Genomic DNA, 115,343 nt, shown 5'->3' on the forward strand with positions numbered 1-115,343 from the left:
TCCCCCTCTCCCCCTCTCCCCTATCTTCAATTAAAATCCTCACTCCTACTCCCGATGCTGTCCTTGATGTCCCGGCGACAACGGTTGTTTTGCAGTTTTCTGTAGATACGACGGTGGAATTGCGGGTGAATGGTGAGTTAGTAGACGCTTCTTTGGTAGGTCGTACAGAAACCGATCCAACGACCAATTTGGTGACACAAACATGGTATGGTGTTTCTTTAAAAGAAGGGCAAAATACGATCGCAGCAACGGCTATTGGTGCTCAAGACTCTACAGCAACTATAGAAGTACAAGTTAAGGGAGCGCCAACTCAGATAAAATTAGAGACAGTAGAATCTCGGATTCCTGCGGATGGACGTTCTACGGCTACAATCCGGGGTCAATTGCTCGACGCTAATGGGAACCTCTCGAACCGCGATGCTGTTGTCACTTTAGCATCAACAGTTGGTGAGTTCATTGGTGCTGACAGCAAACCAGACCAACCGGGATTTCAGGTACAAGCACGAGGTGGGGAATTTACAGCAACTCTGAAATCTGGGTTGAAGGCGCAGACGGTACGAATTTTAGCAAAAGCTGGGGAGTTAGAAGCGTATACCCAGTTGCAATTTGAGACCGCATTGCGTCCAAGTATTGCGACTGGTGTTGTGGATGTCCGTCTGGGTGCGAGAGGTACGGATTATTATGGACGGTTCCGTGATTTTCTCCCTATTGATAAAGATAACAGGACGCAATTGAGTGTCCGTTCTGCTGTGTTTGCTACAGGAGCAATAGGAGAATGGTTGTTCACTGGTGCTTATAATAGCGATCGCGCCCTCAATGAAGATTGTAACTGCGACAACCGTCTTTTTCGAACCTATCAATTTAGCGAACAAGCCTATCCAGTTTATGGTGATAGTTCTCAAGTTGATGTCTTGACACCTTCGGTTGATAGCGTTTACGTGCGGTTTGAGCGATCGCCACGCATCCCCAATGCTAACCCTGATTATGCCATGTGGGGGGACTACAACACCGAGGAATTTGCGCGTTCTTCCCAGCAATTTACGGCTACAACACGTCAGCTTCATGGGTTTAAAGCTAATTATAACATAGGCAATTTACAAGTTACGGGTTTTTACGGAAATAATGTGGAAGGATTCCAACGGGATACCTTACCTCCTGACGGGACTAGCGGTTATTACTTCCTTTCCAGAAGATTACTGATTCCTGGTAGCGAAAACGTCTTTATAGAATTGGAAGAACTCAACCGTCCCGGTACTGTGTTGGAACGCAAACAGCTTTCTAGAGGTCCTGACTACGAAATCGACTACGACCGTGGAACATTATTATTCCGCCAACCCGTTTTGCGTACTGATGTGGACAACACCGGACAAGTTCTCGTCCGCCGGATTGTGACTACCTATCAATATGATAGTCAAGATAGTAAAAGCAGTATTTACGCAGGTCGCCTGCAATATAACTTGTCTCGCAAAATCAATCAAGAAAGTTGGGTGGGAACAAGCTATGTCAGAGAAAACCAAGGAGTGCGGGATTTTGAACTGTATGGTGCGGATGCACAGGTTTCTCTGGGTAGTAAAGGTAAGTTGATTGCAGAATATGCTCATTCCACCAACGATACAGATGTTACGGGAAAAGTCAGTGGTTCTGCGGCGCGTGTGGAAGCTCAAGGACAAATTGCCAGGGGTTTGTTTGGACGAGCTTATTATCGTTTTGCGGATGCGGGATTTGCTAACAACGCGACGACCAGCTTTGTTCCCGGTCAAACTCGATATGGAGCACAACTGACAAGCCAGGTTTCCCGAAGTACCAATTTGCGGGTACAATACGACCATGAGGATAACTTTGGAGTTGCACCTCGACCTTTAGATACTTTTGAGGAATTGTTTGCTCCAAGAAGTCAAGCAATTCCTGGAACTCAGGTGGATAACTCCCTCACAACCATTTCTGCGGGAATTCAACAAAGGATCGGTAAAGCAACTGTTGATGTGGATTGGTTGCATCGCGATCGCAAAGACCGCATTGCTGTTGACAACCAGAATACCAAATCAGACCAATTGCGATCGCGTCTAACTCTACCCCTAGCAAAGAACCTCACCTTCTTAGCACAGAACGAACTGACTTTCTCCTCAGACACCGATACTGTTTATCCAGATAGGACTATCTTAGGGTTAAATTGGGCTGTGACTCCCGGAGTGAATGTAAGTTTAACTCAACAGTTTTACACTCGCGGTCAGTTTGAAGATAACTCCATCACCAACTTGAGTATTAACGGCGAACACAAACTTGGGAAAGATACGACTCTGACGGGACGTTACTCCATTTTAGGTGGTGCTAATGAAGTGACCATGCAAGGTGCGGTTGGATTAAACCATCGCTGGACGATTTCTCCTGGATTGCGGTTAAATCTTGCTTACGAACACGTCTTTGGTGACTTCTTTGGTCGTAACGGAGCGGGAGTGCAGTATGCTCAACCCTTTGCAGTCGGTCAAAGTGCATCTGCATTGGGGCTGTTAAGCGGTGATAGTTACAGTGTGGGTTTGGAATATACCGACAATCCCAAATTTCAAGCAAGCGCCCGGTACGAACACCGCACCTCCTCTAGTGGTTCCAACACCGTGATTTCCGCAGCCGCAGCTGGTAAACTTTCCCCCGCCCTGACAGCACTCCTGCGCTATCAACAAGCAAATTCTGCCAATCAAAAATTGATAGGGTTGGGAGATACAGCCAATTTGAGACTTGGTTTAGCTTATCGCGACCCCAACAACGACAAGTTTAATGCTTTGTTGCGTTACGAATATCGCAAAAATCCATCCACAATTCCCGACTCAATTCTTTTAGGTAGCGGTACGGGGTCTGAAGACCACACCTTTGCAGCAGAAGCAATATACGCACCCAACTGGAGATGGGAATTCTATGGAAAGTACGCCCTTCGCAACAGTACTTCTTACTTAGCGCAGGATCTGATTGGAACGACTATGACAAATTTAGCACAGCTGCGGGCTACCTACCGCTTGGGCTATAGTATGGACTTGGTAGGAGAGACTCGCTGGATTCATCAAAATGATTACACGGAAACGGGCTTTGTCATAGAAACAGGCTATTATTTAACTCCCAACTTACGGTTATCTGCGGGTTACGTATTTGGCAATATTGACGATCGCGATTTTTCGGGAACTCGAAGTGCGGGAGGTCCTTATTTGGGTTTAACTCTGAAGTTGAACGAACTCTTTGATGGCTTTGGCTTACAAAAAGTACCTCCTCGCCAAGATCGAGAATCTACAGTACAAACCGTAGTAAACAAGCTGAAGAAAGCAAAAGCGGGAACAGTGCAAACCGTGACAAACAAGCTGAAGAAAGCAAAGGCGGAACTGGGGGAGAGAAAAATATGAAGAAAGTATCGCTTTTATTCTCGTGTTCGTTATTATATGCCTTATCCACTGGGCTACAACCAGCCCAAGCCGAAGGTTCCAAAGAGTTAGTTTCTCAAGGCGGACACAGACCTTATTTGGAGTGGTCGCCAAATTTAAAAACTGCAAATATCACGCGTATCACCTTGCTGAAAGTCTATGTTCAAGCTGGGGAGACTGTTAACCTTGGTTCTAGCGTGCATACAAGTGCCAATGGTGTTCAAGATATTGTCTATCGTAGCCCTTTTGGAGGACAAAACGGATCTTGTAATGTACTCAGTACGGGTTTTGGCTTTATAGATACGTTAGCAAAAGAGCAAGCAGGACCATTACCAAACGCTGGAGGTTACGATCCATGTAGCTTTGTCGCTACAGAAACAGGAGTATATGAAGTTGAGTTTCATGCACCTGAATTAGGAAGCGACCAAAAAAATCCTCCAACTAGAGCAACAAACGCGGCTTTTCCTACAGATGCTACTCAAACATCAACTGTCGCCGCTTGGGATATCACAGTGAGAGATTCTCAAGGAAATGTAAAACCAGGGCGAGTGTTTACCAATTACTTGGCTTTTAACCTGGGGACAAATGGTTTGTCTCTGAACTCTGACTTCTTCATTCAAACAAAAGACGGTTACCTCTACCGAACTGCAATGAATGGGGTAGATCCGTTTGGCTTTATTTTCTTTGCCAATAGCCGTGGATACAAAGATGGCGACAGTACACTTTATCGTTCTACACGCGCTGCTGGTAATACTCTTGCTCCTTTTTTAGGAGGGGTACAAGTACAGCGCCCAGATGTTCCCGATACAGCAACTGATATGACTCATGTAGTCTTTATCAATAAACCCGACCCTGCTACTCTTGCATCTCTTGGTATTCCTACTGGACCATTAATCCCACCAAAACCGACTAACTTTAAATTTACTGGTAAGAATGGCGCGAGTGGAAATCAAACTTTTGTTGGAGCGGGAGGTCACTTTAGCTTTGATTCAAGTAGTTCGGGTAGTTACGATATTATTATTGATACTAACAATGACAACATTTATGACCCCAGTGTAGATAGGGTCTTACAGAACGTATCTCTTTCTGGTAAGAATATTGTTTCATGGAACGGTAAGGATGCACAAGGTAACAACTTGCTTCCCCTTCCTCAAAATGCTCCTTATCACGCCAGAATTAGGCTGCGTGCGGGAGAATACCATTTCCCAATGTTAGATGCTGAAAATAATCCTAGCGGATTTGTCATTGAAATGACGAATGCTCCGGGTCCCTTTCCAGCAGGTATTAATAAATTTACGGTTTACTATAATGATGATAACTACAAAACTAAAGATGGAACTACTGTTGACTTGAGTGGTCCTGGAAACCCAACAAATCCTCGAAATGCTAGCGTTGGGATTGACAGTACCTCAGGACAGCACGAGTTTAGTGGTACTTACGGCGATTTTAAAGGCATAGATACTTGGACTTACTATCCTGGTGAAGCCGTCTTTGCGGATTTAATTATTACAACTCAAAACCAGGCAAACGTGCAGGGTACAAAATCTGTGCGGTTTTTAACTGACACGGATGGCAGTGGGAATGTTACGGTAGGCGATCGCATTCAATATACTATTACTTATTCTAACCTAGATCCAGGCAAGAGTGACGCGACTAATTTTGTGATAAGCGATTCACTACCAGCGCAGTTGACTTTTGTGAGTGCGGAAATAACATCCAAAACATCTGGTAATAATATTACTTTGAACCCTAGTTACAATGGCTCTGGTGCTTTAACGAATTCTGGGACTCTGCGCGTTGGGGATACTATTACTGTCACGGTGACGGCTACAATTAATAACCATAATAATGGAACTGCTATTAGCAACCAAGCAAGTGCTGGTTTTAACACACCTGATAGTCCCGCAACGATTGGAACTGTTGTCACCGATGCAAATTCAGCCGGTGCAACAACTAATCCGCCGAGTGTTGGCAATCCATTTCCACAAAACTCAGATGATAGTGTTGAAACAGGTAACGATCCTACTAAAACAGGTGATGACGATCCCACCTTATTGACTGTTGTTCCTACTGTTAACAAACCAAATATATTACTAGTTAAAAGAATTACAGCTATTAATGGTTCCACAACTTCTAAGGGAGGAGATAATTTAGGAGGTTATATTAATGAAGCAGCGAATCCCTACGATGACAATGACATAGAACCAAATCTTGCTCCCAATCCCCCTCAGTATCCTACCGCAGATACGAATGCATGGCCAAACCCTAGTAGTTTCTTAATTGGTGGTGTTAATGGTGGAAATGTAAGTCCCAATAATGAATTGGAGTATACTATATATTTCCTGTCTGCTGGCAATGCACCCGCTCCAAAAGTCTTGTTGTGCGATCGCGTTCCCGATAATACTACTTTCATCCCCACTGCTTTTAACAGTGTGTCTTCAGCACCTGGTGGTCTTTCTGGTGCTGACCGTGGTATTTTGCTTTACTATAACGGTACAGCAGTTTCCCTGACAGATGTTCAAGATGGTGATGCTGGACAATACTTTCCACCAGGGGTAGATCCTAAAACCGTTTATCCTAAGATTGAGTGTGGTGGTGCTAATAGTAATGGTGCGATCGTCGTTAACTTGGGCGATGTACCCAATGCGACTGGTTCCGGTACACCTCTTAGTTCTTTTGGTTACATCCGCTTCCGAGGTAAAGTTAAATAATCTTGTGTGGGTTCATGCGCTTATACGTACTTAGTAATTAAAAGTCCAACTACGAATTACGAATTTAGTATTTTTACCGTTAGGTATCCGGGGCCTTCACAAGAGGTCAAATTTTCTTGACAAAACTTTATATACTGTATATAATCACTATACAGTCAAGATTATGATTGTTTCATTTTTACATAAGGGATTAGAACAGTTTTTCAAAGAGGGTAAAACCGAAGGAGTCAAACAAGACCATATTAAAAGGCTCAGAATTAGACTCTTATTTCTAGACGCTCTGGAAAAACTGGAAGACTTTAAGGAATTTCCCAATTTCAAGTTTCATAAATTGGAAGGTGATTTAAAAGATCGCTACTCAATTTCGGTTACTGGAAATTGGCGATTGACCTTTAAGTGGGACGAGGAAAACAAGAATGTTGAAGTCCTAGACTACGTTGACTACCATTAGATAGTGGTGGTCAACGGGAAAAATGAATAATCTCTTTGGCTTAAAAATTAATTGTAAAAACCTATGGCAAAAGAAAGAATACAAATGTACGACCCTCCACACATCGGCGAAGTCTTAAAGGAGGAGTTTTTAGAGCCTTACGGTCTTAGTATCTCAAAGTTTGCCGAACTGATTGGAGTAAATAGGGCTTATATGTCCAAGATTATTAATGGTAAGGCTGGGGTAAGTCCTGCTATGGCTCTAAGACTCTCTAAGGCACTAAATACTAGTGTTGGTCTATGGTTGAATATGCAACAGCAATACGATCTATGGCAAGCTAGACAATCTACTGATTTGTCTAAAGTGAAGGTTATTAATTTGGAAATGAAAAGTTATTTAACGGATGACATCACGATAGAGATGCTTGATGTGGTGGACAAGAAACCATGAAGGAAAGCGACTATCAACCTTTGACTCCGGAGCAGCAACAATCAATTAAAGGTAAATCTGCCATTTTAGAAGTACCATCATTACTAGTAGTGGAAGTGGTTAGCGCTGACTCGGTGAGTCCAGCCCTGAAGACGGGTTTCCCGTCGCAGGGGACTGGCGAACCCGAAAGGGTAAAACGAGATTATAAAAAGAAACCACTTGAGTATGCTGCATTCAAAATTCCTGAATATTGGATAGTTGACCCAATCAAAAATAAGGTAACTGTTCATGTATTAATAGACAACCAGTATGAGACAAGCGTCTTTACCGGAAATCAGCAAATCGTCTCGGACACTTTCTGTGAATTGACATTAACTGTTGAGCGATTGTTAGCAGCATGAGGCATTTTACGAGAGTGGGAACCATGATTAAAAATGAGCCTGAATATCAGGTAACTAAGTCTTGGGTAGGCAAATTTCAACAAGCAATTATCCACTTATCCCAAAATGACGAGAAAAAGCAAAAAGATCCCGACGGTTGGCAGCTAACCATTGATTCCTACTTTGCTCAAATTAAAAACCTGCTAGATGAAATAGCAGAATATGAATTTTTATTAGATCATAATCCTAAAGAAACTTTGATTTTACCAACTTCAAATCTTAGCTTTTCCGAAATTGGAAAGATGTTAGTTAAAGCTAGAATTGCTCAAAAAATTAGTCTTAAGGAACTAGCTAAACTGACTAGATTAACAGAAGAAAAACTCCAAGAATATGAAAAGAAAGATTACCAAAATGCTAGCTTTGATAATGTAATTGAGGTAGCCGAAGCTCTCGGTCTCAAGTTACAGCATTGTACCGCTGTGTCAAAAATTGATAATTTTCTTAGCAGTGAACTAACAAAAATTCGGCAATTCGAGCACATATAACAATTCTAAATCATTAAAATCATTTGTAGTTAACTCGATGAATAGTTGAGAGGCTTCCAAGGGCGCGTGCGTTAACCATTCTTGAACTGACTCATATAAAGGTTATAGTAAAAGCCGCGTTTTGCCATCAATTCTTGATGAGTCCTGCGCTCAATAATTTCTCCAGCATCGATCGCCAGAATTTGCTCGGCGTTGCGAATAGTGCTGAGACGATGAGCAATGACAAAGCTGGTACGCCCTTCCATCAGGCAATTCAAGGCTTGTTGGATTTGTACCTCTGTGCGAGTGTCTATACCTAGAGTGATATCAAAGCAAACTTTTCTTCGATAGCTACTTGTTCGCTTTTTGGGAATAGTCCTGTCTTGTAGGTAATGTTAATCCAAACACAGGGGAAAGCACCAAAGTTAATTTTCTTGACAGCATTAATGTCTAAGTCTTCGTCATAGACATCTGATTCATTCTTAAGGACTCGGTATTCAAACCCTGCAATTAATTGTTTTTTATAGAGATTTTTGAGATATTCATCAATTGCTAGCATTTGTACATAAGACTCTGATAAATCACCAATACTTTTCTTGGCAATATACTCTTGACTATCAAGCTCTGCAAAAGTCATATTTGTTTCTCCAAATGATATTGCTCTATTGTCTATTATAGAAAGTTACTGATTTTTTCCAAAAATTTGTCCAATTTGCTTGCTGCTTACCAAAATAAGGAAGAGGGAAGAGGGAAGAGGAAAGAAGGTTGCTCCTTCTTTCTTCTTTCTTCTTCCTTCGTTAATCAAGTGATACTTCCAACGCAACATTATGACTGTGTCAATGTCTGAAAAAACTGGTTGTGGTCGATAGTGACGGTAATAAATGTATTAGTGTTCTTAGCCCGATGCGCTCCCCATTCTCCACCCTTGCGGTATATCTCTACTTCTTGAAATTGTGCTAAACTGCGATTTACAGTAATACAGGCTGCTAAAGGGTCGTGAAACATCTTTCCCTCTGGTCGGCACTTTAGGTATAATTCCATACCATTATAGATGAGATTGAGACCGACAGAGTGATTCCGAAATGGTTTCATACACTCGTGAAACCCTTGATGATAAATGACTCCGTGACAGACATTTTTTGAGACAATCTCTCTAGTCATAACCCGCGACGAAGAGAGCAAAGCTAACGCTGCTTTTGGATCGCCATTGAAGTTAAATGTTAGACAAGTTTCGAGTCCATCAAATTTAGGTAGACGCCATTCAGGTGGTACAACACTATCTCCTGCAAATCCACCTTGTCCTACCCAGCGTTTTATTGTTACAAAAGGATAATTTTTCAGCAATAGCCTTAAATTGTGTAATGGTGCGCCAGTGAGTAGCACTACATCTGGATATAAATTAATAATAGTCGCTATAAGATTGTGGGCAAAATCGTCTGGTTCCTTGGGTGAAATAATTCCCAGAAACTCGTAATGAAATTCTGAAACTACATCTTTAATAGAATCTGGATTACGCGCACCGACTGGAACATCATCCTTGTTGAGAAGATGCAGGATATGACGAATAACTCCTACTTGCGCTCTTGTTCCTGGATTTACAGAAAGATTTGGATACAACCTACGCCGACGAAATTTAATTAAGGGAATTGAAGAAGTATTAACTCTACTGAAAGCAGCTAAATGTAGAACTACGTATTTAAATGGAAGTTTTGTAACCTCTGAATCCAATCCTCAAGATTTTGATATGTGTTGGGATCGTGATGATGTGGAAATTGAGTATTTGAGGAAAAATGCGCGATTATTATTAAATTTTTATAACAGTGCTGCCCAAAAAGCTAGGTATGGAGGTGAAATCTATCCATCCGATCAACCAGTGGATGAGTCTACAATGTCAATAGAGTTTTTCCAAAGAGAGAAGTAGACAAAACGAAGTAAAACGCACGTGAAACCGAGTAATTCGGTTAACTGACTTCACCAGACTCAACGTAGAACTGTTTATTCTACGTTATCCGCAAGGATTTAAGTCCGCTTTTAAATCATGACTTAATGGGATATGCCAGTCCCAAGCGTCGAGGAAGGAACATGGCTACATTGTCATAGCGCAACACCGAACCTTACCCGTGAAGTTTAAAAGCAGTGTCGAGGCAAACCGTACCCCATTTGGGAGTTAATCAAATGATTACCAACTCTATATTTGTTTTAAGTAAAAATGGCAAAATTCTCAAACCAACAACTCCAGCTAGAGCTAGAATTCTTCAAGCACAGGGCAAAGCTAAGAAACTAAAATTATTCCCATTTACTCTAATTCTGGACAAAGAAGTAGATGAAAATGTAGAACCATATTTAGAACTTAGAATTGACCCAGGTAGTAAAGTGAGTGCGATTTCCTTAGTAGACTTAAAGAAAAATGAAGTCGTGTGGGCAATGGAATTAGAGCATCGAGGTCTAGCGATTAAAATGGAATTAATCAAGCATAGCTAATGTTCGTCATTCTAGAAGATCCAGAAGACTGCGCTATCGTCAGAAACGGTTTGCTCGCCAAAAGCCAGATGGTTGGATAGCACCATCTTTAAGGCATAGGTTATTAACCACAGAAACATGGATAAAACGATTGCTTAAGGTTGCTCCCATTAAATCCATTGCAATTGAATCTGTCAAATTCGATCTTGAAAAAATAGAGGCACCAAACATAGAAGGAATGGAATATCAGCAGGGTACGTTATGGGGCTACACCCTACGGGAAGCACTTCTAGAACATTGGGGAAGAGAGTGTGTTTATTGCAGGAAAACAGATGTTCCCTTAGAAATAGAACATATTCATTCTCGCTCGCTTGGTGGTAGCGATCGATTTTCAAACCTCACATTATCTTGCGACAAATGTAATCAAAAAAAGGGAAATCAACCAGTAGAACAATTTCTCAAAGAGCAACCGGAAATCCTCAAAAAAATTAAATCCCATCAAAAAAAGTCATTGTCAGACGCTGCTGCCGTCAATTCAACTCGTAAAGCCATATTTGAGATGGCACACCAATTTGAGTTGCCAGTAATCAGTGGAGATGGTGCATCTACTAAAATGATTCGGATTCAAAGTGGATTGCCAAAAGCCCATTGGATCGATTCGGTATGTGTGGGAACATCGTCCATAGTTAAGTTGCGTATTTGTCAACCATTACGTGTTAGTTGTAAAGGACAACGGAAGTTTGTTAGTCTGTAAGTCTGTAACTTACCAGAAGAAAGGCAGAGGCTAGGCTGTTGATTCTGTGGCTTTTTTGGGGTATGGTTCATGCACATGTCTGCCTATGTCCTTACGGACACGCTACGCGATGCCGCAGGCTATGCCCGCAAGGGCTATACGTACTTCTGCCTTCTTTTACAAAGCGTGACGGTTCACCTATTGTTGTAAGGGATTACTAATATAGCCACATTTGTTGTCATTGCATACCGCTCCAAGCCTTTCAGAAAACTTGCTAACTCGCGTAAATTTTGGCTGGATTACGATCTCACCCTCCTTGTTGATATAACCCCACTTGTCTTTGATCGTTACTGATGCCAACCCTTCTGAAAAACCATATCGGTTTTCTAAATTTTGACAGATCATTTCCCCTAAATTTCCGGAATTTAGATTTTTGGGCGTTTCTGCAAGGTCACATCTAAATTTTGAATATCTATCGACTTTAGCATCATCAAACTGTGGCTGAATAACAATCGTACCATTTGTGTCGATGTAACCCCACTTGCCGTTAGTTTTTATTGGTGCCAAACCTTCTGAAAAGCTGCCAGCATTATCAAACTGTGGCTGAATAACAATCGTGCCATTTGTGTCGATGTAACCCCACTTGCCGTTAGTTTTTACTGGTGCCAGTTTTTGGGTAAATTTATGAGCTTCATCAAACTGTGGCTGAATAACAATCGTGCCATTTGTGTTGATGTAACCCCACTTATCATCAGTTTTTACTGGTGCTAGGTTTTCAGAAAAGTTACCAGCACCACTAAACTTCCGTTCAATGGCAAATGTACCATTCTTGTTGATATAACCACAAGTGCTGACAAGACATACACGTGCTAGTCCTTCAGAAAACTGGTTAGCAGCATGTTTTCCATATTGTGGTTGAATTGAGAATGTTCCATTCTTCTTAATATAGCCCCTGTTCTTACCATAAGTCCATGCTAGCGCCAGTCCTTCAGAAAAGTCTTGAGCACCATCAAAAGTTGCCGGAATTACAATGTCACCAGTGGGGTTGATATAGCCTGTCCTGCCATTAATTCTTACACGTGCTAGCCCTTCAGAAAAAGCACCTGCTATTTCAAATTTGGGTTCAATCTTATAGTTAATTTGTTGAGATAGAGGGGGAGTTGATGGGGCTGGTGGAATAGCTTTAGTTATCAGTACAGTGGAGGGGACGACAACTACTACTAATGTCCCCGTAAGGGAGGCTACATTCCCATTTGATTTTATGGCTCTTATTATAGCAGCACATCCTTTAAGGATGTTGGGCAAATTCTTCCATAAGTTTGTTGACTGCTGTTGGTGTTTCTTAGGTGGTTGATTGTGTAGCATAAGTTTTATTTCCCTGATTATTAATATTGTTAGTAGTAAGTGCGATCGCGTTAATTCTTAAGATAAGAAAAAACACCAAGTAACGCAGCTACACTTTATGTTGGATTGAATGTCAAATCTGGCTTTGAAAAATACACTTTTCTGTATGCGCTTCTAAACTAACCTCTAATACAATAGGTTGATGTGGATAACATTTGTTAATTTTCTTTGACTGCGTCCTGTTGAGTGTTGTTGCGATATGGCTTAAGCCATTAAGCGAGCGATTACGCTTCGGCGCAAGCCGCACAAGTGTGCTTATCGCTCTATTGAACAAGCTACGGTTTTGAATCCATAATAGTAGAGAGAGGCGAATCTTTGTGTTTTTTACATTCCTCATCGCGCTGGTCTCGACTGAGACTGTCATATTTTTCCGCATCGGGAAATTTATTGATTTGAATAATGTTTTTGAACTCACTTTTTACACGATTTCGCTCTCCATAAACTTCTAAACAAACAGGAGTTTGAGTTTCCTTAGCTCTCCTAAGATGAACTTTGAAATCCTGAGAGTTATTTTTCTGACCTCTATCTATTTTTGAGAGATTCTGATCGACGTTTTTGAGACTAAGATTGTCGCCTCCAGATTTATCAATTTCAACTATAGTTGTTGGAGTCTTATTAGGAGGTAATGCTCTGCTCTCTATGTGTTCTATTTTCGTTCCTATCCATTCTGGAGGATTGTAATTTGGTGGTAAGGCGATATTTTTACCAGGACAAGAAAAACCAACAAAATCACAGAGTTGTGCCAAAATGCCCAGATGACTGAGCACAACCAGCAGAAAGCTAACAGCACTCCCACCTAAAATTGTCATTCTTACTAATGAATTGTTTGTTGACTGATTTGTATTGTTGTGGCTATCTCGTGTATTCATCATACTTTTACTACAATCAAAGTTTTCTACAATAACTATTCATGAGACACAAAAACACTATCTGAACTAGGTTTTAGTACTCTTACCATGCAACGCTCGATAATCCAATCAATCACCGTTTTTCCTATAAGATTACGACTCAATACAGTCATAATTTATTAGTGATGAGCGATCGCTTTCCATACAAGGTTAAATTCTTTCACAACAGATATTTGTGTACCGAGCAACACCCAAATTTATGGTCTACAATCGCTCTTGCTGGGGTTAGTTTTCATTTTCACAATACAATTGTGCTATTTTTTCATCTAGCATTTTTGCACTGCACAGATTTTTAACATTTCCTAAATTGGCATTCTCCAGGTTGGTATTATCCAGATTGGCATCTTTTAATTGAGCATTTGTTAGGTTAGCATTAGTCAGTGTAGCCCCTGCTAAATTAGCACCTGTTAGATTAACACCAACTAGGTTGGCATTATTTAAGTTGACTCCGCGTAGATCTTTACCACTCAAGTTAACACCAGGTTTAATGAGATACGCGCCTTTGGGAGCATTACCATCTGGAAACTTAGTTGTTTCCGTATAAATGCTACGAATTAATTGCTCTTCCTTGTATGTTGTACCCCTCAAGTCAGCACCACTTAAATTAGCACCATCCAGTCGAACTTCTGTCAGAGCGGTACCCCTTAAATTAACATCTGTTAAATCTTGACCACGAAGGTCAGCACCAGGTTTGATTAGATATGCACCTTTTGGAAATTTGTGCTGTGTTAAGTACCAAATCTAGGTGCAAAAAATACACTTTTCTGTATGCACTCCCTTCAGGAGCATCGCCTTACCATCGTGACTGAAGCAGACATTATAAACCACATAACTTCAGTGCGAGTCACAACGCCCTCTTTCAGCCAAGGCGATAAGCCGGGTACGGCTTGCGCTAAGAGCGATCGCTTAATTTGTTGAACGCGAGCTTCAGACAATGCAACCAATGCACTTATCTCAGCTTGTCTTGCTTTCTCAAGCTGCTGCTTGGCTCTCTCAAGTTCGTCATTCCTTTGTTGGATGCTTTGTTTAACAAATTCTGTTTCTACCTGGTTAAGCCAATTATCCTCAGACTGAAGTAGTTTTTCTAAATACTTAAGGCGATGACTATCAGTCCAAAGAAAACCCTTTGTTTGTTCCTTATCGTCATGATTTAACCAATCATTGACAGTCGGAGTCAAGCGTTGTTGCCAAATTAAGGTATTCTGTTCTTGTGCAATCCATGTCTGTAACTTGTCCCACACCCGCACTAAAGCATCGTGGGCTGGTTCAAAATAAGGTTTGCCTTCAAAGTTTTTATCTCCGATAATGAGACGAGCTTGAGAAAAGCGGTTGAGAAATTCTTCCACGCGCTTGTTTTCATCAGCATCTGGATATTTTAGTTCCGATAATGGTACCCTTCTCCTTGCTGACTCTCCTCCTTCACGTGCAACCATTCGCAGCATAACTTGACGCACTGTTTTTTTATAAGCAGAATCTTTCACGATGAGCTGTTCGCATTCTTGTGTAGCTCTTTTTGTTAAAGAACCGATCGCTCCACCCAAATCCTCATAATCTTTTTGTCTCAACGCTCTGTCACAACCCCGACGGTGCAAATACTTGAGGTAAAGCTCGCTGAGAGTAAAGGATAACAGTGGTAGCGCTCCTGGCATTTGAGCAACATCATCAAGCAACTGATTGACTAATTGCGGCGGATCGAAATACAGCACTTTTTCTGCAGCTGGTTTTTCAATCACCTCTCGCAATTCCTCTCGCTTCATTGGCTGTACAATAAACCTTGCTGCCATCCAGCGATTTGATGACAAAAGTTCGTTAGAAAAATGATGCTCAAAGTCAGAGCGCAAAGCGATTAGAATCTTCAGGTGTTCCGAACATTCAGTAAGTAATGCTTTTAGTAAATCCAAAAATTGCTTTTTCTCCTCTGGTTGACACATAGTCACTAGTTCTTCAAATTGGTCAATAACCAAAAGTAGCTTGACTGAATTGTTGCGACTCCAATTCTTAAAAGATTCTATGACTTTTTGCGGTTGTCGCAACTGCTTGCTTAACGAGCGAATAGAATAGGAATGGAATAGCGTTGATTGATTAATAAGAGTACTTGCTAGGGCAGCAAAAGGGCTTGAATCAGGACGCATTGGGCTAAGGATGTGCCATTGCTCTTTTGATAGTGCAGGTAATAACCCAGCTTTGACTAAACTCGATTTACCTGTCCCGGAAGCGCCTAAAACAACCGTCAGTGGTAGATCTTCTGACTCCAAAATCTGAGCTTTTAGGTTTTTTATAGCTTGGTCTCTACCAAAAAAGAGCTTGCTATCTTCTTCATTAAATTCGTAAGAATTCAGTCCTCGATAGGGATTTGTGTTCTCATCAAGTGGAAGTGCTTTTTCTAGATTCTTTGGATCGAAACCAGGAACTAAAAAGATGAATTCGCCTTTATCGTGTTTTTTTAAGTGACACAAGCTTGGTGTTTGTTGATGTATTTTCTTTCCTAGTTCGTTGTGTAAGTACACGTAAAGTTCCGAAGCTGTCATCACTCCATCTTTAATCACATCTCCCTTACCATTTTCGAGAGCTTCAAACAAAATCTCTGCAAAAGGAGAGTGTTTTCCCGTGCTACCCACGCCGCGATTGCTCTTAGCGCAAGCCTTACCCGGCTTATCACCAAGACAGGAAAGGACATCTACTGCTTTTTCATCGTGAGCGGCGGAAGTGATAACTTGTTGAGCATAGCCCCTGATGTAGCGATCGTAACGTTCGCGATACATTTTTGGATGATGCATTGCTTCTCGCGTTGAACTTGACCAGCGAAAAGCACCAGCAAAGCAGCAGTCTAAGATAACTAACAGGTGATGGCAATCCAGCCCGACCAGTGTATCATGTAAGAGTTGCATTGGTAGAAAGCTGTTTTCATGCTTGTGAGCATCCTGGGGGAGAAGGTATCCGGCTGCTTGTCCATCCTCAAATTCAAGCCCATCCCGGACTATACCATGTCCGGCGAAATAGAAAAGCAGTCGGTCATTTTCTTCAATTGTTATAGTTTTAGTACCGAGGGGAAGTTTTCCCTGTTTGAGATTTTCTATGAGGTTCTTTAGCTTACCCTGAGTCGCATCCGTATCTAGTAATTCTAAAACCTGGTATTGGTGTGACTGTTTTAGAATTTCTGCAAATCTTTTGGCATCATTGACCGCTGTTTCTAAGGGCGGTATATCATTTGTATAACTATTGATACCAACAACAATGGCATAACTACGTTTAATCTGGTTCATAAGCATATTATTTATTTCAGTACTTTCCTTGGGCTGAATTTAGATAGCATCTTGCGGATACACAATTGTCACCGCAATGCTCTTTGTCATCCAATCATCTAGTTTTTTGCTTGAGGTACCTGCTTCACGAGTGTTAACCCGCTCTAATAAAAGATTGAAGGTACTGTCTTGTAATATCAGCGAACGAGATCGTTGTGATGAATTTAACCCATCGTGTTCTAGCAACCCTGCGTTAAACTCTGTGGTGCTGACAATCAGCTTAAATATCTCTTTATACTCAATGACTCCTTGTTCTAAGAAAGCATCTGGAATGTAAAATTCGTTCTCAGCTTCGATACTTTCGTTAGGTAAAATACGTATGCTACTTCTTTCTTCAAAGAAAGGTAAATAGATACCGTAACTTTCCGAAAGTTCTAGTACGTTGCAATAGAGTGTTCTCGAACTGTGATTTGTCAGTTTGACTTGTATGACTGGCGGTTTCCATTCACCGTCTTCATAAGTGTATTGCGCCCGTTTTTCCAAATCTCCCTCAGGAGAAGCAGAGATATCTTGTCCAAACAGGATTTGAATGGACATCTCCACTCGATTTGACTTAATGAAACTGGTGGCTGGGCTTTCGAGTGTCAGAAGATTATTCCATCGAGCAATATTTTCTAACCGTCGAATCGCTTTTAATGCGCGATCGCTTGTATAACCTATCTCATCTGGTTTTTCTAGAATGGGAGCAAGTAGTGCTTGGTTACCTTTTCTAATCCAGTATTGACCGTTATTAGCTAATAGAGTGCAGTATGCATCCTGAGGAGAGTCTACCAACTCTACGTACAACGAAGGGTTTTGATCGGGACTTGCTTTTTGAAATGCTGCGGGAGCCAGTTCTACCCCTGTTTTTTCTTCCTTATCATCCTGAATATAAACTTTTAATGGAGCGAGTGGTAAGCTTGTAACAACTGCCCAATAAGCTTGATTTTGAGACAAGCCACTATCGCGGGTAATCTCCACTTGACTCATCTGTGGTAGCACTTGAGTCACTTTAGCTTCTGCGATCGCATTCTGGAGTTGGTGTAGTTTCTCAGCTTTGCTTCCTACGGGAAAAATAGCTAGCAAGGTATCTTCACCTTTAGATGATTTTGGAATACCATGCACAGCACCACTGTCAATGACCCAACTTTTATGCTTGGTGTTATAGCTTAAAGTAAGGTATTGAGGACGTTCGCCAATAGCACCACCCAAGAAAGGTTTGTTGAGTTCTTCTGCGTTGGTTGCTTCAATTTGCGGTGACTGGTTCTGGAGTTGAGCAATGACTAAAGCACTTACATTCCTAACTAAATCTCGATAGGACATATCTCTATTGGTTTTTTTCAAGGCTTCTGTGAGAAAATAGGAAAAAGCACCTCGTGGTTGACCGTCTTCTGGAGTGTACTCCTCTGCCTTTTGATGAGAACGACAGGCGGAGATCGCAAGATGTTTACCCTTAAATCCCTGGAATTTTATTTTATCTTGGCTTTTTAAAGAAGTCAGTTCATCTGATGCAACTGAGTCATTGGCAAAAATAAAGCTATCCCAAGGGCGTTGGCGTTCGTCACCAGGAGCCTGACGCACGATTTCTGAGTCTCTTGTCCCAGTCCCGGAGTGACAGCAATCCAAAATCACAACAGTATGTGGATTGTTCTTTGACACTTGAGAAATCAAATATGCCAATTCTTTATCTGTTATGTCCCAACCATCCTTTGTACGACTGTCGTAGCAAATTATAGTTTCATTAAGATTGTCTATTTCTAAATGAGAAAAGGCTTCTTGTACTTTTTGTTGAGAACCGTGACCTGCGTAGTAAAATAAGACAACATCATCGCTATCTGCCTTGCACAGGTGTTGTTGAAAACCGTTAATAACGGCTTGACGAGTCGCTTGTTCGTTTGTAAGAATCCACGGAACATCTGTAGATTCAACAAGAGTCCATTCACTTTCAACATCAATTCTGTTTTTCAAGTATGATTCTATTGCTTTAACATCGTTGAGACAACCTGTAAGCGATCCCACGCTTGGACTGGAGTCAGGATGATACTCATTAATGCCAACTAATAGTGCATAAATCTTCTTAGCCATAGATATTTTTCCTCAAGAAATTTCTTACATAATTGATTAAGCTATTAAGCTTAGTTATTAATATAAAATCCGGGCTTGAATTATGCACTTACTATTAGTGCTGTGTTGAGCACCAAATCCAGCTGTAAAAAATACACTTTTCTGTATGCGCTTCTAAATTTGCCTTTAATACAATAGGTGAGTACACCAACAGGTATGCTAACGATCAATATTATGTATCAAAAGTTACTTTAGATAAGTACCCTCATCCCCTAACCCCTTCTCCCATGGGGAGAAGGGGAATAAGAGTAGGGCTTACCCCCTAAAGGACAAACTCGGGGCGGGGACAAGAACTCACTGCTCCCTTCTCCCTTAGGGAGAAGGGTTGGGGATGAGGGTAATTCATTTGTTATTCAGCAACGCTATTTTTGTAGAGCAGGACTGTGGTAAAAGTAAGTTTTAAGGAATTCATAATGAGCCAAAATTTACCAAACCAAGGAAAACAAAGGATTCTCGTGGTAGACGACCACCAACTCATCCTGGGTGGAAGCCTTAATATACTAAAACAGGAGTATCCAGACGCGGAAATTCTCAAAGCTGAAACCGCACAAGAAGCTCTTGATTTACTAGCAAGCTGTCAGCTTGACCTTGTTGTCATAGACCTGTCCATTCCAGAGAAGCCGGGAATGATGGCTCAAATTGATACAGGTATTCAACTGTTAAAGACCTTAATGAAGAAGTGTCCTACACTCAATCTTGTAGTGCAAAGCAGTTATATTAAGGCATTAGTACGTATTAAACGTGAAATTGATGACCATGAAGGGGGCTTTGTCATTGCCAATAAAGGGCTTTCCGAAAAGGAAATTTTAAATAGGGTTAACTTGGCGCTACAAGGTATAACCCATACAAAAGATATCAAAACAGCATTGGAATTTAAGCCAGAATGGCTAGAAGTTTTGAAGCTAGCATTTGAAGAAGGATTGCAAGATAAAGCTATTGCCGATCGCATGTACATACACGAACGAACTGTCCGTTCCTATTGGACTAAAATCCAAGACGTTTTGGGTGTTTATCCTGAAGATTGCAAACAAGAAGGTAAGAATATGCGAATTCAAACGACAATCCGCGCTAGAGAAGAAGGGCTAATTGATTAATGAGGAGTTAATGATTCATGACTGGGGATTCTGGGACGGAGATTTGGAGAAAAATTAAAAAAGAACTTGCCATTTGGCGTACAGGAGCGTTACCAGGATTTGCAGTCTTGACGATTATCATCATCGCTCGGTTATATGGGTTACTTCAGCCTCTAGAGTGGATGGCTTTTGATAACTTTCTGCGCCTGCGTCCTGCTGAGCCTATGGATGATAGAATCACCATTATCGGCATAACTGAAAATGATATCGAGAGTGCAAAAACTTATCCCATTCCAGATAAAGAGATTGCAGCACTCATTAGGAAAGTACAGAATTATAAGCCTAGAGTTATTGGTCTAGATATTGTTAGAAATGTACCTGTTGAACCCGGTCATAAAGAACTGGTTGATGTATTTAAACAGAGTAAAAATTTAATTGCTATTGAAAAAGTTTTACCACCTCAATATGCACCACCGCCAAATATACCTGACGACCAAGTTGGTTTCGCCGATGCTCTATCAGATAAAGATGGCAATTCCCGGCGCATTCTTCTTAGTACACCATCCTTACAGAAGGGTCAAAACTACAAGTTTTCCCTCCCTTTGCGTTTAGCAGAAGCTTATTTATTGAGGGAAGGCATTCCTTTAAAAAATGGGGTTCGTGACTCCGAAACTATGCGATTTGCCTCAGTTGAAATCCCTCGCGTTTCGCTAAATACTGGCGCTTATGTAGGAATAGATCCCGGTGGAGTTCAAACATTACTTAAGTGGCGGAGTGGAAGAGAACCATTTCGAGTTTTATCCCTTGATGATATTAAAACCGATAAATTTAAGCCAGAATGGTTTCGCGATCGCATTGTTTTGATAGGCATAACTGCTCCCAGTGTTCCAGACTACATTAATACTGAAGCCGTTGCTGGATTAAAACCGGATGGTCATATTTTTGGAGTCAAATTTCACGCTCATGCTTGTTCCCAAATTATTAGTGCTGTTCTTAACGAACGACCATTGTTAAAAGTTTGGTCGGATGAGTGGGAATATCTGTGGATTGCGGTTTGGGGTTTTATCCCTATTATTATTGGACGACTGACTCAATCCGTACTTATGAATTTGTTTGCTGTTGGCGTGACGAGTCTTTCCCTAGTTGGAGGTAGTTACCTGCTTCTTACATGGGGTTGGTGGGTTCCTGTCGCACCAAATTTGTTAATTTTAAGCATCAACGGTGTCGGTTTGAGTGCTTTTGCTTTTTATCAACGCGATCGCGCTATGCAGTCTCAACTCAACGAACGCCAACGCACTATCGACCACGCATTTACTCTCATTCACAATGGACCCCTGCAAACACTCGCTAATGCTTTAAGATGCGTTCAAGAGAAAGATTTTCCCCAGGATAAATTACACGGTCAATTAGAAAATCTCGACCAAGAAATTCGAGCCATAGGCGAACACTTAAAATTAGAAGCTTTAAATCAAGAAGAAAGCCTTCTTTTAGGGAGTGGCTTAAAACTTGATTTAAAACTTCCCATTCACGAACTTTTCTACGAAGTTTACACCAGTACACTAAAAAGAGATCTCACCCATTTTCAAAATCTTAAGTTGAAAACCCGCGCCTTTGACCCTATTGAAGAAAAATATTTAAATATCGAACAGAAACGAGAACTCTGCCAATTTTTAGAAGAAGCCTTATGCAATGTTGGTAAACACGCAGTAGGAGCCAAACGCATTCAAGCTACTGGTAAAGAAAACCAAGGCTGGTATACTCTCAGCATTAAAGATAATGGGTGCGGTATTGGTTCAGATTCAGAAAATAAAGGAACAAAGCAAGCTATAAATTTAGCTAGAAACTTAAGAGGTTATTTTAAGCGAGAGTCTGTTTCTCCTCGTGGAACTTTATGCGAATTAACCTGGTCTTTGAGAGGTGGTAAAGGTCAGCTCGGGAATTGGTTTAAATCTTTTTTAAAAGTCTTTAATCAGAACACTCCCGGCTCAAAACAAGCTGACCCCAAGATAAGCGATATACACCCTGCGGTTCCACAATCGCATCGCCTTTCTGCCAAGGACGACAAGTAGGATTCATGGATGAAGAGGCAATGAATACAGTACGCACATTATCAACTTCAAAAAATACACTTTTCTGTATGTGTTGCTCAATTTGCTTCCAATACAATAGGAAATAATCAATCAAGATTTAGTGCAACTCATTTGAAGATTGTTCTGGAGGTTCTTTAATGTTTAATGAAAATGCTTACTTGCAAGTATATCCTGATGTAGCGGCGGCTGTTAAGGCTGGCTCTTTTAGCTCAGGTCTACAGCACTACACGCAGTTTGGACAACAGGAGAACCGGATTGGCTTTTTCTTTGGAAGCAGTGGGAATGACACTATCACTGGTTTTGGTCAGGGGACTAAAGTCCTGGCTGGAGTAGCTTTCGACGCTTTATTAAATGGATCTACAGTTGCTGGAGTCGGTGAAGTTGATACCCTAATTGGCAGAGAAGGGAGGGATGTATTCGTCCTTGGACATCCCACTTTGTCTTCTTTAACCTCCACGCCTCAGCAATTTTACGTTGGTCGTGGTAATGCAGACTATGCTTTAATCCGGAACTTTCAGCGGTTTGAGGATCTAATCGTGTTAGAAGGATCGCCACAGAACTACAATTTTCAGGTAGTAAACGGAAGTTTAAATATTTTCAGAACTTCCGGAGACCTTGTTGGGATTGTGGAAGGGGTTACTTCTTTAATGCCAGTTTCAAATGACTTGTTTGACCTTAAAACCTTCAACGTTCCACTTAATACTAGTGGACCCTTTTCTATTCTTTTATAAAGAACACTCCCGACTCAAAATAAGCTGTCCTGAAGGTAAGCGATACACACCCTGTGGTTCCACAATCGGATCGCCTTTCTGCCAAGGGCGATGAGTCGAGTTGGTGGATGGGGAGACATTCGACACGGAACGTACAGTGCCAAAAGTATATAGTGACATCAAAGCATCTCCCGGACCAGAGGGCAAGCTACCAGAACCCGTAATTATGAAAGTTCCCTCTTGCTGACTTGGATTGCGTGCAATACAACTATTAGCAATCAAGCTACCAGTATCTATTGGGTTCTCTGGTAACTCACTCAGGCTACCTTGAATAAAACTGGTGTCGGGAATTGAGATATTACCAGACACCGCACCACTAGCATTAATATCTACACGTTGGTTCCCATCTAGAGTGCTAAGATCTCTATCAGTAAGAACAGGATTGTAGCCGTTGCCAAAGAAAGCGGGAGTTTTAAGGGCGATATCACCCCCTTTACCATCTCGAGCAAATGCAAGGAGATCGCTGTCATCAAAGGCAATGATGGAATTTGCCGTCAGGGTAATGTTACCACCACCACCTGCGCCACTCCCAACATTGGTTGTAATGTCGCTGTCACCAAACAAGCGAATGTCCTTAGCTGCAATCGCGATCGCACCTCCGGAAGATTGAATGGCAGCAGTGACAATATCGCTATCAGTAACCCTCAAAAGTTCATCCACATCAATATTAATCTGACCTCCGTTACCCTGCCCTTGAGTACGAGCGCTAATTTCACCCTTATTCAGAGTTACTGAGTTGCTTTGGATATTGATGTTACCTCCCTGACCCGTGCTAGTAGTAGAAGCTGATACTTTGGCATTCTCTTGAATTGTTAAGTTTTGTGTGTTTATTTTGACATCTCCAGCAGCACCTGCACCACTCGTTTCCACAGTCAGTTGACCATTACCCGATAGAGTCACTGCTTCTGGTGCCTTCACAATTAAACTTCCCCCCTGACCGCTACCACGGGTAGAAGCGGAAATGCGAGCGTCTTGAGCAAAATTCACATTTAAACTTTGACCATTGTTATATGGTTGTATGGTTAAAGTGCCTGCAGGTACCTCACCTTGGGTTTCAGCAAGTATACCAGGAGTACCAAATAGATTGATGTTGGAAGCGTTGAGCGCAATGCTACCACCTTGTTGTGAGGTAGTAGCACTAGCAGTAGAAGTCGCGTTGATTGCAGCTTGTTTTTCGACAGTCAAAAGGTTTGTGTTAATGGTCACGTCTCCGGCTTTACCAGCGCCACTTGCTTCAACAGATAGTTGAGTGTTACCGCTAAGGGTTACAGACTCAGGTGCTGTTACAGTTATGCTACCTCCCTGACCTTGATTAGAGGTGGCGGCGGAAATCCGTGCTCCATTATTAATACTGAGATTTCGAGCATTAATTATCAAATTACCAGCTGTTCCTTCACCTGTTGTCTCAGTTGTCAAGCTACTTGAGATAAGTTTTTTAGAGACACCAGCCAATTCTACATTATCAGCCGTTATTGTTATCGTTTTTCCCTGACCAGAACCAGTTGTCCCAGCTCGGATTTGTCCTGCACTCAAGACTCTTAAACGTTCAGCGTCAATAGTTAACGTTCCAGCTTCTCCAGCAGCACGGGTTTCAGAGGAAATCGCCGCACCATTTTGGGTCAGTAATTCCTTTGTTGTCAAACTTAAGTTTCCTGCATTTCCCGTCCCCAAAGTCGCACTTGCCAAACCTCCAACGCCAGACAAGGTGATGGAGTCATCGGCTTTGACTGTTAAATTTCCGCCTTTTCCAGCTTTCTCAATGTTACTGCCAACAGTCGCTGTAGCAATACCTGCACCATCCTGGATAAGTAACTGCTTGGTGTCAACTATCAAATCACCAGCATTTCCAGGACCAGAAGTCACTGTTATCAATCCAGAAATTAATGGCACTCCATCTCCTGGTAAATTGACTGTTGATTCTATTAATAAATTGGCAATTTCAGTAGTTGAAGTCAAATCATCTACAACTCCCGGTCGATTACCAATCAATTGCACGGACTCAGAAGCTTTGACGATGAGGTTTCCTCCAACACCAGCGTTATTGAGTGTCGATAAACTTGAAGCTGATACTCCCGATCCTTCTTTTGAATTCCCTTGTTGAGCAATTAATCTCTGAGTGTTAATTGTTATATTTCCAGCCCGACCACTTCCATTAGTATTACTGTTTACACCTCCGCCTTCAAGCAACTGTATGGATTCTGTGGCATTTAATGTGACGTTACCTACATCACCTGTACTGCTCACACCACTTGCACTTCCTATATATGCACGCTCGCGAAGAATCAGTTCTTTTGTATTAATTTCTACATCTCCACCCCTACCACCATTAGGAGCATCACTTTGAGTTGAAGTTCCTAGCAGAGTATTTGGACCAACTAATTCCAACTTCTCGGAAGCAGTGACAGTAACTTTTCCTCCCCGCTCCGAACCTCTTGTTTCTGAAACCACCCCTGAACCAGTAGCTAAGAAAATATTCTCCTTAGCAAGGAGAGTAATATTTCCCGCTTCGCCAGTTGCTGACGAGGTATAGATAAAGCTACCAGCATTTATATCAAAGTTCGCAATCCGAGTCCCGTTCAGCCCAATACTACTTCTGGAGTCAATAATCACATCACCGCCATTACCATTAAAGCCATTAGTAAGGAAATTACGAAGGATAGCAGGCAAGCGCTCTTCCAATTGAGCTAAACTCTGAGTATCTGCTGTCACAATCGTTCCTACTTCAATGTTGCCCCTTGGCAAGGATAAATTGGGTTTGTACTGATTGCTTAAAAAAACAAGCCCGTTTGCTGCATTGCTACCAAGCATCGCAATTCCTCCGATGTTGATATCTGCACTTGTTGCCGTATTTGAGATGGTTGGAGTTCTCGAAATACTAGAGAATAACGAGAAAATATTTGAGGAAATATTAAAGAAGAAATCAGCATTGACACCTGTATTTCCAAAATTACCAATTGCAGAAGGATCGACTCCAGCACGCACATCAAAAGTTGGTCTAGCTCTTCCATCAATTGGCAACTCCGTTCCATTGGATAAGGTAAAGTTTTCAGCAATAAAATCAACTCCAGATGTTCCTGTTTCCGCTCCTGTAATCGCAACTACCCCTGGAATTGTCACGCTACCTGCTGCCAAAATATGCAAGGAGGTACCATAATAACTGTTGAAGCTAACATCTCCTCTAGACCGAATAATGGGATCGTTTGGACTAAATAAATTTCCCAAACTTCCATCGAGTTGCTCTATCCGAAAACTATCCCCACTCCAATAGCGAGCATCCCCTCCTACCGTGTTAGCGCTTCGCAAAATCATATTCCCGCCAGAAAACAAGCCACTCTCTGGATGATTTAAGGCAAAAATATCCACACCTTGATTCCCCTGTACCAAGACTTGTCCTCTAGCAGCTGCAACAAAAGGATTCGTTACACTATCTCGAATTCTTAATGTATCAGTTGCTTGCAAAGTCAAATTCTCCCCAGCGTACAACTGACCCTGTAGCTCTAAATTCCTAGCTGCTAGTGTCAAATCTTTTCCTGCTGATAAATTTCCTGCATGAATAATGTTCCCTGGTTGTGCAGCAGCTTGATTAAAAAACAGCGCTCCTGGACTCACGGACAGTAAACTGCTTTGTTGCGGTTGAGTCGCACTAAAATCACCTTGCTCACCCAATGCGATCGCCTCAGCTGTCGTCGCCACAAATGACCCTTCAACATCCAAACTCGCATTTTGCCCAAAAACAATTCCGTTAGGATTTATCAGAAACAAGTTAGCATTACCTAATACACCCAGCCTCCCCAAAATCTCGGAACGGTTAGTCCCTGTCACCCGGCTGAGAATGTTCTCAATTCCCTGGGGATTAGCGAAATAAACTCCTCTTCCTTCTTCCACATTAAATTCTTGAAAACTGTGGAACAGGTTAGCGCCGCGAATTGCTCCCCCATCAATCCGTATAACTTTCAGTTCTTGTCCAATGCGATCGCTCATCCATCCACGAATGACTTCATTGGGTGTCACGACAGAACTTTCCGCTCCCAAGGTGGTATCGGGTGTAATTTGTGCATTAGCTTGCTGAGATATTGTTAATGCCAATATCTGCAACACGGCTAAGCTAAACGCACCTATCCAACTTAGCTTCCACAACCAATTCCATAAGCTGCTCATTACGCCATTAACTTTATTGCCTTAAAATCATTATCAGGTTTCTTGGCTTTTTCAACAAGAAATCAGAAAATTAGAATGAGACCTGAACTAAAGTTTAGGCGATCCCCTCATCTTCATTCCACATCCCGTGAAAAGTCAGGGATAAACTTCTTTAAGTCCAGCTTCATCAGTTGGACTTAGATTCGGGCTTCCGAAACGCTCACCAGTTACATCTGCACAACCCTCATCATACGTCATGATAGAATCTATATCGTATGAATTCAGATTAACTATAGTATAAGATTTCGTACTTGAGTAAGTTTGGCTAGCATCGCTAAATGAAATGAGTGACTCATTTTTTGGGCAAGCGGCTGGCTTCAATGGATGCTTCCACTCGTGTTCAAAACCAAGGGCATGTCCAAACTCGTGGATGGCAAATTGCTCTGCACAAGTAAAATGGTATTCCATGCTGTTTCTATCGCTGTTATACCGGATACACTGCGTTTGAGACCCTCCAGTACCCCAAGGCTTAATTTGTGTACCTTTTTCTTTTCCTCTCACACTTGTACCGATAAATGATTTGTTGTCAGCATTAGGATGAATCCAGAAACGAATCGAATTATTTTGCTGTTCTGGCGTTAGGGAGTCACAGAATTGCCACCCTACAAAAGAAATAGAACCTGTTCGTTCCCAACTTTTTTTTAAAGCACTTCTTATTCTAGCTATGACCTCATCTAAACTCGGATTGCTGGAATCCCTCCAACCATCTTGAGCTAGCCAACCGTGAATCAACCAACTTTGATACCAATTGCTGCTTCTTTCTGTAACCGAACTATCTTTTTCAATGCAAACAGAAATAACAGTACGTCCTGAGGAATTCTGTGGCCACCGCCTTTCATTAAGAAAAATGCTTGCATCAACGGTTGTTGACCACGAACAAAATGATAACAAGGTAAATAAAGGGAAAAGAATTTTTTTCATTGGTATTGCTCGCTCGCTAAAAGTAATCATTTATACATTTCTGAATTGCACTTAATTTAATACTTACTCTTTCCTTCCACCACACTTGACATACTCAGTGTCTAGGCGTTCGGGTAATAAATATTAACTGCATCTTTATAGAAAATTGGTATGAGCTTAATCAATAAGATAAAAATAAACACAAGATAACGCTCTTACCTTTTGTGCTTTATTAAATATTAAATTCGGCTGTCAATAATACACTTTTCTGTATACACTGCTCAATCTACCTCTAATACAATAAAAAAATGCGTCTCTAATGAGAACACTCCCGACTTAAAACAAGCTGACCTGAAGATAAGCGATAGACACCCTGTGGTTCCACAATCGGGTCGCCTTTCTGCCAAGGACGACGAGTCGAGTTGACAGATGGAGCAGTATTGGCTACAGTACGCACAGTGCCAAAAGTATACAGTGACATTAAAACCTCAGAACGGTTAGCCCCTGTCACCCGGCTGAGAATGTTCTCAATTCCTTGAGGGTTGGTGAAATAAACCCCTCTTCCTTCCCTCACGTTAAATCCTTGAAAACTGTGAAACAAGTTAGCCCCGCGTCTTGCTCCTCCGTCTATGCGATCGCTCACCAAACCCCGAATCTCCACATCCGTTGTCACCACAGAACTTTCAGCCCCTAACGTAGTATCAGGCGTGGCTTGCGCGAGTGTAAGATTTGACCAAAGAACTAATACACTACTAATAGCAATCTTTAGTCCAGTCAACCACTTTAGACGTGCAGATACTATAGACATCGCACTTCCCTCGCTATTTAGGGGCAAGAACTCCATTTAGTATATATGGGTGCGAGCTACCGCAACTTATGCATTTTCTAACGGACTCTGGAGACTATACTTTAGTTCAGGTAATCCCCAATCAAATAGTCAGTTAATAACTAGATTTTGAGCTAGTGACAAAGTCCGAGCGATTGTAGTATTGAGTTAGTAACCGTCATTTAAGCCGATCACCAATCGGACAACTCATGTATTCCATCGATAATCTTTATCAAAATTTCATGACTTTTTTAGTAAGTTTTTCCCTAAATCTTTATTTCTCAGTTTGTAGTTTATTCACAGTAAATTAAATAATGAACAATACACCTAGGGGAGATTATGAAGGCTCAAATCTTGTGGTTGCTCATCAAAGGTATTAATCGCAAACTCAATTTAGGTTTGCTCCTAAGCTTATTCTTGTTTGTTTCTCCAGCTATAGCTGGTTATGTACCCCCCCGAAATCAAAAACCTCCCAGTGATTACACCACGTCGGGAGGACCTAGAGGGTGTCCGGGAGAACAAATACCCCTGACAGTCCTTGCTCCTCAAGCTTATGTTGGACATACAGTTTCCAAGCATCCAACCTTTGCCTGGTTCTCCTACAGCCCTCACAATACAGAATTTTGGCTTTTTGAGTTTGAGGCGAATGGTAAACCCAAACAAATAGGCGATCCGATTAAATTGCAAGCTTCAAAGGGGATTAACAAGTATTCTCTTCCAGAAAACCATCCTGGATTAAGCGTAGGGAAACGATACCTATGGCAAGTCGCCATCTCTTGTCCAAATGGTAATTTAATGCAAAAGGCAGAATTTACGGTTGTTGAGATGTCATCAGATATCAAAAGTAATCAACCGAAAATAGCAAATGATTCTCAAAAAGCCAAGCTTTACGCCCAACAAGGTTTGTGGTATGACGCACTAGGAGAAGCGCTGAATTTAGCGCCACCAGGGAAACTCGGAGCAGTCGGTGCAACGCTGGTAGAATCTCTAGCACAATCCGAAGGACAAATAGGAAAGTCTGAGGAAAGCCAAGAACTTCAGCAAAGAATTGAGAGTTTAAAGGCGATCGCAAACTGGGCAAAATGAAACACAATCTTCAGTCAATACTGCTCGGTTAGGTGTAGAAAGAGAATAAAGTTTTAGACTGTTGCGGGAGTAAGCCTTAACCCGGTTTTTAGAAGCGGTAGAGCTATAAGGGTGTTATTGTCTTCAGTATTTTATTCATGAGCGTATTTTATATCTATCTGATATACCCCTCAAGCAGTCACTTTGATTTCAGTTATCAAGGTTCGGATTGCAAACATCTGATAGCCGTGCAAGAATGACACGAGCACGCAGTGTATGCCGTGGGTTGAAATCTTTGTGTGGAGAGCGTTTCAGTTGTCTTTTCCTTCCACACTTGTTATCCTAATCTACAGGTACATCACTTGTCAAATAGAACATCAAGTAATGTTTTTTTAGAATTCAAAGTAAGATAGCAGATAATGTCTATTGAATAGACAAGTGATGCTATTGATGGCGACTAAAAGACCGAGAACTACAATTTCGTTCGCTCCTGAAGAATATGAGGAACTGCAAGAATGGGCAGAATCAGAATTTAGAACTGTGCCTCAGCTGATTCTTGCAATAGTCAAAAAATCGTTAATAGAACGCAAAGAGTACAAAACAAACAAATGACTAACGCAGGACAACCACCAACCACTGACGAACGACTCAGCCGCTTAGAAACTCTGTTTGCCAACGTTGGCGAAACAGTTCTACAACATGACGCTACCATTGATGTGCTGGTAGCGAATATCCAGGAATTAAGCGAAAATCTTAGAAATCTAAGCGAACAGACCAACCGCAATATCAACAATTTGGCAGAGCAAGCAGCACAGGATCGGCAGCAAGCAGCAATTGACCGCCAAGCTTTCCGGGAACAGGCAGAGCGCGATCGGCAAGAGTTCCGAACCGAGATTCGACAGATTTGGGAGTACTTGCGCGATCGCAATGGTGGTAGCAGTCCGCCTACAACCGCACCATAATAAACAGCAAAAATTCCCTCCTAAAAAAAATAGGAGGGAGCGAACGTACAGTGTTAAAGCCAGTTACCGCTTAGAATAAACGGTGCCCAGTAAGCAGGGTTATCATATTGGTCATTCAGGCTATCTATTTTCTTAGCGTTAATTAGTTTCAGTTGAGCTTGACGCAAAGCCTCTGCCTTACTCACTCCTGATTTGCGGAAGTTATCGTAAAACGCAGATATTAAGTGAAATGTGGACTCGTCGTTAACAGACCATAGAGTTGCTAGCGCACTTTTGACGCCAACCTGCAAGGCGACACCAGCCAAACCAAGAGTTGCACGGTCATCTCCTACAGCCGTTTGACAAGCAGTCAGTGTCAGTAATTCCACTGAGTTAAGACCACCATTAACTTGACGCAGAGTATTTTCTAACTCCTTAATTGTGAGTTTGTCGTTATCTCCTGCAACGAGAAAAGTATCCTCTGCAATGATGCCAAACTGAGCGTGAGTCGCAATGTGAATAATCGGATAAGCAGTTTTATTGAGTTCTTTTCCTAAATTATCGCGGTTAAAACTACTATCTACTAAAACTTTACTATTTGGGAAGAGTTGTTGAACGTTATTAATTTCTGACTTCACTTTTGGTAAAACAGGATAATCTTCTTCATCAACTTTTACTTTTGTCGTTACGCCTAAGATTAAAGCTCGACTTTGTTGACGGTTTAGTTTTTGAGATGTTGTCAAACGCAAACTGGGAGTTGTAGCAATAGCATACTTCTCAATTAAGTATTGCTTTCCATCATAAAGCGCTGCCATTGGAATACTGCGAAAGAAGCCATCTTGAATAAAAACAAGAGTTTTGATATTTTCAGCAGCTAAATTAGCTTTCTTTTCAAGTTTTTGAAAAATTTTACTGTATAATTCTTGAGATGCTTGTTTAATCTTATCATCACTTATTGTTTTATCTCCATCTCTAAGTAATTGGCTGAAGTTTTGAATTTCTTTCTCCAAATCCTCGCGTTTTTCATTTATCCATTCAACTTGCTGACTTCCATTAGGTAAATTCAGCAAAATAGCAGTCCGATTATCAAAAATGATAGAACTCAAAACAACAGTATCTTTTTGTAAGAGTTCTTCAACATTTTTAGAGTTATTAATAGCTGCTATGACACAATCATTACCAAAGTAATTTTGTAATTCTGCTAGTTTTAAAGAATCTATAGTTTGCAGGGCAGTTCTTAGCTGCTTTTTCCGATTTTCTGGTTCAATAGATGATAGCTCGGCTAACTCCAATCTTAACTGAGCCAACTCACGGTAAAGAGGCTCAACAACATCTCGGAAATCAAATTGTAAATCGCGATCGGCTTCTAAAAGATCGCTGCGAATTTCTTCTAAAGTAGAGTAGGCTTCTTGATAAGCTGTAACAGCTTCTGATTTCTTGTTTTGTTTGTTAAAAATTCGTCCGGCTTGCCATTGCCATAAATAAAGACTGTCTTTTGCCTTTAATTTTTGGTCAGCTTGCCAAAGTGCTTTCCGAGTAAATTCTAAAGCTGGCTCATATTGCTGACGACATTCATAAAAATGACCCCTAGCTCCATTTGCAAAAGATAGCGATCGCGGATCTTGAATATTGTCAGCAACCTTTACTGCATCCTCAAGGAGTGCGATCGCTTGCTCATCTGATAGTTGTCGCTGAAGAGGACACTGAGTTAAAGACGAACTCACAGGTTTAGTAACAACTGGAAGATTGGCTAAATCGACTGTTATATAAACTTTACTTGTAGAATCTGGTAATTTCTCCCGCAAGGCTAAAGCTTTTTGCACTGCTTTATCAAACTGAATTTGTTCGGCTTGAGTGCGGTAGTAAAACTGAATTAAATTCATCAACACTCGTATTTGAGCAACTTGGTTACCTTGCTCGCCAGCTTTTTCAAAACTAGACTGAAACTTGTTCAACGCTTTCTGGTAATCACTTTTAGATTGCTGTTTAAATTCATCAACCTTTTGCACGCGGCTTTTTTCTGCAGACTCAGCACGCAGATTCCAAAGTTCCGCCCGACTCACATAAGCATTACCCAAACTATTGAGTACTAAAAAATCAAAACCCTTGGGAGCAATCTTTTCAGCACTCTCAAGATACTGAATAGATCGGTCATAATAACCCACCAGACGGTAAGCTTCTCCAAGACTTCCCAATGTACCTGCTTCACCCGTTCGATCTTTCGAGAATCGGGTAAGGAGCAATGCGCTTTCTTGGCGACAATCTGAATTTTTTTCTACCTCCTTTGATGGCTCCTCTTCCGGTTCGCCCTGAAGGACACCACACAACAGAGCGATCGCTTTTTTGGGTTGCCCCAAGCTATTGTATACTTGAGACTGCTCTATCAGCATGCGTCCTACCTGCTGTACATCTCCAACTTTGCGGTAGTAAGCGATCGCTTTATCCCAATGGGCAATAGACTTATCCATTTGACCCACTTGTTGATATGCTCTTGCCAAATTTTCTAAAACCACCGCCTCACCTGTGCGATCGTTAGTATCCTTATAAATCGTTAAAGCTTGTTCCCAGTCTTTAATCGCACTCTGCAAGCGTCCCACTTGGTAACTTTCAACACCCTGCTGCACCAATAGTTGACCAGTATCAGGAGTTTGTGCGCGTACCACTTCTCCTATGAGTACTGCATGATTCAGCCACAAGCAAAAAGTCAGGCTGCAAAGAAAGAGAAATCCAAGCGATCGACGCTGAATATATCTGCGGTATTGGTTAATCACAAATCAACTCCTATGTAAAGACAAAAACTTATCAACTCATTTCACTCCAATTCATAATTCATAATTCATAATTCCTCAAAAACATTCGCGACTCAAAACAAGCTGACCTGAAGACAATTGATACACACCTTGCGGTTCTACAATCGGATCGCCTTTCTGCCAACGACGACGAGGCGAGTTGGCAGATGGGAGAGTGTTAGATACAGTACGCGCAGTGCCAAAAGTATATTGTGACATCAAAACGTTTCCCGGACTTGTAGGTAAACCACCAGAACCCGTAATAACGAAAGTTCCCTCTTGCTGGCGAGAACCGCGTGCAATGCAACTATTAGCAATCAAGCTACCCGTGTCAATAGCATTTTCAGGTAACTCACTCAAGCTATCTTGAATGAAACTGGTGTCGGGTACGGTTACCACACCAGAGGAAATCGCTCCACTGGCATTGATATCAACACGGTTGTTCCCATCAAAGTTGTCGGAAACAAGAGCAGAAGAAGCTTTTTGGTAATTTTGACCAAAGAACGCACGGGTATTGAGGTTAATGTTACCGCCTTTGCCATCTCGCGCAAACGCCAGGATATCGCTGTCATCAAAAGCAATGATAGAATTAGCTGTTAGCGTGATGTCACCACCGCCACCTGTCTCTGTTTCGACATTGGTTGTGATATCACTGTCACCGTAAAGGCGAATGTTACCTGCTGTGATTGCGATCGCGCCTCCGGAAGATTGTGTTGCAGATGTAACGATCTCACTATCAGTAGCGCTAAAAAGTCCGGTAACGTTAAGATTGATACTACCCGCATCTCCTTTTCCATTAGTACTGGCACTAATTGCAGCACCATTGGTCAATTCTAAGGAGCTTGTGCTTATCGTTACACCCCCGGCTGTGCCTACCGCTCCACTGCTGACCTGGCTGAATGCCCCACTGGAATTTCCATCCTTATCTTCACCATCAAACTTGATGACATCAGTGACGGTAATGTTCACACTACCTGCATTGCCTTTTCCATTGGTACTGGCACTAATTACAGCACCATTGGTCAGTTCTAACGAGCCGGTGCGTATTGTTACACCCCCAGCTGTGCCTACCGCTTCACTGCTGACCTGGCTGAATGCCCCACTGTTAAATCCATTTTTATCTTCGCCATCAAATTTGATGAAATCAGTAGCAGTAATGTTCACACTGCCCGCATCTCCTTTTCCAAATGTACTGGCACTAATTACAGCACCATCGTTCAGATCCAATGAGCCTGTGCTTATCGTTACATCCCCGGCTTTGCCCACCGCTCCACTGTTGACTTGGCTAAATGCAACACTATCATTAAACTTGATGAAATCAGTAGCGGTAATGTTTACACTACCTGCATCGCCTTTTCCATTAGTACTGGCACTAATTACAGCACCATTGGTCAGTTCTAACGAGCCTACGCCTATGTTCACACTGCCCGCATCTCCTTTTCCACTGGTACTGGCACTCAGTTGAGCACCATTGGTCAGTTCTAAGGAGCCTGTGCGTATTGTTACACCCCCAGCTGTGCCTTCCGCTCCACTGTTGACTTGGCTGAATGCCCCACTGTTAAATCCATCCTTATCTTCGCCATCAAATTTGGTAAAATCAGTAGCAGTAATGTTCACACTGCCCGCATCTCCTTTTCCACTGGTACTGGCACTCAGTTGAGCACCATTGGTCAGTTCTAAGGAGCCTGTGCGTATTGTTACACCCCCAGCTGTGCCTTCCGCTCCACTGTTGACTTGGCTGAATGCCCCACTGTTAAATCCATCCTTATCTTCGCCATCAAATTTGGTAAAATCAGTAGCAGTAATGTTCACACTGCCCGCATCTCCTTTTCCACTGGTACTGGCACTCAGTTGAGCACCATTGGTCAGTTCTAAGGAGCCTGTGCGTATTGTTACACCTCCAGCTTTGCCTTCCGCTCCACTGTTGACTTGGCTGAATGCCCCACTGTTAAATCCATCCTTATCTTCGCCATCAAATTTGATGAAATCAGTAGCAGTAATGTTCACACTGCCCGCATCTCTTCCACTGGTACTGGCACTCAGTTGAGCACCATTGGTCAGTTCTAAGGAGCCTGTGCGTATTGTTACACCCCCAGCTTTGCCTTCCGCTCCACTGTTGACTTGGCTAAATGCATTACTGTCATTAAACTTGATGGCATTAGTAGCAGTAATATTCACGCTGCCCGCATCTCCTTTTCCATAGGTACTGGTACTAATGTCAGCACCATTGGTCAGTTCTAAGGAGCCTGTGCTTATCGTTACATCCCCAGCTTTGCCTTCTGCTCCCGATTCCACTATGCTAAATACTCCGCTGTTAACGCGAGTTCCACAGACCTCACACTCACTGCCTCCTTCTCCATTAAGGCGGGGGAAGAACGTTTTAAAAAAGTCTAAGTCTAGAAGCCTCCCTAATATAAGAGAGATCTGTTTTGAATTCGTTGAACTCACGTCACTATCAAATCCATTGTTGTCTTTGCCATCCAACTTAATGGCATCAGTAGCGGTAATGTTCACAGTGCCCGCATCTCCTTTTCCATAGGTACTGGCACTTAGTTCGGCACCATTTGTTAGTTTTAACGAGCCTGTGATGATGTTGATGCTACCACTATTGCCCACAGCGTTTCGTGCCACTTCGTTGAAAATTCTACTATCGTCTGCGATCGCAACTGTTCCAGTGGCATTAATTTTAATATCTCCCGCTTGAGTGTTGGGTGAGCCAATCCCTGAAATTCCTGCCAAAAGTTGGCTTCTCCCCGACATATTTACGTTCGCTGCGTTGACTGCTATGCTACCTCCATTGCTTGAACGTACATTCACTTCAGCTTGATTGGTCAGAGATACATTAGCTTGCGGCACTCCTTGGGGAAAATTCAAACCAAAGAAATCCCCGTTAGGAAAAAGTTTGACAGTGTTTTCTCCTGCTACCCCTCCCAACTCCACACGTCCTGAAGGAGCGATAAGTTTCCCACCATTTATGCTCACATTGCCGCCAACAAGTGCTAGGCTCTTACCGGGGTTTACCTGTAACCTAGACCCACTTATCGAAACACTTGCTGCATTACTCCCAAATTGCAAACCTATGGGCACATTAATAGTTAACAAAGGTGTAGATTGAGGATTTGTGGCATTAAACTCTGTGCTATCTGCAAATTTTAAGCTGCTGGCTGTACTGGCAACAAACGATCCCTCTACATCCAAACTCGCATTTTGTCCAAACACGATCCCCGACGGATTTAACAGAAACAAGTTGGCATTCCCCAATACACCCAGCCTTCCCAATATCTCGGAACGATTAGCCCCCGTTACCCGGCTGAGAATATTCTCAATTCCTTGAGGGTTGGTGAAATAAACCCCTCTTCCTTCCCCAACATTAAATTCCTGAAAACTGTGAAACAGGTTACCCCCGCGTATTGCTCCTCCATCAATGCGTAGAACTTCCAGTTCTTGCCCTTGGGCATCGCTCACCACACCCTTAATCTCTACATTCGGTGTCACCACAGAACCTTCAGCCCCCAACGTAGTATCAGGCGTGACTTGTGCGAGTGTACTATTTGACCAAAAAATGAGCGTACCACCAATAGCTATTTTTAATCCAGTCAACCAGCCCAAACGCACAAATACTCCAGACATCGCACTCTCCTCAGTATTTAGGGACGGGAACTCCATTAAGTATATATAGGTGTGAGCTACCGCAACTTATGCATTTTCAGAAATCTTAGGATTCAAAAGGGAGGGGTGAAACTCCCGTTGCTGGACATTTCACCCCTCAAAATATTAGAAGCCGAAGAAGGCTAAAATGGAATTCATTAGACTTTGAACGATTTGCCCAAATACTGCTTCGGCTACCTGTTCAATCAGTGTCCTCAGCCAAATATTATCCTTTCGCTCAATTGCAGCATTTACATTCTGCTGATATTGCCGATCCATTCTCATCTGTCTGCGTACAGCTTCCAACAATTCATCTTCAGAGTAGCTAACCATGTCTTATATCTCCTTATATCTTTTCACTAAACAAATCAAAAATCTCTTTTTTCTGTTGGCATCGAAAACCACAATGTTAGAATACTTCTTCGCTTCAATCGAAGAACTTTATTCATTTTCTTGCTCCTAAGACAATACCATTGGTATTGAAAAGGGAGGGTAGAAACTCCCGTTGCTAGACATTTCACCCCTCAAAATATTAGAAACCAAAGAAGGCTAAAATGGAATTCATTAGACTTTGAACGACTTGCCCAAATACTGCTTCGGCTACCTGTTCAATCAGTGTCCTCAGCCAAATATTATCCTTCCGCTCAATCGCAGCATTTACATTGCGCTGATATTGTCGATCCATTCTCATCTGTCTGCGTACAGCTTCCATCAATTCATCTTCAGAGTAGCTAACCATGTTTTATATCTCCTTATATCTTTTCACGAGACAAATCGAAAATCACTTTGTTTCTGTTGGCATCGAAAACCATGATGTTAGAATACTTCTTCGCTTCCGACAAAAGAACTTTATTCATTTGTTTGCTGTCAAAGAAGTTTTTGAAACGTTTAATAGCGTTGACTCCCAACTTATTTACAATCACTAACATTAATTGATTCAAATTGTATCTAAACAGGGATGAGCAAGGAATAACTTGATAGTTGTCATACAATCTCTCAAAGATTTTTGAATGTTGGGGAAAGCGTTTTTTCAAACCTTCTAGACTCTGTAGAGTCAAAAACCCATGATAACGAACCGTATCCCGATCGTAAGAAAAAGGAGGCTCATTAACGTCGAAATAACTGTCGTTATAAGTTTGGGAAACAACTAGCTCACCGTAGGGTTTGAGAAATACCTCTTGATAGTATGAAGCCTTTTCTTGCAGAATTTGTCGTGTTAATGGATGAGGTACAAACACTCCATAACGATCCATTTTTGGTAACACCCAGGGAGGTGATGTCGGTAAATCAACAGACAAAATCCAGGGAGGTGATGTCAGTAAATCAACCTTAGTCAAAACAAAAGTAATTTTGCTTATCAACTCCACCTGTTCGCTTTTACTGAAAGAGCTTAAAATTTGATTTAAGGCACGAGTGTCAAAAGTAATAGAGCGATTGTCAGCATGAATTGCCCAGAGAACTACATCAGAATTTAAAAGCTTTTGCCTATATTGTTGAAGATACTGAGCATCAGCTTCATCAGATTCTCCTATACCAGGTAAATCGTAAAACCAAAGTTCATGCCCTAACTGGTTTTTAGTAGTAACGCGCTCAATTTCTTTGGTACATGGACGTACAGAACTTGTCGCTAAACGAGTACCAAACAGAGCATTCAGCAGTGAGGATTTCCCCACACCTGTTTGTCCCATAATAGATACTACAAAAGGTTTGTTTTCTTCTTGAGCGATCGCTCTTTCAACTTCTGCCTTAATCTGTTCTATTTTTTTATCTGTGTATAAGCTTCCTGTCTGCATAAAATCATTTCTCCTCATTCAATTTATGAGAGAGCAAGGTTGTATGAACATTGCTCTAAGCTTTGCTTAGCTGCGTCTCACTTCCTTAGTAAGCGTTCAGCTTTAATCATTAATTTAAGAGAAAGTACTAGATAAAGCAGCTACAATTTATGCTGGCTTGAATGTCGAATCTGGTTCTAAAAAATACACTTTTCTGTATAAACATTGAAGAGGTTAAATTTCATCACTCAGCACATTCCCAACTCAAAACCAAGCCGAGAAGGTAAGCGATACATACCTTGCGGTTCTACAATCGGATCGCCCTTCTGCCAAAGCCCGGTTGAATTCTGGAAAACTGTGGAACAGGTTAGCCCCGCGAATTGCTCCCCCATCAATACGTAGAACCGTTCGCGAAGTGTCCCGCAAGGAAAGTTCTTGCCCTTGGGTATCGCTCACCAAACCCCGAATCCCTACATTCGGTGTCGCCACAGAACCTTCAGCCCCCAACGTAGTATCAGACGTGGCTTGTGCAGGTATACTCTTTGACCAAAGAATGAATGCACCACCAATAGCAATCTTTAGTCCAGTTAACCAGCCAAACGCACAAATACCTCAGACATTGCGCTCTCCTTAGTATTTAGGGACAGGAACTCCATTAAGTATATATAGGTGCAATCTGAGACAATTTATACAGACAAAGTACCTTTTATAAAAAACTTTTCCTAGCTAACACCTGAACTAAAGTTTAGGCGATCGCCTCATCTAACAGTCAGTTAATAACTAAACTTTCAGCTAGTAACAAGGCACAACAGATTATAGTAATCTGTTAGCAACTGTCTATAACAGCTTGTCACTCATGGATTGGATTTTGGACAAAACAGAAAAGTGCATTTTAAAAAACTGGATATAAATTGTAAGTGCATTATTTAGCGCTTGCTCTCATCTTAATAATAAATACTGAATGCTGACCTTCTAGTAGAGTTGACTTGCCAGTAGAAATATTCCGTGATAAGTTGCGTTTCTAGTGACCAGTAAAAATACTATATTTCTTGCTAATGTTTGGTTTCAGGGGCACTTTGAAAGGTACTGTAAATAAAAGCAGAAGTACGAGGGCAGTGAGCAGAAGGTTTCCCACGTTTAGAAGTGGGGACTTTGATAAGGTTGCTATGCGTTTGTTTGCCTCCATTCACACAGCAGGCATATGTAAGTTAAGTGTAGCAGCGTTGCTAGCGTGCATGGGACATCTCGCCATCGCCCACCCGTTAAAAGCAATGCTCCCAGAGAGAGCCGCCACTGAAGCATCTTCTAACTTTTCAATAGCCCAATCGTCCCCCCCTTCTGGAGTCACCATTCCCCCAACTGCACCAGGGCGTGTTGAGGAAACTATTCCCAACCCCACTCAACCTCCTCTACCCATCCCCTCTACTCCAAAAGAACCACCACCCAATCTCCAAACACCGATCGCTCCTCAACCCACCTTACCCCCTTCTCCCACAAACACAAGCTTTTACATCAAAAAAATCGAAGTCCTGGGCAATACCGTTCTTAAAAACGAGATTAATCAGCTAGTCAAAGAATATGAAAACCGGAAAGTTACCTTTGAAGAGTTAATTACTTTGCGCTCTGCTATCACCGAACTTTACTTCAAAAACGGTTACATCACTTCCGGTGCATTTCTGCCCAACAACCAAGATCTAAAAAACGGTCTCGTGGAAATTCAAGTCGTAGAGGGCGACTTGGAGCGAATCGAAATAAATGGCTTAAACCGCCTGCGAAAAGGATACGTACTTCGTCGCCTGGGGAATGCTACAAAAGCTCCCCTAAACCGCAAACGCTTAGAATCCGGTTTGCAACTGTTGCAGCTTGACCCACTTATAGAACGGGTTAATGCAGAATTAACTGCAGGTAGTACTTCCGGTCGCAATATCTTACGAGTAGATTTGAAAGAAGCCCCTGCATTTCACGCAGGTATTATCATCGATAACTACCAATCTCCCAGCATCGGTTCAATTCAAGGTCGAGTCAACGCCCGTCACGACAACTTGCTGGGTTTTGGCGATCGCCTTACCGCCGAATACGGGCGCACCGATGGGCTTAACCTCTACAGCTTCAGCTACGGCTTACCGCTTCTTCCACATAATGGCACTCTCAACTTCAGCTACAGCAACAACGACAGCAACATTATCGAAGACCCTTTCCAAGACTTGGATATTCGCAGCGAATCCGAAACCTTTTCCGTAGGTCTGCGCCAACCCTTAGTACAATCCCCTCAAACTGAGTTTGCAGTTGGTATATCATTAGATGTGCGCCGCTCTCAAACCTTCCTCCTCGATGATATCCCCTTCTCCTTCTCAGAAGGACCGGAAGACGGAAGATCCAGAGTCACCGTCATTCGGTTTTACCAAGACTGGGTCAATCGGAGTGGAACGCAAGTCCTAGCAGCGCGATCGCAATTCAACTTCGGTATTGATGCTTTTGATGCAACTGTCAATAACACGGGAACCGATGGGCGCTTCTTTTCCTGGCTCGGACAGTTTCAGTGGGTACAGCAGTTATCTCCAAGAGCCATACTGCTAAGTCGCATCAACGCCCAGTTAACTCCAGACTCTCTTTTATCATTAGAAAGATTTAGTATTGGTGGTATAGACACAGTTAGGGGCTATCGCCAAAACCAACTCGTATCTGACAATGGCGTTGTCGCTTCTTTTGAACTCCGCGTTCCCGTCACCGCTAACCCCAGAACCCTACAAATCACCCCATTTTTTGAAATTGGCGGTGGGTGGAACAATCGCGATTCCAACCCAGACCCCAGTTTGATAGCAGGTTTGGGTTTGGGTGTGGAATGGCAAATTACCCGTGGTTTGGATGTACGCCTAGATTACGGTGTTCCATTGATTGGAGTGAGCGATCGCGGAGACTCCCTGCAAGATAATGGTTTTTATTTCTCACTGCAATATCAACCTTTTTAACAAATCCCACAGTTAACGAAGCGATCGCGTTTTATGCTTTGCTCTAGGCATAGAGGCTGATCCCAATTGTTGCATATTCGGAAATTAATGCTGAAAACTCAAGTCAAGTTTGGGGTTGATAAAAAGTGTGGAACGATCCCAAAAAACGGAAATCTTTAGAGAAATTATTGGCTCAAATCAAAGCAATTTTGTCAACTGAAGTATGAAGTATGAAGTAACCCCATCAATCCCCAAAAAATTCTCCAACGTCTGCAACGTCTTAAACGGGCAATTCCAGGCAAAGGGCAATTGCTAGAGTTATGATACCAATAGATTGTTTTAACTCTTATAAAAATATGAACATCACATTTTAACTACCTGTTGACAAGTATTAACTGAAAGTTGATACTTTGGTCAGAAAAAACTTTATTAGCAGAAAGGATACCGTTGAACAAGCACTGGACTGTAATTGACCTTTTTTCGGGCGTAGGAGGAATGAGCTATGGCTTCCATGCTCATCCAAAATTCAGGATACTAGGGGCTGTTGATGCCCAGATAGGTAAGCCTAGCAGCAGCAGGGGATCTTTGCAATGTAATCTCGCCTATCAAGCAAATATGGGTTTAAAGCCGATGGACGAGGATATATCAACTCTGGAACCGAAGGATCTACGCAGAGTTCTGGCAAACACTCTTGGTACTGATGCCCCTGATGTCCTAATTTCATGTGCGCCCTGCACTGGGTTCTCCAGAACACTGCCTGAAAATCACCTATTAGATGACCCCCGAAACTCATTGATAACGCGCAGTGCTCTCTTTGTGAAGGAATTTAAACCAGCAATTTTCCTAATGGAGAATGCAAGAGAGTTGGTTGTCGGTAACTTCACTCATCACTACCAAAGGCTACAGGAAGAACTTATGCACCTTGGCTACCAGGTTTATGGGAAAAATTATATGCTGAATCGGTTCGGTCTTCCGCAACGTAGAGAACGGGCATTCGTTATTGCAGTGCGAGAAAATTTCTCCCTCAAAACCCTTGAAGATTTGTGGAGCGGGTTTCGTGTTAGGTTAGAAGCAACCCATGTTCGCAGAGCCATTTCATCACTACCGCCAATAGCTGGGGGGCAGCCAAACCCGAACGATCCCCTGCATATTGCACCCGGATTTTCAGAGCTAAAAAGTTTGAAACGGCTTCAGATGATACCAAAGGACGGTGGTTCTTGGGCTGATTTAAGACATTGCCCAGAGGCACGCGATCTTCTGACTCCGGCGATGTTGCGCTACATTTCTCAGGGAAAATTAGGGTCGCATCCGGATGTGTACGGTCGGTTAAGCTGGGATAAGCCAGCCGTGACTATTAAGAGAGAATGTGCTCATATCGGTAATGGGCGTTACAGCCATCCCGAACAAGACCGTCTGTGTACCGTTAGGGAGATGTCTATCCTTCAGGGTTTTCCAAGGAACTACAAATTTGTGGCATCCGGGCTAGCAAATATGTATAGGCAAATAGGCGACGCTGTGCCTCCGCTCATCTCCTATCAATTAGCTCACCTGTGTGAATGGATTCTAAGTGGCAGAAAACCCTTAATTAGTTCAATTATACTTCCTTATACTCATCTTAAGCTAGAGGATATTGAATCAGAATTTGATGAACAACAGACAAATCTTGAGTTGTCCTCACGTATTTCAATCCCCGTCTGATTCATTCTCATCTCTGTTTACTCCAATTGTAGGTATAACCCATGAGCCGTGAAGGAAACACAGATCGGTTCTCAGACTACCGATTGTGATTTTCTCGACACTCCCGTCTAAGATTAAGGTGAAAGCTGCTTTATTATCTGCCGTATAAACCTTAGCACTGCTGCCTCCGTTCTTTGTTCTTGGCTTAAAGTTGCTCTCCTGCAGCCCTTCGATAAGCATTAATACATGAAGTGGAATTTCATATAGGTCATATCGGACTTTGGGTAAGGTTTTAATCGTATCGTTATCCTGAATCAGGGGTAAAGTTTCCGTTTGATTTTCTGTAGGCAGAGATGGTGGTATATCGTATGCACGTAGCATCACAATCCGTTCGTATTTCCTTAGATGAGAAACAACACGGTATGTTGTTTCTCTGGCGAAGTCTTCAGGAGCTTTGCATTCTCTGATCCACCGGGCTTCCATTAACTTTGAAATAGTAATACTTTTCTTTCGAGTAAGCCCTGCCGAAGCTTCTGTTTTTAACGAAAATTTTACTCCGTCAACTATGACATCTTCTCCCGGATTTGTAGAGTTGAGAGTAATAGAGGCTTTTCTGCCCGCAGAGGTAGAAGCCGCAGCAAAAGCATATTCAAAAGCTTTTTTACTAAATTTTTCTACATGAGTTGCATGATGAATTATCAAACGATTTGAGAAATTCGTAACAAATTCTGGAGCAAGAAGATCGCTACCCTCATTAACAAATTCCTCTATCTCTACAGTCATGGCTTGAGCCATTTCAAGAAGAAGTCCTACTTGAACTATATTAAGCTTACGGACAACCAGGGCTAACTTTTCAGTGATGTTCATTCATCATTACCAACCACTAGAAGGTGATTGCGGAAAAATAAGGAGAAAGCGTACTATGAGCTACGTTATACAGGCGATCGCTTCGCTACAGCATAGCGGCAGATCGCATCAGCTACGAGCGAGCATAACTTGAACCTATCCTACAGCAACAGCAAAGACGAGTAGGAGAGTTACCAGAATTCGTGCTTAACGCTCTTTCATCACTAAGCGGTAATAACCAGTTTTCGATATCTTACCTTCGCGCTCTTTGCGTCTTTGTGGTTAAAAAATATTTTTGAATCGCGTTCGCGTAGCGTGTCCGTAAGGACATAAACACGAGAGCACGAAGAAGATACTCGTTTGAACTTCCGTTAATGTTTCAATATGTGGCAAATCCCGGTCAAGCAGAGAGATGGGTTGATGAATGGGTAGAAGGTCAACTAGTAATTTACAACATTAAAAGCAGAAAGCCCACAAATTAGAGACACGAAGCGTGGTGTAGTGTCTCTAATGTCCTTCAGGTGTGGGACGCGAATAATGCGGGAGGCACAGCCACACCGCATTTTCGCTCATGAATGCGTAGCACCTTTAGGTGCAGTGAATCTTGGTTCGGGCATGATATCAATCATATCTTCTATTAGTCGGGTCATAGATACTTCCCGCTCTTCTGCTAATAACTTTAGCTTATTAAATCTTTTTGGGGTTGTGCGAATTCTAATATATTCTGTCTTCATTTTGTATCCTAATTGTTTCCTACTGTGTTAGTATAACAATAACACAGAAAACAAGGAGGTGATACCGCAATGTTGGTTTTAGAATACAAAGCAGTTGTTGATAACAAAGAACAACGTGACGCTATTGAAGATGCGATTAGGACAACTCAATTTATCCGAAATAAAGCGCTTCGATTTTGGCTGGATAGCCCTCGTGAAGCAAATATCAACAAAAGGTCTTTAAGCACTATTTCAACCACATTGCGGAAAGAATATAGTTTTGTTGAAGAGTTGAACTCAATGGCTTGTCAGGCTGCTACAGAAAGGGCTTGGGCTGCTATTTCTCGGTTCTACGAGAATTGCAAGATTGGAAAACCAGGCAAGAAAGGATTCCCAAAGTTCCAACACGATAACCGTTCAGTGGAGTACAAAACCTCTGGATGGTCATTGCACCCAACAAAAAGACGCATCACATTTACAGACAAAAAAGGTATTGGTGAAGTTAAATTGTTGGGTAAATGGGACATTCACAAGCATCCTGCTGAGTCCATCAAACGAGTTAGAATTGTTCGGCGTGCTGATGGGTACTATGTTCAATTTTGTTTAAAGCTTGATGTTGAGCAAGAAAAAAGAATGGGTGATGGCGAGATTGGAATTGACGTAGGGATTGAGTATTTCTACTCTGATTCCAACGGACATCACGAAGAAAACCCCAAGTTTGCTAAAAAGGCTGAAAAGTCAATCAAGCACGCTCAACGAAGGATATACCGTAAAAAGAAAGGTAGTTCCAACAGACGGAAAGCAAGACAAAGATATGCTCGGAAGCATTTAAAAGTAAGGTGCGATTCGTTGTGGATGAATCACGGTAATCAGTCCGTAAATAACTCCACCAACCCGGCAGCAGATTACTGCCAATAAAGGTTGAACTCTCGGTCTGATGTGGGTGAAAGTCCCACCTACCAGACTCAGGTATGACTCCCTATCTGTCCACGCCGACCGGACTCGGTTTTCGGAGAGCGAAGCTGGAAACAGGGCACAATCAGACGTTCGTTGTGGAATGACACTGGCGCTAATGGGGGGTTTCTATGGTGAAACAGAGCCTGGAAAAGCAACCCATTAAAAAGCAGGGCACAACACCAAAACCCTGACTTCACTGGAGCTAATTCCTGCCGCATCTCTTACTAATAGCGGCGAGAGTCTAAGGAATCCAGTGGTTGAAATGGCTACACCTAAAGAAACTAACAATCTTACCGAGGGAACGAATAAAAACGAAACGAAGGTCAAGGGCGAGGTCGAACCCCTTGTAGGCTGGACGAGCAGATGAATTCTTTCGATTCGGGTAGGACGCGGCGTAATTGCTGCGAGGTGTTCAGAAAACACGATTTGGAGTTAGCGCATGATTAGACACAGTAGCAATACTAGTGAATCCTGGAAAACGTTACCGTGGAAGAAATTCCGCCAAAACTTATTCCGCCTACAAAGAAGAGTGTTTAAAGCTGTTCAAGTTGGAGACTACCGGAAAGCGAAGTCCCTTCAAAAGCTGATTCTGAAATCCACCGGAGCGCGATTACTGGCTGTACGTCAAGTATCACAGCTAAATGCTGGGAAAAAGACCCCAGGAATCGATGGTATAGCCAAGCTCACGTTCGAGCAACGCTTTGAACTGAGTGACGAGCTATTACGCCATGGCAGAAAATGGCAACACCTTGGACTGCGCGAAATTCCTCTCCCTAAAAAGGACGGGAAAATCAGGATTCTTAAAGTTCCCACAATGAGCGACCGCGCTTGGCAATGTCTGGTGAAATATGCCTTAGAACCAGCACACGAAGCCACCTTCCACGCCAGGAGTTACGGATTCAGGACAGGGCGGTCGGCACACGACGCACAAAAACACCTGTTCGATAACCTAAACTCTAGGGTAAATGGAAAGGAAAAACGAGTCATCGAACTTGACATCGAAAAGTGCTTCGACAGGATAAGCCACTCAACAATAATGGACAGACTCATCGCTCCCGCGAGCATAAAGCAAGGAATCTTCCGATGTTTAAAAGCAGGAGTCAACCCAGAATTCCCGGAACAAGGAACGCCGCAAGGCGGGGTGGTAAGTCCCTTATTAGCTAACATTGCACTCAACGGGATAGAGGAAATACATCAATCGGTACGATATGCCGATGACATGATTATAATCCTCAAACCTGAAGACAACGCACAAGAAATACTTGACCTCATCAGCCGATTTCTCGCAGAAAGGGGAATGAATATCAGTGAAAAGAAAACCAAGCTAACCGCTACGACAGATGGCTTTGATTTTCTCGGTTGGCACATAAACGTGCAAGCCAACGGAAAGTTTAGGTGTGTCCCTTCAGTGGATAACTTCAAAACATTCCGTAAGAAAGTCAAATACATTGCCAACAACGCGAACTATGGTGCCACGATAAAGGCTATGAAACTAGCCCCCGTGGTTAGAGGCTGGAGGAACTACCACCGTTTCTGTAAGATGGATGGGTCACGATTCTCGTTATACCACATCGAAAGCAGAGCAATTAAGGTGTTCAACAAGGAAACCAAGCTCAACCGCGAAACTAGCAAGAAATTGCTAGATAAAGCGTTCCCAAAGGTTCCTTACTCCGAAAATAAACACGTCAAAGTCAGAGGTGAGAAATCACCATTCGATGGCGACATCGCCTACTGGAGCGAACGAAACAGCAAACTCTACTTCGGCAAAACCTCTAAAGCATTAAAACGTCAAAACCATACTTGTGGATACTGCGGCTTAAAGATGCTCAGTGATGAGAAGGTACACCTGCATCATGTAGATGGTGACCATAACAATTGGAAAGTAAATAACCTTCTAGCGGTTCACGAAAGCTGTCACGATTATATCCACATGAGCACAGCACAAAGCTAAGAACATCGGGAGCCGGATGCACCCAAAGGCGCACGTCCGGTTCTAATAGAGAGGTGCGCGGGATAATACCCGCCATCGACTCTACCTAGGCAACGCCAAGAACACGCTAAGAGAATAGCGCGTGGTATATGCAACGCTAACGCTTTTGTCGCCTACGAAGACTTAAATATTAAAGGCATGGTAAAGAATCATTGTCTTGCCAAATCTATCAACGATGTAAGTTGGTATTTGTTTCGTTGTTGGATTGAATATTTTGCTCTCAAGTTTAATGTAGAGGTGTCCGGTGTTCATCCACAATATACATCTCAAAAATGCAGTAACTGTGGTGAAACTGTGAAGAAATCTTTGTCAGTTCGTACCCATGTCTGCCAGTGTGGATGCGTATTGCAAAGGGATGTCAATGCGGCAATTAATATATTAAACCGAGCTAAATCTAGGGATGGGCAGTCCCGAAGTAACGCTTCAGGACTAGCAACCTCTACTCTGCTTGGCGAAAGCCTGGTTGAGCAAGTGGCTAGGACGAATGAAGAATCACACGCGCTTTTAGCCGTGTGAGTGTCAAAACCTTTGCCTTGCCATAAGTTGAGCAAACAGACCCTGCTGATTGGCCAATTGCTGAAAACTACCGTGCTGCAAAACACGACCACCGTGAAGTACATAAATACAGTCAGCGTTGCGTATTGTACTCAGTCGGTGAGCAATAACAATTCTCGTCACATTAAGTCTATCCAAACTTTCACTAACAATTGCCTGTGTTTTGTTATCCAAAGCACTCGTAGCTTCATCAAACAGTAAAACTCTAGGTTTTAACACCAACGCTTTCGCAATTAACAAGCGCTGTCGCTGTCCACCAGAAAGATTACCACCTCCCTCACTAATAACAGTATGCATCCCCATTGGCATAGCTTCAATATCTTCAGCAAATCCCGCCATATAAGCAGCTTCCCATGCTTCATCCATTGATACCTGAGTACTACCAGCAATATTCTCAAAAATAGAAGCTGACATTAATCGACTATTTTGCAGTACAACACCCAACTGTCGGCGCACCGCACTGACATCAAGCCCTGCTAAATCCTGACCATCATAATAAATACCGCCAGATTCCGGAGCGTCAAACCCCAATAACAACCGCAATAAAGTTGATTTGCCACTTCCAGAAGTCCCCACCAACGCAATAAACTCCCCCGGTTCCGCCCGCAGACTGACATCATTCAACGTTGGAGGTCCATCATTTCTATAACGGAAAATGACATGATCTACAACTATCCTACCTGATAATCTACCCGGATCTGCCTTAGTAGAATTCACTTCCGGTTCGGCTGTTAAAATTGGCTGCACCCGCTTCCATAAAGGTACAACTTCTAAAACATCCACAACCGTTGTACTCAAACTTGTTGCACCTGCAATGAATATGCCAAAAGCAGCGTTAAATGCCAAGAATGTCCCTGTAGAAAGCCCCCCTTGCAACTGAGATTGCTGTAATGAAGTTGCAGCAAACCAAAAAAGTACACATGATGTCAGCGTAGGCATAAACTTATTAATTGCAAGGAGATTATCTTCAAGAGCTTGGGAACTCAGCACTAGTTTAAGTTGACGGGTATACTCCCTACCCCAATAGCCAAAAGCACGTGTCTCAGCCCCAGCAACTCGAAGTTTGGCTACTCCATTGATTAACTGTACCATGATGCCAAAGAGATTTCCTTCCATCTCAAGTAGGGGACGAATTTTCCGCAGGGTAAGAACGCCAAAGACAATGGTGATGCCAACATTGACAAAAGCAACAACAGTCGCGACCAGGGCGAGTGTTGCACTATAGTAGAAAAGCAGTCCCAGATTCAATAAGGAGAACAAACTGCTGAACAGAGTTTTGAGTACCGTACTACTTAATTTTTGGTGAACTTCACTAATAGCTTGCACCCTGCTTTCTAAGTCACCGACTGAGTACTGACGAAAAAAGGACGCTTTGAGTTTTAACAGCCTGTCCCACACTGCAGCTTGGGTGGAAGTATCCGCATAGGTTTCCAACCTCATAATTGTCAGCCCTTGGGTGAGTTGGAAGAGGGCTTCCCCAATAGTCGCTGCGGAAAGTCCCAAAGCTATTTGCAACAGTAACCCTCGGTTAGCATCTGGAATGGCGTTGTCGATGAGGATAGCAGTCGCTTGGGGTACGAGCATCCCTAACAGGGCTACCACAACTCCTATGACCAGAATAAATGCTAGTTCCTTGAGGTGACCCCGCATGGCAAAGAACAGCAGATCCAATGTTGTGAGTATTTTATCGGGTAAGGGTCGATAAAATACGTAACCGATGGTTGTGAGAGTTGCTGCACTTTTTGCATCAACTGGAGTACGTGTCCTATTGAGTGGATGGAAAATTTCGTAGCGATCGCCAGAAATAGGTAACAGTGCAACCGGGCATTGCTCTTCTACAGTGTAGCCCAGCATGGGACCGCCATTTTGTTTCCACCATTTGTCTGTGAGTTGGATGCGACGTATCCGAATCTGGGAAGCTCGCGCGATACTCCGAAGGAGTCGCTCCGCGAACGCTTCCAGGGGATCTTGAACCCGTTCCAAGTCTTCCGACTGAGATGGAGGACGAATTGTAATTTCCATAGCACGCCCTACAGCACCAGCAGCAATCAGAAGCGCCTCTTCTAGATCGGCTTCTGGTGTCGCGGTTGGGAAGAGGGCTGTTTTTCCTTGTTTTAGAACTCCAGCCAGTTCTTTTAACGTTTCATTCATCACCTGACGATTCAGGCGCTTTTTTTCCTCAGACTTGAGTAATTCTTGCTGTATCTCTCGTTGCTGCAGCAGTTGAATACCGTGGAGGAAATAACTTATGAAGTCAGCTAAACACTCTAGCAAAACATCTGTATCTTGAATATCTCTGGTACGATAATACTCAAGTTCAACCATTTGTTCTGCTGCTTGCAACCACATACCACTCACAAATGGGAGCATACCAGACGAAGGCTCCTGCTTCAGTTCCGCAAATCCCATCCATTTGGCACATCCTCTGCGAATTCGTACCCAGTATACACTACCAGGTTGGGGGGAGAATAATTCGCCATTACCAAAGGAAAAGAATTGAATTCCCGGCTCTAATACGTTATACGTTGGAATAGAAACATCAGCAAGTGCCGAACTCAGTTGATGAATCCAGCGTTCTAGCATCAAAACAGCAGAGCTTTCTTTTACAGTCAGCAAATAATTAAACTCCGCCCTAGTCACCCTAACGATCTCTGCTGGCTCAAGTGACACGGCTATGATTTGCTGCTGCTCCTGGTCTGGCTTTGGTGGAACTGAAAACATCGCTTCTCCAGGTCCAATACTCAAGAGATAGCGACGCTGACCCTGTGGGAGACCGCGAGAGACAGTAATGGCAAACAGTGCAAAAGAACCAGATTGCACAACCCAAACAGTTTGGGTATCGCTCAGAAGTAGGGGTTCATTGCCATTAAACCGATACAGGTCTTGCTGCAAGCCTTGGACTTTAGTGTAAGAATTCATACATTACCCCTCCTCTAGGGCGTCTCCCTCGCTGCGGATCAATTCTAAGTAGAGACCCTCAGCTTTTTGTAATTCTTGATGAGTCCCCCGTTGTACCACCTTTCCCCTTTCTAAGACAATAATCTCATCACAATCTCGGATGGTGCTTAACCTATGTGCCACAATAACGCAAGTACATCCTCTCTGGCGTATCTTTTGGTCGATAATTTTTTCTGTCTCAGTGTCAAGAGCACTAGTCGCTTCATCCATAACACAAATGGAGGGGTTGTTGACCAAAGCACGAGCAATTTCCAAGCGCTGTCTTTGACCGCCACTCAAATTAGCACCACCTTCTAATAGTTGACTGTTATACCCGCCAGGTAAGGAAAGAATTACGTCGTGTATGGCTGCATGTTCGCACGCCCGTACCAACTGAATCTCGCGTATTGTGCTATCCCAAAGAGTTAAGTTGTCCTTAACAGTGCCAGCAAATAGTAGAATATCCTGATCTATAAAGGAGAGAGAATTGATCAGAACGTGACGCGGAATTCGAGACCTAGGTTGAGCGTCGAAGAGAATTTCTCCTTCCCAAGGTTCATACAGCCCGCATATCAGTTTGGCGATCGTAGACTTACCGGAACCACTACCTCCTACTAGGGCGACTCGCTTTCCTGGTTTCACCGAAAGACTGAAGTTTTCAATCAACGGAGGTGCAACTCGGCTGTAACCAAATGTAACGTTTTGCAATTGGATGTAACCTTGTAGTCTAGGGAGTGGGGGATTTTGGATTTTGGATTTTGGATTTTGGATTGGAGATTGAATATTGGGGATTGAGTATTTGTTATCACCTCTGCTCCCCTGCTCCCCTGCTCCCCTGCTTCCCACTCCCCCTTGTCCCCCCTCTGCTTCGTCTACTTTCAAATCCACAGGATTGCACAAAACATCATCTAGACGATTGATACTCCCCTCCATTTCTTGAAGTTCGCTTCCGAGGTTAACGAGATTATTGATAGGTTCCATAAAACCAGACATCAGGCTTTGAAACGCTACCAACATCCCAATGGTAATATCACCGTTCATCACTCGGATACCACCTATGACCAAAACCAGCATTGTTGTGATGTCAGATAGGAAGTTGGGTACAGTTCCTAGAAACTGGTTGCTCTCTTCCATTGTTTGCTGGGCATTAACTGCTTTGGCATAGTAACCCGACCATCGGGAGAAAAAATCTGATTCTAACCCGGATGCCTTTAATGTTTCCATGCTTTGGAGACCGGAAATAGATACTCCGGTAACTTTTCCCTGCTCCTGCATCAATCTCATGTTAGCATCTGTACGTCGCCGAGAGACTAACTGCAAAGTCAGGAGGTTGACGATCGCAAAGAAAATCCCAATCGCTGTCAGTACCGCGTCATACTGCAACATGATTAAAGCATAAAAAATCACCATGACTGCGGCAATTGCTGAAGTCGTCAATCTTCCTGAAAGGATATCTGCCAAGTCATCATTGAGGCGGATACGGCTGCTGATTTCACCTGCAAAACGTTGAGCATAAAAGCTCACAGGCAAACGTAAGATATGCCATACAAATTGGCTGGACATTCCCACAGAGAGCTTCACCTTCATTCGGCGCAGGAACTGCAACTGTAGCATTGTTAACAATGCATTTAAACCACCAGTGAGTAGCATCCCTAACAGCAGAGGGCGCAGCCAGTCTTGTCGATTTTGAATTAAGATATTATCTACAAATACCTGAGTAAATACTGGTATTGCCAAACCGGGTAGTACCAGTAAAAATCCTGCTACAATACAATAAATAAGCACCCCTGTAGAACCTTGTAACCGCTTCCACAAAGCTTGGATAACACTAGGTTTGCTACCACCTTTGGTAAAATCTGGTCCGGGCTGAAAAACTAACACGACGCCCGTGTATGCTTCATCAAATTCTCTCACGGAAACGGTTCGCGGTCCGGAGGCTGGGTCGTTTAAATAAATCTGCTCCTTGCTGAATCCCTCGACAACCAGAAAATGGTTAAAATTCCAAAACACGATGTAGGGACATTCTAACTGGCGCAGGGCATTTAATTCCTTAACTTTTAGACCTTTTCCCACAAGCCCGTAATTTTTAGCAGCTTTGAGGATGTTGGTAGCTTTACTTCCATCTCGAGATATGCCACATACTTGGCGAAGTTCTGCTAGTGGTACAATCCGACCGTAGTAACCCAAAATGATACCTAGAGCAGCAGCACCGCATTCTACTGCTTCCATTTGTATTAGAGTGGGAGTATGGCGTCGGTTATTGTGACCTCCGAATAGAACTTGCAGGTTTTGCAACATATCAATCTACGCCGCTCCAGGATTTGAGGATGGGGAAGACAAAGGTAATTGGGGCGCGTTCCTCAACGGTGACTCGTACAGCGGTTGTGGTTCCTGGTGAAATTTTCATTTGCGGACCTTTGGAAGAGGACCAGCGATAGCCGCTAGAAGTGGAAGAATCTGTTTGTAGTTCGGCAAAAACTTGAATGTGAGGACCTTGTGCTATCAGACTTTGCACAATTTCTGCGTTACCCACTATGCTAGCGGCTCCTTCTTTTGTGATCGGAAAGGTTGAGACATTGGTGACTTTACCCAAAATACCACCAAAGCGTTCTCTTTGGACGGTTTGAGGTGTAATTTGGATCTTCATTCCCGATTGAATTTTCTTGCCTTCTGCAACCGGAAAATAGGTTACGCCTACCATTTTACTGGAGTCCTTCGCTGCGTCTATGCTTCCCAAGCGGGTTCCTGCATTGACAACCTGTCCCGGTTTCACAGCAATCTCTAAAATGCGTCCCTCGTGCTGGCTAATAATTTGGCTGTTATTGCGGAGTTGTAGTTCCAGTTTGGCAATTTCTCTATTGACTTCTTGAATCTCGTTTTTACGAATTGTTGCATCTTGTAGGTTTTGTTTGGCGAGATTGGCTTCTCGGGTATCTAATTCTCTTAATTCGGCTCTGAGTCTGGCAATTTCATTAATATTTATTAAATATGCTTGTTCGGCGTTTGTTTCTTCCACTTGCAGTTTTTGTAACCGGGCGCGGAGACCGGAGATTTCATCATTACTGTTGATAAATTTTTCTTGTGAATCACCTTCTCTGACTTTCAGTTCTTTAAGTTGAGTTTCCATTTGAGCTATATCTTCGACTTTTTTTAGATACTCTTCTTGAACTCTAAAATATTCAGTTTCGGAAACGACTTTCTGGTCTACCAGTTGTTTGAAATTGTTGACTCTTTTTTTGAGGAAGGGAAGTTGAGCTTTTGCTGCTTGAACCCGTTCTTGTAAACTTTGAGTTTGCTGATTAAGAGATTCCCGATTTCTCTGTTTAATCGCAGGTGCTAAATCTTGCAGTTGTGCAAGTCGTTGTTCAAGTTGCTGGCGTTCTTTTTTAATGGCTTCACGGTTTCTTATTTTCAATGTGGGAGTCAAAACTTCTAATTCCCTGATTCGTTGCTGAGCATTTTCCCGTTGTTGTTGAATGGCTTTTCTTTCCCGTTCAATTCCTTGTCCTGCAAGTGAACTGACGGCTCGATCTTGTTCTCTAAGTTGCAACTTTTTCATGTGTTGCTGCTGCAATTGCTTTTGCAGTTCATCTTGATCGATTATTCCCAGTACCTGTCCCTTTTTGACGAAATCTCCCACTTGACTATACATTTCTTTAATGACTCCAAAGCCAGACACTTGGATATCCGTCACCTGGCTGGGGTAGACCATTACTCCTTGACCTTCTACTGTAATTGGGATACGACCTACAATACTCCACGCAAGCCCTGAAACCACTAAACAGCCAAAAGCGGTGAGAGGTAACCAATTTTTTGGGCTGACAATTTTCATGATTTGATCGAGCTGTTCGGGAGAAGATGAACGCTCTAAAGCTTGTTTGCGGAACAGACCAGTGTTTTGGTTAACCATTTGACTCCACCCCTTAATTTGAACTAATCGTGATTTGGACTTTACAGCACTTTTCAAGATCTAGAACTACACTATGTTCTTGTGGTACAAGCAATGTTCTTGTGGTACAAGCAATGTTCTTGTGGTACAAGCAATGTTCTTGTGGTACAAGCAATGTTCTTGTGGTACGGGCGTCCTCGCCCGTAAACTCTTCAAAAGGCAAACTCTTCAAAAGGCGGGCGAGGACGCCCACCCCACCCCATGTGTATTCAACTGAAAATTGCTATTTTTAAATTTCTTTGTAAAGCTATAAGTAGTAACAAAATGATTTTTTAAAATACCTGTGTTTTCTTACTTCAACTAAATTCAACAAGATTTCGGAAAAGAATTTAATTCCCTATAATTTGTTTTAACATCCAATCAAATCGACTTCCAGCTAGTGCCATTTGAGCTAAAAAATTGGGGCTGAGTTCATTTTCGTATATGCTGTCTTCATCTAAGGGTCGATCTTTGCTATATCTAAGTCTTCCATAGCTTAATTGACTGATAATTCGTTGCTGTTTATCTGCTAACAAAATTGCTAGCACTTTATAAAAACGCGCTGCAAAACCCATATCATGTAGTAGTTTTGCAGCTAGTCTCCACTGAGGAATGGACAACACAATGGAATTTTCCGCAGCCCGGACAGTCATGGATGGTAGAGAAGCTTCCACAAATGGCGTCTCTCCTACTATGTCACCTTTTAATACCCAGGCAAACTCTCGTTCTGAAATTTCACTGTCTTCTAATGATGAAAAAGCATGAACTAGGGGATGATTCTTATCCTCACATATTGAAACTGTCATTTTTCCATCCAGTAAAATATGCAGGGCTTCGATTGGTCTACCTGCATGGATAAGAACTGTACCTGCGGTAATATTTTGCGGAGTCCCTGCGGAAATCATCCAATCAATGTCGCGATCGCTGAGTTCTCCAAAAACAAATAAGATTTCTCGTATTTGGGGTTCGCACAAAGCAATTGTGCTATTTCCCAGCTGGCTAACTATGTTCTCCACTCTGTTTGCTAGCAGAATTGCGATCGCTCGATAAAGATGAGCCGCAAAACTGACATCGTCCTGTAGCTTTCTCAGTAATTGATGTTGCGGAATTGACAAGACAAGGGACTTTTTGATAGATTTTACGGTGGTAGAAGATAAGTAAGTCTCCAGTAAAGGCATCTCTCCTATCATTTCCCCACTCTCTAATCTGGCAATTTCACGTCCTGATATTTCGCCACCTTCCAAAACAGCGAAAGCACGACCCAGTGGATTGTCACTAGCCTGAGACACGGTAACGTCCATTGCTCCATCCAAGAGGATGTATAGTCCATGGAGCGGCTCTCCCTGACGGATAAGAACAGTGTCTGGAGGAATGTGTTTTCGAGTCCCTACAGACACCATCCAGTCAATGTCACTATTACTCAAGGAATTGAGTAAAACTTTTGCCATATGCGCTTTTTCCTTAATTTTTCCTTGAGAGCGCGAGCGGGTAGTTGATTTGTTTCCTACCCACTCATTTTATTTATAGAGTAAAGTTTTTTGTTTTATGCAAATCCCGTCTAGAAAATGGGGAGTGGGGAGTAGGGGGAAAAAATTTTCCTACCTTGTTGTGGGCGATAACCTCCGGTACGCTATGTGCTGAGTTCATAATTAACGGCAACCCAGGATTCGATCGCTACGTACAAACCATCAACGGCTCGAAGGTCTTTGTAGGCGATCGCTTCAGACTTACAACGGCGCAACCAATACACGGGGTACGTTCTATTCTGCGAAAAACTTTACCTACAATGGCATTCAACTTTAATTTGGCTCAATTGATGTACTAGGTAATATCATTTTTAACGGTCAAGCTACTGTGACTGCTATTAGTGAAATCAGTAACCGAGGTGAAATCAAGTAATGCATCACTTAATCCTTCCAACTTGTCAACAGGTAAAGAACGTACCTGCTCGAGTAATGTGTCATCAATATTACCGAAACGACGATTCAGTTGTCGTGTGACAAGTAATACGGCTTCTTGCTGCTTGCCGATTTCAATGCCACTACGCTCGAGCATTGGTAACATATTTCATACTTCGTCCAGCCTCCAAAAGTTGTACTTCAAGTTTAAACTGTTCTTCTAAATCTGGTGGTAGAGTCAACATCCAATCGATGAATGAAGGAGCAAACGCGCAATTTACTGCAACTGCCACAGATCCTGGTAACGATACGCTCACCTACACTTGGAACTTTGGTGATGGTAGCAGGTAACACCGCAACAGATGTCCTCAACCCATCTCATACATATACCGTTGATGGCGAATACACCGTTACACTCACCATTACGGTTAATGCGGGCGCTGTCTCTAACGACACAATGACCGTGACGGTGAAGAAACCACCGACAATGACCGCAAGCGATGTATCAATTATCGAAGGAGACAACGGTAACAAATACGCTGTATTTACTGCCAGCTTGAGTGAAGCCAGCCCAGTAATATATATTGACCAAAGCGAACGATTTGTGTACTGGGTCAAAAGGTAATATATATATATATCATCTAGAAATGTCAGAATTTTGGAGCAGTAGCTATGAATAACGAACAAATTACGATTAAAGAAAGCGCCGCAGAAATAACTAAGTCTTTGCTCCCAGATTTAGAGAAACTCTCAAAGTGCGCCTCTGAACCAGTAGCAGCTGTTTTTATCGATAGCTTACTACGGAGAATGCGCTTTCTACATGATAATTATATGGACACCCCTTATACAGAAGTAGTTATGGCACTACATGATGCACTTGCACACTCAAATCGTTGGATTGACCACACCAACGAACAGTATCAAGGTGCCTATGACCTGCTAATCTCCTTAGTCAATAAAGAAACAATCACGGAAACAGAAGTTGAAAGCTCAATTATCCAACTCGAAAATTTAGGTTTTGATACTTTACCTTTTGGAGTCCACCTTGATAATGATTCTCCTGAAAATGAAGAGGGATAAATTTGTATGTGGTCGCAATCAGCACAAGAACATTTTTTGGACACCTCAGTAATGAGGTCATTGTTACTTGCAACACAAGCATATCAGCTATATTTAAAATCAAAATTAAATAACAGACAGCTTTATATTTCTAATTATGTTCATATGGAAATAAGGCGTAGCTATATAATTAGTATTATTTCTTTTTATTTTATTTTACACTTGGAGAACGTTTATACTATTGGTGATGCTATCACATTATGGAGTAATAAATTCAAAGGCAGCGAGCTGAAAGCAATTTTACAATTAATATCTCAACTTTTTAGCACCAGTCAGCTAAATTTTTCTAACCCATCAGATAAAAATAAAGCTTTGTCTCTTTTGGTAATTTATATAAAACGCTTTGACTTAATAATTAAAACAAAATTTAAATATAGTGAGGATTTTACGAACTGCGCTCGTGCGGAGGTTTCACTTACTATACGCTCACCTATACTTGGAACTTTGGAGATGGTTCACAAACTGTGCAAGGTAAAGATGTCAGCCATGTATTTGCTGACGAAGGTATTTACACCGTCACCCTCACCGTACTCGACTCAGATGGTGCATTAAAGATGTAAGGGCGCAATGCCTTGCGCCCCTACCAAGACTTTCAGGTCATGCATAATTAATTTCACCAGATGTCTATTATTGATGATGATGAATCGCCAACATTGAGTGTTGCTGCCTTCCCTGGTGAGTTGTGGGCACCCAACCACAAGATGGTTGAAGTTAAGGTGAATGTAAAAGTTATTCCTCTTGGGTTATCTTTTTCAACCCGCGTGATTTGACCATTTAGCATCGGATGAAAATTTTCTCATCAAATGTTCATCTTCTTTTCATTCTTTTTTTATCTCCCTATTGAAAAATAACAGTAGCAGAGTTCAATTCTGCTCGCTCCTAGGTACACAAAGAAGCACCCAGCAATATAGTTTCAACAGAAATGTTCAGTTTAACAGTGCTACTTACCCTGGCACTGTTATTTTTTACAGAATTTGTGGCAATTCTTTAAAGACGTTAGCAGCGTCTTTTTTCTGTTGATAATTACAGTCCTGAGGGGATGTCATTTTGATGATAAATTTTTCATGCAATGTTCATCTTCTTTTCATTCTTTTTTTATTTGCGTGATTGAAAATAGCAGTAGAGTTCACTCTTGGGGTATTTGAAATGAAGCCTTTAGCACTATAAGGTTTAACGAAACGTGCTCAATGGGGCGTGTTATCAGAATAGGCTGATAACACTTTTCTTTTTTTTGCAACTAAGTAGGTGGTTTTTTAAGACGAAGCAGTCGTTACGTCTTTTTTTCTGTTTATTAAAAACGTAAAACAGCTTTTTATCATACCACACATTAATCCAAGAGGGGGATGTCATTTTGACTCTTGTGCTTTAATAGCTCCTACCCCCTAAAAACGCAAAATTTCTCGTTCGTAGTTTTTTGGGAGTGGTTCTACCTCCCATACCAATCCTTCTGTTGGTTGGTCAAAAGCGACCTCAATATACAGTAGGTCTACTGGAGTTATAGCTCGATCTTCATTGTTTTCAAATGGTTGCAAATCCTCTGTCAAAAGTCTTAATTTAAATCCTGCAGGAATTTGCTTGCCCAAAGCAACATTTCGCAGTTCAAAGCGCCATCTCCGTTTTTCTGGTTCGCCTTGAGATAGTACCCGCAATTCATATTGTTGATCTGCAATCTCCAATCGCCGAGACAACAGGGGTTTTAATTGTTGTTGCACCCCCCTTCCCCCAGCGAGACTGGATTGTGGTTCCACTTGTACCCAGCCTACTTGTTGTGCTAAGTCTGAAACGCCATTGACCAACCAATTGAGAACAGACCACTGTTCTGGTAGCCCCTGACGTCGTTCATACAAACGTTGTCTCCATCCCCCATGTTCTAAAAGTGATCCCCAAATTGCAAAGGGTACTGATAGTCTTGGTGTCGTCACGGAGGGATTTCCCAAATGATGTATCAAGTTTTCTGCGTGCTTTAGCGTTAAGGACTTAAGGGGAGTCACTAGACTCCGAGTTGGTTCTGTAGGGCAAAGTTGACGCGTCACCCACAGGATATTTAAATCTGGAATTAACTCTTCCTCATCTAAGCAATAAGTGCGATCGCCCAGATCGTAACTACCTTTGGTTTTGAGTTTTTCATGGGTAGCGTACCCCGAAATCCTTATGCAGCCTTCCTCTGCATTGACTTGTATTGCCAGGTAATAATCAGCCGCCCAACTGGGAATATCTACCCATTCTTGTGGAACACGCAATTCACTTAAATAAATAGCCTCCGTTGGAATTAACACCATTCGTGTTGTTCCACAAACAATTGCTGTACCATTCACTACCTCCCAGATACTGGCACGGGCTGAAGCATTTGACCAAGGAGTAACCGAATGATTATATTCTTCTCGCAGCCAAGGCAGAAAAGTACTCAGACAAATTTGATTGAGATAGGCATTCCAGCGACGACTGGGTGTTGAAAAAGATTGGCTGCGATCGCCAGCTTGTGCTTGAACTGTTTGTGATATCTCCAAGCACAACTGAGTTGGATCGGCAAAGGCTTTGGCTGAGTTAAAAGTCATTGAGGCTACTCCTGTTGGACTGGGGGATGGCTATAGTAAATTTTTAACCATTCCTCCATAATGGTGTTTATATATTTAAATACCTCTGAGTTTAGAGAAATATGCAGTTCCTGTTGGCTCCAAACAGCAAGTTCTTTCAGCAAAAATTCTCTTGACTTGGTTAGCCTGCGAGAAACAGTATACTGCTTGACTCCTAGCTGTCGTGCAATCTCCTGTTGAATCAGCCCTTGATTGTAGTATAATTGAAGAATTGCTTGTGCTTCCTGCTCTAGCTTGGCAATAGATGCTTGTAAAACAGCATTGATTTGCGTTTGTTGCGATCGCCTATTTAATTCTTCTTCTCGTGCAATAATTTCCGTGAATAATGATTCTTGGGCAAACTGCGGTAAGTTATCTACTAATTCTCCTGATGTGTTCTCACCTTTAGGGGCATTGAGTGAAGTAAAAGTTGGATACAAATAAGAGCGTGCTGCTTTCGCACAAACAATCATCCACTTTTCCAAAGTTTCTGGACTGCATTCCGCTCCTGGTGGATTTAACTGACTGTGGCGTTCGGAGTTATACAGTTGTGCAATCGCCTTCCAAATGCTTGGCTCTGGCTTGTGAGGAAATTTGGGGCTGCCAGTCGCTGGTATTTGTGGAACATACTCAACCTGGTAACATTTCCAGGCTAACAAGTAACAAGCTATTATATCCGAAGTGAGTCCAGCATTGTTTAAAGATTCTATAAGTTGCTTTTGGCTGAGCTTGCGTAACAATTTCCAATTGGTACAAATGTCAACTTCATGCTGCTGGCGCAGGATTTCTTTGAGTTCTCTGCTAAAAACTGCGCTAGCGTAGTTTTTCAGGTTAAACCCGACTTGAGGGTTAAACCCTTTCAAAACTTTACTGAGACGCGCGATCGCTATCTGAAAGCAGTCAGAGGCGGTGTATTGTACTCCAGAAAAGCTAGAAATTGTTTTTTGCACTGCCCAGTAGCAAACCTCTTGCAAGTAAGCTGACAAATGTGCCTCCGCCAATTTCGTTGCTTCTTTTTGCCACAATTTATACCAGTAAATTGACCAAAAATTTTCAGAAGTTTCTGGTTGTAGCTGACTCGATTGACAAGCGAGCATACTGCGACGCAGCTTGGGGTCAGTTACCCAACCACTTGCTTTGTCTCCATCAAATTGTAGGAAAGTCGAAAAGACTTCAACAATGCTTTGGCGGGGGCGCATGAATAACAGATGTAAAAGTTTTTAAAGAGAACAGGTTTGTATTTTCTCCAGTGTATTACAAACAGCCTAGTGCAATAAAATTTTGTAGTTTTTGCGAAATTATCAAAATAGAACTTGATTTCTTAACTAAGATCTAAGTTAACGAACGCGGAGTGGAGGTCAAGTGAAACATTTCTTCCCAACTGCGGAAGCAAGCCAATTTTGATACAATATTGACTATAGATTATAGATCCCCGACTTCTTTGAGAAGTCGGGGATCTAGTAGCTCCTCAAAATCTATTGTGTGCGATCGTAACTTAACTTTCAGTAAACTTATTTTCCAAGCGGCTTCTTGCATAAAGGTAAACAAAATGTGTCCTCTCGGTGTTGGTACTAGTAGCTCTGCTCATACTCTGACAACAGGGGAAGCAAAGCTTTGGGTCTTTTTAGTCGGGGTGAATCATTATCAAGATGAAAGCTTGCCCTCTTTGCGCTATCCTGCTATTGATTGCCAGGGATTAGCGGAAGCATTGGCAAAGGCAACACGGGGATTTCCTAAAAAGGAAGTGATTATTCATCATGATTTTGGGACACATCCTCCTACCCTAGAGACAGTTCGTAGGAGCTTGCAACAACTTATCTCTCAGACCAGATATCAGGACACAGTGTTATTATATTTTTCCGGACACGGGATGCTAGAGCAGAGTACTCAACAAGCAGTTTTGTGTCTGTCGGATACAAATAAAGACAATCTCTTAACCTCAGGGCTGAGTTTGCAGGCGCTGTTGCAAATTTTAAGTGCTAGTCCCGCCCATCAGCAATTACTTTGTTTGGATACGTGTCATAGTGGCGACATGGTGCTTGTGGGGTCGGGTGCCAAGGGAGCAATTGCTACAGATGAAAATAGTATTACTAAAACTCTGGATATTACACCTCAACTACAGGAAGTATTGCGAAAACGTGCCTCTCAAAGTAAAGGATTTTGTGCATTACTGTCTTGTGACCAAGGACAGCAGTCGTGGGAGTTTCCGGAACTCGGACACGGGCTGTTTACTTACTATCTCATGCGAGGACTGTTGGGTGAAGCAGCAGACTCACAAGGTGTAATAGACGCAGATGGGCTTTACAAATATGTTTATTCTCAAACCTTAAGATATATTGATAAAAAAAATCAACAACTGCGTTTGATCAATCAGCAAAAGCTGAGCCGAGGCGACACTTATCTTCATCCAGAATATCCCCTGCAAACTCCCAAAAGAATTGTAGAAGGGGTAGGAGAGTTAATTGTTGGATTAAAACCCGGAGCAAGTACTGAAGTTGGTTCTGTGCGACGAGCTCTAGTTGTGGATGGGTTTTCAAATCACAAAATTTCTCGCGCCCTAAGTCAGGTTATGAGAGAATCTGGAGGTTTTGAACTGGAGTATTGGCCCCAAAAAGGAAAAGCATGGTCAGAAGTTAGAGAAGCAATCCAATCATGTCTGCGTTGTCAGAGTCCAAAATCGTTAAATTCGCCAGGTGGTTTCCCGACAATAAAACAAACAGCAACAGCATTGCTATACTTGCGGGGTCAAATTGAGGAGATTGAAGATGGGGAAGCTTGGTTAGTTTTAGGAGATGGAGTGCGAATTAGCCGTTCTTGGTTGAGACAAGAATTGCGCCGTTGTGCAAAAACTCAGCAAATTGTTGTGTTGGATTGTCCTGGGGCAACTTCCCTGGCAAAATGGGTAGAAGCGTTACAATTAGGTTCTGAGCAAGGACAATGCGCGATCGCAGTTGCCACACCAAAAGAACAGCCAGAACTATTTTCCCAGATGGTACTGGAAACTCTAACAGCAGCAGATACACAAGTCGGTTTACCAGTTGCTGGATGGATTGCCCAATTGCAAATACTTTTAGAACTCAAAGGAATCCCACTCCATCTTTGGCTATCATCAGCACCAGGTATCCTTGATATGTTACCTGGTAATCTAGCGCGAATTCCCAGTCAGGAAGTAGAAATAAACGAAGAAACTCCAGAATTTCCTACTGCTCAACCTTTAAATAGTTTTAATGTCTTAGGTAGGGACGAGGCTTATTCCTATTTATATCTTGGCTTGGAACAGCAAACACAGCTAGAGCATCTGCTAAAGGAAGAGATCGGACCAATTGCCAGTACCTTATTAAAAAAAGTATTGGCAAAAGTGACTAATTCCGAAGAATTGATAGAAAAATTAGCTCAACACCTGTTACCTCAGCAACGTATTAAGTTTGAGCAGCAAGCAAAGTTGATTTTGCAAGCAATTTCTGTTCAACCTCAACCTCAACCAAGATCGCTTTGTTTACCCAGTCAAAAAAACCAAGTTCTTGATGAAGAGTTTCTGCGTCAATGCGAGCAACAGTTAGCTAATTCAGTTGGTCCGATCGCTCATTTTCTAATTAAAAAGGCTTTGAAGGCTCAACCTTTAATTTCACCTATGGAATTAGTAAATGTATTAATAGCCTACATCCCCAATCCTCAACAGGCTATGGAGTTTCAACAGCGTTTACTAGATTGAGTGGTAAAGAGATTGATTGTTTCAGAGATTTTGAAACGAGTGACTCATTGAGATTTTCCGCCTTTGTCAGATGAAGATTTAGCGTGGAATGTTGAAGAACTTTTTTTAGATCTAGATTGGTAATGGGTAATCTCTAATCTACCCATTACCAAATTAACAGTTACCAATTACCGAGCGTTCTAATCAACCGTTCAGCACGACTGCATAAAACGATTAGGCAAGTTCAACAAACACACCACTGCGTGCAAACTCCTCTTCTTCAGGAGAAAAGTATGGGGCTTTATCTACAAGTTCGGCGTCAAAGTAGTAAGTTTCCTGCAAGAAGTTGCTACTAATGACAGCCTCCTCTAAATCTTTGATGTAGTCTTGTGCAACCAAGCATGCCTCTCTAATACCTTCTTCATCACCTTTTTCCAACAGCTTTTGCAAAGTTGTTCTGACTCCTACCATGCGTGATGCTGGTTTTAAAGTACCATAAAGACGGTAAATGCGATCGCAAGCAATACTATGGTGTTTGAGTGCTTTTGCTTTTGCTAACTCAGAGTCAAGGCTGGGCCAATAGCGGGTAGTGTAAAATGCTTTTTCATCCTTATGGTACCATTCCTCTGAACGAGCAATAGAGGAAGAAACGGTATTGTGTAGTTTCCAAAAGAATAGACGAAGGGAAGAACCGTCCACTACACAGGATAATTTTGCATCTAATGTCACTTCAAAATTCGTTAGCTGTGGATCGCGTCCAAGCAAAAGGTACTCCACAGGGTACATCTCCACTTCCTTGTTTTGGACAACATACATATTAAGGTGATGACGACAGTAAGGACAGGGATACAAGGTAGCAAACAGACGGAAAAAGTCTTGAAAGACGCTCACCAGAGATTTTTGTTGAGCGATTGTTTTAGTACAAAGTATTTCTGCTGTCGTGTGGAAGAAGCGCCATACTACAGGACCAAGGTAGTATGGAAAGCTGACGCGCATCTGTGCATTCTTCACATCATTTCGACCTAAATACACGTCAATAAATGATACGTATTGTGAAAGATCCCCTGACTCACGCCCAAATTCCAAGCGTTCGCGACGCTTTTGTACCCCGTTGAGGTAGTGGTGTGTAAGACGCCATGCTTGCTGAAGTATTAGCTTCTGTTTTGGAGTACATTTTGGAAAGTCTTCTGCAACATCCGCCCCATAGCGAGCGAACTCTCCTGTCGCTTTAGTAGCCTCGTACCACTTGTCTAAAGCTGCTTCATCAGGTACTGTATTACTTTGAATATTTGCTTGTGTACTGACACTAAACGCAGCCAGTAGCTTTGGCATGAAATCTTCATACCAATATGCCACTGGCATCATCGCACCATCTACCTCCTCTGAGGCATTTGAGAGAATGACACGATTCCACTTTTTCAGGTACTCATAAGGATCTTCCCCTGATTGAGTTGGTGGAGGAGCCATCTCCTCATTCAGATCCATATTCCTAAGTCGATTGAGTTCGTTAAGAGCAAGCACTCCTTCTGCAATATCACGCAAGCTGAAATGTTTTTTCTTCAATGTGATTGCAAATTCGACACCCGCAGCAAACTTCTGTTTGACACTAGCAGATTTCCCCCGCGCTTCTAACATCGCTTTTTCCTCTGCCAACATCTCTGTTGTCTTTTCCACTGTCTTCCAGTTTTTGATCCGCTCTTCTAAGCGGACATACTCACTCGTGATTGATTTGACAACTTCATCCAATAAGGGATAGCAGGCTGGTTCCACCACACCTAACCCCTTATACAACTCGATGGCCGTCTTTACAAACTGCACAAAATCTGTAATTCTATAAGGCAGATTTCTCACGCGTAGATGAGTCTCGTGATTGGCTGAAAAACTCTCTCGAAAGCAACGATAAGCTGCTCCTTGAATCAGACGAAACAGCCCAATTTGCATCTGCAAACGGGATGTACCGCGCCTTTGTTCACTAGCCGGACTTTGGGTGAGTAGCTCTTGCACTTGTGCTACCTCTGAACTGCCAAGAGCGATTGCCTCTTGTAAATTAGACTCAGGCGGAGCCGTAGTTGCATTGCTGATAACTGAGCTTTTGGTAGTTGGAATTGGTGAATCTTTATAGCCAGTTGCTACCTCTGATTCGTCTGGCATGAGTTTACAGAACTCTTCAAAGTCAATGGAGCCATCACCATCGTGGTCTACCTCTTTGACCATCTCATCAAGTTCTTCGTCTGTCAACCCAAACTTACTCATCACGGAATGCATTTCGTCTGTAGTGATCTCGCCACTACCGTTTTCATCAAACACACTAAACGCTAGTTTAAGACGGCTGTTGCGATCGCCTTGTTTGGACACCATCAGTGCTTTGAATTCTTCAAAGTCAATGCTACCTGACAAGTCAACATCTACCTCTTTGATCGTGTCGCGCAACTCTGTATCACTTGGGCTTTGTCCCAATGAACGCATAACCTGTCCTAATTCCTCTGTTGAGATAGCACCACTGCCAATACTGCTCGGTTAAGGGAAAGTGAAGCCTAAAATTCCGAAGAAACTGTTCTCGTTTTATTTACGAGAACAAAAATGAGAGAAATTTGTATAAATGAACCCACAAGAGATGAGCAAGTATCTCTCAAGAATGTTTATATTTAATTGAAAAAATCTCTAAACCTTGTCCCTTTTAATTTTCTATCTAGTTCAACTATCTTCTACTACTAGATGATGTCAACTAGCGGTTGTAAAAATTGTAAAAGATAGTTGTTGCCGGGGAGTATAATTATTTCTATGACATCGTTTTTTAGTTTTAAATTTAGAACGAGTTTTCTTGATTACCCTCGGATTAGTTCTGCCTGAGGTTGGTGGTATTTGTAAGTCTAAGATTTCCCAGATTAACCAGCTAAAATATATATTCATATTCTCAAGAGAATGATTAACTTGCTGTTGAAACTGAGGAATAGCACGTCTGACAACTCTTAGAGAACTGGTAAAACTTAAACTTAGGGGAGATATTCCCTTGATTGCTGCACTTTGAAACATTAAATAACGTATACAATAGTGTCCTAGTAACCAACCATAAATTTCTTGGATAACTTCACGAGGATTCTTCGAGCGGATAGGAATTTTACGACCGTTCAGATGGACTTTTAACTCATCCAAGGTGTTCTCAGCTTCCCACCGTTGATGGTATTCTTGGGCTAAGAGCAATGCAGGAAAAGTTGAAATATCCATCAAATCAGTTACTAAACGATACACCTTTTCTACACCCTCAACTTCAATAATATATTCAATGACACGAACAGGTATTTTCGTCGCTCCCTTCTTTCTTGACTTTCCATCAGGAGCAAGCCAACTTAGATAGGAACCATCAGGAAAAGCTTTAACAAACTCAAATTTTACATGAGATGGCACGCGACCAAGAATATGACATTTTTGTTTGATTGCAGCATGAATCATTTTAAATGAGTGCAGTCCTCTGTCCCACATTAACAACATACTCTCCTCAACACTTCTTAATAGCTTTAAAGCTCCTTTTCTCTCTCCAATTCGATATGGACAACAAAATATGTCGATAATTAAATGAGTTCCTGCTTCGACTAAAAAAGTTAACCTAGCTTTGGGAAAAGCCGGATTTGTACCAGGACGAGAACCAGGGTAACCAAATACTTTAGCATTAGTTTCTGTATCAGGAACATCAAAAACTGTGCCATCCAAAGCCATTATTCTCAGTCCACCCAAAAAAGCACCTGGTGTTTTAATTGTTGCTAAAGGTTTTGCAACAATTTCAAATAAACGAGTCATAACAGCAGCACCAATTCGTTGTCTAGCTTCACTTATTGATGAAGATGTTGGTATCTTAAAACGTCTCTTAAAGGGGATTTGCAAAGAATTAAAACCCTGAATGAGATTTTTCAATACATCCACGATTGAATCGGAGGACCAAAAACTCATGGCGATTACTAGAGAGATTACTACGTGTGTAGGAAGTATTCTTTGACGCCGTGCGGTACTACTCGTTGTTGTAATCGCTGCCATAATCGACTCGGTAGGGATGATCTGGTTAAGAGCCAGCAGTAATTGTGCCCGATTTAGGATTTGATTGTTGAATTCAAAGTTAACTAGCATCATTAGCACTCAGTTTTGAAGTGAAATTTCGTATAAGATAATATTGATTAAAACACTTTTTGTTCTCGTAATCTATTCGAGAACTCTATCTTTCCCCAATTCCAATTGATGCCTACGAAAACTGACGATATTATTGCCAGAGCCGAACTCTTACAGCAAGCGATCGCTACTCTACAACTACAAATTCAACAAATTCAAGCTTCAGGAGAAGTTGCACCCGAAGGTTGTTGTGTCCTGCGCTACCAGGCACGCGGTCAAAAAGGAACTTACTGGTACTATAAGTTGCACGCTCAAATGCCGATTTTCCCTACGCAAACTCCTAATAAATTAAGTAAATATAAGCATTTGGGGAAAGCTGGAAGCCCCGCTCATATTGATGCTGTTATGCAAGTTACACGAAGAATGCAAATCGACACCTTAAAAAATACGATTCATTCTCTCAGACAAAACTGGATAGATTTGTACGAAAGTCTCAAAGACAAAAAATAACCTTGCCCATCCGCTTTCAGTTATCGTTTTTAATACGCGAACACATTTGACACTGTTTTACCCTTTATTTCCCTTAACCGAGCAGTATTGGCACCACTGCCATCTTCATCAAAGACTTTAAACGCTTCCCACAGTTTCTCCACCTGCTCATCACTGAGTTCTGTTTTTTCAAGCTCCACTGATGTCATAAATAGTTCTCTCCAAAGAGTTCATTTGCTACTTACACCCACATAAAATGATAAATCTACGCCTTAAAAAAACTAGAATTTTTGCAAAATCCTAAAAGCAGGAAAAGTAGGTTCACCATATTTTTTGTGGCGATCATCTCTATCCTACTAGCGAAGCGACTTGACCCCATGGGACAACAACCATAAGTTGTCTGAGGCTGCTTCTCAATAACTCAATGTACACTTTTGAGCTAGTTTCTACTGATAAAAGCAATTGAAAATCGAGAGCGTATGCGAAGAATTATCCAGACGGACTGGTTCAAGCTACTATAAAAGGTGTTGGCGTAGCAATCCTACAGCACATAACAATGACACGGATTCCATTAACAGAAGCCCAACTTCGTTTACCCGAACTGATTGCAAACCTGCAACCAGGTGAAGAAGTGCAGATTTTTTCCGGCGATCGCACCGTCGCTAGACTGATTGCTGAACTCCAACCAACCCGCAAACCTCGCCAGCCCGGTAGTGCAATCGGAACCTTAATTATCCTGTCCGAAGACGAAACCCACGTGGAAGACTTTCACGATTATATGCCATGAAGTTTCTGCTCGATACTCAGGCATTCCTCTGGTTTGTACTTAATGATTGCGCCCTCAGTCAAGTCGCCTGTGATTTGATTGTCGATCCTCTCAATGACATTTTGCTCAGCCCTGCTTCTTATTGGGAAATTGCCATCAAAGTTAGTATTGGTAAGTATCAAATTCCTGGAAATTTTGAAACATGGATGCAACATCAAATCCAAGTTAACGAATTGGAAATATTACCGATTAAAGTTGCTCACGCAGCCGCGATTGTGACTCTACCATTCCATCATAAAGATCCCTTCGATCGGCTTTTGGTTGCTCAAGCACTTACAGAAAAGATCCCAATCATTAGCGTGGATGCAGTACTAGACAATTATGCAGTCACTCGTCATTGGTAAGTACGATCGCAGGCGATCTGTCACTATACCCTGTCACCCAAACAAATTATCGTCTGGGTGACAATAAGGGTTTCAGACATTGAAATACTCGGTTATGCTTCCAGACCTTGAAATCTTTTGGGTATAGTGACACCACCCCAGTCAAATATTTGACGACAAACCCATACGGAAAGTAAATCCAGGGCTATAAGTACGATTTACACGCTCATATTTTTCATCAAATAAATTTTCCAAATAAACAGTTAATCCCAGGGTTCTTGTAACAGGGATGCGAGCACTAAAATCTAAATTAAAGAAATCAGGGCTAAAATCTGTAGTTTTATCTCCAGGTCTTGTAAAGAAGGCTCGACGCGCACCACTGTAGTAAGTGGCGTACAAATTCGCTTGCCAACCTTTACTTTCATAACCAAGACCAAAAGACGCTACAGAGTAAGGGATCATACTTAACTGCAATCCTTTTTCCAGTCCTGTTTTAATTTGTGCATCTGTATACGTGTAGTTGAGAAAAGTTGACCAACCAGAAGCAACTTTCCACTTCAGTGACGCTTCTAAACCATTCGTATCTACTAAACCAATATTTGCCCATCTTCCTTGTACAACTCCCAGTCGGTTATCTAAACTACTCCCAAAGTATGTAAATTGACCTGTCAAACTCTCAGACAATCTCACATCGACTCCCGCAGTCCAAGAGGAACCAGTTTCTGGTTCTAAATCGGAATTGGGTAACCAACCATGTACTGTATCATACACATACAACTGGTCTAACCCAGGATTGCGTTGTCCGGACGCCCAACTTCCTCGGAACGAAAATGTTGAATTGATATCGTATTTCAATCCCGCACTAGGATTGAGGTAATTTCCAAATTCACTGTCAAAACTTTGTCTCAGCCCTACATCTAGTAAAAAATCATCGCTGATATTCCAAGTCGTAACTGCAAAGAGTGCTGTGTTTAATAAACTTCGATTCTCAGTTTCATTCAAAGTGACGCGATTGGGAACTGTACTCAATACATCTCCAGTCAACCAAGTGTTTTTCAAATCTAAGCCCCAGCGCAGTTTATTATTTGGTGTTATCCGCCAATCATGATCGACTCTCGCTGAAAGAAGTTGAGTATCTAAGGTTCCAGTCCGATAAAACTGGTTGCTAGGACCGTAAGTGTTGAAGTAATCTTGGTTGTAGCCTATCGAGGTGGTCAAAATAGAGCTATTGCCATTACCAAGTTGGCTTTTCCAAGATAAGCCAATATTTAACCCATCGTGGTCTAAGCGATCGCGTTGTAAAGGAAATCCAAAGTAAACCAATCCCCTACGACTGCTCAATTTAGTCACATCTAAACTGAGAGTGTTGCGATCGTTAACATCTAAAGCAAGACTGCCAAAGTAAGTACTCGTTGATGTATCTGCGTTAAATAAGTATCCTTGACTATCGCGATTTGCCGCACCAAGAGGAACTTGATAACGATTATCTACAAAAAACCTTTCAAAGCTAAAGTTGTATCTTAAAGAATTAATTGAAGCGGCATAGCTAAATTGTTGGTTATTGAGATTCAAAGAACCAAATTCTGCGGTTGCATTCAATCTAGGAACAATGTCACCTTGTTTAGTAATGATATTAACAACTCCTCCAAAAGCTGAGGAACCGTACAAGGTAGACGCTGCACCGCTATACAATTCTACGCGTTCGATAGATTCTACAGGGATGCTATTGAGATCGGTTGCTCCGTGATAGGTATTGACATTATTATTAATAGGTCTGCCATTAATTAAGAAAACAGATTGATTGATAGAAGCGCCTCGGTAGTACGTGCCTGTATGGATATCAGCACCATATCCCGCATCATTAATAGCAAACCCCGGTAATTTTTTCAACACATCCGCGACACTTGTCGCACCTTGTTTTTGAATTTCCTCTTTTTGAATGACATATGTTGGAGTCGATTGAGGGAGACTGTCCTCTTTTCCTGTCACATCTATAATGATGTCGGCTTCGTCATTATCGTTTGTGGGTTTTGGCTCTTCTTCTGTTGTTTGAGGTGTTTTGGTTGGAGTTGTTGGTGTTTGGGTTAGTAGTAATTTTGCACTAGTCGAGGGGCGTTCTATCTCGCTTAAATATGGGATATCTGAGGTCTTATGTACGACAGTATGTTTTTTAGACAACTTATGATCTTCTGCAATGCTAACAGAAGCTAAAGCTAGATTAGCCAGTATAACGTGGAAAACCAGAGCACCCAATTTCATTATCAGCCTCACCACACCAAATTATTGATTAATGCTCTTGACAATTGCCACTATGAATGTATATAAGCAAAATAACTTTTGTCAGAGCATATGTATCCTTACGGATGGTAAGAGCCATTGTCAAAAGACAAGCTGTCAAACTAGAGAACGCGAAACATTATATTGTTTAATAGAGATGTTGCGATTTATGAAGTCAGCATTATGAGATATTGGCAAGCACTAGCTGGGTTAGTCTTGGCTATGGTTCTTTTTTTGTCTCCCCTATCAGCATATGCAGCAAGTTCTTCCAGTATCAGTCGTGCCGCAAACAATCAGCTAAGTGGTCAAGATTTCTCAAACCAAAGCTTGATTGGGCAAGAGTATACTAGTCTCAAGCTGGAAAACGCTAATTTTAGCAATGCCGATCTCCGTGGCGGAGTTTTTAATGCATCAGTGTTGCGGGGAGCGAATCTCCACGGTGTTGATTTTACTGATGGCATAGCTTATCTATCAGACTTTAAAGGTGCTGATTTAAGTGATGCAATTTTTACAAACGCAATGATGTTGCGTTCTATTTTTAATAATGTTGATGTCACAGGTGCTGATTTTAGTAATGCAGTTTTAGACCGTTTGGAAATAAAAAAACTTTGTGTGAACGCAACTGGTGTGAATTCTAAAACAGGTGTTCCCACTCGTGAGTCTTTAGGTTGCGATTCCTAAACCTGTCCTAACTCCTCTCTGCTTGGGAGAGGGGTTTTTTAATTGGGAGAGAGTAAAATCCCAAGTGATTTGCAACTGGGCGCTCGCGCATTGGTACTCTCGTATGAATAGGAGCATTTAAGACTTTTGGTTTCCGATTTGTTGCCATCACAAGTGTTGTTGAGCCGCCCCCATCTATATTCAGTGCCGTGTAAGCACCTAAATCTAGGATAATCTTTGTAAGCTCTGCGATCGCAACGCCTTCGCTGTAAAATAGTTGTTTGCCATCAACCGCAATCAGCCAAAGTTTTGTACCTTCTCGATTCACAGCAACTGCAACCCGTGGATAAGGTTTGTCATTACCTAGGTCAGAAATAGCTGATTGACCGCGATCGACTAGAAGCTGATTGCCTGCAACACCCTGTTCTGTTCCTTCAGGACACTTTTCACTTTCCAAAATCTGAGCGCGATTGGTAGCTGAAATGCACAGCACAGACCAGTATTTTTCAGGTTGGGAATAACGATCTCCATTAGAAATAGCCTCCCCGATGGGATTGACAACATCGCCACTGTGAGGATAGTAATCCCAAGGAGTCTTTTCGTAGAAATGATGGAAGTAACTAGCATTTATTGCCAATTGCAGCTTAAACTGGCTGAGAAATTCTGAAGTCGTTTGTGCTCTAGTTTTACCATCATCTAAAGTTTTTACTCCGGGAGTGACAAGTGCTTGAATCCCCGGTGTTGTTAAGTCAATAGTGACGATATGCGTCATGACTGGACGTGGTTTGGAACGAGCAATACGTTTGTAAACTATTCCATGAAAAAGTGCTTGTTCTAAATTTGTTTGGGGTGGACGTTGAAGACACAACCATCCGTAGAATATCAGTGGTAGTAGTAGGAAACTAATTCCTGCTACTAAAAATCTTCGCCAGTAAACTAAGTATCCATAACGCATGAAGTTTTGTTACTCCCGAACCGCCATTCGATTACCTAAAAGCGTAGGTAGGGCTAAAGCCCACCAACATCAAACGTGCGGCATAGCTCTACCTACAAAAATCGGTAATTTTAGGACAGCAAGGGAGTAGTAATCTTGAATTATTTTGGTAGAGCATTGGTTGGAACGTGCTGAGTTCCACCCCATACCGTTGCGTCAATTCCCTTACCATCTGCCATTGCAGGGCGAATAGCATCATAAACATCCGGATATTTTGCCTGTAGTTGAGTATCATTCAGTTGAGCATCAAGTATGGTACCGTCTGAAGATCTCACTGTATATGCAAACCCATTTGGAGTACTAGTGATGGTAATGTTGTGGTCGCGCAGAACCAAAGTGGTTAGGGGGAGCTTTTCAGAAGCACGTGTTGTAGTATTAAAAAATACACTAAACCCCAGGATGAGGAGAAGAGTTACTGACAGTTTACGCACGATCTGTCCTCAAAACAACTACTAGCAATAATTTAACTGTACTTATGTAATTTTGCAAACTTTTTTTAAGGTAACATTAATGACTAGCGATCGCAATACGGATGTAATCGTTATTGGTAAAGGAATGATTGATTTTACAGCAATAAATAGAGTCGTTTAAGAGAACTCCCAAGGAAGAATAATGCTTCGCGGCGCAAAATTTTGCAAGGTTTGATTGCTAGTACTGTTGTCGTTGGGTTTGATACAGTCAATTGCTCGTGAATAACATCTGCCAACGCCGCTATATCCTTTCAAAACAAACCGTTTCACACTGCCATTGTTCAGGGTACCCAACGAGCAAATCGTGTTTCTCTTTGCTATTTTACTATTTTTGCAACATTTTCAAGAGAATCTCTGGGTTGTCCATCTTGTCCATCACCACCTCAATAAAGGCAAGCTTGTCCCGATTTTGTTCGACTTGTTGCAGTGCTAATTCTAACTCCGACTCAGTGCCTACTTTCGCGCTCCAGCCATTGTTACCAAAAACTTCATGAAGCTTGTGATATTTCCACGGCTGAATCTCGTTGTATAGCATCCTCTCACCGTGGATGTCACGCTCTATCGTATATCCATCGTTGTTAATCAGAAAAATAATTGGCTTGAGGTCATAGCGTAACATTGTTGACAGTTCTTGTGCCGTCATTTGGAATGACCCGTCACCAACTAGTAGGATCGATCGTCGTTGGGGAGCTGCAATCCCTTCGGTGGGCTTCGCCAACGCACAACCAAGTGCCGAACCTACTGAGTAGCCAATCGAACCCCAAAGCACTTGTCCTACAAAAGTGGTTCCCTTCGGCAAAGGAATTACCGCGCTACCAAACAAACTAGTTCCAGTTTCGGCGACAACAATATCGTCTTCTTGAAGGAATTGAGCAAATCTATACCAAAAACGCTGCTGTGTAATTGCTGCTGTTGAGTTGGGTTGAAAAGGAGTAGTGAAGCCAGTATCCAAATTCTCCTTCTTGGGTTTTAAATCTAGCGTTTCGGCATTGCGCTTCAGCAACCGCTTGCTCAAAGCAGGTAGAAAATCTTGCATTGCTACATTGTTGTACATTGCACGCTTAATCTTAAGATACTGCCCATGCACTTCAATAGTGCGACCGGGATCGAGTTGGGCAGAAAACTTTCCTGTGTTAAAATCAGTCATCAGGACACCAATACTTAACACACAATCTGCTTCTTCAATACGTCTTCGCACATAATCATCGCTGATGGCACCGTTATATATCCCGATGAATTGGGGATGAGTTTCTTCCAGAAGTCCCTTGCCCATAGTCATAGTGGCATAAGGGTATCCAGTGGTAGCAAGAAGACTTCGCAATTCCTCATGCAAGCGATAGCGATCTACGCCTACATCAGCAAGAATGACTGGTTTTACCGCCTTTTCCAGCATTGTTACACTCGCATCAATTGCCTCAGCTAAGGTGGCTCTATCGCTCTTGAACACAGGAGGTATAAATGGATCTGACTGTGCAGTCACTTCAGTTAACGCAACGTCCATCGGTAGGGAGATGTAAACAGGTAACTTCTTAAGAAGGCAGACTCCCAGAACTCTGTCGATTTCTGCTGTTGCATTTTCTACTGTCAAATATGCTTGAGCCGCCGTTACCTTCTCATACATCTGGGCAAATATGGAGAAATCGCCAGTGCCTAGCGTATGGTGGACAAGCGATCTTTGTGACTGGATTTTAGTGGAAGGAGCTCCAGTCATCGCCACAACAGGGACGTGTTCAGCATAAGCGCCAGCAATCCCGTTAATAGCACTGAGTTCACCAACACCAAACGTAGTGACAACTGCAGCAATGCCATTGATTCTACCATAGCCATCAGCAGCATAGGATGCATTGAGTTCGTTGCAGGTTGTTACCAACTCTATGCCTGACTGATTGACAATATGGTCGAGAAATTCCATATTGTAGTCTCCAGCAACACCAAAAATATGCTTGACGCCAATTTGTTTGAGACGAAGCACTAAATAGTCGCCAACAGTAAAGTTTGTCATTTTTCTAGCTTCCATGACAACTGATAACTGTTTAAATCATGGCGCACTAGGTAGCATAACTTTCATGCCTCATTAGAAGCATTTTTCGAGGCTGAATCAAATTTATCCCCAAAAGAAATCTCTGTCATTCGACATCAAATTTCTACGCTCACAATAGATGAGTAAAGGAATGCGTCCTGTCTCTCTTTTCAGAAACGGTTGTTTTTGAGAAAGGGCGATCCTATAATAGAGATACACATTGTGTATCTAGCAGTCAGATGCTAGGGTACAAGACTCAAGAGAACATTATGCACTCCCATAACACTCCTGATATTCCTACTCGCGCTGTCAATTTGCGTATCCGTGAGGATGTGCGGGCGCTTATTGACCGAGCAGCAAAAGCTCAAAGTAAATCATGTTCTGACTTTATGATTGACGCTGCACGACGAGCGGCAGAGGATACACTGCTTGACCAGACCTTCCTGCAAGTGGATGAAGAAACATACCAGCATTTTCTGAATGTTCTTGATGCTCCGCCCCACAATGAAGGATTTGAACGCTTGATGAATGTTAAAAAACCGTGGGATTAAATGACTCTTCTAGCTCCTGTGCCTCTTGCGGATACCCACCTATTAGATGACTTTGATTGCGGGGTTGCCAGCCTAAATGATTGGTTAAAACGCCGTGCAGTTGCTAACCAAAAGAACAGTGCATCACGTACCTATGTTATTGCGGATGAGCAGAAAGTGATTGCCTATTATTGCCTTTCCTCTGGAGCATTAGCACTGAGTGAAACACCATCCCCTATAAAACGGAATATGCCCGACCCGATACCCGTAGCAATTCTTGGAAGGCTTGGAGTAGATACTTCATGGAAAGGACAAGGCTTAGGCGCAGCATTACTACAAGATGCGGTGTTTCGTACAATGCAAGCGGCAGAGATATTAGGCATCCGTGGATTAGTCGTACATGCCATATCAGAAGAAGCCAAGCAATTCTATGAGCATTACGGGTTTTCTCCTTCGCCTACACAGCCTATGACGCTTATTCTATCTATTAAGAAAGTCACGGTATAGCGTGCTTTTTAAGTAACGGTAAGAATTGGACGCAGATTAGTTAAGAAGTTTGCTTAGCTTTAAGCTGATAATTAATGGTGTACCAAAAATATCTACTGCTCGCAATAGTCGGCATTCTCAAGCTCTTCAAAGTCAATATTGTTGGCAAGCACTTCATTTTTAACTAATTCAAGATGTGCTTTCAGCGCCTCTAAAACTACTCCTGATGTTTTTATGCCCAAGTCAATTTTCGCTGTAACTTCAAGTTTTGCTTGTTTTCTCGCATTTTGCAGCAAGTAGCTTAAAATTTTATTCATCAATGCGTTTGAAACTTCCATCATGGTCATGTCTACACTAGCGACTTCCTGTTCGCGGTTTAAGAAATCTGCGGGACGATTGAACACCTCGGCTAGAAGATGCACTCACGCCAACCCAATACCCAGATGGTAAGCCAAGAACGGGAAAACAGTACTAGTTACTTCTCTCTTCATGACCAATTACCATCGCAATTGCCTTAACTATCTCATTAGGATCGATGGGTTTAGTAATATGCCGTTGAAATCCTGCTTGCAGGGCTTGTTTGCGATCGTACTCTCCAGCATAAGCCGTGAGGGCGATCGCCGGAATCTGCCCACCTCGATCTAGTGGAAGTGTTCTGAGGAGGCGTATAAATTGATAGCCGTCAATTTCGGGCATACCAATATCGCTAATCAGAAGATTGTAGTTGGTTTTTGTTAGGGCTTTTAGTGCTTCGGATACTGAGGTTGTATTGGTGACAGTCGCACCGTTTTGTTGCAACACAAAGGAAATTAGTTCTAGTGAATCCAATTCATCATCGACGATGAGAATTTGCAATCCCTTTAGTGGAGCGGGTATTGGCATTTGATTGCTAGAAATCGAGGGCGTCGGTAACTGAGTGATTTGTGGCTTAGGAATTGGTAAGCTGACTGTAAAGGTTGTGCCTTGTGCTTCACCAGAACTATAGACGTGGATAGTTCCACCATGCAGTTCAACGATTTGACGGGCGATCGCCAGTCCTAAGCCTAAACCTCCAAACTTGCGGGTGGTAGAACTATCCTCTTGGCGAAAATACTCAAAGACATAGGGCAAAAACTCGGGATGAATGCCAATTCCTGTATCGCGGACGGTTATTTGAGCCAGCGTAGTTTCTGCTTGCTCAACCTTTGACAAAGCAACCTGAATCTGTCCGCAATTAGGAGTGAATTTGACGGCATTAGATAATAAATTCCATATTACTTGCTGTAATCGTGCCGCATCACCCATAACTTGGATTTTAGGACTTTGGCTCGTTTCCAAGCAGGAGTCTGGAAATGCAGATTTTAGATTTTCACTACTATCTCCCAATCCAAAATCTAAAATTTTATATTGTAAATCAATCGATTTGACATTGGCTGCTAGACGCACGGTATCAATCGCGTTTATAATCACAGTGGATAAATCTACCGAGGAAACACTCACGGTGAGTTTGCCTTGCAAAATTCTGGAGACATCAAGCAAGTCTTCGATCAACTGGATCTGTAGCTGAGCATTGCGTTCAATCGTATCAAGTGCTTGTTGCGTTTTCATCGCATCACACCTACCGCCTTTGAGCAGTTTCGTCCAACCCAAAATTGGATTTAAGGGAGTCCGTAACTCGTGGGATAGGACTGCTAAAAATTCATCTTTGATTCGATTCGCGGCTTCTGCTTGTTCGCGGGCAACTCGTTCACGGGCAAGCAACTGTTCCCGTTCTGCTTCAACACGTTTTTTTTTGGTAATATTAAGGACAGTCCCAATCAAGCGTACAGCCTCTCCCGCTTGATTAAAATATGTCTGTCCCTTCGCAGCTATCCAACGCTCGACCCCGTCCTCAATACCGATTGTGCGGTACTCAACATCCAGCTTTCCACCACTATTAGGATTAATTGCCCACTGCACAACCTCGTGCAGGCGATCGCGATCGTCGGGATGCAACCCCGCTAAAAACACCTCGTAGCTAATCAGAACATCGGACGGTAAACCAAACATTGCCTTGCAGTGTTCGTCCCATTTCAGCGTTCGGGTGATAGGATTAAAATCCCAAGTACCTAACTCTGCTGACTCAATCGCCAGTCGCAACCGATCCTCACTTTCGCGCCGTGCTTGCTGTCGAAGTTGTCCTAATTGCAGATTTGTCTCCACTCGTGCCAGCAGTTCACGGGCTGAAAACGGCTTGATCAAATAGTCATTAGATCCCCTTTGCAGTCCTTCGACACGTGATTCTTCACCAGCACGGGCAGATAGCAAAATAATCGGCACTTCTTTTGTTTGAGAATCAGCCCGTAATGCTTGCACCAAACCAATGCCATCCAGTCCCGGCATCATCACATCGCTAAGAACAAGATCGGGAACTTGTCTGCGAACTGCTGCAAGGGCGCTGTAGCCATCTGCTACTGCTTCAATTGTGTATCTGTCACCCAATAAACGTTGGATGTAATCTCGCATATCTGCATTGTCATCTACCAGGAGGATACGGGGAGTGGGGGAGTGAGGGAAATATTTCTCCCCCTCCCCTTGTCCCCCCCTCTCCCCCTCCTCTTGGGGTAGCCAGCGCCAAGCCTCCTCTATATAAGCAGATGCACCGAGCGCAGTTGATGTCTGCGTCGAATTTACATTGATGCGTTCGGCTTCGCTGCTTCGTAGACGTTCGCTTGGCAGGTGAGCGCAACCTGTGGGGATAGTGATGGTGAATGTTGTGCCCCCTTCAACTACACTGGCTACGTCAATTGTGCCGCCATGCAATCGCACCAGTTCTTGTACTAGTGATAATCCAATGCCTGAGCCTTCATAGGTTCGTCCGCGACGGCTTTCCACCCGGTAGAATCGTTCAAACAACCGGGGCAGTTCTACTTGTGGGATGCCAATGCCTGTATCGGACACGGTAAGTTGAACCTGGTTCTCCTGCCAGCACAGCGAAACGGCAATTTCTCCCTCAAAGGTAAATTTGAAGGCGTTAGAGAGCAAATTAAATACAATCTTTTCCCACATATCCCGATCGACATAAACGGGTTCTGGTAATGGGGGACAGTCAATCGTTAGGTGCATTTCGGCGGCTTCAATCGCAGAGCGGAATAAACTGGCAAGTTCGGCAGTATAATTCGATAAATCAGTTGGTTCGTAGTTGGCTTGAATCCGATCTGCCTCAATCCGGGAAAAGTTCAGCAGTGTATTGACTAGCTTGAGTAGGCGTAAGCCATTGCGATGTAAGATTTCAATACGTTCCCGTTGGCGAGATGGCAGAGGCGCTTCAGTATCATTCAAAGCATCAACTGCTGGCCCCAGCATCAGAGTTAAGGGCGTGCGGAATTCGTGAGAAATATTGCTGAAGAAGGTGGTTTTGGCGCGATCGAGTTCTGCCAAAGCTTCGGCTCGTTTTCGTTCCTCCTCATATGCCTGAGCGTTGCGGATTAAAATCGATACTTGACCGATCAGCAGTTCGTAAAATGAACGATATCCTTCATCAAGCGCACGGTTAGGGCTAATGCCGACAACGATTACACCCAAAGGGGCAGTTTGTCCAGATGAGGCGATTGGCATTACCAGTGCAGAGCGAACCGGTTCGCTCCAAGGCCCACCCAGTACAGTTGTGTAACGATCGACCGCTTCCATCAAGACCGTTTCACCCCTGGCCGCGTCCGCCAGCGACCAAATATCGTTGTCGTCTGTCACCACGACTGAATGCGGACTCGCTCCTTCTAGGGCTTGCAGACCTACAGCCCCGCGTAGAGTCAGGGTTTTGCCGTCCCCTTCACGCAAATAGAGGAGGGCAAAAGGCACATCCATTGGGTGTAGAGCAATGGCAGCGATCGCCTGAAGGCAAGTTGCCTCAACACTCTGCGTCTGACCGACTTTAGAGGCTAAGTCACGTAACAACCGCAGTCGTCGATCGCCCAAGACTTGTTGAGTCACTTCACTACACACGGCGAGCATCCCGACGATTTGCCCGGAGTCGTCCTCAGCCGGGGCATGAGAGACGCTAAAGTAAGATTCCTCACGGTAGCCGGAGCGTTCTAAGACGAGCAGTAATGCGGGTGTCCAATTTGCAACGCCGGTTGACATCACCGTTTCGATCATAGGACCGAGCGTATCCCAGGCCTCTGCTAGTGCGATCCGGATATCAATACCAAGTGCTGCTGGGTGTTTATCGCCAATTAGCTGGGAGTAGGCATCGTTGTAAAACTGCGTGAATTCTGGCCCCCAAGTCAGTACCATTGGATAGCGTGAGGTCAGCAACGTCTTAACCAACGACTTGAGGCTTTGCGACCAGTCTTTGATTGCTCCTAATGGGGTTTGGCACCAGTCAAAGGCATTGATCCGGGCAGCCATCTCTCCACCTCTAAAAATGTCATTGATGTTGTTAAACATTGGCCACGTTCATTCCGTCTATCAATTCTAACAAGCAGCTTGAGCCTCAATCCGTAATGCTTGTTCTTGCTGTGCTACTTCTTGTCGCATTTGTGCCATTTTCAAACCTGCCTGTTGCTGTTGTCCTGAGCGAGCGATCGGCAAAACAACCTCCGTCTACGGGGATGCATCCCAAGCGCCACCAGAAAGGACACCGAATCGATCAACTAAATCCTCAACAATAATCGTGGTTCCGGTACTTTTGACTCACTTCTGGTTGCCCTAAGCAGCGCTATCTTTTTAAAGAGGGGGTTTTATGAATAGGAAACTGCATTTCCTAATAGTAATGTAATGCATATTATGTTTAATCTTCTATCAAATGGCGCAAGTGCTTATCTACCTTTCGATACAACTTTTGGCAGCAATTCTAAATTTGGCTCTCTAAGAGAAATTGGCTGGGCGTCATTAGATTGACTACTCAATATTAATACGTAAGTCAAAGTGCGCTGAATGACTAAGTATTTTTGACATTCCAAATCAGAACCAAGCATAGCGATCGCGATGCTAACAACCAATACAGCCCAAACTGGTGTCGTATTCCAAGCAAATACATGAGTGCAAATAGCGATCGCGATTCAACTACTAAGCTGGCAACATATCTATATCGACTGATTGGTTCGTAACGTGCTTTTCAAGTAACGGCAAAAACTTGCGAATCAAGCCGATGGTGACCGCAGGTAGCTCCAACTGAGGCGTAAATCCAACATCATCCAAATGGTGAAAAATGCGAATGGCTTGCGGATTCATTTCAGCTAAACGACGACCTGGGCGATGTGACGGATGTGTCGGCGGTAAAGTATGCCGTGCAAGGGCAAAATGCGGTAAAGCTGACTTAGGTCGGGCAAACCCGCGAGAGGCAGACATAACCAATATAAATTTGGATGGTGCCAATCTCCAGGGAGCGATTCTCCCAGACGGAACCATGTCAGATTGAAATCCCTTCGGTAATTTTGGATTTAAAGGAGACCGTTAAGCGCTCTATCAGCAGCAAACTGTTAAATTGTAGTGGCAATCAGAGGGGCAATTGAAAAGGCAGCTATGCAATTAACTAAAGGGAAAAGCCCCAGCAGCAGAGGATTTCACTAGTTTGACTTGACGATCCACAGGTGTGGAAACAGCAGGTGGAGTCAATTCCGATGAAACGAGCTGCTGAGCCACAGGAAATTGCCCATGCTGCTGTTTACCTGGCATCCAAGGATGGACGTTATATTCACGGTACAACCTTATTTATAGATGGTGGACTGATGCAAAATTTGGGTCAGGGTGCTTAAGGTTGATTGTTTTTTATACCAAAAACCCACCTTCTTAAAAAGGTGGGGAATGTCAATGTTCCGTTTTTCTCTGTTATAGGGAATTACGGCAAATTTGTTAGATCATTTCTCGTATATTGGAAATATACGCAATATTAGCAGCAATTTCTTCGCGGTTTGGTTCACCCCGCGTGAGTGCTTCTGATAACTTATGGAATTCTTCTGGCATTAGTTTGGCTGGTAGTAATGGCTCTTGTGGATCGACTAAGCGTTAATTCCTTGCTCATCTTCAACCTGAATCTTGCTGTTAAAAGCGTTGTTAATTTGCTGCTTGACTTGCGAGTTGAGAGTGACCATTTGGATACCAATATAAGGATGTTCAACTTTCCCCATGGTAATGAGCTGCTGGGCAATTACTGCTGCGCCGTTGATGCGAATAGCAAAGCCAAGACCCTGTGTTCCCCCAATAATAGCAGTATTAATGCCAATGACTTCACCTAAGGCATTTAAAAGTGGTCCACCAGAATTACCGGGATTGATTGCGGCATCAGTTTGAATAAAGCCAATGCGCTTATCCGGTATACCAATGTCTACACTGGATCGCTCAGTTCCACTAATCACGCCAACCGTTACGGTTTCTTGTAAACCGAGGGGGTTACCAATAGCTATCGCCCATTGCCCCTGTCGGACTTTATCAGAATCACCCATGACAACCGTCGGTAACTTGTTCTCTGCTTGTACCTGAATAACAGCTACATCGGTCACCGGATCTTTCCCTAAAACTTTACCTTTCAAGATCCGACCATCTTGGAAGGAGACGGTAACTGTATCTGCTTCATCCACAACGTGAGCATTGGTCAGAATCAGACCAGCAGAGTCAATCACAAAACCGTAACCAATTCCCCGCAAAATTTGTGCCGAAGGTGGAGCTGCTCGAACACCACCTAGAAACGGTTTGAGGACATCTGGCACATCTCCTCCTAAAGCACGGGAGACATTCACCTGAACGACAGCAGACTCTACTTTTTCTACAGCTTCTGTCACAAAATTAGATTCTGGGTCAACTTGTGCCAAAAGAGTACTGCCAACGCTAGCCAAATCCTCATAGCCATAGGCAGGACTTAACCAACCACTAAGCAATACGATACCAACACTCAATAACAGAATGAGTATACAAGTAAGTAACTTTTGTAACAAGCGCTTAATATCTGTCAGATAAATCTGCTGTGTTTTTTGACTTAAGTAGGGGTGACTGAAGTAAAAGTTTTTTTGGTCGCAAACTGACCAGTCAATGCCTGCGCTATTGTTGTACATAGTCTTTTTTCCTTTCTTTTTTAACAGCACTCTTAATATTTCAAGCCTTTATTCTCAACACATCCTAAAAAAGTAAAAGCTCTCGCTACAGTTAATCAGTCATTGAACAAAAGTAAGCGATCGCCGCCTTTGCATCATCGGGTTTCAATGCCTTACCATGCCATGCTTTCAATTGTTCAAGGGTAGTCATTATGAATCTTCTAAGAGAATAGGGAGTAGGGGATGAAAAATCTTCTCAGACAGGAAGCTTAGTATAAGGCAGGTGTATCTGCAGAACGATTAACGGGGACTTAACCTTTTGTTAACCCCTCTATTGGATGATGTTTTGAATAACAGATAAAATCACGATTAATATGGACACCGACACACTCTGCTGTTGATGCCGACTTAATCTGTTGCATCGGAAGGAAATTTCTCATGGCTCTGAATATTAAGGATTTACGGATTGCCAGCCCTGCATTCTCCTCCCTCGATCGTATTCCCAAACACTACACCGCTCTGGGCGACAATGTCTCACCTCCATTAGAGTGGAGCGGACTGCCACCGAAGACTCAACAACTGGCATTAATCTGCCATGACCCAGATGCGCCGCTTCCTTACGGATTTACACATTGGGTGCTCTACGGCATTCCGCCAACTGTCAGTCAGCTTGCTGAAGCAAGTGACAGCAAGTTCATCGAAGGCATGAACAGTTCTGATAAACCAGGGTATACCGGACCAATGCCGCCAGAAGGTCACGGTCTTCATCATTACTATTTTTGGTTGTATGCCTTGGACACAGAACTCGACCTCAAACCGGGCTTGAACTGCCAGCAACTTCTTGATGCGATCGCTAATCATGTGATTGAGCAGGCGCGGCTCGTTGGAGTTTACGAGCGTTGACAGCGGTGAGTGTTTCTGGTATTGAACCAGAATTTTCATTTACGACCTACCCGAAGGGTCTGCTGCATGAATCAATTCTGGTTGTTGAGTCTCAGGACGTTGAATAATTTGCTGGGCTGATGGTCTGTACTGGCGCTGAAACTCGCTAAGCTGTATGGGCTGACCCGTTTGTGCTGAAGTGTTGATAGCACGGGTAATGCGAATATCTGCTAATCCCTCCTCACCTGATGGTTCTGGGTCTTTCCCACTGAGCACACAGTCTGAGAAGTAGACAATTTCTGCTGCAAATTGGTTTCCTGCAGGATAGGATTGTTCCTGTGTTTCATTGTTGATGGTGATTTGTTGCTTCAGTTCTCCCTGATAAGAGTATGCTGAGTCCATCCGCAAATCGCCTTTTGTACCCACGACTTGGAAAGTCGAAACTGGTGCAGCACCAAAGCCAGACGTAAAAGTCGCCAGTCTCTCTCCCGGAAAACGCAGAATAGCACTAGTCATTTCATCAGCTTCTTCAAAACGCTTTTCGCCTTTGCTTGCACTTAAAGCTAAGACTTCAGTGGGTTCGTCTCGAAACAGATATCGGGCAGCATTGATACAATACACACCCATATCGTAAATTGTACCGCCGCCATTGGAGATTGGCTCTAACCGCACGTTACCTTCAACAACCTGTTGAGTAAATACGGAGTTAAAGATACGGGGATCGCCAATTTTTCCAGAATTGACAATCTCTACTGCCTGCATATTTGCTTGGTCAAAGTGCAGACGGTAAGCAATCATCAGCTTGACGTTATTATCAATAGCCGCACGAATCATCTGTTCGCACTCTTGCTCTGTGACTGCCATTGGCTTTTCGCAAAGCACATGAACTTTAGTATTTGCCGCTCGCACGGTGTAATCGCAGTGCAGATGGTTGGGTAGTGCTATGTAAACTGCATCAATTTCACCGCTTCTTAAGCAGTTGTCATACTCATCATAGGAATAAGTCTTAACTCCATACTGCTTGCCTAGTTCTTCACGCTTAAGTGGGTCTTCAGAAAACAAGGCAACCAGTTGTGAATTTTCGGCCTGGGCAAAAGCAGGCAGGACAGTTGCTTGAGCAATCCACCCCAATCCCACAACAGCGTAACGAACTTTGTGCTTACTGTTTGTAGCTGTCATTTGTTAACCTCCTGATGAACGTTTGTTTTCAAAAAATCGCCTTTTTCAATAGGAATGGGCGGCAAAAACCTCAGTCGAGGCTATAGGCAAATTTGTTATCCAAATTAGCCCAGCTAGTAGAACCATCAGGATTAATTGACAGACACCAGCTTTGAAAGGCTCTCATCTTTTTCAACATAGGACAAAACTCCTTAGCTCTCTGGAGTGCATCTTTTTGCGTGAAAAAGATGAACCCAAGGACTTGCTTAATTAGCACCACAGAATGCTATCACATCTCTAAATTAGGCTCTTCCTGATTTAGTAGGATAAAAGATGCTGTCCTTGGTAACCTCTATCAAAGGAATCAATAGACCACAATCATAGGGGCGCAAGGCATTGCACCCCTACAAACGATGTGGTTCATTTAGGTGAAAACTGCTGTAATGCGCCTTCTTACTGAAGACCGTCCCGTATACCTTCATGCTTGAGGCATCTTGTACTGTTCTTCCACTGAACAGCTATCTAGTGTGGAAAACTGGCTTTGCAATAACGCTGTTGCTGTCTTGCTATCTAGAGGTTTGGCGAAGAAATAGCCTTGTCCGTATTCACAATTGAGCGCTTGCAATTTTGCTTTTTGTTCGACTGTTTCTACACCCTCAGCAACAACATCCATCCCCAATGAATGACTTAGCATGATGATAGTCTGAACAATTGCGGCATCTTCATCAGTGTCTTCCATTCGACTAACAAATGAGCGGTCTATCTTTAACGTATTCACAGGAAAGCGGTGGAGATAACTTAGAGATGAATATCCCGTACCAAAGTCGTCTATACTTAGTCTTAAATTTAAGCCTCTCAGTCGTAGCATTATAGAGATAGCTGCTTCAACATCTTTCATGGCTACGCTTTCGGTAATTTCTAATTTTACACTCCGCCCATCTAATCCGGTTTCTTTTAACGATTGTTCAACGTATTCAACTAAATCAGGTTGAGTTAACTGTTGCCCAGAAAGATTTATACTCATCATTAAGGACGGGTTTGCAGGAAATTGGGCTTGCCATATAGATAATTGACGACAAGCGGCTTGAAAAATCCACTTTCCTAAAGGAATAATGAGACCAGTTTCTTCTGCAACTGAAATAAATTCTAAAGGAGAGACAAAACCATATTTGGGATGGTTCCACCTGATAAGCGCTTCAAAACCAGCTATTGTTTCTGTAATGAGAGACACTATTGGCTGGTATACAAGATATAGTTCTTCTAATTCTATTCCCCGACGGAGATCTGCTTCCAGTTGAAAGCGCTTGATGACTTGGGTATGCATACCTGTTGCAAAGACTTGGTGACGTGCTTTACCTAAGTCTTTTGCTCGGTACATAGCTATATGGGCGTCTCTCAGTAATTCTACTGGATGGTAGTTAAGTTCGCTTTGATTAAAGGCTATACCAATGCTAATACTCGTGAATATTTCTTGCCCATCTTTTTGAAAGGGTTGACTGATTTGCTGTTGGAGTTCATCGGCTAACTGAGTCGCTTCGCTGGTATGGTTAATGTTTCCCAGTAAAATCGCAAACTCGTCTCCTCCCACCCTTGCAACCGTTCCTCTACTTCTGACACTAGCTTTTAATCTTTGTGCTGTATTTTTTAGGAGTTGATCGCCTACCTGGTAACCAAGGCTTTCATTGATAATCTTAAAGCGATCTAGATTGAGAAATAACACCGCAAATCGCATATTTTGCCGAAATTGTGAGTTTGCGATCGCCACTTCCAAACTCTTGAGAAAACAGTCTCGATTGGGTAAATCGGTGAGGGGATCGTGAAGAGAACTACGTAATAAAACGTAGCAAAATGTACTAATTCCTGTAGTAATTAATGTCAGCGATGCAGGAACAAAAGGTATCCAGCCCCCTTGAAGAAAAATGTAGAAGCAAACGCCATATAAGCCAGCCCAGGAAACAACTCCAACTACCCCTAAAAAAAGAGGATGTCGAAGCCGACAAGCCAACACACCACCTATCAAAGCCCATGAAAATATCCATAGGGCTTCTTCCCATTCCGACCAAAACCAAATTAACGGTTCTCGATCTAGCGTAGTCTTTAAGAGTTGGCTCACAAATTGAGCATGGAGGAAAACTCCTGGCGTTCTTGGTTTTGCTGACTGTCCTGCATTATAAGGAGTGAAAAAGATGTCTTTAATACTGGGTGCAGTTGTGCCAATTAAGACGACCCTATCCTTTACCAAATTCGGATTGATTTCTCCGCGTAACACTTGGCTGAAAGTGACTTGTCTCGCTACATCCGCCGAACGATAAGACGCGATCGCTTGGTAGCCCGCATTGTCAAGATTGTGATACCCACCAGAATGAGTACTTAAAGCAGGAAAGGTGGTACTGCCTAATTGCAATCCATCTGGTGTAGTTTTGAATGAAATATTTTGTTCGGCTAAATATTTGAGACTCAATCGCAGAGAGAAAGAGTAATACTTTTTCTCACCTTCATATGCGTACATTAAATTACGACGGATAACACCATCGGGATCGAGCAGTAAGTCGTTAAAACCTGTTTGTTCTGGAGATACACCGGGAATAGAAGCAACTCCTTCAGTATCCATACCCCCAAGTTCATAAATACTAATTACATTGGGAAGGCGAAGTTCCTTGAGCAGGGCATTTTCACCAGGTGGTACTGGAAGATTGCGGTAAAGGTCTATTCCAATGACTTTAGGTTTATATTGTTGCAGGTTCTTTAAGGCTTTGGCAAGGGTTTGGTCTGAGATAGGCCACTGTTTCAGTTGCTCAATATCAGCTTCTGTGATTGTCACAACCAAAAGTCGTTCGTCTGGCTCGGAATTCGATACAAGGCGCACCATTTGGTCAAAGGCAAGTAATTCCAAAAACTGCAATGCACCAGTGTATCTGGTAGCTAGTACTAAGCCTGCCATAAGAATACTGGCAGCAAGAACCGATTGTTTGACACTTAATGTTGCAATGGCTTTGTGCTGACAGTAGCTATTAACAACTGATAGTAGCGAAGACAATTTTTTGGTAAATTGAGGAATCACAGTAGGGAGTAGGGAGTGGGGAGTAGGGAGTGGAGAGTGGCGAGTAGGTTAATGGTTGACAACTAACCACTAACCACTATCAACTAACCACTAACGATTACTTAAAAGCGGTTCTTGTGCGATCGCTTCTAATTTTTCAGTTTGCAAAAGTTTTGTCCAACTTGTAGCCAACTGAGAGTTATTAGGTTGAGTGTAACGAGGTTGAGCTAATGTGACAAGTGCATCTTGCCAAAGTCCCGCACTGGCATACAAATCAGCACGCTCTGCATCTGTTTTTGTTTGTTCTAACTTCTTCATAAATATGGGGTCTGGTTGCACTCGTCGAATCCAACCAGATACAACAATATCTTTAGCTCTATTCTTTGGCTCGCAAATCATTGACAAATACCAACGATAGTTTTTATCAATGGTTAGTGGAGGTAAAGATTTAGCTTGAGGCAAGCTGAGATTAATAATTCCGGATGAACCAGTTTTTGTGAAACTTTTCTCGTAGACTAAACGGTTCTTATCGTCTCGGAGGATAAACTCTACTGTTTTGGGAGTAGAGGTTTCGGGTACATAGAAAAACAATGTGGGATACGCAGCTTTTGTCAATCCTAAATTGTTTTCGGGCGCTAATGCCATCAGTTGTTTGGCATTAAGTTCGCATCCACTACGTGTTCCTCCTCCGACTCGCCGTCCTGGTAATCCCTCTCTAGCCTCTGCCATAACTATTTGTGGTAGTGTAAAGGAGCAAGTCAGTAGAGAAGTCAAAAAGATAGTTGTCAGCGCCCTAATTTTAATTTCTTTGTCAAGCATATTTTTTTACGATTTAGTTTAAGTTCGCAAGATCATCTATTAAGATTAATATCTTATTTTATGAGAAATAAATATCAAAAAAAATAACTTTATAGACTTTTCATACTAAAAATATTTTATTAAAATGGCTTAAAATTTGAGTAATTTCAACTAAAAAAATATGAAGTTTGGAAGACAATATTTCTTTTTTCAGTAATTTTAACTAATCCAAAATGAATTAAGACAATTTGGCATTATAAGAATCATATTTGATCTATGAGACAATACTGAGCTTTAGAAACCAGGTATCTACCAGATACCGGGTTTCTTTATCCCACGAATGATTTAGGATTGCTATATATACTTTACGTGAAGCACTTTTTGATATCTACAATAGGATAACAAGCTCAAACAATTCATGAAAAAACCTTTAGATGCCGAGCAAGAGCCTGGTGTTATGAAAATATCCTATCAACAGCAAACTGAGCAAATTTGCAGAACTGGCAGGATGCCACAAATTAAGACTGACAGTCCAGGTTCTTATAGTTTTTTGTAAAAAAAGTTAATTGATTTATGTATATGGAAAGTTTTATTTTATTAGAAACTATTTTGTTCTTAGTTAACTGCAGTGTAGTGTTATATTTTATCAAACGTCAAAATCCAGAAGCTTTCGAGCAAACACAAAGTAAACTAACTTTTGCAATCAGCCCCAAAATCTCTCAATTGATTGGAATGTTTTTTGGTGGATTAGGACTTATTTTCTTACTGTTTCCTTGGGTAATTACGCCTATAACACAACTCAAATGTAGCCATTCTTATATACAAGAAACATCTCTCACAACTTTGTGTAAATTGATTGAAATAGACTGGTTTGGTAATGAAAAAAGTAAAAAAGTATTTTCGGGATTGCGGGGAGTTGAACTAGAAACTAAAACTGATACTAATAGTGATGGGAAGATATATTACAAATATCAAATTTTGTTATTAACTGATACAGAAAGCATACCTTTTAGAAGTTTTGACTATAGCAAATATGATTTAGAGCAATTTCAGTCTGTAATATCCTCCATTAAAAGTTTCCTAGTAAATCCTTTAGAAAAATCTTTAGAATTTCAGGAAGATGATAGACAGCAAGGCTATATTAGTGTAGCAATATCGCTATTATTGGATTTTTTGGCTTTATCAAGCATAGCCAGTGGTTTGTCTATAACTTGTACTTTTGATAAAGAAGCTAACAGAATGATTCTAAGTCGTAGCAGATGGTTTGGAATATTAGGAAAAACAGTTTTTCTACATTCATTAGATGAAGTTGTAGATGTTAGTGTAGAAACTTTGGATACTGATGAAGGCTGGGTTTATCGAGTTATTTTCGTATTGAGAATGGGTGATATTTTACCATTGACTCGTATTTACAGTTCGGGATATCAACATAAGCAGCACATAGCTAAACTTGTTAAACTTTTTTTAAACTCTATTGAGCGTCATCCTGAAAAAAATTTACTTTTATAACAAAAATATTAACCATATTATCATCAATTGCGTTGCGCTTCTAAAAAAAGAAAAACCCTGTTGCTACCTACTTACTATAAACTTAATCCCATGTCCCTTGTTTCTCCTTCTGCCCTCTACCATCTGCCTTCTGCCCTTTCTTCGCGCCATTCGGGGATGAGGGTAAGTAAGGTTGAGGTTGGAACAAGTTCAATCCAAGGTATAAAGTTTTTCTAGTAGAACTTTACACTAGAAGCTATTGTGAATTACAACAGAACAGTTATCCCATATCAGATCGTGTATTCTTGAGGGGTTGCAAGATCCCCGACTTCTTAAAGAAGTCGGGGATCTGAGCAAATTTACCCACCAGAACTTATGCCATTTCTCTTAACATTTACCTTCTTATCAAATTATCGATATGAACGCTAAGCCACTAGGCGTCCAAATATCAAAAAAAATTTTATACAATAACCCTATCAAGCTCATCAGTCAATTTACGTATGTTTTTTTTACATTGACCAATCCTGCGATCGCACAAATTTCTCCGGATAGCACGCTGTCTAACCCAACGGTTGTGACGAGTGGAGCAACACCGAGTCTAGATTTTGTCATTACAGGAGGAACACAGGTAGGCAATAACCTGTTTCACAGCTTCACTACCTTTTCTGTTCCCACAGGAGGAGCTAGTATTTTCAACAATGACTCAAGTATTGAAAATATCATTAGTCGTGTGACTGGTGGAGCCATATCTAATATTAATGGTTTAATTCAGACTCAAGGCAAAGCCAACCTGTTTCTGATTAATCCAAATGGTATTATCTTTGGTCCAAACGCCGCGCTCAATATTGGTGGCTCCTTTATTGCAACTACTGCCAATAGTTTAAAACTTTCCAATGGAGATGAATTCAGCGTTACCAATCCTACCACCCCTTTGTTAACCATTAGCGTTCCTATTGGCTTGCAATTCGGTAAAAATACGGGTGCCATTGTGAATCAATCCCAATTTAATGGGGATGGAACAGTCACAAACTTTTTTGGAGAACCAGCTGGGCTTCAAGGACAATCTAATACAACCTTGGCACTTGTTGGTGGTGAAGTCATGGGGGCAAATGGAAATATCACTGTTCCTGGCGGACGAATTGAACTGGGCAGTATGGATGATGACAGTTTTGTCAGTTTAAATCCAACATCTCAAGGGTTTGCTTTGGGATATACAGGTGTTCGGACATTTCAAAATCTTCAACTTCAAGAATCTTCAATTGACGCTAGCGGTTCAGGTGGCGGTAACGTTCAAATTCAAGGGCAGGCAGTGAACTTAACAAACCATTCAAGTATTACTGCTTTGACGGATGTCGATGGTACCGTAAGTGGTGGTGGAATTGCGATCCGAGCTAATCAATTATTGGTAAGTGATTCTGAGATACAGACGATAGCATCTGGTTCAGTTTCAGGGGGAGACGTGACTCTGGAAGCTGAGAAAATGACCTTCAATGGGGTTAACACAGTTGTTTTTACAGAAACAGAGGGTGCGGGTCATGGAGGGAACATGACTATTCGGTCTGCTGATGTAGAATTGACCAACCTCAGTATCATAGGAACTCAGACGACAGGGATGGGGTCTGGTGGTAATGTTATAATTGATACTAAAAATTTAAGCATTTGGGATGGAGCGCAGGTAGCTGTCAATACGAAAAGTAGTGGATTGGGCGGTAACCTAACAGTGAAAGCCTCGAACTCTATTGCCATAGTAGGAGAGTCAAAACTATTTGATATGCCATTTCCCAGTCTCTTGTTTACTGAAACAACTGGATCTGGAAAAGCTGGAGACATCACAATTGAAACTGGAAATTTGAGTGTCCGCGATGGAGCAAGGATATCTGCTTCTACGTTCAATGACGGAGATGCAGGTAATATAGCGATTCAGACTAGGAAAGTAGAACTGATAGGCAACCTAATTGCCAGCCAAGCTAGTGGTATATTTAGCCAAGTTGAACCAGGAGCAAGCGGTCAGGGTGGAAATATCGCGATCGATACCAAAACATTAAGTGTTCGGAGCGGTTCTCAGGTGTCGGCTGGTACATTTGGCTCTGGTAATGCTGGCAGTCTTTCTGTCGTTGCTCCTACAGTAGAAGTGCGGGGAGAAGCTACAGATTCACAATTCAGTGGTTTGTTCGCTCAGGTAGAGACTGGAGCAACAAGTCAAGGAGGTAATGTAACTTTAACAACCGAACAATTGACTCTCCAAGGAGAACGAGCACGAATTTCCGCTTCTACATACGATCGCGGTGTGGGAGGAAGTGTTGGTATTAACACCAGGCAATTACTGTTACGGGATGGTGCTCAAATTCAGGCAACAACCAATGGTCTAGCACCTGGTGGAAAAATCGACGTGACAGCTACAGATACAGTTGAACTCGTTGGGACTTCTACGCTTGGTCAGTCTCTGAGTGGTTTGTTTACTTCAACATTTGGGGAAGCACCTGCGGGCAACTTAACTATTAATACCAACAATCTGTCCGTTCAAAATGGAGCAAGCATCTCTGCTTCTACTTTTGGTGGAAGTGAGGGAGGAAATATCACAATTAATGCATCTGGTACGGTTAATCTCATTGGAACTTCTCCAGATGGTAAGGCGAGTAGTGGGTTGTATGTACAAGCAACTGGAACTGGAAAGGCTGGTGATATTAACCTCACTGCTCGTTCGCTTTTGCTTGACCAACAAGGAAAGATTTTAGCGGAAACGGCTTCTGATGATGGTGGTGAAATTTCATTGCAAGTGAGGGATATCATCCAAATGCGTCAAGGTAGCTTAATTTCTGCAACAGCAGGAACTACCAGTGGGCAGGGAAATGGCGGCAATATTAATATTAATACAACTTTTTTGGTGACAGTTTCCTCAGAAAATAGCGATATCAAAGCTGATGCATTGGAAGGACGGGGAGGTAACATTAAAATTTCAGCTCAGAGTGTTTTTGGGACTGAGTTCCGCTTCCAAGAGACAGCTTTGAGCGATATCACTGCTAGTTCTACGTATGGGGTTAGTGGAGCTGTGGAAATTAAAACTCCTGATGTTGACCCAACTCAAGGATTGGTAGACTTACCTGTTCAATTGGCTGATGCTTCTAATCTGATTGCTCAAGGTTGTCGGGCTAACCCAGGACAAGCGGTTGGTAAGTTTGTGGTGACTGGACGGGGCGGGCTTTTGCCTAGTCCTGAAAGTACATTGAATGCGGATATTTCATTACAGGATTTGGATACATCTCCCATTCCAAGAGAGAGCAGGGGAGCAGGGGAGCAGAGGAGCAGAGGAGCAGAGGAGCAAGAGTCAATTGCTGAAGCTCAAGCGATCGCGATTAATTCCAAAGGTGAAATTTTTCTGACAGCGCAAGCTTCTGCTGTCACTCCCCACAGCCCTTGGTTATCTTCAACTGATTGTAAAGGAAAGTAAAATTGCAAAGGTTATGGTGTTGGGATTCGACAAGCAGAGAAGCTAACTATGAAAATTAGAGATATACCATCTTATCGTCGTCTACTCACATTCATCCAAAGGATGTTGTTAGGGCTAGCGATCGCTTTATTGATGACTGGCACAAATTTGAGGCAAGTTGTTGCTTCTAATACCAATTCTCAGTTAACCTATCCTATCCCTTCCCTACAAGAAGAAAGCGGGGTGAAGGACATATTACAACAGGAGAATCGCGGTAAGGAGTTGTATGAAACCGAGCAATTTTTAGAAGTTGTCACAATCTGGCAAAAAGTTTTCCAAGCTTATCAACTACAAGGAGATCAACTCAATCAAGCTAGAGTTTTAAGCAATCTCTCATTAGCTTACCAAAAATTGGGGCAATGGTCTGAAGCAAAAACCGTACTTAATCAAAGTTTGGAATTGCTAAAAAGTTGGGGGAAAGCACCAAGTTCTCAATCTAAAGAACAATTAAAAGTTTTAGCTCAAGTACTGAATACGCGAGGAAGTTTGGAATTAGCGACTGGACAACCTGATGCGGCGCTTGCAACCTGGCAAAAAGCAACTGCAACTTATACTCAAGCAGAAAATCAAACAGGAGTTATCCGCAGTCTTGTCAACCAATCTCAAGCTTTCAGAGCTTTAGGGCTACATCGTCGAGCCTTATCTACTCTGACACAAGTCAGCCAAATTCTAGAAAAACAGCCTGACTCCCCAATTAAAGCCGCCGGATTGCGTAACTTAGGCACTAACCTGCGTTTAGTAGGCAAATTAGAACAAGCACAGCAATTGTTGCAACAAAGTCTGGCGATCGCGCAAAAATTACAATTACCATTAGATATAAGTGCTACTTTGATTGATCTAGGGAACATAGCCCGTGCAAATCAAGATATGGAAGCGGCTTTAAATTTTTATCAAAAAGTTGTAGCTATTTCTCCTTCACAAATCCTCAAACTTAGAGCCAATCTCAATCAACTCAACACCTTAGTTGATATAAAACGATGGGATTTGGCGCGGGAATTAAGCCGGAAAATTGAACCTCAACTTGCCAATCTTCCTGCAAGTCGGGGGGTTGTTTATATGCGACTTAACTTTGCTCGGAGTTTAACTCGTATGTCCCAGGCAAAAGTTCACGATGCACCAACTATAGCAACTATTGCCCAACTGGTTGCAACGACTGTGGAACAAGCAAAAAGCATAGGAGACAAGCAAGCAGAAATTCATGCATTGGGGAGACTTGGTAGCTTGTACGAAACAACTCAGCAATGGTCTATTGCCCAAGATTTAACCCAGAAAGCTTTAATGCTTGCTCAATCTTATAATACACCAGATATTGCTTATCTTTGGCAATGGCAGCTTGGACGCCTTTTAAAAAAACAGGGGGATGTATCTGGAGCGATCGCAGCTTATACTCAAGCGGTAAAAACTCTGCAAGTCTTACGCAACGAACTAGTTACTGTTGAACCAGACGTGCAATTTTCTTTTCGGGAAAGAGTAGAACCAGTTTATCGAGAATTGGTTAGCCTGCTTTTACAACCAGGTACAACAGAGCCAACCCAAGAATTTCTACGTCAAGCCCGTCAAGTTATTGAGTCTTTACAATTAGCGGAATTAGATAACTTTTTTCAAGAAGCATGCTTAGATGCAAAACCCAATCCTATCGATCGCTTTGATGCTAATGCTGCTGTTATTTATCCCATCATTTTGCCAGATCGGTTAGAAGTTATTCTCAGTTTACCACAACAAACCCTGAGTCATTATGCAGTTCCAGTCGAGCAAAATCAGTTAGAAAATCTTGTAGAAAAGCTCCGTCAAACTATAGTCATTCGTTCTAGAGATGACTATATGGCATTGTCACAACAACTTTATGATTGGTTGCTCCGCAAGAGCGAAACTGACTTAGGCAAAAGTGAAGTTAAGACATTAGTTTTTGTGCTAGATGGTGTCTTGCGAAATATTCCTATGGCAGCATTACATGATGGCAAGCAATTTTTAATAGAAAAGTATAACGTTGCACTTACACCTAGTTTGCAGTTATTACCTCCCAAACAATTGCGCCAGGAAAACTTGAAAGTCCTAAGTGCTGGGCTAACTGAAGCAAGGCAAGGCTTTTCCTCTCTTAAATATGTAGAAATGGAATTGAAGGAAATTAAATCTGAAGTCCCTAGTTTAGTTCTTTTGAATAAAGAATTTACCAGGAAAAATCTCCACAAGGAAATTCAATCAGCTTCTTTTCCAGTTGTTCACATTGCTACTCACGGGAACTTTAGCTCTAAAGCATCAGAGACTTTTATCTTAACTTGGGATAGTCGGATTCAGATTGATGAATTCGATAGTTTACTCGAGAACAATCAACAAAATCAGCAACAAGCTATTGAACTTTTAGTTCTCAGTGCTTGTGAAACTGCAACAGGAGATAAACGTGCGGCGTTGGGATTAGCAGGAATTGCTGTTAGGGCAGGTGCTCGCAGTACTGTGGCAACATTATGGTCTATTAATGATGAGGCAACTGCTGAATTCATGGGGAAATTTTACAAGCAGTTAACTAATACCCAACAAACGAAAGCAGAAGTTTTACGTAAATCTCAATTGGCTATTTTAAAAGACCCTCAATACGAACACCCCATTTACTGGGCTCCTTATGTTTTGATTGGAAATTGGTTGTAAGCAGTGACCAGTGACCAGTGACCAGTGACCAGTGACTAGTGGTGATTATTTAATATTTTAGCCCACTAAGTACGGAAGAACTCGTTTTTTAAGACACGATGTTGTTTAAAGTTTGCTCCCAATCTACTACAAACAACCCTGGTTTTTCAAAACGTGATATATGTTTTACATTTTTTGTCAAGATTCTAACTTCGTCAAAATTTGTTAATTGGAGAGTAGCTTGAGACGCAAGAATTACATCACCATCTAAACTATCAGGACTCGCTGTTGGTTTCCCTTCGTTACGTACTAATGCCCACAATTGAGCAGCGAGTTGCATTGTTTCAGTATTCAGTGGAATAAGACCAGTCTTAGTAAGACTATCAAGACGCTCAAGACTTCGCTGCTTGTTCGTTCTAAGTAATTCACGTCGAAGCTCATAATCAGCTATTTCTGGTATACGTATAACAATACCAGTTTTTCTCATAGACAACAGCCATTCTTGTACTATCGGCTCTATTCGTGGGTGTGCCACTTTGCTTAATGGGTAAGTATCTAATAATATGGCTATTTTCATTTGTTTTTTCTTAAAGAGTCAGCCGATTTTGGTTTAGACCTGCTTCAATCTCAGGATATACAGTCTCGTCATATCCAGATTCATCAGACATCCATTCGTTTACAAGTTCTATAATTCTTTCTAAAGAATCATCTTCTTCCAAAGAGGACTTGGACTTCTCTTCGTCTACTATCTGTTCAATATCAGACGCCGATAAAAGCTGATTTTCTTCCCCCAAATCCGTTCGTTGTTTAGTAGCAACTGTATATTCCCTAAAAGCTGTCAGGATTTTGGAAAGAGATGGCTGCTGTGAAGCGAGTAGTCTTTTGAAGGCAAACTCTTTTAAAATCTCTATACTTTTTTGCCCTTCGTCAGCAAGTGCTTTTAGAATCTCTATATCTTCCATCGGAAGGAGAGCACTTTTTTGGATGCTTTCCCAATTGTCTTGCTGGGCTTGTGATAATTTTTCTGCAATTAACACGTCAATTTTTACCCTAACAAGTTGCAACTCATCTAAAGAAAGGGCATCTAATTGCTGGCTAATTGCGTCAAACGCTGATGTCTTGGGCATCATATCACAATTCGTAAACTTCTCTTCTTATGCTATCTCAAATCCATCGCGGAAAACCTGTGATTAGCTGTACTCAACCTAAAAAGGTTTTAGCCATCTTCTCTTATACTACAAGTCGAAGTTTTGTAATACTTGCCCCTGGTAACACGCTCGCTAGAATAACCCCATTTTGGCGAGCGTTACCTTTTTCATGACTGCTTTCACGAGTTGTTGATACAGCCCAAGTAGCAGCAGCTATTGCAAGTTTCTGGTTTGAAGGAATTGAATTATAAAACTCTTCTGCTGTTTGGTAAGCTTTTTGGTAAAGAAGTTAAAGGTAGGATAAGCGCACTTTTCAAATTCAACTAACAACTTCAAAGGTTATTGCCATCGCTGCAAGCTTCTTCGTATCGACACCACGTACTCCTGCTGGTAACTGTATACCTTCAACGTTGATTCCTCCACGAGTACCAACATCCAAGTCTTCAAGCAATTTATCTGCTACATCTAAAAATTCATCATTGTTTGTGGCAAGTGGTCCTCGTGTGGTTTTTCCTCTTTTGGCAATTTCTTTGAGTGCTTTGAGTGAAGTTCGCAATGGGGTTGTACTAGCAATAATGAGTGCTTCTGTAATTCCCAAAGGTTCACCAATAGTCAGTGTAAAGCCATCATCTTGTCCTGGAATTATTCGCTTATCGCTTGCTGTCAATAATGCCGCATCTTCAGATGCAGACCAGTCATTGGGAAATATTACAGCCATTTCACCTGTGGCATCAATAACTAAAATGCTGATGTAAAGAGGAGCAGATTCTTTATTTTCTACTTGGAAGACGACTTGGGTACCTATTGGTAATTTAGGAATACTACCATCTGTAATATTTATTGGTTTTGCAGAAGTCGTTGAACTCGTACCTTGTTTTTTTGTAATAGCTCGAACAGTAAGGGCTTCGCTAAGAATTTGCTTGCTACCAGCTATTTTCATTGAGGCTGTCACTTTTACTTGTGATGTATTAGTATTGCCAAGCATTTGCTTAACAATTCGCGTTGCCAATAGAGATTTAAATTTTGGTTGTAAACGTTGTGCTGCTGCTACAATGGTTTCATTGGCATTGCCAAAAGAGTTAGGAACTATTTGGTCGAGGGTTGGTAAAAATAAACCAAAACTACCTAGCGCAGGAAGATTTGAAGTTTTGAGCTTCTGTAATTCCTGATACTTTGCTTCGGTCATGCGACCAAAGATATATTGCACTTCTTGTTGTCTTAAAGGTAAGGGAGATACGCGATTGATTGCTTGTAACGCTTGTTGTACCTGGGTAGTAGTGTTAGCGTCAAAAGAATCGTCTATTCCAATTTTTAATGTTAAATCGCTAGGAATACCTTTAATACGTTCTTGCAAAAGTGTCCCTGGTTTTAATTGTGCATTTTCCCTTACAGAATTGATGAGTTTGCCTTGTCCAATTAATCCCTTACGAGACTCTAGCTTGATAAGTCCTGTTTCTCGACCGTTTGCGTCTACAATGCTGAAAGAAGCAGTATCTTTGTTAAAAGCTTCCAGCGATTGAGAATCTATTCCACCAAGCCACAATTCTACTCGATCGCCCTGAGCTTGAGTCACGACTGCTTCACCATAGGAAGTGGAAAAGGGAGCAAAGTAAATAGGTGGGTTATAATTTTGTTTAATATTTGATTCTAACTCTGGATTTTGAAAGAAACCCTTCTGTCGCGAAAATATTTGTGTGCTGCGACTGACATCAACTAATATTCTTTTGACAGATTCATTGACAGGTTGTTGCCAAAGATACTGAGTAAATAGATAAGTAAATGCTCCTGCTGAAAAATCATTAAATGAAGTATCAACTGCAAATTGGTCGCGTTTGGCGGAGGCGATAACCACTCCTTTGGCGACGCCTTTACGACGCAGGTTAATAAATTGTTGCTGAGAAAGATTAAGTCGTTTTAACCATTGACGCTGATATTCAAACTCATTGGGGCTAGCTTGCAACTTTTCGCCACCGTCTCGCGATAAGCCGGGTACGGCTTGCAGCAAAGCTGAACGCACTACAAAATTACCCCGTTTTGCACCACCAGAATGACAGCTATCAAGTACAACAGTGACGTTATCTGTTTTTAATGCGTACATAAGTAAAAATAGCGTGTGTCCCATGATATCTTGCACTACGCCACCTTTAGAGGGATATTCTTGTGGTAATCCCGCATCAACAGGAACAAGTGTACTGTTGCGTCCATCGGGAGTGTCTTTATCTGGATCGACAACCCGTGAGCCATGTCCGGAAAAATGAAATACAACCACATCCCCAGGTTTTGCTTGGTTGATGAGGTGTTCTTCAAAGGTGGTGAGAATATTTTGGCGAGTGGCTTGCGCGTCTGTAAGGATACGGATATCGTTGGGGTTAAAACCAAAGCGGTGTGTGAGTAACTCTTTTTGTAATTGGACATCGTTGACGCAACCGCGCAGAGGGTTTGCACCGTTTTGATATTCGTTAATTCCTACCAGCAGTGCTAGTTTGCGGGAAGTATTTTGGGCGAGGACTTTGGCGTATTTATCTCCCTGTTGCATGATATCCAACTGGCTGAAACCAATTGTCGCTAATGTGGAACCTGCAAATTGGAGAAAGTGACGGCGTTTGATTTGAGACATAACGATTTGAGAATGTGGGATTTTCTGGTTATTTATATTTCCACGGGTAGTAAGGGGTATGCAATTTATGAACTTATGGTTTGCGCTGATGGGACAGCGTGACTCCATGTACCCTACAACCTGCATACCCGGTCAAACCCTGAGAAGTATATGAAATTGTAAATATAAAAAGCCAGTATAATCACTGCTGGGCGACTGAAAAAACGTTAACAAATACGCCAAATCTTTTCTATGTGGACTTCTCGTACTATCGCTTTATTTCTCTCCCTAATGCTGTTATCGGAATCCACCGCCGCCACTGTGGGGAATGATGGGTTGAAAATTGCACAACACTCAGCGCCTACCCCTTCAGTTCCCTTGCGTCCAGAAAAACAACAGTTGTACCAACAGGGAGTACAGCTGGTTACAGAAGCACAGGAGTTAGAGAAGAAAGGAACTAGGGAAGGGTATCAGCAGGCGATCGCAAAATACCAGCAAGCGTTGAAAATTGTCCAAGAATTAGGATTACGAGCAGAGGAAGTTAACTTATTGGCAAAAATTGCTAGTGTTTACTCCTCGATATTTGACAACAAAAATGCTATGGAGCATCTACAAAAAGCATTAGATATTTCACGGGAATTAAAACAACCTTTACGTGAAGCAATTGTACTTGCTTTGATTGGGAATAGGTACACTAACTCAAATGAGCCAAAAGAGGGGCTGACCTATTTACAAAAAGCCCAATCGATATTTTTAGCTTACAAAGAATATGGGAATTTAGCTACCACATTAAAAAGTATCGCTACGATTCACATGAGGATAGGTGATACCAAAACAGCTTTAAATTATCAAAATGAAGCACTCAAGATTTATCGTGAGATACTCAAGGATTCCGCTGGAGAAGCTAGCACTCTTGAGACAATCGCAATAAATTATTCTTTTTCCGGTGAATATATAGTATCTATTAATTATTACGAACAAGCATTAAAAATTCAACGCGAAAGAAAAGATTTCCAAGCACAAGTAAAAATCATGAGTGAGATAGCTGTTATTCAAGGTAGATTGGGAAATACAAAAAAAGCAATTGACTCTTTAAAAGAGGTATTAAAAATACAGGAACAAGTAGGCTCTAATTTATCAGAAAAAGCTGATATTCTTGCACATATAGGTCACATTTATGCTGGACAAGCAGATTACAGGACAGCTATTGATTACTATCAGCAAGCTGGAAAACTCTTTCAGCAAGCGGGAGACACTGCAATGGAATCTATGACTTTTCAGATGATTGCAAATGTTCACAAAACTTATTCAGGTGATTATCAACAAGCACTGGATTTTTTAAATAAGGCATTAAAACTTCAAATTGATGATAAGGACAATCAAGCATTTACTCTGGGTCAAAAAGCTGATGTATATGTATCACAGGGTGATTATCAAAAGGCACTAGACGAATATTATAAAGCTCTAGAACTTCAACGTTCTATACCAAATCCCAAGTCGGAAGCTCGTACCCTTAGTAATATTGCACAACTTTATCGACATCTAGGTGATTATCAATCAAGCATTAAGACTTACAATAAAGCATTGGAAATATTCAAGCGCATACCAAGTAAGGTTGAAGAAATTCAAACTCTAGGATTTATAGCTAGCACTTACCTATTTCAAGATAAATACGATGAGGCACTGGCATCTTATAACCTAGCGCTCTCTTTATCAAGTAAAGATAGTTATCAATCTGAAATTCAAATACTTCAAGGTATAGCGCTAACATACGAATTCTTAAATAATTATCCCAAGGCATTAGAATTTGCAAATCGCGCATTAAAATTATCTCAAGAAAACTTTTTTCACGAAGAACAATCTCTGACGACACTAGCAAATGTATATCTTGCAAAAGGTGAGTATGAGAAATCATTAGATATCTTAAAAAAAATTTCAGTGCATTATCGCAAAGTAGGATTACGTATTCGAGAAGCAGAAATTTTAAGTTATATGAGTATGGCTCATGAGAGACAGAAAAAGTATCAACAAGCCATAGATATTCGTAGGGAAGAATTGAAAATACGGCGAGAGTTAAAAGAGAGTAAAGCAGAAGCAAATGCACTTTACGGTATTGCCATCAATCAACGCAAATTAGGAAACCTAGAAGCAGCACTTTCCAACATTGAAGAAGCAATTAAAATCGTAGAAAACATACGCAGTAACGTCAAAAGCCTAGATTTACGTACATCCTACTTCGCCACAGTCCAAAGTTACTACAAATTCAAAATTGACCTGTTGATGGAACTACACAAAAAAGAACCATCAGAAGGATACAATGCCCAAGCACTTGAAACAAGCGAAAAATCACGCGCCAGAGCACTTGTAGAACTATTAACCGAAGCACAGGCTAATATCCGCAAAGGTGCAAACCCAGAACTTTTAGCAGAGGAACGCCGCTTACAAGATTTAATTAATGCTAAGGAAAGGCTGCGATTTGAAATAGTTAATAGTGATAGGATTAGAGACCCAATTCTCAAAGCCAACTCTGAGAAATTACAAACAGAAATTGACGAACTCCTCAACCAGCAAAAGCAACTAGAAACGAAAATCCGTCAAAGTAACCCCAAATACGCCAATCTGAAATATCCTCAACCCCTAACTTTACCGCAAATTCAGCAGCAGCTAGATAAAGACACGCTACTGTTACAATATTCCTTAGGTGAAGAACGCAGCTATGTGTGGGTAGTTTCTCCTAATTCTGTTGATACCTATGAGTTAACCAAAAAACAACAGATAGAGAAAACCGCCATGAATTTATTTTGTTTGATTAGTCAGAACAGTTCTAAACCGCCTTCAGTGGCTAATCAAGAAAATCCTTGTACAGACATCAAACGAGAGCGAATTGACGTAGCAACAAAGGAACTCAGTCAGCTTATCCTGACACCCGTGAAAGATAAATTGGGAAAAAAGCGATTAGTCATAGTCGCAGATGGAGCTTTACAGTACATTCCCTTCGCGGCGTTGGCTGACTTAAAACACTCCCAGTCAACGATACAACAGAAAGGGGAGAAAGAAAAACAAAAAGATACAACCTGTTCCAGTGGCGGTGGTATTCGTATTTGTCAAGATAATGACTCACCACAAAACAAATTTGACTACCAACCGCTATTTGTGAACCACGAAATCGTGAATCTTCCCTCCGCTTCAACAATTGCTATTCAAAGAAAAGAACTGGCTACACGTTCATCAGCCCCCAAAGCTTTAGCGATTCTTGCCGATCCAGTATACAGTGCGACTGATGCGCGAGTGACCAACGCCCAAAATAAGCAACTCGTGCATCAAAAATCCCGTGGCTTAGAGCTAGAACGTTCTGCACTCAACCGTTCTGCTGATATTACTCATCGCCAAGGTTGGGGACGACTTTTAGGAACTCGCTCCGAAGCACAGACAATTGTCAAACTCGTACCTGATTCTAAAAGTCTGCAAGTCTTCGATTTTGATGCCAACTATGACTGGGCTACTAGCAACGCCCTCAATCAATTCCGGATCTTACACTTTGCCACCCACGGCTTTGTCAATGATGCCAATCCCGAATTGTCAGGTATTGTGCTTTCCCTGGTAGATAAACAAGGTCAAGACATTAGGGGATATCTGCGGTTGGGAGATTTATTTAACCTTGATTATCCGGCAGATTTAATTGTTCTGAGTGCTTGCGAAACGGGATTGGGTAAGGAAATACAAGGAGAAGGGTTGGTAGGCTTGACAAGAGGACTAATGTATGCAGGAGGAGAAAGACTGGTGGTGTCGTTGTGGCAAGTTGACGATGAAGGCACATCTGTGTTTATGCAGGAATTTTACCAGCAAATGTGGCAGTCTGGTAAGCCAGCCTCCGCAGCATTACGAGCAACACAGTTAAAAATGTGGCATTCTGATAAATGGCGCAATCCCAATTATTGGGCTGCGTTTACCTTCTTGGGTGAATGGCATGATTAAGAGCTTAACCCATAACGTCTGACACCGCCTAACCATACTCCCGTGGCGAAATTGGTAAACGCTTCTGTTTGAGGGACTGAATTCTTACAGGTTCAAAACAGTTGTACCAACAGGGAGTACAGCTGGTTAAAGAAGGACGATCGTTAGAGAAGAAAGGAACTAGGGAAGGATATCAGGAGGCGATCGCAAAATACCAGCAAGCTTTAAAAATTGTCCAAGAATTAGGGCTGCGCGCAGAGGAAGCTGAGACGTTTATGGAGATTGGCGGGGTCTACAATTTACTCTCACAAACAGAAAATGCGCTGAAGTCTTACAAGCGAGCATTAACAATCTGGCAAGAACTAGATCAACCTTTGTTTCAGGCAAGTGTCATTAGTTTGATTGGTAATGTTTTTAGTGGGAGAGGCGAACACTGAGAAGCGCTCGAATATTTCAATCAAGCACAGTCAATATTTCGCGCACAAAAACAATTTCGTTTTCTTGCTATAAATTTGACATCTACTGCTAGAGCTTATATGGGATTGGGCGAGATGAAAAATGCGCTAGATTGCCTCAATGAAGCACTAAAAATTTATCGTAGTACATTGAAAGACTTGGCAAAAGAAGCCTGGGTTATTGATGTTATTGGTTTCGTTTATTCTCAAATAGGCGAATCGGAAATAGCTTTTAAATACTACAATCAAGCCCTAGAAATTCAGCGTCAAAGGAAAGACTTACTCAGACAGGCTGAAATTCTCAGAAAGATTGGCAGTCTCCAGAGTAAATTGGGTAAATATGAGTTAGCGATGAAATCATAGATTGAGTCTGCTTGCAAAACGGGATTAAGTAAGGAAATTCAAGGAGAATAGTTGATTTGAATTTCAATCAACCCAATTTACAATCCGTAACCCAGGAATTTGTTGAAAATGTCTAATATTTCGTGTCACCAATGTAGCTTTATTGGCTAAGGAAATACTTGCAATTAACAAATCAGCTCGCCCAATTTTGCGTAGTTTAGATACTGCACGTAAACGCTCAAATTCATCTGCTGCGCTTTGACTGATGGGAACAATTAAAAGCTCTGCCAATAATTCTTCTGTGCGAAACAAAAGCTCTTGCGCCCTTAACAAACTTTCATTGGTTTCTGCTTTAATCAGATACTCAATGCGTCCGCGCAGCATTTCTGCTTTTGTAATTATGGTAATTCCCACCTCTGAATTTTCAACAGCATTTAACCGGACAATAACATTTGTATTTCCAGCATAAAGGTGGGTTATAGTATCAGTATCAAGCAAATACATTTATGTTCCAATTACTCATCAACTTCAGAACGTCCTCTCGCTTGATAAATACTTGTTCTCAATTGAGCAAGGGATGTATCATCAGCAAAAGCCCCTGCCTGTTGAAGTAAGGTAGAACGACTACTTTGAGCACGCAACCAATCATCAATTGCAACTTTCAAAAACCTCCATTCATTTTCAATTTTACGACCTGGAAGCTTTCCTTGTAAGGCTTGACGCTGTAATGTTTCCATCGGCAAACGTAAATATTCTGAAACTTCTTCAAGGGTGAGAACTTCTGGTAATATAACTTGCTCCATAAGCTGACGACCACAACGCTCTACTTAATGCAAAATTGTAGCATATATCAGGGATTTGGCGTTTTCTGATGACTGCGCTGCTGCTAGTCGGCAAATATAAGGTTAGGCTTTTGCATACCCTGGCAAACCCTGAGAGGTATATTAAATTGTCAGTATCAAAAGTCAGTATAATCATTTATGAAGAATCAAAATAAACTAAACAGATAGGGCAAAGGTTACCTATGTCGATATCTCGTGCTGTAGCTATATTCTTCTCCTTGGTTTTGTTATCGGAGTCAACAGTCGCGAATACTCGGAGGTTATGAGTTAAAAATTGCACAGCAACCAGCAACAAATCCTTCAGTTCCCCTGAGTCCAGATAAGCAACAGCGGTATCAAGAGCATACTTTAGGGTGAGCGCGTTCGTAAAGACTGAGATGGTCTGTATCCATTATGTAGATAGTCACTCAAAAACAAGAATGCTCCGAAACTTGCTGACGATAAGCTGCAACTTCTGCTAAAAAATCGTCAAACGTTGGGTCAGAAGCAAAAATACCCATATGTTTGAGCCAAGGATCTGTTTCTAGCTGAGAGTGCTCTTTACCTACCTCGATTGTAACTAACTCACCCGTTGCCAGTTGGGTTTCTAAAGTAGCTTTGGCAAGCGCTATTACTTCTTCCTTCGTGCTACCTTCAACGGTAGTATTGGGAATGCCGACAATAGAGGCAATAAATTTACTCTCTGGATGACTTTGAACAAAAACTTGATATTGCATAGCTAATTCCTCTACTAGTGATGGAGTAATTGGATTATCTAATCAAATCCAAGATTCTAGAGTAAGCGGTTCTACTTGTTGGATACGTTGAAAATCACGATCGGTTGAAACCACGGTTAGATTGTAGTGGATTGCAGTTGCAGCAATCCAAAGGTCATTATCTCCGAAGCCAAGAGTTTGAATGTTGAACTTTCGCCGCTCGGCTTTTTCTTTAGGACCAAAAGTGTTTACTAGTTTGCCTTTGAGGTTGCCGTAAATGTCAGTGATTGGTAAATTAATAGGGTAAAGGTCAATCGTGTCTAAAAAAGCCTTAACCTGCTGAAGGTTAGCGGCTGTTTGTTCGGATTTGGCTGCCATGTACAGCAGTTCACCACGCACAATAACACTTGTGGCAACACCTGTTTCGCTGTGAACTTGTAGTTGTTGGATGAGATTAGGTTCACCAAAGATGATGCGGCTACAGTGGTTGGTGTTAAGGAGATACATCAGAATTCAGATTGGGAGCGGGTGTTGTAAACAAGCTGAAGGCACTCCTCGAAGTCATCACCTTGCCAGGTGCCTGCAAATTTTAGAAGATGTTTGGCTTTTGAGCCACGCAGAATTGGTTCGCTCTCTTGAGAGGTGCTTGCTGGTTTGTTGGGAGAGCCATTGTGTTTGGTTTTGAGGTATTCAAGATAACTGAGGACTTCCTCTAAAATGGGTTCTGGAGTGTTGTCGATCGCAGTGAGAAGTCGTTCTCTAATGCTGTTCATGGGATATTTTTGGTAAATTACGGTAGTTATTTTGATTTTGCCTGATTTTTTTGCAAGTGCGACAAGAATAGGTAATATAGCATGGATTTACATGGGACGCAGTTGGTTGTGCTGGAGGCGGACATGGAAACGATGAAGTTACGATCGCATATTGGGGCAGATGGTATATTGCAAATCCAAACACCCACTGATTTAAAAGATACTCTTGTTGAGGTGGTGGTTGTGCAGCCGTTACCTGAAAATGAAGTTGCAGTATCAAAAGAACCCCAAGCACGTTATAACGCTTGGGGAAAGCCCACAACTAAAAAATCAATAAGTAATGCAATTACCTCTCTGCGACAACTACAGCGAGAAGTTGCGTTGGATAAAACGTCAATCCGCTCCATGATTGAAGAGAGGCGAAGATTTTAATGTAGGCGATCGCAATCCCTTTAGCAATCTTTTTAATGAGCAGACGAACTGCGAGCACTAAGTTACCGCAAGTCTAACATTTCTTCTATTGTCAAATTAATATCACTTGCAATCTGGCGTAGCAACCTAGGAGAAATATCACGCCCTTTGTGAAACGGAACAGTTGTTCCTCTACCGTCTTCATGACGAAACTGCTTATGTGAGCCTTTCTGACGCACCTCCACAAAGCCAAGGCTTTCCAATATCTTAACGACTTCCTGTGGTTTCAGAACAGGTATGTTGCTCATGCTGAATAGATGACAATCTGTTGCGTACCAACAAACTCTGTCTCGAATATGACCTCTTCGTCCTCCAGAAGCATCTCAATCACTTCACGCAAATTTTCAAGTAACTCGTCCAAGGTTTCTCCTTGGGAATGCGCGCCTGGAAATCCAGGGACATAGCCCACATAAAGTTTGGTATCAGAATCTTTCTCGACGATAGCAGTGAAGGTTTTCATGATATTAACATCGCAATTGTTTCACTTATTCACAGCATAGCATTTACATGACTTCGGGAAGCACCAGTATTTTCATTATTTGAGCGATCGCTTTTTCAACTAATCGTTCAATTCGGAATTGCCATTAAATACACCGTAGCGAGTGCTAGCAACAACTTGCGAAAGGAGTTAGAGGCAAATGCAATCCACCCACTACTGAACAATTAAATATTTCCACAATAGAAACGTTTTGCGATCGATGAGTATCAGAAATTTGGCGTTTTTTGATTACTTATTTTCTCTCACTGCTAGTCGGCAAGTAAAGGTTAGGCCTTTACATACCCGGTAATACCTTGAGAACTTTAAGATGCGTGCAAAGTGTAACAGATTTAGTCAATTATAGTATCATGTAGTGATACTATATAAATGGGGAGCATCCCAATTTGGAAAAAACACGCTTGCGATTGAAATCGCGGCTATACAAACAAAGTCCACCTGCGTGGACTGATGCATCAAAGCCTGCGGAGGCAGGCTTTGTTTGTATAGCCCCAGAATTCTATTCTGAGGGCAATGTGCCAAATTGGGATGCTCCCTACAAATGGAACTTAACAGTAAACACCAAAAAACTCTTGATGCCCTTTTTCAAAACCCCATCAGATCCAATATTTTATGGAGTGATATCGAGTCTCTCCTAATTACTCTTGGTGCAGAGGTATCAGAGGGAAGAGGGTCAAGAGTCAGATTTGCTCTTAATGATATAAGAGCTACATTTCACAGACCACATCCTGAAAAAGAAACTGACAAAGGTGCTGTTAAGTCAATGCGGCGGTTCTTGACAGAAGCGGGGATTAAAAATGATGAAGTATAAAGAATATGAGGCTATTGTAGAATTTGATGATGAGGCAGAAATTTTTCACGGTGAAGTTATTAATATTCGGGACGTGATTACTTTTCAAGGTACTAGCGTAGACGAACTAAAGCAAGCTTTTTCTGATTCAGTAGATGATTATTTAGATTTTTGTAGAGAACGTGGGGAGGAGCCTGATAAACCATTCTCAGGTAAATTCATGGTAAGAATTGACCCGCTTTTACACAAAAAAATTGTGATGAAAGCAAAGAAAGAGGGGCAAAGCCTTAACTCATTGGTTGAAAAAAGCTTGTACCTGTATGTTAGTTGAATTAGTTAACTAATAGCAATTACAGCACAAATACCAAAAATCTCGGTCAAACAATTCTGACTAATCGAAGTTCAAAATCGTTGTAGGCTGTGCATCGCAGGATCTACAGCCTAGTGATGAAAAGGAAAGCCAAAGTGGGTAGACAAAGGAACACTTATAGTAAACCAATCAAAGTAAAAGCAGCCCAATCGCTAGGATTTGGATACTTTTTCATCGTCGCCAGCATCGCTTGACGCAACGCACCTGCTTTATCAGGTTTTTTACTTAAATTACTATGAAATTCAGTCATTAGTGTTACGGTTGATATATCAGAAACATCCCATAGCGAACCAATGACACTATTTGCTCCTGCACTGAAAAATGCACGAGAAAGTCCAATGACACCATCACCAGTGATTTTTCCCAAAGCTGTATCACAAGAACTCAGTACAACTAAATCAGCTTTTAGGTTCAAACTCTGAATTTCTTCAGTTGAGAGCCAACCGTCGTCTGTTGTAGATGAAGCCAGAGCAATTACATCAGGAGAGCCTTGTTTTTGACAGTTACTGGAAACAACATTAGTTGCTAAGTGAATAATTTTTGCTTGGGGTATTTTTTTCACAATTGCTGTTTCTGTTGCAGCATCACCTATAAGTGGTTGAGTTTTGAAAATCTCTGCAATGGCTTTTGCTTCCTTTTCCGTACCTGGTAACGGCGATAATTTACAAGCTTCCTCTCCTGTTCTAAGGGGTACTTTGGGAGCGCTAGAATTACCAACAATTAATAGTTCATCACCCGTTATATTTGTAGGGGTAAACGGTTGTTCGCCCCTACCTTGATTTTTTCGTTGATAAAGTAAATCCAAGACTTGGATAGAAGGAGCAGTGGAAATCGTATATTTCTCAATCAGATATTTACCGTTAGCATCTTGCAACGCTGCAAAGGGAACAGTAAATAACTCACCTTGAGGGATAAAAATGACTCGTTCTTCTGATTTTTGTGGTAGAAGCTCAGCGATCGGTTGAATCAAGACTTGATGCAGTTCTTTTAAGTCCGATTCTAAGCTGTTTTTTACTGGGCTTGCTTCTACTTTAATTTTTTTCACACCCTCACTTCTTGCACCTAGTCTGTGTCGGCTTCTTCGGATTAGATTTAGAAATGAAAAATGTTGTCTTTCTCCCCTAGCTTGTAAATCAACGCGACGCATCGATATTTCACCTGTGGGTTGAATAACCCAAATCAATAATTCTGATTCCTGAGGTTGGCGTTTACCTTCAACGGTAGCTTCTTCAGTGAGAAGTGAATAATGAACAACGGTAGCTTTTTGAGTTTTTGCAACTTGTTTAATTTGTTTGATTGTAGGTAAATCAACAGGTTGTGTAACTGGATTTTTTTGTGTTAATAAATGCACGAGATTGCGGTTTAGACTACCTTCAGAAATTTCTAAAGCTTTTTCTGACTGATTCTGAGTAATCAAAGATTTAAGTAGTTTTTGATAGTTTTGACCTTGGTTTTCTGAGGAGGTTTTATTTCTCATTTCACTTTGTGTCAATAACAAATCATTATTTCTCCAGTCAGTGGATGACGTTCCCCAAGCCATGAGTCTATGATAGGAAAAGAAAATAAAACTTACTACAAAGATTGAAATTAACTGATAAATTGCATTGGAGAGGGTGATTTTTGATTTTTGCATCGTCATATAGCATTCCTATTTGAATTGTAAAAATTCAACTGCCAAGAGCATCCAGAAAAGAAAGATTACAGCAGGTTTCTGGCAAATGAAGTATATATGTAGGGGCGTAAGTCTTGCGAGCTGACTGCGCCAACGCACAGCGTACACCTGAGCATAGAACCGTTCGCCCTTACAATAATTTGTACCTCACCAGGTGACTGCTGTATTCATGCAAGGTTATGCATTCCGTATCTTTTCAATCATATTTAGAGATTTTTGAGCCATTTCTTTTTCTCCTTCTTTCTCGAAGAGATTAGCTGCTGTTTGTAAGTCTGAAATAGCGTCAGTTTTACTTCCTAAAACATGATGAGTCATACCTCGAACTAAATAAGCATAAGCAATAGAAGAATCTAGACTGATACTTTTATCTAAATCGACTTTTGCCTGCTGGTAATTTTCTAACTGGAAATTGGCAACACCTCTACCAAAATAAGCATATTGGTTATTAGATTCACCCTGAATCACTTGATTAAAAGCCTGAATCGCTCCCCGATAATCTTCTGATTTGATTAAGTTAAACCCGCGTTCTAAGTTACCCTTTGTGTTATCATTACCCCTTGTAGAAGAATTAGATTTTATTGTAGATTCGACTTGAAATCTTTCTATCTGTGATTTATTTTCAGCATTTGCATGAGGAGCACATACTGTTAAACCCAATAAAACAATTACGGATGCTAAACCTTTTAATCCCTTCATTTCTATTTCTCCAATGAATGTCATGACAACAATTCCTTGAGTATTAACTCTAAATTAAAGTAGAGGTACTCACACACAAGCTTTGTTACCTATGCATAACCACCTTCTGGTGTTCTGGTCATTTATATTTCTCAGCTCGCAGAGGGGTATGCAGTTTTGGAAAATCAGCCAATCTTCATTTCCTATCTTTTTATATTTCTAAGCTTTTAGAGGGTATGCAAAAATAAAATAGCCCGCCTGTGCGGGCTTATACTAAATCCGGTTTTATAACCCCTTTTAGCCTAGCGATTGGAAATCGCGGCTATACAAACGAAGTCCGCCTACGCGGACTAAATTATAAAGGGGGCACAAGACGAGGATTCAGTATTAGTTTTGTTTATGTAGTTTTAGGCTAGAAGCCTAAGGGCTTGATTTACACAGTTCATCTGGTAACTTTTGGAGAAGCTGCGATAACTCGGTTGAGGGATTTGGTACAGAGTATGCTTCCTGTAATGCATCAGACCACAATTCTTTTTGAACAAAATAATTTGCTCTTTCGAGTGCGACTTCTTCCTTATTTGCGTTTTTCGCTTGCGATCGCGTTTCCAATGCCTTCAGTTCATTGTTGACAACTTGACGCTGTTGTGAATCCATGACTTGAAACGGAGCTAATATTGCAGGATTCTCACCGATAAATCCTTGCCATTCGTAGCTTTCTCCTGGTTGAAGCTTGTCCTTAGCTGCATAGGTCACAAAGCTTTTTTGCCCGCTAATTTTCTCGCTCCAAAAATAATTATTGCTACCTAAATTAGCCACAGCGATTTTCTTCAGGGTTCCCTTCCACAAGAAAAGCGGACGAGTACTATAAATTGCCTTTTGATGACTAGGCGCGATAAAACATAAAGCACCCTGTTGTATTGGACGCGAAATAGGACGTTGCTTTCTCCGACCAAATAAACTATCAAAAACTGTTTGCCAGGAAAAACTCTGTTGCGTTGTTTGAGCTGATGTCGTTTCCGGAGTCATCAACACTGGGAAAACTAACATTGATGCTACACCTGCCAACATCAAAGTGCAAATACCATTTTTTTTACGTATCATTTTTCTTCCTCAAGTTAGGTAACACATAAAACCAGAAAGCGGCAGATGGTAGAAATAGAGGCAATACAAGACTTGCTGATATATACATTTGCATTGATATTAATGCGTAAGCTCCGGTTCCACCTATAAGTGAAGCAAGCAAAAATATACTACCGCGTTTTGTGTACTGACGTTTAGCAAGCAATAATTGTGTCCCTTTACCCAGAAATGCAGCAATACCAATCATCCATAAGTCGGGAATTGGGATAATCAGGTGTTGTTTGAGGAGATGCTGAACCATATATGCATTAATTTCAACTCCTGTAAAGTTCGCTGAATAATTACCAGAAGGATTTTGAAAGCGCCAATAAGCAACTCCCATAGGTAAGGGGAAGTTGTCGCTATGAAACTTGGATAAGCCAGCCTCATCATATCCACCAGCACCAATAAGTACAACTTGCTGCTTGAGTTTTTCTTGGTTAATGTTGGCATTGTTTGGTTGTACGAAATGTCTAGCTCTAACCACTTGATAAACTTGTAATGGTGGTAAAGAATAATCAATGATTGGATATAACCAAGCTTGTCCAAGATATTGGGAAAAGGACGTGACTTCGAGAAGACGTAATTTATTTAAGTTTTGAGTCAGAGATTGATTAACTTCCTCGTTGCTGATAAACCTT

Annotated in this window: 96 protein-coding genes and 4 pseudogenes (1 of these 100 cut by a window edge); 45 read left to right on the plus strand and 55 right to left on the minus strand. The window is 42.0% G+C overall.

Going from position 1 to position 115,343, the window contains the following annotated elements; all coding sequences use genetic code 11:
• Positions 1-29 precede the first annotated feature (29 nt).
• The 6 genes from WA1_RS05955 (at position 30) to WA1_RS05980 (ending at position 7,899) form a co-directional block, all read left to right on the plus strand.
• Positions 30-3,386 carry a TonB-dependent receptor gene (locus WA1_RS05955; protein ID WP_419183609.1) on the plus strand — a complete coding sequence of 1,119 codons (3,357 nt, stop codon included), beginning with the start codon at positions 30-32 and terminating at the stop codon, positions 3,384-3,386.
• Positions 3,383-6,115: an isopeptide-forming domain-containing fimbrial protein gene (locus tag WA1_RS05960; RefSeq protein ID WP_017748117.1), complete on the plus strand. Its 2,733-nt coding sequence runs from the start codon at positions 3,383-3,385 to the stop codon at positions 6,113-6,115. Before WA1_RS05955 ends, WA1_RS05960 begins: the two co-directional genes overlap by 4 nt.
• A gap of 163 nt (positions 6,116-6,278) precedes the next feature.
• On the plus strand, positions 6,279-6,566 hold the full coding sequence (locus tag WA1_RS05965; protein WP_017748116.1) for a type II toxin-antitoxin system RelE/ParE family toxin: 288 nt from the start codon (positions 6,279-6,281) through the stop codon (positions 6,564-6,566).
• Positions 6,567-6,629: 63 nt separating this feature from the next.
• Positions 6,630-6,995, plus strand: a complete 366-nt coding sequence (locus tag WA1_RS05970) for a HigA family addiction module antitoxin (protein WP_272819078.1) — start codon at positions 6,630-6,632, stop codon at positions 6,993-6,995.
• Positions 6,992-7,375 carry a Uma2 family endonuclease gene (locus tag WA1_RS05975; RefSeq protein ID WP_017748114.1) on the plus strand — a complete coding sequence of 128 codons (384 nt, stop codon included), beginning with the start codon at positions 6,992-6,994 and terminating at the stop codon, positions 7,373-7,375. The genes WA1_RS05970 and WA1_RS05975 overlap by 4 nt, the downstream gene beginning before the upstream one ends.
• Positions 7,376-7,398: 23 nt before the next feature.
• Positions 7,399-7,899 (plus strand): helix-turn-helix domain-containing protein, encoded by a 501-nt coding sequence (locus tag WA1_RS05980; protein WP_017748113.1) that lies wholly within the window; start codon positions 7,399-7,401, stop codon positions 7,897-7,899.
• Positions 7,900-7,970: 71 nt separating this feature from the next.
• On the opposite strand, the gene WA1_RS52310 is transcribed toward WA1_RS05980, so the two are convergent.
• The 3 genes from WA1_RS52310 to WA1_RS05990 all read right to left on the minus strand — a co-directional run bounded on the left by WA1_RS52310 (position 7,971) and on the right by WA1_RS05990 (position 9,606).
• Complete coding sequence (locus WA1_RS52310; RefSeq protein WP_201789071.1) at positions 7,971-8,156, minus strand: ABC transporter ATP-binding protein; 186 nt, start codon at positions 8,154-8,156, stop codon at positions 7,971-7,973.
• 38 nt (positions 8,157-8,194) lie between these two features.
• A complete protein-coding gene (locus WA1_RS05985) occupies positions 8,195-8,515 on the minus strand; it encodes a hypothetical protein (RefSeq protein WP_017748111.1) in 321 nt (106 codons plus the stop codon).
• A gap of 188 nt (positions 8,516-8,703) precedes the next feature.
• Positions 8,704-9,606 (minus strand): nucleoside hydrolase, encoded by a 903-nt coding sequence (locus WA1_RS05990; protein WP_017748109.1) that lies wholly within the window; start codon positions 9,604-9,606, stop codon positions 8,704-8,706.
• Here WA1_RS05990 and WA1_RS61570 point away from each other — a divergent pair.
• The 3 genes from WA1_RS61570 (at position 9,524) to iscB (ending at position 11,092) form a co-directional block, all read left to right on the plus strand.
• On the plus strand, positions 9,524-9,799 hold the full coding sequence (locus WA1_RS61570) for a DUF6932 family protein (protein WP_419183610.1): 276 nt from the start codon (positions 9,524-9,526) through the stop codon (positions 9,797-9,799). The two genes, WA1_RS05990 and WA1_RS61570, sit on opposite strands and share 83 nt — an antisense overlap.
• A gap of 254 nt (positions 9,800-10,053) precedes the next feature.
• The gene (locus tag WA1_RS59440) at positions 10,054-10,359 is read left to right on the plus strand and encodes an RRXRR domain-containing protein (RefSeq protein ID WP_017748107.1); all 306 of its coding nucleotides are present in this window, start codon (positions 10,054-10,056) and stop codon (positions 10,357-10,359) included.
• Between the two features lie 28 nt (positions 10,360-10,387).
• A complete protein-coding gene (gene iscB / locus WA1_RS52315; protein ID WP_272819412.1) occupies positions 10,388-11,092 on the plus strand; it encodes an RNA-guided endonuclease IscB in 705 nt (234 codons plus the stop codon).
• Positions 11,093-11,269: 177 nt separating this feature from the next.
• On the opposite strand, the gene WA1_RS06010 is transcribed toward iscB, so the two are convergent.
• The 6 genes and pseudogenes from WA1_RS06010 to WA1_RS06030 all read right to left on the minus strand — a co-directional run bounded on the left by WA1_RS06010 (position 11,270) and on the right by WA1_RS06030 (position 18,749).
• A complete protein-coding gene (locus WA1_RS06010) occupies positions 11,270-12,436 on the minus strand; it encodes a WG repeat-containing protein (protein ID WP_017748105.1) in 1,167 nt (388 codons plus the stop codon).
• A 314-nt stretch (positions 12,437-12,750) separates the two neighbouring features.
• Entirely contained in the window at positions 12,751-13,347 is a 597-nt protein-coding gene (locus WA1_RS06015; RefSeq protein ID WP_148662628.1) for a hypothetical protein, read from the minus strand.
• A gap of 261 nt (positions 13,348-13,608) precedes the next feature.
• On the minus strand, positions 13,609-13,971 hold the full coding sequence (locus WA1_RS06020) for a pentapeptide repeat-containing protein (protein WP_017748103.1): 363 nt from the start codon (positions 13,969-13,971) through the stop codon (positions 13,609-13,611).
• Between the two features lie 3 nt (positions 13,972-13,974).
• Positions 13,975-14,124, minus strand: a pseudogene (locus tag WA1_RS61575) (pentapeptide repeat-containing protein); the annotation flags it as partial.
• 38 nt (positions 14,125-14,162) lie between these two features.
• On the minus strand, positions 14,163-16,646 hold the full coding sequence (locus WA1_RS06025) for an nSTAND1 domain-containing NTPase (protein WP_017748102.1): 2,484 nt from the start codon (positions 16,644-16,646) through the stop codon (positions 14,163-14,165).
• A gap of 39 nt (positions 16,647-16,685) precedes the next feature.
• The gene (locus tag WA1_RS06030) at positions 16,686-18,749 is read right to left on the minus strand and encodes a caspase family protein (protein ID WP_066612757.1); all 2,064 of its coding nucleotides are present in this window, start codon (positions 18,747-18,749) and stop codon (positions 16,686-16,688) included.
• Between the two features lie 452 nt (positions 18,750-19,201).
• Here WA1_RS06030 and WA1_RS06035 point away from each other — a divergent pair, with 452 nt between their 5' ends.
• The 3 genes from WA1_RS06035 to WA1_RS06045 all read left to right on the plus strand — a co-directional run bounded on the left by WA1_RS06035 (position 19,202) and on the right by WA1_RS06045 (position 22,682).
• On the plus strand, positions 19,202-19,882 hold the full coding sequence (locus tag WA1_RS06035) for a response regulator transcription factor (RefSeq protein WP_017748100.1): 681 nt from the start codon (positions 19,202-19,204) through the stop codon (positions 19,880-19,882).
• Between the two features lie 17 nt (positions 19,883-19,899).
• Positions 19,900-21,930: a sensor histidine kinase gene (locus WA1_RS06040; RefSeq protein WP_017748099.1), complete on the plus strand. Its 2,031-nt coding sequence runs from the start codon at positions 19,900-19,902 to the stop codon at positions 21,928-21,930.
• A gap of 158 nt (positions 21,931-22,088) precedes the next feature.
• The gene (locus WA1_RS06045) at positions 22,089-22,682 is read left to right on the plus strand and encodes a hypothetical protein (protein ID WP_017748098.1); all 594 of its coding nucleotides are present in this window, start codon (positions 22,089-22,091) and stop codon (positions 22,680-22,682) included.
• Here WA1_RS06045 and WA1_RS06050 read toward each other — a convergent pair.
• The 3 genes from WA1_RS06050 to WA1_RS06060 all read right to left on the minus strand — a co-directional run bounded on the left by WA1_RS06050 (position 22,677) and on the right by WA1_RS06060 (position 28,626).
• The gene (locus tag WA1_RS06050; RefSeq protein WP_017748097.1) at positions 22,677-26,879 is read right to left on the minus strand and encodes a two-partner secretion domain-containing protein; all 4,203 of its coding nucleotides are present in this window, start codon (positions 26,877-26,879) and stop codon (positions 22,677-22,679) included. The genes WA1_RS06045 and WA1_RS06050 overlap by 6 nt on opposite strands.
• Before the next feature lie 135 nt (positions 26,880-27,014).
• Positions 27,015-27,839 carry a M12 family metallopeptidase gene (locus WA1_RS06055; protein ID WP_158516598.1) on the minus strand — a complete coding sequence of 275 codons (825 nt, stop codon included), beginning with the start codon at positions 27,837-27,839 and terminating at the stop codon, positions 27,015-27,017.
• Positions 27,840-28,134: 295 nt separating this feature from the next.
• Positions 28,135-28,626, minus strand: coding sequence for a two-partner secretion domain-containing protein (locus WA1_RS06060; protein WP_017748095.1), 492 nt, complete (start codon positions 28,624-28,626; stop codon positions 28,135-28,137).
• A 357-nt stretch (positions 28,627-28,983) separates the two neighbouring features.
• On the opposite strand from WA1_RS06060, the gene WA1_RS06065 reads away from it, so the two are divergent.
• The 3 genes from WA1_RS06065 to WA1_RS06070 all read left to right on the plus strand — a co-directional run bounded on the left by WA1_RS06065 (position 28,984) and on the right by WA1_RS06070 (position 30,671).
• Positions 28,984-29,730 (plus strand): DUF928 domain-containing protein, encoded by a 747-nt coding sequence (locus WA1_RS06065; protein WP_017748094.1) that lies wholly within the window; start codon positions 28,984-28,986, stop codon positions 29,728-29,730.
• 429 nt (positions 29,731-30,159) lie between these two features.
• Positions 30,160-30,321, plus strand: a complete 162-nt coding sequence (locus WA1_RS52320) for a ribbon-helix-helix domain-containing protein (RefSeq protein ID WP_017748093.1) — start codon at positions 30,160-30,162, stop codon at positions 30,319-30,321.
• Positions 30,318-30,671 (plus strand): hypothetical protein, encoded by a 354-nt coding sequence (locus WA1_RS06070; protein ID WP_017748092.1) that lies wholly within the window; start codon positions 30,318-30,320, stop codon positions 30,669-30,671. Before WA1_RS52320 ends, WA1_RS06070 begins: the two co-directional genes overlap by 4 nt.
• A gap of 53 nt (positions 30,672-30,724) precedes the next feature.
• Here WA1_RS06070 and WA1_RS06075 read toward each other — a convergent pair whose 3' ends face one another.
• From WA1_RS06075 to WA1_RS54670, 6 genes are all read right to left on the minus strand, one after another.
• Entirely contained in the window at positions 30,725-33,421 is a 2,697-nt protein-coding gene (locus tag WA1_RS06075; RefSeq protein WP_017748091.1) for a CHAT domain-containing tetratricopeptide repeat protein, read from the minus strand.
• Between the two features lie 75 nt (positions 33,422-33,496).
• Positions 33,497-37,069 carry a two-partner secretion domain-containing protein gene (locus WA1_RS06080; protein WP_066612759.1) on the minus strand — a complete coding sequence of 1,191 codons (3,573 nt, stop codon included), beginning with the start codon at positions 37,067-37,069 and terminating at the stop codon, positions 33,497-33,499.
• Positions 37,070-37,213: 144 nt separating this feature from the next.
• Entirely contained in the window at positions 37,214-37,420 is a 207-nt protein-coding gene (locus tag WA1_RS06085; protein ID WP_017748088.1) for a hypothetical protein, read from the minus strand.
• A 199-nt stretch (positions 37,421-37,619) separates the two neighbouring features.
• Positions 37,620-37,826, minus strand: a complete 207-nt coding sequence (locus WA1_RS06090; protein ID WP_017748087.1) for a hypothetical protein — start codon at positions 37,824-37,826, stop codon at positions 37,620-37,622.
• Between the two features lie 13 nt (positions 37,827-37,839).
• Positions 37,840-38,880, minus strand: a complete 1,041-nt coding sequence (locus WA1_RS06095; protein WP_017748086.1) for a GTPase family protein — start codon at positions 38,878-38,880, stop codon at positions 37,840-37,842.
• Between the two features lie 243 nt (positions 38,881-39,123).
• On the minus strand, positions 39,124-39,348 hold the full coding sequence (locus WA1_RS54670; protein ID WP_148662630.1) for a hypothetical protein: 225 nt from the start codon (positions 39,346-39,348) through the stop codon (positions 39,124-39,126).
• A 782-nt stretch (positions 39,349-40,130) separates the two neighbouring features.
• On the opposite strand from WA1_RS54670, the gene WA1_RS06100 reads away from it, so the two are divergent.
• Both WA1_RS06100 and WA1_RS06105 read left to right on the plus strand, forming a co-directional pair.
• Entirely contained in the window at positions 40,131-41,828 is a 1,698-nt protein-coding gene (locus WA1_RS06100) for a ShlB/FhaC/HecB family hemolysin secretion/activation protein (protein ID WP_033336536.1), read from the plus strand.
• A gap of 381 nt (positions 41,829-42,209) precedes the next feature.
• Positions 42,210-43,505, plus strand: coding sequence for a DNA cytosine methyltransferase (locus WA1_RS06105; protein ID WP_272819079.1), 1,296 nt, complete (start codon positions 42,210-42,212; stop codon positions 43,503-43,505).
• On the opposite strand, the gene WA1_RS06110 is transcribed toward WA1_RS06105, so the two are convergent.
• Positions 43,491-44,351: a hypothetical protein gene (locus WA1_RS06110; protein WP_017748083.1), complete on the minus strand. Its 861-nt coding sequence runs from the start codon at positions 44,349-44,351 to the stop codon at positions 43,491-43,493. The genes WA1_RS06105 and WA1_RS06110 overlap by 15 nt on opposite strands.
• A gap of 782 nt (positions 44,352-45,133) precedes the next feature.
• Here WA1_RS06110 and WA1_RS06115 point away from each other — a divergent pair.
• The 3 genes and pseudogenes from WA1_RS06115 to WA1_RS52325 form a co-directional block, all read left to right on the plus strand.
• Positions 45,134-45,880, plus strand: a pseudogene (locus WA1_RS06115) (RNA-guided endonuclease InsQ/TnpB family protein); the annotation flags it as partial.
• Positions 45,881-46,439: 559 nt separating this feature from the next.
• A complete protein-coding gene (locus tag WA1_RS06120) occupies positions 46,440-47,951 on the plus strand; it encodes a group II intron reverse transcriptase/maturase (protein WP_017750084.1) in 1,512 nt (503 codons plus the stop codon).
• 87 nt (positions 47,952-48,038) lie between these two features.
• Positions 48,039-48,506 (plus strand): annotated as a pseudogene (locus WA1_RS52325) (RNA-guided endonuclease InsQ/TnpB family protein); the annotation flags it as partial.
• Between the two features lie 3 nt (positions 48,507-48,509).
• Here the strand turns inward: WA1_RS52325 and WA1_RS06125 are convergent.
• From WA1_RS06125 to WA1_RS06140, 4 genes are all read right to left on the minus strand, one after another.
• Positions 48,510-51,464, minus strand: a complete 2,955-nt coding sequence (locus tag WA1_RS06125) for an NHLP bacteriocin export ABC transporter permease/ATPase subunit (RefSeq protein ID WP_017750082.1) — start codon at positions 51,462-51,464, stop codon at positions 48,510-48,512.
• A 3-nt stretch (positions 51,465-51,467) separates the two neighbouring features.
• Positions 51,468-53,780: an NHLP family bacteriocin export ABC transporter peptidase/permease/ATPase subunit gene (locus WA1_RS06130; RefSeq protein ID WP_017750081.1), complete on the minus strand. Its 2,313-nt coding sequence runs from the start codon at positions 53,778-53,780 to the stop codon at positions 51,468-51,470.
• A gap of 1 nt (position 53,781) precedes the next feature.
• A complete protein-coding gene (locus tag WA1_RS06135; RefSeq protein WP_017750080.1) occupies positions 53,782-55,392 on the minus strand; it encodes an NHLP bacteriocin system secretion protein in 1,611 nt (536 codons plus the stop codon).
• 368 nt (positions 55,393-55,760) lie between these two features.
• Positions 55,761-56,858 (minus strand): cyclic nucleotide-binding domain-containing protein, encoded by a 1,098-nt coding sequence (locus WA1_RS06140; RefSeq protein ID WP_017750079.1) that lies wholly within the window; start codon positions 56,856-56,858, stop codon positions 55,761-55,763.
• Positions 56,859-57,013: 155 nt separating this feature from the next.
• Here WA1_RS06140 and WA1_RS54675 point away from each other — a divergent pair, with 155 nt between their 5' ends.
• Positions 57,014-57,235, plus strand: a complete 222-nt coding sequence (locus tag WA1_RS54675) for a hypothetical protein (RefSeq protein ID WP_148662631.1) — start codon at positions 57,014-57,016, stop codon at positions 57,233-57,235.
• On the opposite strand, the gene WA1_RS06145 is transcribed toward WA1_RS54675, so the two are convergent.
• Positions 57,232-57,474 carry a DUF4351 domain-containing protein gene (locus WA1_RS06145; protein WP_026135382.1) on the minus strand — a complete coding sequence of 81 codons (243 nt, stop codon included), beginning with the start codon at positions 57,472-57,474 and terminating at the stop codon, positions 57,232-57,234. The two genes, WA1_RS54675 and WA1_RS06145, sit on opposite strands and share 4 nt — an antisense overlap.
• A gap of 86 nt (positions 57,475-57,560) precedes the next feature.
• Between WA1_RS06145 and WA1_RS61580 the strand changes: the two genes are divergently transcribed.
• From WA1_RS61580 to WA1_RS56655, 5 genes are all read left to right on the plus strand, one after another.
• Positions 57,561-57,659 (plus strand): PKD domain-containing protein, encoded by a 99-nt coding sequence (locus WA1_RS61580; RefSeq protein WP_419183584.1) that lies wholly within the window; start codon positions 57,561-57,563, stop codon positions 57,657-57,659.
• Positions 57,646-57,933 carry a PKD domain-containing protein gene (locus WA1_RS06150; protein WP_017750076.1) on the plus strand — a complete coding sequence of 96 codons (288 nt, stop codon included), beginning with the start codon at positions 57,646-57,648 and terminating at the stop codon, positions 57,931-57,933. Before WA1_RS61580 ends, WA1_RS06150 begins: the two co-directional genes overlap by 14 nt.
• Before the next feature lie 47 nt (positions 57,934-57,980).
• A complete protein-coding gene (locus WA1_RS06155; protein WP_017750075.1) occupies positions 57,981-58,388 on the plus strand; it encodes a hypothetical protein in 408 nt (135 codons plus the stop codon).
• A 503-nt stretch (positions 58,389-58,891) separates the two neighbouring features.
• On the plus strand, positions 58,892-58,987 hold the full coding sequence (locus tag WA1_RS61585) for a PKD domain-containing protein (RefSeq protein WP_158516599.1): 96 nt from the start codon (positions 58,892-58,894) through the stop codon (positions 58,985-58,987).
• A 60-nt stretch (positions 58,988-59,047) separates the two neighbouring features.
• Positions 59,048-59,197, plus strand: a complete 150-nt coding sequence (locus WA1_RS56655; protein WP_017750073.1) for a hypothetical protein — start codon at positions 59,048-59,050, stop codon at positions 59,195-59,197.
• A 612-nt stretch (positions 59,198-59,809) separates the two neighbouring features.
• Here the strand turns inward: WA1_RS56655 and WA1_RS06165 are convergent.
• Together WA1_RS06165 and WA1_RS06170 are read right to left on the minus strand one after the other, a co-directional pair.
• Positions 59,810-60,982 (minus strand): DUF1822 family protein, encoded by a 1,173-nt coding sequence (locus WA1_RS06165; RefSeq protein WP_017750072.1) that lies wholly within the window; start codon positions 60,980-60,982, stop codon positions 59,810-59,812.
• 5 nt (positions 60,983-60,987) lie between these two features.
• Positions 60,988-62,199 (minus strand): sigma-70 family RNA polymerase sigma factor, encoded by a 1,212-nt coding sequence (locus WA1_RS06170; protein WP_017750071.1) that lies wholly within the window; start codon positions 62,197-62,199, stop codon positions 60,988-60,990.
• A 350-nt stretch (positions 62,200-62,549) separates the two neighbouring features.
• Between WA1_RS06170 and WA1_RS06175 the strand changes: the two genes are divergently transcribed.
• Positions 62,550-64,712: a caspase family protein gene (locus WA1_RS06175; RefSeq protein ID WP_017750070.1), complete on the plus strand. Its 2,163-nt coding sequence runs from the start codon at positions 62,550-62,552 to the stop codon at positions 64,710-64,712.
• 213 nt (positions 64,713-64,925) lie between these two features.
• Here the strand turns inward: WA1_RS06175 and WA1_RS06180 are convergent, their stop codons facing one another.
• Positions 64,926-67,199, minus strand: a complete 2,274-nt coding sequence (locus WA1_RS06180) for an EF-hand domain-containing protein (RefSeq protein ID WP_066612760.1) — start codon at positions 67,197-67,199, stop codon at positions 64,926-64,928.
• Positions 67,200-67,412: 213 nt separating this feature from the next.
• Positions 67,413-68,813, minus strand: a complete 1,401-nt coding sequence (locus WA1_RS06185) for an IS4 family transposase (RefSeq protein ID WP_026135398.1) — start codon at positions 68,811-68,813, stop codon at positions 67,413-67,415.
• A 105-nt stretch (positions 68,814-68,918) separates the two neighbouring features.
• Here WA1_RS06185 and WA1_RS06190 point away from each other — a divergent pair, with 105 nt between their 5' ends.
• Positions 68,919-69,299 (plus strand): hypothetical protein, encoded by a 381-nt coding sequence (locus WA1_RS06190; protein ID WP_017750188.1) that lies wholly within the window; start codon positions 68,919-68,921, stop codon positions 69,297-69,299.
• Between the two features lie 29 nt (positions 69,300-69,328).
• On the opposite strand, the gene WA1_RS56660 is transcribed toward WA1_RS06190, so the two are convergent.
• Entirely contained in the window at positions 69,329-69,487 is a 159-nt protein-coding gene (locus WA1_RS56660) for an EF-hand domain-containing protein (RefSeq protein WP_158516600.1), read from the minus strand.
• Positions 69,488-69,834: 347 nt separating this feature from the next.
• Between WA1_RS56660 and WA1_RS06195 the strand changes: the two genes are divergently transcribed.
• Positions 69,835-70,065, plus strand: coding sequence for a type II toxin-antitoxin system Phd/YefM family antitoxin (locus WA1_RS06195; protein WP_017749647.1), 231 nt, complete (start codon positions 69,835-69,837; stop codon positions 70,063-70,065).
• On the plus strand, positions 70,062-70,448 hold the full coding sequence (locus WA1_RS06200) for a type II toxin-antitoxin system VapC family toxin (RefSeq protein WP_017749646.1): 387 nt from the start codon (positions 70,062-70,064) through the stop codon (positions 70,446-70,448). Before WA1_RS06195 ends, WA1_RS06200 begins: the two co-directional genes overlap by 4 nt.
• Positions 70,449-70,589: 141 nt before the next feature.
• Here WA1_RS06200 and WA1_RS06205 read toward each other — a convergent pair whose 3' ends face one another.
• A complete protein-coding gene (locus tag WA1_RS06205) occupies positions 70,590-72,686 on the minus strand; it encodes a TonB-dependent receptor plug domain-containing protein (protein WP_017749645.1) in 2,097 nt (698 codons plus the stop codon).
• 201 nt (positions 72,687-72,887) lie between these two features.
• Here WA1_RS06205 and WA1_RS06210 point away from each other — a divergent pair, with 201 nt between their 5' ends.
• Positions 72,888-73,385 carry a pentapeptide repeat-containing protein gene (locus WA1_RS06210; RefSeq protein ID WP_017749644.1) on the plus strand — a complete coding sequence of 166 codons (498 nt, stop codon included), beginning with the start codon at positions 72,888-72,890 and terminating at the stop codon, positions 73,383-73,385.
• Positions 73,386-73,392: 7 nt separating this feature from the next.
• Here the strand turns inward: WA1_RS06210 and WA1_RS06215 are convergent, their stop codons facing one another.
• The 3 genes from WA1_RS06215 to WA1_RS06225 form a co-directional block, all read right to left on the minus strand.
• Positions 73,393-74,319: a phosphodiester glycosidase family protein gene (locus WA1_RS06215; RefSeq protein WP_017749643.1), complete on the minus strand. Its 927-nt coding sequence runs from the start codon at positions 74,317-74,319 to the stop codon at positions 73,393-73,395.
• A 140-nt stretch (positions 74,320-74,459) separates the two neighbouring features.
• On the minus strand, positions 74,460-74,789 hold the full coding sequence (locus WA1_RS06220) for a hypothetical protein (RefSeq protein WP_017749642.1): 330 nt from the start codon (positions 74,787-74,789) through the stop codon (positions 74,460-74,462).
• 364 nt (positions 74,790-75,153) lie between these two features.
• Positions 75,154-76,830, minus strand: coding sequence for an alpha-keto acid decarboxylase family protein (locus WA1_RS06225; RefSeq protein ID WP_017749641.1), 1,677 nt, complete (start codon positions 76,828-76,830; stop codon positions 75,154-75,156).
• Positions 76,831-77,117: 287 nt separating this feature from the next.
• Here WA1_RS06225 and WA1_RS06230 point away from each other — a divergent pair, with 287 nt between their 5' ends.
• A complete protein-coding gene (locus WA1_RS06230) occupies positions 77,118-77,399 on the plus strand; it encodes a type II toxin-antitoxin system TacA family antitoxin (protein WP_026135336.1) in 282 nt (93 codons plus the stop codon).
• Complete coding sequence (locus WA1_RS06235) at positions 77,400-77,885, plus strand: GNAT family N-acetyltransferase (protein WP_017749639.1); 486 nt, start codon at positions 77,400-77,402, stop codon at positions 77,883-77,885.
• A 92-nt stretch (positions 77,886-77,977) separates the two neighbouring features.
• Here the strand turns inward: WA1_RS06235 and WA1_RS06240 are convergent, their stop codons facing one another.
• The 4 genes and pseudogenes from WA1_RS06240 to WA1_RS52335 all read right to left on the minus strand — a co-directional run.
• Positions 77,978-78,268: a DUF5915 domain-containing protein gene (locus WA1_RS06240; protein WP_148662632.1), complete on the minus strand. Its 291-nt coding sequence runs from the start codon at positions 78,266-78,268 to the stop codon at positions 77,978-77,980.
• Between the two features lie 67 nt (positions 78,269-78,335).
• Positions 78,336-82,268, minus strand: a complete 3,933-nt coding sequence (locus WA1_RS06245) for an ATP-binding protein (protein WP_017749637.1) — start codon at positions 82,266-82,268, stop codon at positions 78,336-78,338.
• 371 nt (positions 82,269-82,639) lie between these two features.
• The gene (locus WA1_RS54685) at positions 82,640-82,822 is read right to left on the minus strand and encodes a hypothetical protein (protein WP_148662633.1); all 183 of its coding nucleotides are present in this window, start codon (positions 82,820-82,822) and stop codon (positions 82,640-82,642) included.
• A 67-nt stretch (positions 82,823-82,889) separates the two neighbouring features.
• Positions 82,890-83,072, minus strand: a pseudogene (locus WA1_RS52335) (hypothetical protein); the annotation flags it as partial.
• On the opposite strand from WA1_RS52335, the gene WA1_RS52340 reads away from it, so the two are divergent.
• Both WA1_RS52340 and WA1_RS52345 read left to right on the plus strand, forming a co-directional pair.
• Complete coding sequence (locus WA1_RS52340; protein ID WP_272819080.1) at positions 83,038-83,241, plus strand: pentapeptide repeat-containing protein; 204 nt, start codon at positions 83,038-83,040, stop codon at positions 83,239-83,241. The pseudogene WA1_RS52335 and the gene WA1_RS52340 overlap by 35 nt on opposite strands.
• 172 nt (positions 83,242-83,413) lie before the next feature.
• On the plus strand, positions 83,414-83,578 hold the full coding sequence (locus tag WA1_RS52345) for an SDR family oxidoreductase (RefSeq protein WP_272819081.1): 165 nt from the start codon (positions 83,414-83,416) through the stop codon (positions 83,576-83,578).
• Between the two features lie 243 nt (positions 83,579-83,821).
• Here WA1_RS52345 and WA1_RS06255 read toward each other — a convergent pair whose 3' ends face one another.
• Entirely contained in the window at positions 83,822-84,871 is a 1,050-nt protein-coding gene (locus WA1_RS06255) for a trypsin-like peptidase domain-containing protein (protein WP_017749632.1), read from the minus strand.
• A 417-nt stretch (positions 84,872-85,288) separates the two neighbouring features.
• Here WA1_RS06255 and WA1_RS06260 point away from each other — a divergent pair, with 417 nt between their 5' ends.
• A complete protein-coding gene (locus tag WA1_RS06260) occupies positions 85,289-85,753 on the plus strand; it encodes a YbhB/YbcL family Raf kinase inhibitor-like protein (RefSeq protein WP_017749631.1) in 465 nt (154 codons plus the stop codon).
• Positions 85,754-85,792: 39 nt separating this feature from the next.
• Here the strand turns inward: WA1_RS06260 and WA1_RS06265 are convergent, their stop codons facing one another.
• The 3 genes from WA1_RS06265 to WA1_RS06280 all read right to left on the minus strand — a co-directional run bounded on the left by WA1_RS06265 (position 85,793) and on the right by WA1_RS06280 (position 90,749).
• Entirely contained in the window at positions 85,793-86,911 is a 1,119-nt protein-coding gene (locus WA1_RS06265) for a Gfo/Idh/MocA family protein (protein WP_017749630.1), read from the minus strand.
• Between the two features lie 457 nt (positions 86,912-87,368).
• Positions 87,369-89,927, minus strand: a complete 2,559-nt coding sequence (locus tag WA1_RS06275; RefSeq protein ID WP_201789072.1) for an EAL domain-containing protein — start codon at positions 89,925-89,927, stop codon at positions 87,369-87,371.
• Between the two features lie 114 nt (positions 89,928-90,041).
• Complete coding sequence (locus tag WA1_RS06280) at positions 90,042-90,749, minus strand: DUF928 domain-containing protein (protein ID WP_017749627.1); 708 nt, start codon at positions 90,747-90,749, stop codon at positions 90,042-90,044.
• A 558-nt stretch (positions 90,750-91,307) separates the two neighbouring features.
• On the opposite strand from WA1_RS06280, the gene WA1_RS56670 reads away from it, so the two are divergent.
• From WA1_RS56670 to WA1_RS06295, 3 genes are all read left to right on the plus strand, one after another.
• On the plus strand, positions 91,308-92,237 hold the full coding sequence (locus WA1_RS56670) for a hypothetical protein (RefSeq protein WP_017749625.1): 930 nt from the start codon (positions 91,308-91,310) through the stop codon (positions 92,235-92,237).
• 397 nt (positions 92,238-92,634) lie between these two features.
• Positions 92,635-95,664, plus strand: coding sequence for a two-partner secretion domain-containing protein (locus WA1_RS06290; RefSeq protein ID WP_017749624.1), 3,030 nt, complete (start codon positions 92,635-92,637; stop codon positions 95,662-95,664).
• A gap of 48 nt (positions 95,665-95,712) precedes the next feature.
• The gene (locus tag WA1_RS06295; RefSeq protein WP_017749623.1) at positions 95,713-98,346 is read left to right on the plus strand and encodes a CHAT domain-containing protein; all 2,634 of its coding nucleotides are present in this window, start codon (positions 95,713-95,715) and stop codon (positions 98,344-98,346) included.
• Positions 98,347-98,434: 88 nt separating this feature from the next.
• On the opposite strand, the gene WA1_RS06300 is transcribed toward WA1_RS06295, so the two are convergent.
• The 3 genes from WA1_RS06300 to WA1_RS06310 all read right to left on the minus strand — a co-directional run bounded on the left by WA1_RS06300 (position 98,435) and on the right by WA1_RS06310 (position 102,090).
• A complete protein-coding gene (locus WA1_RS06300) occupies positions 98,435-98,902 on the minus strand; it encodes a PIN domain-containing protein (RefSeq protein ID WP_017749622.1) in 468 nt (155 codons plus the stop codon).
• A 10-nt stretch (positions 98,903-98,912) separates the two neighbouring features.
• Positions 98,913-99,455, minus strand: coding sequence for a hypothetical protein (locus WA1_RS06305; protein ID WP_272819082.1), 543 nt, complete (start codon positions 99,453-99,455; stop codon positions 98,913-98,915).
• 337 nt (positions 99,456-99,792) lie between these two features.
• Complete coding sequence (locus WA1_RS06310; RefSeq protein WP_017749620.1) at positions 99,793-102,090, minus strand: caspase family protein; 2,298 nt, start codon at positions 102,088-102,090, stop codon at positions 99,793-99,795.
• A gap of 231 nt (positions 102,091-102,321) precedes the next feature.
• Here WA1_RS06310 and WA1_RS06315 point away from each other — a divergent pair, with 231 nt between their 5' ends.
• The 3 genes from WA1_RS06315 (at position 102,322) to WA1_RS06325 (ending at position 106,841) form a co-directional block, all read left to right on the plus strand.
• Positions 102,322-106,044, plus strand: a complete 3,723-nt coding sequence (locus WA1_RS06315; protein ID WP_017749619.1) for a CHAT domain-containing protein — start codon at positions 102,322-102,324, stop codon at positions 106,042-106,044.
• Between the two features lie 101 nt (positions 106,045-106,145).
• Positions 106,146-106,460, plus strand: coding sequence for a tetratricopeptide repeat protein (locus WA1_RS06320; RefSeq protein WP_017749618.1), 315 nt, complete (start codon positions 106,146-106,148; stop codon positions 106,458-106,460).
• 75 nt (positions 106,461-106,535) lie between these two features.
• A complete protein-coding gene (locus WA1_RS06325) occupies positions 106,536-106,841 on the plus strand; it encodes a tetratricopeptide repeat protein (RefSeq protein ID WP_272819083.1) in 306 nt (101 codons plus the stop codon).
• A 63-nt stretch (positions 106,842-106,904) separates the two neighbouring features.
• Here the strand turns inward: WA1_RS06325 and WA1_RS06330 are convergent, their stop codons facing one another.
• The 5 genes from WA1_RS06330 to WA1_RS06350 all read right to left on the minus strand — a co-directional run bounded on the left by WA1_RS06330 (position 106,905) and on the right by WA1_RS06350 (position 109,130).
• Complete coding sequence (locus WA1_RS06330; protein ID WP_017749616.1) at positions 106,905-107,324, minus strand: type II toxin-antitoxin system VapC family toxin; 420 nt, start codon at positions 107,322-107,324, stop codon at positions 106,905-106,907.
• 11 nt (positions 107,325-107,335) lie between these two features.
• Positions 107,336-107,623, minus strand: coding sequence for a helix-turn-helix domain-containing protein (locus WA1_RS06335; protein ID WP_017749615.1), 288 nt, complete (start codon positions 107,621-107,623; stop codon positions 107,336-107,338).
• 446 nt (positions 107,624-108,069) lie between these two features.
• Positions 108,070-108,378: a hypothetical protein gene (locus tag WA1_RS06340; RefSeq protein ID WP_017749614.1), complete on the minus strand. Its 309-nt coding sequence runs from the start codon at positions 108,376-108,378 to the stop codon at positions 108,070-108,072.
• A 42-nt stretch (positions 108,379-108,420) separates the two neighbouring features.
• Positions 108,421-108,864: a type II toxin-antitoxin system VapC family toxin gene (locus WA1_RS06345; RefSeq protein ID WP_017749613.1), complete on the minus strand. Its 444-nt coding sequence runs from the start codon at positions 108,862-108,864 to the stop codon at positions 108,421-108,423.
• Entirely contained in the window at positions 108,864-109,130 is a 267-nt protein-coding gene (locus WA1_RS06350) for a DUF2281 domain-containing protein (RefSeq protein WP_017749612.1), read from the minus strand. The genes WA1_RS06345 and WA1_RS06350 overlap by 1 nt, the downstream gene beginning before the upstream one ends.
• Positions 109,131-109,211: 81 nt before the next feature.
• Between WA1_RS06350 and WA1_RS06355 the strand changes: the two genes are divergently transcribed.
• Positions 109,212-109,541 (plus strand): hypothetical protein, encoded by a 330-nt coding sequence (locus tag WA1_RS06355; protein WP_017749611.1) that lies wholly within the window; start codon positions 109,212-109,214, stop codon positions 109,539-109,541.
• Positions 109,542-109,603: 62 nt separating this feature from the next.
• On the opposite strand, the gene WA1_RS06360 is transcribed toward WA1_RS06355, so the two are convergent.
• A complete protein-coding gene (locus WA1_RS06360) occupies positions 109,604-109,828 on the minus strand; it encodes a type II toxin-antitoxin system HicA family toxin (RefSeq protein WP_017749610.1) in 225 nt (74 codons plus the stop codon).
• On the minus strand, positions 109,825-110,040 hold the full coding sequence (locus WA1_RS06365) for a type II toxin-antitoxin system HicB family antitoxin (RefSeq protein WP_017749609.1): 216 nt from the start codon (positions 110,038-110,040) through the stop codon (positions 109,825-109,827). Before WA1_RS06365 ends, WA1_RS06360 begins: the two co-directional genes overlap by 4 nt.
• A gap of 577 nt (positions 110,041-110,617) precedes the next feature.
• Here WA1_RS06365 and WA1_RS06370 point away from each other — a divergent pair.
• Positions 110,618-110,887, plus strand: coding sequence for a type II toxin-antitoxin system HicA family toxin (locus tag WA1_RS06370; protein WP_017749608.1), 270 nt, complete (start codon positions 110,618-110,620; stop codon positions 110,885-110,887).
• On the plus strand, positions 110,874-111,197 hold the full coding sequence (locus tag WA1_RS06375) for a type II toxin-antitoxin system HicB family antitoxin (RefSeq protein ID WP_017749607.1): 324 nt from the start codon (positions 110,874-110,876) through the stop codon (positions 111,195-111,197). The genes WA1_RS06370 and WA1_RS06375 overlap by 14 nt, the downstream gene beginning before the upstream one ends.
• A gap of 154 nt (positions 111,198-111,351) precedes the next feature.
• On the opposite strand, the gene WA1_RS06380 is transcribed toward WA1_RS06375, so the two are convergent.
• The 4 genes from WA1_RS06380 to WA1_RS06395 form a co-directional block, all read right to left on the minus strand.
• Positions 111,352-112,875, minus strand: coding sequence for a CHAT domain-containing protein (locus tag WA1_RS06380; protein WP_017749606.1), 1,524 nt, complete (start codon positions 112,873-112,875; stop codon positions 111,352-111,354).
• A gap of 210 nt (positions 112,876-113,085) precedes the next feature.
• On the minus strand, positions 113,086-113,628 hold the full coding sequence (locus WA1_RS06385; RefSeq protein ID WP_017749605.1) for a tetratricopeptide repeat protein: 543 nt from the start codon (positions 113,626-113,628) through the stop codon (positions 113,086-113,088).
• A gap of 375 nt (positions 113,629-114,003) precedes the next feature.
• Entirely contained in the window at positions 114,004-114,684 is a 681-nt protein-coding gene (locus tag WA1_RS06390; protein WP_017749604.1) for a DUF928 domain-containing protein, read from the minus strand.
• A protein-coding gene (locus tag WA1_RS06395; RefSeq protein ID WP_066612762.1) for a CHASE2 domain-containing protein crosses the window boundary here: on the minus strand, positions 114,674-115,343 show its end. The gene runs 1,793 nt beyond the window's last position; the window shows 670 of its 2,463 coding nt (coding positions 1,794-2,463); its start codon lies beyond the right edge, outside the window; its stop codon occupies positions 114,674-114,676. The genes WA1_RS06390 and WA1_RS06395 overlap by 11 nt, the downstream gene beginning before the upstream one ends.

Source organism: Scytonema hofmannii PCC 7110 (assembly GCF_000346485.2).
Taxonomy (GTDB): Bacteria; Cyanobacteriota; Cyanobacteriia; order Cyanobacteriales; family Nostocaceae; genus Scytonema; species Scytonema hofmannii.

Bases quoted from the DNA above. Each gene is read 5' to 3' on its own strand.
- WA1_RS05960 (WP_017748117.1), top strand. From the start codon at position 3,383: ATGAAGAAAGTATCGCTTTTATTCTCGTGTTCGTTATTATATGCCTTA.
- WA1_RS05965 (WP_017748116.1), top strand. From the start codon at position 6,279: ATGATTGTTTCATTTTTACATAAGGGATTAGAACAGTTTTTCAAAGAG.
- WA1_RS05970 (WP_272819078.1), top strand. From the start codon at position 6,630: ATGGCAAAAGAAAGAATACAAATGTACGACCCTCCACACATCGGCGAA.
- WA1_RS05975 (WP_017748114.1), top strand. From the start codon at position 6,992: ATGAAGGAAAGCGACTATCAACCTTTGACTCCGGAGCAGCAACAATCA.
- WA1_RS05980 (WP_017748113.1), top strand. From the start codon at position 7,399: ATGATTAAAAATGAGCCTGAATATCAGGTAACTAAGTCTTGGGTAGGC.
- WA1_RS05985 (WP_017748111.1), bottom strand. From the start codon at position 8,515: ATGACTTTTGCAGAGCTTGATAGTCAAGAGTATATTGCCAAGAAAAGT.
- WA1_RS59440 (WP_017748107.1), top strand. From the start codon at position 10,054: ATGATTACCAACTCTATATTTGTTTTAAGTAAAAATGGCAAAATTCTC.
- WA1_RS06010 (WP_017748105.1), bottom strand. From the start codon at position 12,436: ATGCTACACAATCAACCACCTAAGAAACACCAACAGCAGTCAACAAAC.
- WA1_RS06015 (WP_148662628.1), bottom strand. From the start codon at position 13,347: ATGATGAATACACGAGATAGCCACAACAATACAAATCAGTCAACAAAC.
- WA1_RS06025 (WP_017748102.1), bottom strand. From the start codon at position 16,646: ATGAACCAGATTAAACGTAGTTATGCCATTGTTGTTGGTATCAATAGT.
- WA1_RS06030 (WP_066612757.1), bottom strand. From the start codon at position 18,749: ATGGCTAAGAAGATTTATGCACTATTAGTTGGCATTAATGAGTATCAT.
- WA1_RS06035 (WP_017748100.1), top strand. From the start codon at position 19,202: ATGAGCCAAAATTTACCAAACCAAGGAAAACAAAGGATTCTCGTGGTA.
- WA1_RS06040 (WP_017748099.1), top strand. From the start codon at position 19,900: ATGACTGGGGATTCTGGGACGGAGATTTGGAGAAAAATTAAAAAAGAA.
- WA1_RS06045 (WP_017748098.1), top strand. From the start codon at position 22,089: ATGTTTAATGAAAATGCTTACTTGCAAGTATATCCTGATGTAGCGGCG.
- WA1_RS06050 (WP_017748097.1), bottom strand. From the start codon at position 26,879: ATGAGCAGCTTATGGAATTGGTTGTGGAAGCTAAGTTGGATAGGTGCG.
- WA1_RS06055 (WP_158516598.1), bottom strand. From the start codon at position 27,839: ATGAAAAAAATTCTTTTCCCTTTATTTACCTTGTTATCATTTTGTTCG.
- WA1_RS06060 (WP_017748095.1), bottom strand. From the start codon at position 28,626: ATGTCTATAGTATCTGCACGTCTAAAGTGGTTGACTGGACTAAAGATT.
- WA1_RS06065 (WP_017748094.1), top strand. From the start codon at position 28,984: ATGAAGGCTCAAATCTTGTGGTTGCTCATCAAAGGTATTAATCGCAAA.
- WA1_RS52320 (WP_017748093.1), top strand. From the start codon at position 30,160: ATGGCGACTAAAAGACCGAGAACTACAATTTCGTTCGCTCCTGAAGAA.
- WA1_RS06070 (WP_017748092.1), top strand. From the start codon at position 30,318: ATGACTAACGCAGGACAACCACCAACCACTGACGAACGACTCAGCCGC.
- WA1_RS06080 (WP_066612759.1), bottom strand. From the start codon at position 37,069: ATGTCTGGAGTATTTGTGCGTTTGGGCTGGTTGACTGGATTAAAAATA.
- WA1_RS06085 (WP_017748088.1), bottom strand. From the start codon at position 37,420: ATGGTTAGCTACTCTGAAGATGAATTGTTGGAAGCTGTACGCAGACAG.
- WA1_RS06090 (WP_017748087.1), bottom strand. From the start codon at position 37,826: ATGGTTAGCTACTCTGAAGATGAATTGATGGAAGCTGTACGCAGACAG.
- WA1_RS06095 (WP_017748086.1), bottom strand. From the start codon at position 38,880: ATGCAGACAGGAAGCTTATACACAGATAAAAAAATAGAACAGATTAAG.
- WA1_RS06100 (WP_033336536.1), top strand. From the start codon at position 40,131: ATGCTCCCAGAGAGAGCCGCCACTGAAGCATCTTCTAACTTTTCAATA.
- WA1_RS06110 (WP_017748083.1), bottom strand. From the start codon at position 44,351: ATGAACATCACTGAAAAGTTAGCCCTGGTTGTCCGTAAGCTTAATATA.
- WA1_RS06120 (WP_017750084.1), top strand. From the start codon at position 46,440: ATGATTAGACACAGTAGCAATACTAGTGAATCCTGGAAAACGTTACCG.
- WA1_RS06125 (WP_017750082.1), bottom strand. From the start codon at position 51,464: ATGAATTCTTACACTAAAGTCCAAGGCTTGCAGCAAGACCTGTATCGG.
- WA1_RS06130 (WP_017750081.1), bottom strand. From the start codon at position 53,780: ATGTTGCAAAACCTGCAAGTTCTATTCGGAGGTCACAATAACCGACGC.
- WA1_RS06135 (WP_017750080.1), bottom strand. From the start codon at position 55,392: ATGGTTAACCAAAACACTGGTCTGTTCCGCAAACAAGCTTTAGAGCGT.
- WA1_RS06140 (WP_017750079.1), bottom strand. From the start codon at position 56,858: ATGGCAAAAGTTTTACTCAATTCCTTGAGTAATAGTGACATTGACTGG.
- WA1_RS06145 (WP_026135382.1), bottom strand. From the start codon at position 57,474: ATGTTACCAATGCTCGAGCGTAGTGGCATTGAAATCGGCAAGCAGCAA.
- WA1_RS61580 (WP_419183584.1), top strand. From the start codon at position 57,561: ATGAATGAAGGAGCAAACGCGCAATTTACTGCAACTGCCACAGATCCT.
- WA1_RS06150 (WP_017750076.1), top strand. From the start codon at position 57,646: ATGGTAGCAGGTAACACCGCAACAGATGTCCTCAACCCATCTCATACA.
- WA1_RS06155 (WP_017750075.1), top strand. From the start codon at position 57,981: ATGAATAACGAACAAATTACGATTAAAGAAAGCGCCGCAGAAATAACT.
- WA1_RS56655 (WP_017750073.1), top strand. From the start codon at position 59,048: ATGTCTATTATTGATGATGATGAATCGCCAACATTGAGTGTTGCTGCC.
- WA1_RS06165 (WP_017750072.1), bottom strand. From the start codon at position 60,982: ATGACTTTTAACTCAGCCAAAGCCTTTGCCGATCCAACTCAGTTGTGC.
- WA1_RS06170 (WP_017750071.1), bottom strand. From the start codon at position 62,199: ATGCGCCCCCGCCAAAGCATTGTTGAAGTCTTTTCGACTTTCCTACAA.
- WA1_RS06175 (WP_017750070.1), top strand. From the start codon at position 62,550: ATGTGTCCTCTCGGTGTTGGTACTAGTAGCTCTGCTCATACTCTGACA.
- WA1_RS06185 (WP_026135398.1), bottom strand. From the start codon at position 68,813: ATGATGCTAGTTAACTTTGAATTCAACAATCAAATCCTAAATCGGGCA.
- WA1_RS06190 (WP_017750188.1), top strand. From the start codon at position 68,919: ATGCCTACGAAAACTGACGATATTATTGCCAGAGCCGAACTCTTACAG.
- WA1_RS56660 (WP_158516600.1), bottom strand. From the start codon at position 69,487: ATGACATCAGTGGAGCTTGAAAAAACAGAACTCAGTGATGAGCAGGTG.
- WA1_RS06195 (WP_017749647.1), top strand. From the start codon at position 69,835: ATGACACGGATTCCATTAACAGAAGCCCAACTTCGTTTACCCGAACTG.
- WA1_RS06200 (WP_017749646.1), top strand. From the start codon at position 70,062: ATGAAGTTTCTGCTCGATACTCAGGCATTCCTCTGGTTTGTACTTAAT.
- WA1_RS06205 (WP_017749645.1), bottom strand. From the start codon at position 72,686: ATGAAATTGGGTGCTCTGGTTTTCCACGTTATACTGGCTAATCTAGCT.
- WA1_RS06210 (WP_017749644.1), top strand. From the start codon at position 72,888: ATGAGATATTGGCAAGCACTAGCTGGGTTAGTCTTGGCTATGGTTCTT.
- WA1_RS06215 (WP_017749643.1), bottom strand. From the start codon at position 74,319: ATGCGTTATGGATACTTAGTTTACTGGCGAAGATTTTTAGTAGCAGGA.
- WA1_RS06225 (WP_017749641.1), bottom strand. From the start codon at position 76,830: ATGACAAACTTTACTGTTGGCGACTATTTAGTGCTTCGTCTCAAACAA.
- WA1_RS06230 (WP_026135336.1), top strand. From the start codon at position 77,118: ATGCACTCCCATAACACTCCTGATATTCCTACTCGCGCTGTCAATTTG.
- WA1_RS06235 (WP_017749639.1), top strand. From the start codon at position 77,400: ATGACTCTTCTAGCTCCTGTGCCTCTTGCGGATACCCACCTATTAGAT.
- WA1_RS06245 (WP_017749637.1), bottom strand. From the start codon at position 82,268: ATGTTTAACAACATCAATGACATTTTTAGAGGTGGAGAGATGGCTGCC.
- WA1_RS52340 (WP_272819080.1), top strand. From the start codon at position 83,038: ATGGCTTGCGGATTCATTTCAGCTAAACGACGACCTGGGCGATGTGAC.
- WA1_RS06255 (WP_017749632.1), bottom strand. From the start codon at position 84,871: ATGTACAACAATAGCGCAGGCATTGACTGGTCAGTTTGCGACCAAAAA.
- WA1_RS06260 (WP_017749631.1), top strand. From the start codon at position 85,289: ATGGCTCTGAATATTAAGGATTTACGGATTGCCAGCCCTGCATTCTCC.
- WA1_RS06265 (WP_017749630.1), bottom strand. From the start codon at position 86,911: ATGACAGCTACAAACAGTAAGCACAAAGTTCGTTACGCTGTTGTGGGA.
- WA1_RS06280 (WP_017749627.1), bottom strand. From the start codon at position 90,749: ATGCTTGACAAAGAAATTAAAATTAGGGCGCTGACAACTATCTTTTTG.
- WA1_RS56670 (WP_017749625.1), top strand. From the start codon at position 91,308: ATGGAAAGTTTTATTTTATTAGAAACTATTTTGTTCTTAGTTAACTGC.
- WA1_RS06290 (WP_017749624.1), top strand. From the start codon at position 92,635: ATGAACGCTAAGCCACTAGGCGTCCAAATATCAAAAAAAATTTTATAC.
- WA1_RS06295 (WP_017749623.1), top strand. From the start codon at position 95,713: ATGAAAATTAGAGATATACCATCTTATCGTCGTCTACTCACATTCATC.
- WA1_RS06300 (WP_017749622.1), bottom strand. From the start codon at position 98,902: ATGAAAATAGCCATATTATTAGATACTTACCCATTAAGCAAAGTGGCA.
- WA1_RS06305 (WP_272819082.1), bottom strand. From the start codon at position 99,455: ATGATGCCCAAGACATCAGCGTTTGACGCAATTAGCCAGCAATTAGAT.
- WA1_RS06310 (WP_017749620.1), bottom strand. From the start codon at position 102,090: ATGTCTCAAATCAAACGCCGTCACTTTCTCCAATTTGCAGGTTCCACA.
- WA1_RS06315 (WP_017749619.1), top strand. From the start codon at position 102,322: ATGTGGACTTCTCGTACTATCGCTTTATTTCTCTCCCTAATGCTGTTA.
- WA1_RS06330 (WP_017749616.1), bottom strand. From the start codon at position 107,324: ATGTATTTGCTTGATACTGATACTATAACCCACCTTTATGCTGGAAAT.
- WA1_RS06335 (WP_017749615.1), bottom strand. From the start codon at position 107,623: ATGGAGCAAGTTATATTACCAGAAGTTCTCACCCTTGAAGAAGTTTCA.
- WA1_RS06340 (WP_017749614.1), bottom strand. From the start codon at position 108,378: ATGCAATATCAAGTTTTTGTTCAAAGTCATCCAGAGAGTAAATTTATT.
- WA1_RS06345 (WP_017749613.1), bottom strand. From the start codon at position 108,864: ATGTATCTCCTTAACACCAACCACTGTAGCCGCATCATCTTTGGTGAA.
- WA1_RS06350 (WP_017749612.1), bottom strand. From the start codon at position 109,130: ATGAACAGCATTAGAGAACGACTTCTCACTGCGATCGACAACACTCCA.
- WA1_RS06355 (WP_017749611.1), top strand. From the start codon at position 109,212: ATGGATTTACATGGGACGCAGTTGGTTGTGCTGGAGGCGGACATGGAA.
- WA1_RS06360 (WP_017749610.1), bottom strand. From the start codon at position 109,828: ATGAGCAACATACCTGTTCTGAAACCACAGGAAGTCGTTAAGATATTG.
- WA1_RS06365 (WP_017749609.1), bottom strand. From the start codon at position 110,040: ATGAAAACCTTCACTGCTATCGTCGAGAAAGATTCTGATACCAAACTT.
- WA1_RS06370 (WP_017749608.1), top strand. From the start codon at position 110,618: ATGGAACTTAACAGTAAACACCAAAAAACTCTTGATGCCCTTTTTCAA.
- WA1_RS06375 (WP_017749607.1), top strand. From the start codon at position 110,874: ATGATGAAGTATAAAGAATATGAGGCTATTGTAGAATTTGATGATGAG.
- WA1_RS06380 (WP_017749606.1), bottom strand. From the start codon at position 112,875: ATGACGATGCAAAAATCAAAAATCACCCTCTCCAATGCAATTTATCAG.
- WA1_RS06385 (WP_017749605.1), bottom strand. From the start codon at position 113,628: ATGACATTCATTGGAGAAATAGAAATGAAGGGATTAAAAGGTTTAGCA.
- WA1_RS06390 (WP_017749604.1), bottom strand. From the start codon at position 114,684: ATGATACGTAAAAAAAATGGTATTTGCACTTTGATGTTGGCAGGTGTA.